General features: G+C 71.3%; 98 protein-coding genes and 2 pseudogenes (1 of these 100 only partly in view). 42 read left to right on the forward strand and 58 right to left on the reverse strand.

Features of this window, described 5'->3' with window-relative positions; genetic code table 11:
* A pseudogene (locus ACZ7L7_RS28740) lies at positions 1-576 on the forward strand (DEAD/DEAH box helicase); the annotation flags it as partial.
* A 112-nt stretch (positions 577-688) separates the two neighbouring features.
* The gene (locus ACZ7L7_RS28745; RefSeq protein WP_285510246.1) at positions 689-1,603 is read left to right on the forward strand and encodes an alpha/beta fold hydrolase; all 915 of its coding nucleotides are present in this window, start codon (positions 689-691) and stop codon (positions 1,601-1,603) included.
* On the opposite strand, the gene ACZ7L7_RS28750 is transcribed toward ACZ7L7_RS28745, so the two are convergent.
* Complete coding sequence (locus tag ACZ7L7_RS28750) at positions 1,600-2,493, reverse strand: NYN domain-containing protein (RefSeq protein WP_285510721.1); 894 nt, start codon at positions 2,491-2,493, stop codon at positions 1,600-1,602. The two genes, ACZ7L7_RS28745 and ACZ7L7_RS28750, sit on opposite strands and share 4 nt — an antisense overlap.
* 192 nt (positions 2,494-2,685) lie before the next feature.
* Between ACZ7L7_RS28750 and ACZ7L7_RS28755 the strand changes: the two genes are divergently transcribed.
* Positions 2,686-2,823 (forward strand): hypothetical protein, encoded by a 138-nt coding sequence (locus ACZ7L7_RS28755; protein WP_176712084.1) that lies wholly within the window; start codon positions 2,686-2,688, stop codon positions 2,821-2,823.
* 117 nt (positions 2,824-2,940) lie between these two features.
* On the opposite strand, the gene ACZ7L7_RS28760 is transcribed toward ACZ7L7_RS28755, so the two are convergent.
* The 3 genes from ACZ7L7_RS28760 to ACZ7L7_RS28770 form a co-directional block, all read right to left on the reverse strand.
* Entirely contained in the window at positions 2,941-3,546 is a 606-nt protein-coding gene (locus tag ACZ7L7_RS28760) for a MarC family protein (protein ID WP_285510247.1), read from the reverse strand.
* A 54-nt stretch (positions 3,547-3,600) separates the two neighbouring features.
* On the reverse strand, positions 3,601-4,458 hold the full coding sequence (locus ACZ7L7_RS28765) for a PHP domain-containing protein (protein WP_285510248.1): 858 nt from the start codon (positions 4,456-4,458) through the stop codon (positions 3,601-3,603).
* A 121-nt stretch (positions 4,459-4,579) separates the two neighbouring features.
* Positions 4,580-5,221 (reverse strand): DUF6758 family protein, encoded by a 642-nt coding sequence (locus tag ACZ7L7_RS28770; RefSeq protein ID WP_093724924.1) that lies wholly within the window; start codon positions 5,219-5,221, stop codon positions 4,580-4,582.
* A gap of 161 nt (positions 5,222-5,382) precedes the next feature.
* Here ACZ7L7_RS28770 and ACZ7L7_RS28775 point away from each other — a divergent pair, with 161 nt between their 5' ends.
* Entirely contained in the window at positions 5,383-6,648 is a 1,266-nt protein-coding gene (locus ACZ7L7_RS28775; protein WP_472077601.1) for an MFS transporter, read from the forward strand.
* Between the two features lie 30 nt (positions 6,649-6,678).
* Here the strand turns inward: ACZ7L7_RS28775 and ACZ7L7_RS28780 are convergent, their stop codons facing one another.
* Positions 6,679-7,263 carry a suppressor of fused domain protein gene (locus ACZ7L7_RS28780; protein ID WP_471427743.1) on the reverse strand — a complete coding sequence of 195 codons (585 nt, stop codon included), beginning with the start codon at positions 7,261-7,263 and terminating at the stop codon, positions 6,679-6,681.
* 472 nt (positions 7,264-7,735) lie between these two features.
* On the opposite strand from ACZ7L7_RS28780, the gene ACZ7L7_RS28785 reads away from it, so the two are divergent.
* On the forward strand, positions 7,736-8,863 hold the full coding sequence (locus ACZ7L7_RS28785; RefSeq protein ID WP_285510251.1) for a magnesium and cobalt transport protein CorA: 1,128 nt from the start codon (positions 7,736-7,738) through the stop codon (positions 8,861-8,863).
* 44 nt (positions 8,864-8,907) lie between these two features.
* On the forward strand, positions 8,908-9,420 hold the full coding sequence (locus ACZ7L7_RS28790) for a hypothetical protein (protein ID WP_471427744.1): 513 nt from the start codon (positions 8,908-8,910) through the stop codon (positions 9,418-9,420).
* 8 nt (positions 9,421-9,428) lie between these two features.
* Here ACZ7L7_RS28790 and ACZ7L7_RS28795 read toward each other — a convergent pair whose 3' ends face one another.
* The gene (locus ACZ7L7_RS28795; protein ID WP_285510253.1) at positions 9,429-10,160 is read right to left on the reverse strand and encodes a hypothetical protein; all 732 of its coding nucleotides are present in this window, start codon (positions 10,158-10,160) and stop codon (positions 9,429-9,431) included.
* Positions 10,161-10,339: 179 nt separating this feature from the next.
* On the opposite strand from ACZ7L7_RS28795, the gene ACZ7L7_RS28800 reads away from it, so the two are divergent.
* From ACZ7L7_RS28800 to ACZ7L7_RS28810, 3 genes are read left to right on the forward strand one after another with little or no spacing between them, the layout of a single operon-like run.
* The gene (locus ACZ7L7_RS28800; protein WP_285510254.1) at positions 10,340-11,626 is read left to right on the forward strand and encodes a magnesium transporter MgtE N-terminal domain-containing protein; all 1,287 of its coding nucleotides are present in this window, start codon (positions 10,340-10,342) and stop codon (positions 11,624-11,626) included.
* Complete coding sequence (locus ACZ7L7_RS28805; RefSeq protein ID WP_285510255.1) at positions 11,619-12,203, forward strand: DUF1003 domain-containing protein; 585 nt, start codon at positions 11,619-11,621, stop codon at positions 12,201-12,203. The genes ACZ7L7_RS28800 and ACZ7L7_RS28805 overlap by 8 nt, the downstream gene beginning before the upstream one ends.
* A gap of 42 nt (positions 12,204-12,245) precedes the next feature.
* Positions 12,246-13,379, forward strand: a complete 1,134-nt coding sequence (locus tag ACZ7L7_RS28810; protein WP_093724940.1) for an Mrp/NBP35 family ATP-binding protein — start codon at positions 12,246-12,248, stop codon at positions 13,377-13,379.
* A gap of 90 nt (positions 13,380-13,469) precedes the next feature.
* Here the strand turns inward: ACZ7L7_RS28810 and ACZ7L7_RS28815 are convergent, their stop codons facing one another.
* The 5 genes from ACZ7L7_RS28815 to sigE all read right to left on the reverse strand — a co-directional run bounded on the left by ACZ7L7_RS28815 (position 13,470) and on the right by sigE (position 18,905).
* A complete protein-coding gene (locus ACZ7L7_RS28815; RefSeq protein ID WP_285510256.1) occupies positions 13,470-14,126 on the reverse strand; it encodes a hypothetical protein in 657 nt (218 codons plus the stop codon).
* A 232-nt stretch (positions 14,127-14,358) separates the two neighbouring features.
* A complete protein-coding gene (locus tag ACZ7L7_RS28820; RefSeq protein WP_285510257.1) occupies positions 14,359-14,790 on the reverse strand; it encodes a sec-independent translocase in 432 nt (143 codons plus the stop codon).
* Between the two features lie 88 nt (positions 14,791-14,878).
* Positions 14,879-16,495 carry a S1C family serine protease gene (locus tag ACZ7L7_RS28825; RefSeq protein ID WP_472077630.1) on the reverse strand — a complete coding sequence of 539 codons (1,617 nt, stop codon included), beginning with the start codon at positions 16,493-16,495 and terminating at the stop codon, positions 14,879-14,881.
* Between the two features lie 680 nt (positions 16,496-17,175).
* Positions 17,176-18,141 carry a zf-HC2 domain-containing protein gene (locus tag ACZ7L7_RS28830; RefSeq protein ID WP_285510259.1) on the reverse strand — a complete coding sequence of 322 codons (966 nt, stop codon included), beginning with the start codon at positions 18,139-18,141 and terminating at the stop codon, positions 17,176-17,178.
* Positions 18,138-18,905 carry an RNA polymerase sigma factor SigE gene (sigE, locus tag ACZ7L7_RS28835; protein ID WP_285510260.1) on the reverse strand — a complete coding sequence of 256 codons (768 nt, stop codon included), beginning with the start codon at positions 18,903-18,905 and terminating at the stop codon, positions 18,138-18,140. The genes ACZ7L7_RS28830 and sigE overlap by 4 nt, the downstream gene beginning before the upstream one ends.
* A 162-nt stretch (positions 18,906-19,067) precedes the next feature.
* On the opposite strand from sigE, the gene ACZ7L7_RS28840 reads away from it, so the two are divergent.
* A complete protein-coding gene (locus ACZ7L7_RS28840) occupies positions 19,068-19,766 on the forward strand; it encodes an O-methyltransferase (RefSeq protein WP_285510722.1) in 699 nt (232 codons plus the stop codon).
* 96 nt (positions 19,767-19,862) lie between these two features.
* Here ACZ7L7_RS28840 and ACZ7L7_RS28845 read toward each other — a convergent pair whose 3' ends face one another.
* Positions 19,863-20,030: a DUF3117 domain-containing protein gene (locus ACZ7L7_RS28845; protein WP_003966491.1), complete on the reverse strand. Its 168-nt coding sequence runs from the start codon at positions 20,028-20,030 to the stop codon at positions 19,863-19,865.
* Positions 20,031-20,386: 356 nt separating this feature from the next.
* Between ACZ7L7_RS28845 and chcB the strand changes: the two genes are divergently transcribed.
* A complete protein-coding gene (gene chcB / locus ACZ7L7_RS28850) occupies positions 20,387-21,178 on the forward strand; it encodes a 2-cyclohexenylcarbonyl CoA isomerase (RefSeq protein WP_285510261.1) in 792 nt (263 codons plus the stop codon).
* Here the strand turns inward: chcB and ACZ7L7_RS28855 are convergent.
* Both ACZ7L7_RS28855 and ACZ7L7_RS28860 read right to left on the reverse strand, forming a co-directional pair.
* Positions 21,175-21,762, reverse strand: a complete 588-nt coding sequence (locus ACZ7L7_RS28855) for a DNA-3-methyladenine glycosylase I (RefSeq protein ID WP_472077602.1) — start codon at positions 21,760-21,762, stop codon at positions 21,175-21,177. The genes chcB and ACZ7L7_RS28855 overlap by 4 nt on opposite strands.
* Entirely contained in the window at positions 21,759-22,109 is a 351-nt protein-coding gene (locus tag ACZ7L7_RS28860; protein WP_285510723.1) for a DivIVA domain-containing protein, read from the reverse strand. The genes ACZ7L7_RS28855 and ACZ7L7_RS28860 overlap by 4 nt, the downstream gene beginning before the upstream one ends.
* Before the next feature lie 134 nt (positions 22,110-22,243).
* Here ACZ7L7_RS28860 and folP point away from each other — a divergent pair, with 134 nt between their 5' ends.
* Positions 22,244-23,104, forward strand: a complete 861-nt coding sequence (gene folP / locus ACZ7L7_RS28865; protein ID WP_453601269.1) for a dihydropteroate synthase — start codon at positions 22,244-22,246, stop codon at positions 23,102-23,104.
* Between the two features lie 293 nt (positions 23,105-23,397).
* Here the strand turns inward: folP and ACZ7L7_RS28870 are convergent, their stop codons facing one another.
* The gene (locus tag ACZ7L7_RS28870; RefSeq protein ID WP_093722736.1) at positions 23,398-24,156 is read right to left on the reverse strand and encodes an LOG family protein; all 759 of its coding nucleotides are present in this window, start codon (positions 24,154-24,156) and stop codon (positions 23,398-23,400) included.
* Between the two features lie 103 nt (positions 24,157-24,259).
* Complete coding sequence (gene dapE / locus ACZ7L7_RS28875; RefSeq protein ID WP_285510264.1) at positions 24,260-25,339, reverse strand: succinyl-diaminopimelate desuccinylase; 1,080 nt, start codon at positions 25,337-25,339, stop codon at positions 24,260-24,262.
* A gap of 84 nt (positions 25,340-25,423) precedes the next feature.
* On the opposite strand from dapE, the gene ACZ7L7_RS28880 reads away from it, so the two are divergent.
* Positions 25,424-26,380: a heavy metal transporter gene (locus ACZ7L7_RS28880; RefSeq protein WP_472077603.1), complete on the forward strand. Its 957-nt coding sequence runs from the start codon at positions 25,424-25,426 to the stop codon at positions 26,378-26,380.
* A 337-nt stretch (positions 26,381-26,717) separates the two neighbouring features.
* A complete protein-coding gene (locus tag ACZ7L7_RS28885; RefSeq protein ID WP_471427757.1) occupies positions 26,718-27,158 on the forward strand; it encodes an ATP-binding protein in 441 nt (146 codons plus the stop codon).
* Positions 27,159-27,222: 64 nt separating this feature from the next.
* Here ACZ7L7_RS28885 and ACZ7L7_RS28890 read toward each other — a convergent pair whose 3' ends face one another.
* Both ACZ7L7_RS28890 and fdxA read right to left on the reverse strand, forming a co-directional pair.
* Positions 27,223-28,317 (reverse strand): bifunctional succinyldiaminopimelate transaminase/glutamate-prephenate aminotransferase, encoded by a 1,095-nt coding sequence (locus ACZ7L7_RS28890; RefSeq protein WP_472077604.1) that lies wholly within the window; start codon positions 28,315-28,317, stop codon positions 27,223-27,225.
* A gap of 116 nt (positions 28,318-28,433) precedes the next feature.
* Positions 28,434-28,754 carry a ferredoxin gene (gene fdxA, locus ACZ7L7_RS28895; RefSeq protein WP_018571242.1) on the reverse strand — a complete coding sequence of 107 codons (321 nt, stop codon included), beginning with the start codon at positions 28,752-28,754 and terminating at the stop codon, positions 28,434-28,436.
* A gap of 140 nt (positions 28,755-28,894) precedes the next feature.
* On the opposite strand from fdxA, the gene ACZ7L7_RS28900 reads away from it, so the two are divergent.
* Positions 28,895-29,908, forward strand: coding sequence for a GNAT family N-acetyltransferase (locus tag ACZ7L7_RS28900; protein WP_472077605.1), 1,014 nt, complete (start codon positions 28,895-28,897; stop codon positions 29,906-29,908).
* 30 nt (positions 29,909-29,938) lie between these two features.
* Positions 29,939-30,790, forward strand: a complete 852-nt coding sequence (locus ACZ7L7_RS28905) for a transglutaminase family protein (RefSeq protein WP_472077606.1) — start codon at positions 29,939-29,941, stop codon at positions 30,788-30,790.
* An 81-nt stretch (positions 30,791-30,871) separates the two neighbouring features.
* Here ACZ7L7_RS28905 and ACZ7L7_RS28910 read toward each other — a convergent pair whose 3' ends face one another.
* The 5 genes from ACZ7L7_RS28910 to ACZ7L7_RS28930 form a co-directional block, all read right to left on the reverse strand.
* A complete protein-coding gene (locus tag ACZ7L7_RS28910; RefSeq protein WP_472077607.1) occupies positions 30,872-33,016 on the reverse strand; it encodes a hypothetical protein in 2,145 nt (714 codons plus the stop codon).
* 160 nt (positions 33,017-33,176) lie between these two features.
* Positions 33,177-33,590, reverse strand: a complete 414-nt coding sequence (locus ACZ7L7_RS28915; RefSeq protein WP_453601914.1) for a DUF6113 family protein — start codon at positions 33,588-33,590, stop codon at positions 33,177-33,179.
* A complete protein-coding gene (gene mshB / locus ACZ7L7_RS28920; protein ID WP_472077608.1) occupies positions 33,587-34,444 on the reverse strand; it encodes an N-acetyl-1-D-myo-inositol-2-amino-2-deoxy-alpha-D-glucopyranoside deacetylase in 858 nt (285 codons plus the stop codon). Before mshB ends, ACZ7L7_RS28915 begins: the two co-directional genes overlap by 4 nt.
* A gap of 59 nt (positions 34,445-34,503) precedes the next feature.
* Positions 34,504-35,166, reverse strand: a complete 663-nt coding sequence (locus tag ACZ7L7_RS28925) for a hypothetical protein (protein WP_285510273.1) — start codon at positions 35,164-35,166, stop codon at positions 34,504-34,506.
* Between the two features lie 174 nt (positions 35,167-35,340).
* Entirely contained in the window at positions 35,341-35,679 is a 339-nt protein-coding gene (locus tag ACZ7L7_RS28930; protein WP_472077609.1) for a hypothetical protein, read from the reverse strand.
* 297 nt (positions 35,680-35,976) lie between these two features.
* Here ACZ7L7_RS28930 and ACZ7L7_RS28935 point away from each other — a divergent pair, with 297 nt between their 5' ends.
* Positions 35,977-36,276 carry an NIPSNAP family protein gene (locus tag ACZ7L7_RS28935; RefSeq protein ID WP_285510275.1) on the forward strand — a complete coding sequence of 100 codons (300 nt, stop codon included), beginning with the start codon at positions 35,977-35,979 and terminating at the stop codon, positions 36,274-36,276.
* Positions 36,277-36,284: 8 nt separating this feature from the next.
* Here the strand turns inward: ACZ7L7_RS28935 and ACZ7L7_RS28940 are convergent, their stop codons facing one another.
* A complete protein-coding gene (locus tag ACZ7L7_RS28940) occupies positions 36,285-39,710 on the reverse strand; it encodes an nSTAND1 domain-containing NTPase (RefSeq protein WP_472077610.1) in 3,426 nt (1,141 codons plus the stop codon).
* Between the two features lie 101 nt (positions 39,711-39,811).
* Complete coding sequence (locus ACZ7L7_RS28945) at positions 39,812-40,297, reverse strand: ATP-binding protein (RefSeq protein WP_472077611.1); 486 nt, start codon at positions 40,295-40,297, stop codon at positions 39,812-39,814.
* Positions 40,298-40,460: 163 nt separating this feature from the next.
* Here ACZ7L7_RS28945 and ACZ7L7_RS28950 point away from each other — a divergent pair, with 163 nt between their 5' ends.
* Both ACZ7L7_RS28950 and ACZ7L7_RS28955 read left to right on the forward strand, forming a co-directional pair.
* Positions 40,461-41,327 carry a helix-turn-helix domain-containing protein gene (locus ACZ7L7_RS28950; protein WP_285436727.1) on the forward strand — a complete coding sequence of 289 codons (867 nt, stop codon included), beginning with the start codon at positions 40,461-40,463 and terminating at the stop codon, positions 41,325-41,327.
* Positions 41,324-41,533 carry a DUF397 domain-containing protein gene (locus ACZ7L7_RS28955; RefSeq protein WP_261719400.1) on the forward strand — a complete coding sequence of 70 codons (210 nt, stop codon included), beginning with the start codon at positions 41,324-41,326 and terminating at the stop codon, positions 41,531-41,533. Before ACZ7L7_RS28950 ends, ACZ7L7_RS28955 begins: the two co-directional genes overlap by 4 nt.
* A gap of 157 nt (positions 41,534-41,690) precedes the next feature.
* Here ACZ7L7_RS28955 and ACZ7L7_RS28960 read toward each other — a convergent pair whose 3' ends face one another.
* Entirely contained in the window at positions 41,691-41,885 is a 195-nt protein-coding gene (locus ACZ7L7_RS28960; RefSeq protein ID WP_093722721.1) for a hypothetical protein, read from the reverse strand.
* 185 nt (positions 41,886-42,070) lie between these two features.
* On the opposite strand from ACZ7L7_RS28960, the gene ACZ7L7_RS28965 reads away from it, so the two are divergent.
* The gene (locus ACZ7L7_RS28965) at positions 42,071-44,194 is read left to right on the forward strand and encodes a S9 family peptidase (protein ID WP_472077612.1); all 2,124 of its coding nucleotides are present in this window, start codon (positions 42,071-42,073) and stop codon (positions 44,192-44,194) included.
* A gap of 138 nt (positions 44,195-44,332) precedes the next feature.
* Here the strand turns inward: ACZ7L7_RS28965 and ACZ7L7_RS28970 are convergent, their stop codons facing one another.
* From ACZ7L7_RS28970 to ACZ7L7_RS28990, 5 genes are read right to left on the reverse strand one after another with little or no spacing between them, the layout of a single operon-like run.
* The gene (locus tag ACZ7L7_RS28970; RefSeq protein ID WP_453601933.1) at positions 44,333-45,370 is read right to left on the reverse strand and encodes an ABC transporter ATP-binding protein; all 1,038 of its coding nucleotides are present in this window, start codon (positions 45,368-45,370) and stop codon (positions 44,333-44,335) included.
* Positions 45,363-46,337, reverse strand: a complete 975-nt coding sequence (locus tag ACZ7L7_RS28975; protein ID WP_472077613.1) for an ABC transporter ATP-binding protein — start codon at positions 46,335-46,337, stop codon at positions 45,363-45,365. The genes ACZ7L7_RS28970 and ACZ7L7_RS28975 overlap by 8 nt, the downstream gene beginning before the upstream one ends.
* 43 nt (positions 46,338-46,380) lie before the next feature.
* Positions 46,381-47,361, reverse strand: coding sequence for an ABC transporter permease (locus ACZ7L7_RS28980; RefSeq protein WP_453601936.1), 981 nt, complete (start codon positions 47,359-47,361; stop codon positions 46,381-46,383).
* Entirely contained in the window at positions 47,354-48,277 is a 924-nt protein-coding gene (locus ACZ7L7_RS28985) for an ABC transporter permease (protein WP_285510286.1), read from the reverse strand. Before ACZ7L7_RS28985 ends, ACZ7L7_RS28980 begins: the two co-directional genes overlap by 8 nt.
* 6 nt (positions 48,278-48,283) lie before the next feature.
* The gene (locus ACZ7L7_RS28990) at positions 48,284-49,918 is read right to left on the reverse strand and encodes a peptide ABC transporter substrate-binding protein (protein ID WP_453601941.1); all 1,635 of its coding nucleotides are present in this window, start codon (positions 49,916-49,918) and stop codon (positions 48,284-48,286) included.
* 472 nt (positions 49,919-50,390) lie between these two features.
* Between ACZ7L7_RS28990 and ACZ7L7_RS28995 the strand changes: the two genes are divergently transcribed.
* The 6 genes from ACZ7L7_RS28995 (at position 50,391) to ACZ7L7_RS29020 (ending at position 57,421) form a co-directional block, all read left to right on the forward strand.
* Positions 50,391-51,419 carry an ABC transporter permease gene (locus tag ACZ7L7_RS28995; protein WP_285510288.1) on the forward strand — a complete coding sequence of 343 codons (1,029 nt, stop codon included), beginning with the start codon at positions 50,391-50,393 and terminating at the stop codon, positions 51,417-51,419.
* Positions 51,420-51,526: 107 nt separating this feature from the next.
* Entirely contained in the window at positions 51,527-53,263 is a 1,737-nt protein-coding gene (locus tag ACZ7L7_RS29000) for an ABC transporter substrate-binding protein (RefSeq protein ID WP_471427774.1), read from the forward strand.
* A gap of 106 nt (positions 53,264-53,369) precedes the next feature.
* Positions 53,370-54,353 carry an ABC transporter permease gene (locus tag ACZ7L7_RS29005; protein ID WP_250751102.1) on the forward strand — a complete coding sequence of 328 codons (984 nt, stop codon included), beginning with the start codon at positions 53,370-53,372 and terminating at the stop codon, positions 54,351-54,353.
* Between the two features lie 49 nt (positions 54,354-54,402).
* The gene (locus tag ACZ7L7_RS29010) at positions 54,403-55,437 is read left to right on the forward strand and encodes an ABC transporter ATP-binding protein (RefSeq protein WP_285510290.1); all 1,035 of its coding nucleotides are present in this window, start codon (positions 54,403-54,405) and stop codon (positions 55,435-55,437) included.
* Between the two features lie 30 nt (positions 55,438-55,467).
* On the forward strand, positions 55,468-56,514 hold the full coding sequence (locus ACZ7L7_RS29015) for an ABC transporter ATP-binding protein (protein WP_285510291.1): 1,047 nt from the start codon (positions 55,468-55,470) through the stop codon (positions 56,512-56,514).
* A gap of 169 nt (positions 56,515-56,683) precedes the next feature.
* Complete coding sequence (locus tag ACZ7L7_RS29020) at positions 56,684-57,421, forward strand: class I SAM-dependent methyltransferase (RefSeq protein WP_472077614.1); 738 nt, start codon at positions 56,684-56,686, stop codon at positions 57,419-57,421.
* A gap of 49 nt (positions 57,422-57,470) precedes the next feature.
* Here ACZ7L7_RS29020 and ACZ7L7_RS29025 read toward each other — a convergent pair whose 3' ends face one another.
* The 7 genes from ACZ7L7_RS29025 to ACZ7L7_RS29055 all read right to left on the reverse strand — a co-directional run bounded on the left by ACZ7L7_RS29025 (position 57,471) and on the right by ACZ7L7_RS29055 (position 68,706).
* Positions 57,471-58,634 carry an ABC transporter ATP-binding protein gene (locus ACZ7L7_RS29025; RefSeq protein ID WP_285510293.1) on the reverse strand — a complete coding sequence of 388 codons (1,164 nt, stop codon included), beginning with the start codon at positions 58,632-58,634 and terminating at the stop codon, positions 57,471-57,473.
* Positions 58,635-58,651: 17 nt separating this feature from the next.
* A complete protein-coding gene (locus tag ACZ7L7_RS29030; protein ID WP_285510294.1) occupies positions 58,652-59,713 on the reverse strand; it encodes an ABC transporter ATP-binding protein in 1,062 nt (353 codons plus the stop codon).
* Positions 59,714-59,733: 20 nt separating this feature from the next.
* Positions 59,734-60,714: an ABC transporter permease gene (locus ACZ7L7_RS29035; RefSeq protein WP_285510295.1), complete on the reverse strand. Its 981-nt coding sequence runs from the start codon at positions 60,712-60,714 to the stop codon at positions 59,734-59,736.
* Between the two features lie 90 nt (positions 60,715-60,804).
* On the reverse strand, positions 60,805-62,616 hold the full coding sequence (locus tag ACZ7L7_RS29040; protein WP_285510296.1) for an ABC transporter substrate-binding protein: 1,812 nt from the start codon (positions 62,614-62,616) through the stop codon (positions 60,805-60,807).
* A 115-nt stretch (positions 62,617-62,731) separates the two neighbouring features.
* Positions 62,732-63,766, reverse strand: coding sequence for an ABC transporter permease (locus ACZ7L7_RS29045; protein WP_285510297.1), 1,035 nt, complete (start codon positions 63,764-63,766; stop codon positions 62,732-62,734).
* 661 nt (positions 63,767-64,427) lie between these two features.
* Entirely contained in the window at positions 64,428-66,335 is a 1,908-nt protein-coding gene (gene typA / locus ACZ7L7_RS29050; RefSeq protein WP_471591944.1) for a translational GTPase TypA, read from the reverse strand.
* Positions 66,336-66,516: 181 nt separating this feature from the next.
* Entirely contained in the window at positions 66,517-68,706 is a 2,190-nt protein-coding gene (locus tag ACZ7L7_RS29055; protein ID WP_285510299.1) for an ABC transporter family substrate-binding protein, read from the reverse strand.
* Positions 68,707-68,992: 286 nt separating this feature from the next.
* Between ACZ7L7_RS29055 and ACZ7L7_RS29060 the strand changes: the two genes are divergently transcribed.
* The 5 genes from ACZ7L7_RS29060 to ACZ7L7_RS29080 all read left to right on the forward strand — a co-directional run bounded on the left by ACZ7L7_RS29060 (position 68,993) and on the right by ACZ7L7_RS29080 (position 74,351).
* Positions 68,993-69,283, forward strand: coding sequence for a hypothetical protein (locus ACZ7L7_RS29060; RefSeq protein WP_285510300.1), 291 nt, complete (start codon positions 68,993-68,995; stop codon positions 69,281-69,283).
* A gap of 26 nt (positions 69,284-69,309) precedes the next feature.
* Complete coding sequence (locus ACZ7L7_RS29065; protein WP_285510301.1) at positions 69,310-70,131, forward strand: hypothetical protein; 822 nt, start codon at positions 69,310-69,312, stop codon at positions 70,129-70,131.
* Positions 70,131-72,059 (forward strand): fumarate reductase/succinate dehydrogenase flavoprotein subunit, encoded by a 1,929-nt coding sequence (locus ACZ7L7_RS29070; RefSeq protein ID WP_453601974.1) that lies wholly within the window; start codon positions 70,131-70,133, stop codon positions 72,057-72,059. Before ACZ7L7_RS29065 ends, ACZ7L7_RS29070 begins: the two co-directional genes overlap by 1 nt.
* On the forward strand, positions 72,056-72,823 hold the full coding sequence (locus tag ACZ7L7_RS29075) for a succinate dehydrogenase/fumarate reductase iron-sulfur subunit (protein ID WP_285510303.1): 768 nt from the start codon (positions 72,056-72,058) through the stop codon (positions 72,821-72,823). The genes ACZ7L7_RS29070 and ACZ7L7_RS29075 overlap by 4 nt, the downstream gene beginning before the upstream one ends.
* A gap of 70 nt (positions 72,824-72,893) precedes the next feature.
* The gene (locus tag ACZ7L7_RS29080; protein WP_472077615.1) at positions 72,894-74,351 is read left to right on the forward strand and encodes a hypothetical protein; all 1,458 of its coding nucleotides are present in this window, start codon (positions 72,894-72,896) and stop codon (positions 74,349-74,351) included.
* 4 nt (positions 74,352-74,355) lie between these two features.
* Here ACZ7L7_RS29080 and ACZ7L7_RS29085 read toward each other — a convergent pair whose 3' ends face one another.
* From ACZ7L7_RS29085 to ACZ7L7_RS29110, 6 genes are all read right to left on the reverse strand, one after another.
* Positions 74,356-76,995: a SpoIIE family protein phosphatase gene (locus tag ACZ7L7_RS29085; protein WP_471591945.1), complete on the reverse strand. Its 2,640-nt coding sequence runs from the start codon at positions 76,993-76,995 to the stop codon at positions 74,356-74,358.
* Between the two features lie 272 nt (positions 76,996-77,267).
* Complete coding sequence (locus ACZ7L7_RS29090) at positions 77,268-77,672, reverse strand: ATP-binding protein (RefSeq protein WP_285510306.1); 405 nt, start codon at positions 77,670-77,672, stop codon at positions 77,268-77,270.
* Between the two features lie 155 nt (positions 77,673-77,827).
* Complete coding sequence (locus ACZ7L7_RS29095) at positions 77,828-78,238, reverse strand: (deoxy)nucleoside triphosphate pyrophosphohydrolase (protein WP_285510307.1); 411 nt, start codon at positions 78,236-78,238, stop codon at positions 77,828-77,830.
* A gap of 42 nt (positions 78,239-78,280) precedes the next feature.
* Positions 78,281-78,463: an SPOR domain-containing protein gene (locus tag ACZ7L7_RS29100; RefSeq protein WP_285510308.1), complete on the reverse strand. Its 183-nt coding sequence runs from the start codon at positions 78,461-78,463 to the stop codon at positions 78,281-78,283.
* A gap of 328 nt (positions 78,464-78,791) precedes the next feature.
* Positions 78,792-79,544: a GntR family transcriptional regulator gene (locus ACZ7L7_RS29105; protein WP_453601986.1), complete on the reverse strand. Its 753-nt coding sequence runs from the start codon at positions 79,542-79,544 to the stop codon at positions 78,792-78,794.
* A gap of 147 nt (positions 79,545-79,691) precedes the next feature.
* On the reverse strand, positions 79,692-80,864 hold the full coding sequence (locus ACZ7L7_RS29110) for a DUF4190 domain-containing protein (RefSeq protein WP_472077616.1): 1,173 nt from the start codon (positions 80,862-80,864) through the stop codon (positions 79,692-79,694).
* Between the two features lie 102 nt (positions 80,865-80,966).
* Between ACZ7L7_RS29110 and ACZ7L7_RS29115 the strand changes: the two genes are divergently transcribed.
* Positions 80,967-82,175 (forward strand): serpin family protein, encoded by a 1,209-nt coding sequence (locus ACZ7L7_RS29115; RefSeq protein ID WP_472077617.1) that lies wholly within the window; start codon positions 80,967-80,969, stop codon positions 82,173-82,175.
* 94 nt (positions 82,176-82,269) lie between these two features.
* On the opposite strand, the gene ACZ7L7_RS29120 is transcribed toward ACZ7L7_RS29115, so the two are convergent.
* Positions 82,270-83,850, reverse strand: coding sequence for a S8 family peptidase (locus ACZ7L7_RS29120; protein ID WP_472077618.1), 1,581 nt, complete (start codon positions 83,848-83,850; stop codon positions 82,270-82,272).
* Positions 83,851-84,119: 269 nt separating this feature from the next.
* A pseudogene (locus ACZ7L7_RS29125) lies at positions 84,120-84,239 on the reverse strand (SDR family NAD(P)-dependent oxidoreductase); the annotation flags it as partial.
* 230 nt (positions 84,240-84,469) lie between these two features.
* Between ACZ7L7_RS29125 and ACZ7L7_RS29130 the strand changes: the two are divergent.
* The 5 genes from ACZ7L7_RS29130 to ACZ7L7_RS29150 are packed head-to-tail and all read left to right on the forward strand — an operon-like array spanning position 84,470 to position 94,752.
* Positions 84,470-88,093, forward strand: coding sequence for a WGR and DUF4132 domain-containing protein (locus ACZ7L7_RS29130; protein ID WP_472077619.1), 3,624 nt, complete (start codon positions 84,470-84,472; stop codon positions 88,091-88,093).
* A complete protein-coding gene (locus ACZ7L7_RS29135) occupies positions 88,090-89,184 on the forward strand; it encodes an ATP-binding protein (RefSeq protein ID WP_453602002.1) in 1,095 nt (364 codons plus the stop codon). Before ACZ7L7_RS29130 ends, ACZ7L7_RS29135 begins: the two co-directional genes overlap by 4 nt.
* Positions 89,184-91,577: a DUF5682 family protein gene (locus ACZ7L7_RS29140; protein WP_471591950.1), complete on the forward strand. Its 2,394-nt coding sequence runs from the start codon at positions 89,184-89,186 to the stop codon at positions 91,575-91,577. Before ACZ7L7_RS29135 ends, ACZ7L7_RS29140 begins: the two co-directional genes overlap by 1 nt.
* A gap of 26 nt (positions 91,578-91,603) precedes the next feature.
* Positions 91,604-92,770: a VWA domain-containing protein gene (locus ACZ7L7_RS29145; RefSeq protein WP_285510316.1), complete on the forward strand. Its 1,167-nt coding sequence runs from the start codon at positions 91,604-91,606 to the stop codon at positions 92,768-92,770.
* Positions 92,767-94,752, forward strand: coding sequence for a hypothetical protein (locus ACZ7L7_RS29150; RefSeq protein ID WP_471427795.1), 1,986 nt, complete (start codon positions 92,767-92,769; stop codon positions 94,750-94,752). The genes ACZ7L7_RS29145 and ACZ7L7_RS29150 overlap by 4 nt, the downstream gene beginning before the upstream one ends.
* A gap of 1 nt (position 94,753) precedes the next feature.
* Here the strand turns inward: ACZ7L7_RS29150 and ACZ7L7_RS29155 are convergent, their stop codons facing one another.
* The 3 genes from ACZ7L7_RS29155 to ACZ7L7_RS29165 all read right to left on the reverse strand — a co-directional run bounded on the left by ACZ7L7_RS29155 (position 94,754) and on the right by ACZ7L7_RS29165 (position 99,310).
* A complete protein-coding gene (locus ACZ7L7_RS29155; protein WP_471427797.1) occupies positions 94,754-96,907 on the reverse strand; it encodes a DEAD/DEAH box helicase in 2,154 nt (717 codons plus the stop codon).
* Between the two features lie 67 nt (positions 96,908-96,974).
* Positions 96,975-98,195 (reverse strand): hypothetical protein, encoded by a 1,221-nt coding sequence (locus tag ACZ7L7_RS29160; RefSeq protein ID WP_453602014.1) that lies wholly within the window; start codon positions 98,193-98,195, stop codon positions 96,975-96,977.
* Positions 98,192-99,310, reverse strand: a complete 1,119-nt coding sequence (locus tag ACZ7L7_RS29165; RefSeq protein WP_472077631.1) for a HesA/MoeB/ThiF family protein — start codon at positions 99,308-99,310, stop codon at positions 98,192-98,194. The genes ACZ7L7_RS29160 and ACZ7L7_RS29165 overlap by 4 nt, the downstream gene beginning before the upstream one ends.
* 79 nt (positions 99,311-99,389) lie before the next feature.
* Between ACZ7L7_RS29165 and ACZ7L7_RS29170 the strand changes: the two genes are divergently transcribed.
* Positions 99,390-99,530: a hypothetical protein gene (locus tag ACZ7L7_RS29170; protein ID WP_285510320.1), complete on the forward strand. Its 141-nt coding sequence runs from the start codon at positions 99,390-99,392 to the stop codon at positions 99,528-99,530.
* Positions 99,531-99,543: 13 nt separating this feature from the next.
* On the forward strand, positions 99,544-100,827 hold the full coding sequence (locus ACZ7L7_RS29175) for a M14 family zinc carboxypeptidase (RefSeq protein WP_285510321.1): 1,284 nt from the start codon (positions 99,544-99,546) through the stop codon (positions 100,825-100,827).
* Here ACZ7L7_RS29175 and ACZ7L7_RS29180 read toward each other — a convergent pair.
* The 4 genes from ACZ7L7_RS29180 to ACZ7L7_RS29195 all read right to left on the reverse strand — a co-directional run bounded on the left by ACZ7L7_RS29180 (position 100,808) and on the right by ACZ7L7_RS29195 (position 107,825).
* Positions 100,808-101,680, reverse strand: a complete 873-nt coding sequence (locus ACZ7L7_RS29180) for an SDR family oxidoreductase (RefSeq protein WP_285510322.1) — start codon at positions 101,678-101,680, stop codon at positions 100,808-100,810. The two genes, ACZ7L7_RS29175 and ACZ7L7_RS29180, sit on opposite strands and share 20 nt — an antisense overlap.
* A 14-nt stretch (positions 101,681-101,694) precedes the next feature.
* A complete protein-coding gene (locus tag ACZ7L7_RS29185; protein WP_453602020.1) occupies positions 101,695-102,888 on the reverse strand; it encodes an NAD(P)/FAD-dependent oxidoreductase in 1,194 nt (397 codons plus the stop codon).
* Positions 102,889-102,965: 77 nt separating this feature from the next.
* Positions 102,966-105,926, reverse strand: a complete 2,961-nt coding sequence (locus ACZ7L7_RS29190; RefSeq protein ID WP_453602023.1) for an ATP-binding protein — start codon at positions 105,924-105,926, stop codon at positions 102,966-102,968.
* A gap of 36 nt (positions 105,927-105,962) precedes the next feature.
* Positions 105,963-107,825, reverse strand: coding sequence for an RICIN domain-containing protein (locus tag ACZ7L7_RS29195; protein WP_285510325.1), 1,863 nt, complete (start codon positions 107,823-107,825; stop codon positions 105,963-105,965).
* Between the two features lie 193 nt (positions 107,826-108,018).
* Between ACZ7L7_RS29195 and ACZ7L7_RS29200 the strand changes: the two genes are divergently transcribed.
* A complete protein-coding gene (locus ACZ7L7_RS29200) occupies positions 108,019-108,669 on the forward strand; it encodes a TetR/AcrR family transcriptional regulator (protein WP_285510326.1) in 651 nt (216 codons plus the stop codon).
* Here the strand turns inward: ACZ7L7_RS29200 and ACZ7L7_RS29205 are convergent.
* Both ACZ7L7_RS29205 and ACZ7L7_RS29210 read right to left on the reverse strand, forming a co-directional pair.
* A complete protein-coding gene (locus ACZ7L7_RS29205) occupies positions 108,656-109,291 on the reverse strand; it encodes a LysE family translocator (protein ID WP_453602028.1) in 636 nt (211 codons plus the stop codon). The genes ACZ7L7_RS29200 and ACZ7L7_RS29205 overlap by 14 nt on opposite strands.
* 13 nt (positions 109,292-109,304) lie before the next feature.
* Positions 109,305-109,793, reverse strand: a complete 489-nt coding sequence (locus ACZ7L7_RS29210) for an aminoacyl-tRNA deacylase (RefSeq protein WP_285510328.1) — start codon at positions 109,791-109,793, stop codon at positions 109,305-109,307.
* A gap of 97 nt (positions 109,794-109,890) precedes the next feature.
* Between ACZ7L7_RS29210 and ACZ7L7_RS29215 the strand changes: the two genes are divergently transcribed.
* A complete protein-coding gene (locus ACZ7L7_RS29215; protein ID WP_285510329.1) occupies positions 109,891-110,991 on the forward strand; it encodes a DUF5937 family protein in 1,101 nt (366 codons plus the stop codon).
* Between the two features lie 43 nt (positions 110,992-111,034).
* Here ACZ7L7_RS29215 and ACZ7L7_RS29220 read toward each other — a convergent pair whose 3' ends face one another.
* Positions 111,035-112,453, reverse strand: coding sequence for an ATP-binding protein (locus tag ACZ7L7_RS29220; protein ID WP_472077632.1), 1,419 nt, complete (start codon positions 112,451-112,453; stop codon positions 111,035-111,037).
* A 358-nt stretch (positions 112,454-112,811) separates the two neighbouring features.
* Positions 112,812-113,900: a redox-regulated ATPase YchF gene (gene ychF / locus ACZ7L7_RS29225; protein WP_453602073.1), complete on the reverse strand. Its 1,089-nt coding sequence runs from the start codon at positions 113,898-113,900 to the stop codon at positions 112,812-112,814.
* Between the two features lie 195 nt (positions 113,901-114,095).
* On the opposite strand from ychF, the gene ACZ7L7_RS29230 reads away from it, so the two are divergent.
* Positions 114,096-114,686 carry a DUF6542 domain-containing protein gene (locus ACZ7L7_RS29230; RefSeq protein ID WP_285510330.1) on the forward strand — a complete coding sequence of 197 codons (591 nt, stop codon included), beginning with the start codon at positions 114,096-114,098 and terminating at the stop codon, positions 114,684-114,686.
* A gap of 12 nt (positions 114,687-114,698) precedes the next feature.
* Here ACZ7L7_RS29230 and ppgK read toward each other — a convergent pair whose 3' ends face one another.
* A protein-coding gene (gene ppgK, locus ACZ7L7_RS29235; RefSeq protein ID WP_285510331.1) for a polyphosphate--glucose phosphotransferase crosses the window boundary here: on the reverse strand, positions 114,699-115,009 show its final stretch. It continues 433 nt past the right edge of the window; only the last 311 of its 744 coding nucleotides appear in the window; its start codon lies off the right edge, out of view; the stop codon is at positions 114,699-114,701.

Raw genomic sequence — 115,009 nt, forward strand, 5'->3', positions numbered from 1 at the left:
CCGGAGACGGACACCACCGCCACCGAGACCAAGCCCCGCCGCACCCGCAAGGCCGCCGAAGCCGCCGTCGACACCGCCGAAGGCACCGAGACCAAGCCCAAGGCACGCCGCACCCGCAAGGTCGCCGAAACGGCCGACATCCCGGCCCAGGCCGCGGTGGACGCCGTCGAGGCCACGGAAGCCAAGCCGCGCCGTACGCGCAAGAAGGCCGAAGCCGCCGTGGACACCGCCGAAGCAGCCGAGGCCAAGCCCAGGACGCGCCGCACGCGGAAGACCGCCGAGGCCACCCCGGAGACGGACACCACCGCCACCGAGACCAAGCCCCGCCGCACCCGCAAGGCCGCCGAAGCCGCCGTCGACACCGCCGAAGGCACCGAGACCAAGCCGAAGACGCGCCGCACCCGCAAGGTCGCGGAGACCGCCGACATCCCGGCCCAGGCCGCGGAGGAGCCGACGGCGCCGCGTCGCCGGACCCGCAAGGCGGCGGAGGCTCCGACCGAGGCCGCTGCCGAGGCGAAGCCGAAGGCGCGCCGCACCCGGAAGGCCGCGGTCGCCGCGGAGTCCACGGAGAGCTGATCTCCCAGCCTGCCGAAAGGCCCGGTCCCCCGTTCGGGGGGCCGGGCCTTTCGCGATCCCCCGCCAGGCATCCGGCCCAGAGCCCGCGCCCCGCCCGCTACTCTCGACCCCCGTGACCGCTCACGCCCCTCTCGCCCCGCCCGCCCCTGCCCGCGCGTACCGCCTTACCACCGCGCGCGGCGACTTCGCCGTCGTGGACTGTCCGGTGCCGGACGGAGTCGGGCAGCGCGGTGTCGCCCTGCTGCTGCCCGGGTTCACCGGCAGCAAGGAGGACTTCACGCTGCTGCACGCGCCGCTCACGGCGCGGGGGTACCGTACGGTCGCCGTGGACGGGCGCGGACAGTACGAGTCGGACGGGCCGACGGACGACGAATCGGCGTACGCGCGGATCGAGTTGGCGCGGGACGTGCTCGCTCAGGCGGCGGCCGTGGGCGCCCCGGTCCACCTGATGGGGCACTCCCTCGGCGGGCAGATCGCCCGTGCCGCGGTCCTGCTGGACCACTTCCCGTTCCGGTCGCTGACGCTGATCTCGTCGGGCCCCGCGCAGATCTCCGCCGCGCAGCAGGAACGCGTGAAGCTGCTGCGGGACGCGCTCAAAGTGATGACGATGGCCGAGCTGTGGGAGGCGATCCTGGCGATGGGCCCGCCCGAGGAGGTCGGCGGCCCGGCGCGCGGGCTCGGCGGCCCCGAACAGCTGCGGCGCCGCTGGTTCGGCAACAAGCCCGCGCAACTCATCGCCACCGGCCACCAGTTGTGCACGGAACCGGACCGGGTCGCCGAACTGGCCGCCGTACCGCTGCCGTTCCATGTCGTGTCCGGCGAGCGGGACGACACCTGGCCGGTCCCCCTCCTCGACGACATGGCCCTGCGGCTCGGCGCCCGCCGCACGATCGTCCCGGGCGCCGAGCACTCCCCCAACGCCGACCGACCCCTGCCCACAGCCGCGGCCCTCGCCGATTTCTGGGACGGGGTCGAGCGCGCGTGCCAGACGCCGCGCGGCAGGCGGGAATGTGACGACAGACCCTAGTACTGCGCCTGCAGGTGCTCCCAGAACCCGTCCCGCAGTGCGCGCCGCAGGTCCGCCTGACCGCGCAGGGAGTACTGGAGCAGTCCCTCGGCCTCGACCAGGAGGTCCTGGTCGATGGAGCCCGGGAGGTAGGGATGGCCGGGCAGCAGTTCCGCCATCGGCTCCCGGCCCCGGGCCACCAGCCATTTCGCCGCGATCTGGGCGCCGACGAAGCGGACGTCCTCGCGGGTGGGCCGGACCGCGGTGGTGTCGTAGGCGGCGGCCGTGCGCCGGGAGACGTACGGCTTGAAGAAGTCGAGGTCGAGGGTGCGCTGGCTGTCGACCTCCCAGAGCAGCGGGTCGGCCTGGTTGCGCCCCTCCGGTGCTTCGATGCCCCACAGATGGACCCGGGCGCCGTACCCCTGCGCCGCCTCCACCGCGGAGACCAGGTCCTCGTCGCCGCCGAGCAGGGCCGCGTCGCTGATGGCGCGGTGCCGGGCGAGTGACTCCAGGTCGGTGCGGATCAGCGAGTCCACGCCCTTCTGCTGGTTGTTGGCGTTGAGGTTGCCGAGCCGTACCTTCACGTCCGGCAGTTCGGCGATGGTCTGCTGCTCGGCGGTGTGGATGCGGCGCCGGGCGCCGTCGTACCAGTAGACGCGCAGCAGCCTGCTGTCCGCGAAGATGGTCCGGGCGCGGTCGATGAGCGCCTCGATCAGGCCCTCGGCGTCGAGGTCGAAGGCGCGCCGGTCCTCGGTACCGGCGACGAGCCGGCCGGCGGCCGCGTAGAGGTAGCCCGCGTCGACGAAGATCGCATGGGTGGAGGGCGTCTTCGCCACCTCGGCGAGCATGCGCTGGAGCAGCTCGTTGGTGCGGTCGATGCGGGCGCCGAGCGCCGTGAGGTCGTCGTTCATCACCTCCATTGTCTCGGCGGTCACGCTGCGAACACAACCGGTCCCGCTCAGTCTCCTTATGACGCTTACTGGTCAGTAATTAGTCGTTCGAAAAATTTCTTTAGCGTAGGGAATGTTCTTAACACGCGCGCGGTTGACTAACTACGTACCAAGCCAGTCAGACGAAGGGAGAAGCGATTGCGCTTCGAGATCATGCGACTCGATGAGGTCGACGGCACGCCCGTCGACAGCACCGTCGTGGACGCCGCCTCCGTCAACCGCATCGTCCAGCAGGCCGCCGCGATCGGCCAGCGCCTGTGGATACGCCCGGCCGAGATGTCCGCCTCGTAATACCGGTCAATACCGGCGCATACCGGTCATACCGAGAAGCCTCAGGGCCCCGTACGGAAACGCCGTACGGGGCCCTTACGCATGCGCGGCGCCTCACGCATCCACGGTGGAGCCGTCTCAGCTCGACTGGATCACCTGCGTGACCCCGTTGATGATCTGCTGCACCGCGATCGCGGAGAGCATCATCCCGGCGAGCCGGGTCACCAGCACCACTCCGCCGTCCTTGATGACGCGGATGATCAGCAGCGAGTACCGCATCACCAGCCACAGCACGACATGGATGGCGAGGATCGCGGTCCACACCGAGACCTGCGTGGCCACGCTGTCGGCCTTCTGCACGGCCAGGATGACGGAGACGATCGCTCCGGGCCCGGCCAGCAGCGGCATGCCCAGCGGGACCAGCGCCACATTGACGTCCTTGGTCTGCTTCGGCTCGTCCGTCTTGCCGGTGAGCAGGTCCAGCGCGATGAGCAGGAGCAGCAGCCCGCCCGCGATCATCAGCGCGGGCACGGAGACATGCAGGTAGTCGAGGATCTGATGGCCCAGGAGCCCGAAGACCACGATGACGCCGCCGGCCACGCAGACGGCCTGGAAGGCCATCCGCCTCTGCACCTTGGCCGGGCGGCCCGAGGTCAGGGCCAGGAAGATCGGGGTGATCCCAGGGGGATCCATGATGACAAAAAGGGTCAGAAACAGAGAGCCGAAAACGGCAACGTCGAACATTGGTGAAGGGGGCCTTGCTGAAGAGATGAACTGGGGTGGGGCGGAGGGACTGCCTCAGGCTCCGCCGGTCCCCGGAACCGGGAACGCCCCGGTCGCGCGCCGCGTGATCTCCCCGTAGACCTCGGGGTCGGTGGTGTACTCGCCGAGCACACAGGTCTTGCGGCTGCCGTGGTAGTCGCTGGAGCCGGTCGTCAGCAGGCCGAGGTCCGCGGCGAGGCCGCGCAGCCGCTCCCGGGTCGGCCGGTCGTGGTCCATGTGGTCGACCTCGATGCCGTCGAGTCCGGCCGCGGCCAGCTCCGCGATGGCCGACTCGGGCACCGTGCGGCCCCGCTTGGCGGCCGCGGGATGAGCGAACACGGCGACTCCGCCCGCGCCCTTGATCAGCCGGATCGCCTCGAAGGGATCCGTCTCGTGCTTCTCCACGAAGACCCGCCCGCCGTCGGCCAGCCAGTCGGTCGTGAAGGCCTCGTCCACGCTCGCCACGACCCCCAGCTCGACGAGCGCGGAGGCGATGTGCGGGCGCCCGACGGAGCCGCTCCCGGCGATCCGCTGGACCTGTTCCCAGGTCACCGGCACATCCAGGGCGTTCAGCTTGGCGACCATCTGCTGCGCCCGCGGCACCCGGTCGTCGCGCACCAGCTCGCGCTCGGCGAGCAGCTCCGGCTCCTCGGGGTCGAACAGGTAGGCCAGCATGTGCATGCTGACCCCGTCGAGGCGGCAGGAGAGTTCGGCACCGGTGACGAGGGTGAGCCCCCCGGGCAGGGCGGCGATGGCGTCGGCGTAGCCACGGGTGGTGTCGTGGTCGGTCAGCGCCACGACGTCGAGACCCGCGGCGGCGGCATTGCGTACCAGCTCAGCAGGGCTGTCCGTGCCGTCGGAAGCGTTGGAGTGGGTGTGCAGATCGATACGCACGCGGACTCCAAACGGGGACGGACGGAAAGGGGCACGTCAAGGATAGCCCCTGTTTCACCCCCCGATGTCACACCCGCACAGCGGGGTCACCCCCTACACACAGCCGCCCCCGGGACACGGCCTAAGGCTTCAGCAACCGGGGTGACAGGGCGCCGCAGGGCACCAGGTCCACCTCGGCGCCGGCGTCCCGCAGATCGGTGAGGACCAGCTCGTCGTACATCAGCAGTCCCGTCTGCTCGGGCCAGACCACCGCCCACAGCCACAGCCCGCGGGCCTCGCCCGCGAAGACCGCCCGGTCGTCGGGCGCGCCGGTGACATGCCACAGCGGGGTGGGCCGTCCGGCGGCCAGCACCTTGGCCTGCGGGGGTTTCTCGACGCTCATGTACGGCCCCGGGTCCGGGCCGTCGATGCCCGCGTACCGCGCGCCGAGCCCGACCCCCAGCTCCTCCGCGACCAGGATGAGCTCACCCATGCCGCCGAGCGGTCCGGGGCCGGTGCAGGCGACGGCGGTGGCACGTCCGCCACTGCGGTCGTCCCCCGCGCAGGCCACGCCCGTGAACAGCCAGCCGACCGGCAACGGCCAGGGCATCCACACCGGCACCTGCGTGCGATGCACGACGACACTGAGGGCCTCGACGCTGGGCGGGATCACGGGCTGCAGCGGATGCACCGTGCCGTGCACATCGCACTGCCAGGAATCGGCGAAGAGTCCGGGAGCCCTGACCCGGCCACCACACTTCGGGCAACTGGGTTCGCCCCTCATAGGGCCCCACGGTCCTACCCCTCGTCCGTCACGTCAAGGACGATCACCCGTCCGGGCGGAACCACTTGACCCCGGAGATATAGGTGTAGCTTGCATTAATTAGCTCGGCTAACTTATCGTGTGTAAATGCCAACCATCTGATCACCGGATTGGAGCCACCCATGGACGACCCCCGCGACGCCGGCGACGACCCCGGCGACCCCTTCGACGCCTTCGACGCCATCGACGCCATCGACGCCGGAGCCGGCGGTCTCCTGCGGCAGCCCAAGGCCGTGTGGGCCACCGCCGGCGCCTCCGTGGTCGCCTTCATGGGCATCGGCCTGGTCGACCCGATCCTGCCGTCCATCGCCCAGGGCCTGAACGCCTCGGCGAGCCAGGTCTCCCTGCTGTTCACCTCGTACTTCCTGATCACGGCCTTCGCCATGCTGCTCACCGGCTTCGTCTCCAGCCGGATCGGCGGCCGTCGCACCCTGCTGCTCGGCCTCGCCCTCGTGGTCGTCTTCGCCGGGCTCGCCGGAACTTCGGACTCGGTGGCCCAGCTCGTCGGCTTCCGCGCGGGCTGGGGCATGGGCAACGCCCTCTTCGTCTCCACCGCGCTCGCCGTCATCGTCGGCGCGGCGGCGGGCGGCAGCGCCGCCGCGATCCTGCTGTACGAGTCCGCGCTGGGCCTGGGCATGGCATGCGGCCCGCTGCTGGGCGCCCTGCTCGGCGACGCGAGCTGGCGCTACCCGTTCTTCGGCACGGCCGCCCTGATGGCCATCGGCTTCCTGTGCGTCGCGGCGTTCCTCAAGGAGCAGCCCGGGCCCGCCCGGAAGACCTCGCTGCTGGACCCGCTCCGGGCGCTCGGACACGGCGGTCTGGCCACCGCAGCGGTGTCGTCGTTCTTCTACAACTACACGTTCTTCACCGTGCTGGCCTTCACCCCGTTCGTACTGGACATGACCCCGTACGCCTCGGGTGCCGTGTTCTTCGCCTGGGGTGTGCTGCTCGCCGTGTTCTCGGTGCTCGTCGCGCCGCGCCTGCAACGGCGGTTCGGTTCGCTGACGGTGCTCTGCGGCTCCCTGGTGCTGCTCGCGGTGGACGTGCTCGTCCTCGGCTACGGCGACCGCGCCACGGCCGTCGTCTGCACGGTTCTGTCCGGCGCGTTCATCGGCGTGAACAACACCGTCTACACGGAGTTGGCGCTCGGTGTCTCCGACGCGCCCCGGCCCGTGGCGAGCGCCGGCTACAACTTCGTGCGCTGGTTCGCGGCCGCCGCGGCGCCCTACTTCGCGCCGCGGATCGAGGAGTGGACCGACCTCCACATACCGTTCGTGGTGGCCGCGGTCACCGCGCTGCTCGGCGCGCTCGTGGTCGTCGTACGGCGCGGTGCGCTCACCCACGAGGCACAGGCCAGTGGCGCACCGGACCTCGCCCTTGCCAACTGACCGGTTCCGGCTACCGGTTGGTGAGCTTGCTCACGCCAGGGAGACCGAGGCGCGGGACGGGTCCCGCAGGTCCGTGCCGTGGGTGAGCCAGCGCTCCTGGAGGGCCTGGGCGCCGTGCACGCGCTTCCAGGCGGCCTCGTTCGGGGTCATCGGCAGCAGCGGCAGGAAGTGGACGGGGTCCATCGGCTCGTCCAGCTCCAGGTCCTCCACCAGACCGCCCGGCTCGGCGACCAGCACCGAGGTGAAGGGGGCGCCGGGCCACAGCGGCTCGCCCACGTCCAGCGAGGCGCCGGGCGCCACGACCACGCCCTCGACCTGCGGGGACGCGGCCAGCACGGCGAGCGGGCGGAGGACCTTGTCGGTGTCGGCGAGGCCCGCCCGGACCGACAGCACCAGCTCGGCGCGCGGCCCCTTGACGGGGTCGGCGACGAGGGCCGTGGGGTCGGTCATGGGGTGCGCGGACATGCCGAGCGTGGCGTAGCGGACGATGTCGTCCTCGTGGAAACGGAGCACCTCGACGCGGTCCGTGCCGAGGAAGGTCACGGCGGCGCGGGCGTCCGGCTCGCCCAGCACGGAACGCAACCGGGCCTCGACCAGAGGAAGAACATCAGCCATGCGGCGAGCATAGAACTCGTCAGCACCGGGCAAAGCAGCGCCTTGACACTTCGGTCGGCTGATACTCTGACTCGGTGGTTCGGGGCAGCACGCTGAAGCGTCGCGGTCAGGCCCCGACGCCGACGACACTCCCTTACGAGGGACCGGCCGGAGGAGGTGGGGCTGCAATGGATCGAAGTCGACCGTGCAGTAGCACCCGCTCTTCCCGCCACTGACGCAGCTGCTCGAATCTGGCCGGCTGCCACCCCTTCTCGTGCCCTTCACGGCGGAAGAGCCTTCGTTTCGTCTTGCCTGATCCTGTCAGTCAGCAGCAGTGCTGAACCAGCAGCGAAACCCGCTACCGCGACGGTGCGGTGCTCCCCGCTTTGTGGACGTGCCAAACATCCGTGAGCAAGGACGTCCTCATTCCGGGTAGTTCCACCCGTCATACGCCACAGCGGCCTTTCGTTGCCTGTTTGCGAAGGAGCCTGCCATGTCGATGATTCGTGACCTGCGTGCCGCGGTCCGTCCGAGCCGTCCGTCGCCGCGCAAGGCCACGCACCATGACAACGGTGCGTACGACTCCACCCGGGACCCGGCCACCCCCTCCGCCGTCGTCGACTGCGCCGTCTACCGTGACGGCGCGCGCGTCGAGAGCGGACGGCAGCTGAGCCCGCACGAGGCGATGCGCCGGGTGCGGCGCGACGGCGGATTCGTGTGGATCGGCCTGCACGAGCCGACGGAGGCCGAATTCGCCGGTATCGCGGCCGAGTTCGGACTGCACCCGCTGGCCGTGGAGGACGCCGTGCAGGCCCACCAGCGGCCCAAGCTGGAGCGGTACGACGACTCGCTGTTCACCGTGTTCAAGACGGTGCACTACGTCGAGCACGACGAACTGACCGCCACCAGCGAGGTGGTGGCCACCGGCGAGGTCATGTGCTTCACCGGGCAGAACTTCTTCATCACCGTCCGGCACGGCGGGCAGGGCTCGCTGCGGGCGCTGCGCCACCGCCTCCAGGACGACCCGGAGCTGCTGGCCAAGGGGCCCTCGGCGGTGCTGCACGCCATCGCCGACCATGTCGTCGACGGGTACATCGCGGTCGCCGACGCCCTCCAGGACGACATCGACGACGTGGAGACGGACGTCTTCTCGCCGGGCCGCAAGGGCACGCCGCGCGGCACGGACGCCGGCCGAATCTACCAACTCAAGCGGGAGATCCTGGAGTTCAAGCGGGCGGTGTCGCCGCTGCTGCGGCCGATGCAGCTGCTCAGCGAGCGGCCGATGCGGCTGATCGACCCGGACATCCAGAAGTACTTCCGGGACGTCGCCGACCACCTCGCCCGGGTGCAGGAGCAGGTCGTCGGCTTCGACGAACTGCTCAACTCCATCCTCCAGGCCAACCTCGCCCAGGCCTCCGTCGCGCAGAACGAGGACATGCGCAAGATCACCTCGTGGGCGGCGATCATCGCCGTGCCGACGATGGTCTGCGGTGTCTACGGCATGAACTTCGACCACATGCCGGAGCTGCGCTGGAAGTTCGGCTACCCGCTGGTGCTCGGGGTGACGGTGATGATCTGTTTCGGCATCCACCGCACGCTGAAGCGCAACGGCTGGCTCTAGGCAGGGTCCGGCCGGGGTCCGGCAGGGCTGGATAGGCTGGGCGCATGACAAGTGAGCTGCTCGATCAGGCCCTCGTCGAGGAGGCCACGAAGAAGTCGGGGCTGATCTGGGTCCGCGGGACCGGGGTCCCGGCCCGCGCGCTGTGGCACGTGTGGCACGAGGGCGCCGCGTGTGTCGTCGGCGACGGGCCCGGCGAGCAGCCGCTGTCGGGGCTGGCCGACGGCAGCGAGGCCGAGGTGACCGTCCGCAGCAAGGACAAGGGCGGCCGGCTGGTCTCCTGGACCGCGAAGGTCGTCGAGCTCGCCGCCGGGTCCGAGCAGTGGGAGGCGGCGGTCGCCGAGCTGAAGGGCAAGCGGCTCAACGCGCCGGACGGCGAGGCGATGCCGGAGCGCTGGCGCCGTGAGTGCCGCGTACTGCGCCTGGTGCCGACCGGCGCGACCGCGCCGCTGCCGGACCACGACCTGTCCGCGGCCCCGCTGCCCTCCCCCGCGACCACCCGCCGCCCGATCCCGGCCGGACTGCCGAAGCTGCTGCTGAAGGGCCGCAAGCGCAAGTAGGGCCGTTCTCAGGAGGCGGGGAGCTGCTTGCCGTAGTCCACCGTCTGGCCCTTCTTCGGCTCCTTCAGGGCGAAGTCCTCGCCCCACCCGGAGAAGGTCAGCGTGCCCGCGCCGCCGCCGCGGACCAGGCGCAGCGGGTACGGCTTGCCCTCCAGGGAGACGTCCAGGGAGCCGCCGGAGCCCTTGTCGCCGGTGATCCTTATGGTCCGGATGCCGGACTGCTCGTGACGCCCGTCGGTGTCGACCTTGCCGTGCAGGGTGAGCAGCCCGTCCAGCAGCACCTCCATGTCCGTGAAGCCGATGAACTTCTTGTACGAGGGGTCCTGCCGCGGCACCTTGACGTACTTGCCGTTCAGCTTGGCCGCCGCCGAGGCGTCCGTGTCCCCGTCACTCCAGAAGTCGGCGTCCGCCATCAGGAACAGCTGCTCGTCGACGCGCAGCAGCTTGAAGGTCGCCCCCTCGGCGGTGACCGAGCCGATGCCGCCGTCGGCCTTCAGCCGCATGTCGAGCTTGTAGGTGCTGCCGCTGGCCCGCACGTTCCCCGACAGGCGCACCGAGTCGGCGGACTGGGCGGCGGCGAGCGTCTTGCGCTGGATCTGCCCGGCGGACAGCTTGCCGACCCCGTTGGTGCCCGCGTCGGGGTCCTCGCTACCGCATCCCGTCACGCCCGTCACGGCCAGGGCACAGAGCACGCTCACGAGCGCGGCCCGGCGGATACGGCCCTGGGGAATCGCAGTCACAGGCGCAGCTGCCTTTCTGACGGGGTCCTGATCGCGTACCGCAGCGTACCGGGGCCGCGGCGGCGCGGCGGAGCCAGTCCGTCCGGACCGCTCATCAGGGCGTAGCGGATGCGGACGGGCTAGCCTGAAGCCGATTCGAGCGGGCAATAACGGACAAGCCGGTGCGAGGAGGTGGGCTCATGGCAGGGGGCACGCCCCGGGTCTTCGTCTCCCATCTGGCCGGCATCGCCGTCTTCGACCCCAACGGCGACCAGGTGGGCCGGGTCCGCGACCTGGTCGTCATGCTGCGTGTGGGACGGCGTCCCCCGCGGCTGCTCGGGCTGGTCGTCGAACTGTCCACGCGGCGCCGCATCTTCCTGCCCATGACCCGGGTGACCAGCATCGAGTCCGGCCAGGTCATCACCACCGGGGTGCTCAACGTGCGGCGCTTCGAGCAGCGGCCCACCGAGCGGCTGGTCTTCGGGGAGCTGCTGGACCGGCGGGTCACGCTCGTCGAGACCGGCGAGGAGGTCACGGTCCTGGATCTGTCGGTGCAGCAGCTCCCGGCCCGGCGGGACTGGGAGATCGACCGGGTGTTCGTGCGCCGGGGAAGCAAGGGCGGGCCGCTCAGGCGGACCAAGGGCGAGTCGCTGACCGTGGAGTGGTCCGCCGTCACCGGGTTCTCGCTGGAGGAGAAGGGCCAGGGCGCGGAGAACCTGCTCGCCACCTTCGAGCAGTTGCGGCCCGCGGACCTCGCCAACGTGCTGCACCACCTTTCGCCCAAGCGGCGCGCCGAGGTCGCCGCCGCCCTCGACGACGACCGGCTGGCCGACGTCCTGGAGGAGCTGCCGGAGGACGACCAGATCGAGATCCTCGGCAAGCTGAAGGAGGAGCGGGCCGCGGACGTGCTGGAGGCCATGGACCCGGACGACGCGGCCGACCTGCTCTCCGAACTGCCCGAGGAGGACAAGGAGCGGCTGCTGAGCCTGATGCAGCCCGACGACGCGGCCGACATGCGGCGGCTGATGTCGTACGAGGAGCACACGGCCGGCGGTCTGATGACGACCGAGCCGATCGTGCTGCGGCCCGACGCCACCGTCGCCGACGCCCTGGCCCGGGTCCGCAACCCCGACCTCTCCCCCGCCCTCGCCGCCCAGGTCTACGTCTGCCGCCCGCCCGACGAGACCCCGACCGGCAAGTACCTGGGCACCGTCCACTTCCAGCGGCTGCTGCGCGACCCGCCGTACACCCTGGTCAGCGCGCTCCTCGACGACGATCTGCAGACCCTGGACCCGGACGCCGAGCTGCCGGTCGTCGCCGGGTTCTTCGCCACGTACGACATGGTCGCGGCGCCCGTCGTCGACGAGTCGGGGTCGCTGCTGGGCGCGGTGACCGTGGACGACGTACTGGACCACATGCTGCCCGAGGACTGGCGCGAGACGGAGTTCCACCTCGACGGGAGCGAGGGGACGGCGGCGCATGGCTGAACGCGAGGGCGGCCGGGAGCGGGCCGTGTCGGGGGCGACCGCCGCCACCAGGCCCAGGGTCCGTCTTGACCAGCCGCGGGCGCCGCGCCGCCGGTTCCTGCCGGAGTGGGACCCGGAGGCGTTCGGACGGCTCTCGGAGCGCATCGCGCGGTTCCTGGGCACCGGGCGGTTCATCGTCTGGATGACGGTCGTCATCATCGTGTGGGTGCTGTGGAACGTCTTCGCGCCCAAGGACCTGAAGTTCGACGAGTACCCCTTCATCTTCCTGACGCTGATGCTCTCCCTCCAGGCGTCCTACGCGGCCCCGCTGATCCTGCTCGCGCAGAACCGGCAGGACGACCGGGACCGGGTCAACCTGGAGCAGGACCGCAAGCAGAACGAGCGGTCGATCGCGGACACCGAGTACCTCACCCGGGAGATCGCCGCGCTGCGGATCGGCCTGGGCGAGGTGGCCACCCGGGACTGGATCCGCTCCGAGCTGCAGGACCTGCTCAAGGAGCTGGACGGGCACCGCGCGGGCGGGCAGGTCGTATTCCCGGCAGAACGGTCCGCCGGACGTGACGCAGACGACCGCTGAGGGGCGCCCTACGGTCCCCGGGCTCGCCGTACCATCGTCCTTATGGCTACGGAAGACGCGGTGCGCGAGGCACTGTCGACGGTGAACGACCCCGAGATCAACCGTCCCATCACCGAACTCGGGATGGTCAAGTCGGTGGAGATCGGTGCGGACGGAGCGGTCGCGGTCACCGTGTACCTGACGGTCTCCGGCTGCCCGATGCGGGACACGATCACGCAGCGCGTCACGGAGGCGGTCTCCCGGGTCGAGGGAGTCACCCGGGTCGACGTGTCGCTGGACGTCATGAGCGACGAGCAGCGCAAGGAGCTGGCGACGGCGCTGCGCGGCGGCCAGACCGAGCGTGAGGTCCCCTTCGCCAAGCCGGGCTCGCTGACCCGGGTGTACGCGGTCGCCTCCGGCAAGGGCGGCGTCGGCAAGTCCTCGGTGACGGTGAACCTGGCGGCCGCGATGGCCGCGGACGGCCTGAAGGTCGGTGTCGTGGACGCCGACATCTACGGCCACTCCGTGCCCCGCATGCTGGGCGCCGACGGCCGTCCCACCCAGGTCGAGAACATGATCATGCCGCCGTCCGCGAACGGCGTGAAGGTGATCTCCATCGGCATGTTCACGCCGGGCAACGCGCCCGTGGTGTGGCGTGGCCCGATGCTGCACCGCGCGCTCCAGCAGTTCCTGGCGGACGTGTACTGGGGCGACCTGGACGTGCTGCTCCTGGACCTGCCGCCCGGCACCGGTGACATCGCGATCTCGGTCGCCCAGCTCGTCCCGAACGCCGAGATCCTGGTCGTGACGACGCCTCAGCAGGCCGCCGCCGAGGTGGCCGAGCGGGCCGGTTCCATCGCCGTGCAGACCCACCAGAAGATCGTCGGCGTGGTCGAGAACATGTCCGGCATGCCGTGCCCGCACTGCGGCGAGATGGTCGACGTCTTCGGCACCGGCGGCGGCCAGACCGTGGCGGACGGCCTGACCCGTACGACCGGCGCGACGGTCCCGGTGCTCGGCGCCATCCCGATCGACGTCCGGCTGCGCGAGGGCGGCGACGAGGGCAAGCCGGTGGTCCTGACCGACCCCGACAGCCCGGCGGGCAGCGCGCTGCGCGCCATCGCGGGCAAGCTGGGCGGACGCCAGCGCGGCCTTTCGGGGCTGTCCCTGGGGATCACCCCGAAGAACAAGTTCTGACCGCGTTCACGGCACGGCCCAAGGGCCTGACCGCTTTCCCGGCCGAGGGGCGCCGCATCGCGCGGGCGCCCCTTTGTCATGCGTACGCCTCTACGCGTACGCCGTGATGTCCTTGATCATGGCGAAGCCGAGCCCGTACGCGCTCATGCCTCTGCCGTACGCACCCACGTGCACGCCCTCCTGGGTCGAGCCGGCGAGGACCCAGCCGAACTCGGACTCCCGGTAGTGGAACGGCGTGGGCACGCCGTCGACGGGGAGGGAGAGCGTCGACCACTCCGGGCCCGCCAGATCGTCGGCGAGCGCCCAGGCGGTCTCGGTCTGCTGCTCCAGCCAGTCGTCGCGCAGGCTGTGGTCCATCTGCCCGGGCCAGGTGAACGAGAGCAGACCCACGCCCGCCAGCCAGGCCGCGGAGGAGACGGTCGTGGCCTCCAGCAGGCCGGTGCCGTCGGCGCTGCGCCGGGAGGGGTTGGCCGCGACGGTCACCACGACCGCGAACTTCTCCCGGTCCTCCGTGGCCTCGTTGCGCACCGAGGGCTCGTCACCGTGGCCGATCGACCCGTGCTCTACGGCTCCGTCGGCCGTCGTACCCACCTGCATCAGCCAGCGCGGGCCCGTGAACGCCTCGTCGAGGCCGTACCACGGGAAGGGCGCCTGCAGGTAGCCGTCGACCGTACGCCGGGCGGAGGGGACCTGCTGTCCACCCTCCGCGGCCGGCGCCTGTGCGACCGCCTGACTCGTCGTCTCCATGTGCCCGGACGCCTCCTCGCTCTTCGGCGGACCGGGCGGCCCGCCCCCCTTCGGGCGGCCTCGCTTGTCGGCGACGGCCCGCACAACAACTCGGCAGCATATCCACACTGCCGTGAGCAGCCGGGAAACCGCCCGGCGCGCGGGGCGCCCCGGCGACGTGTTCAGGCCGTGCGCGCGCCTGTGCGCGGTATGAATCGCGTCACGTCGACGCGGGGTACGCGGGCCTTGGGGCTCAGGTGGCGTCCATGTCGAACGGCGGGCGGTCGTCGGGCTTCTTCGTCATGTCGACGCGGTCGCCGGTGGACGACGCCGAGGAGGAGCCGGAGGAGGACGACTCGGACTCGCGGCCGTGGACCGCGTCCGTGACCTCGGCCATCTCCTTCTTCAGGTCGAAGCCGTTGCGGATCTCCTTCAGCCCCAGCTCGTCGTTGTCCAGCTGCTTGCGGATGAACGTCTTGGGGTTGAGGTCCTCGAACTCGAAGTCCTTGAACTCCGGGCCCAGTTCCTGCCGGATGTCCTGCTTGGCGCTCTCCGAGAACTCGCGGATCTTGCGAATGGTCCGCGTGACGTCCTGGATGACCTTCGGGAGCTTGTCCGGACCGAAGACGAGCACGGCGAGGACGATGAGCGTCACCAGCTCTAGCGGTCCTATGTCATTGAACACCTGAAGCTCCTTGCGATCCGGGCCGCATCCACGGTACCTGCCGTTCCTGTACGACCGGTACTGTCCGGCCCGCTCCGTGAGGTTTCTGTCAGTCGCCGTCCGAGGAGCCGAGCGTCAGCGAGATGGTGATCTCCTTGCCGTCCCGCTTCAGCGTCAGCTCCAGCCGGTCGCCGGGACGGTGGGCGCGGGTCTTGACGATCAGTTCCTCGCCGGAGTGCACGCGCTGGCCGTCGACCTCGGTGATCACATCGCCCGGCTCGATCCCGGCCCGGTCGCCGGGGCCGCCCGGGGTGACCGGGGAGCCGCCCTCCCCCGTCCGGGTACCGACGCGGGCGCCGTCCCCGGAGTAGTCCATGTCGAGGGTGACGCCGATGACCGGGTGGGTCGCCTTGCCGGTGTTGATCAGCTCCTCGGCGACCCGCTTGCCCTGGTTGATCGGGATGGCGAACCCGAGCCCTATGGAACCGGCCTGTCCGCCGTCCAGGTCGGAGCCGCTGTCGGCGGAGCGGATCGCCGAGTTGATGCCGATGACCTGCGCCTTGGCGTTCAGCAGCGGGCCGCCGGAGTTGCCGGGGTTGATGGGCGCGTCGGTCTGGAGGGCGTCGACGTAGGACACGTCGCTGGCGTCACCGCCCTCACCGCCCGCGGTGATGGGCCGTTCCTTGGCGCTGATGATGCCGGAGGTGACGGTGCCCGCCAGGTCGAAGGGTGCGCCGATGGCGACGACGGGGTCGCCGACCTGGACGTTGTCGGAGTTGCCGAGTGTCATCGGGGTGAGGCCGCTGACGCCGCTCACCTTCACCACGGCGAGGTCGTAGCCGCTGTCCTGTCCGACGATCTTGGCCTTTGCGGTGTCGCCGCTGTGGAAGGTCACGGAGATCTCGCCGCCGTCCTCGGCGGGCTCCACGACGTGGTTGTTGGTGAGGATGTGGCCCCGGTCGTCCAGGACGAACCCGGTGCCGGTGCCGCCCTTCTCCGCGCCGGACACATGCAGGGTCACCACGCTGGGCAGCGCCCGCGCGGCGATCCCGGCGACACTGTCGGGCGCCCGCTCGGGCGCCTCCTTGGCGGCCTGCGGCAACTCCACGTGCCCCACCCCGCCGTTCCGCTCCAGATAGGCGCCCACGGCGCCTCCGATGCCCCCGGACACCAGAGCGAGCACCAGCGCCCCGACGATCAGCGCCTTCCTGGCCCGCTTCTGCTTCTGCTGCTCGCTCAGGACGGGGGCGCCGGTCTGCTGCAGAGGGGCGCCCACGGCCGTCCCCGGGGTGGCCCAGGGGTCGTAGTTCTGCCAGGGGTCGGGGGCGGGGGTGGCGGCGCTCGACGGGGCGGGGGCGCCGGGGGCGGAAGGGGGTACGGAGGTGCCAGGGCTGCCGTGTGTGGGTCCCGCCGGTGGTACGGAGAGGGCGGGGCTGCCATGCGCGGGGCCCGTCGGCGGAACGGCGGGAGCCGGTGCCGGGACGGCTGTGCCGTGCGCAGGGGTCGTCCCCGGGTGCTGCACCGGGGGCGCGGGCGCCCAGGGGCCGGGCTCGCCGTAGGGCGGGGTGCTGTAGGGATCGGGGTCGTGCAGGGGCCGGGGGCGGTCGTCGGCGGGGGCGGAACCGCCGACGGCGCGCGCTTCAGCGGGAACGGCGGCGCCGGGGGCGGTGGGGTCTGCCTGGGCCGGGGCCTCGGGGGCGGCCAAGCCTGCCGGGGCCGGGGACACCGGGGCAGCCAAGCCTGCCGGAACCGGGGCGTCGGCCGGCGTGGCCCCGTCGGCGGCCGGGGGCGTGGGTTCCGCCGGTGCGGCCGTACCCGGCGCGGTCGGAGCCCCGCCGGCGCCGGTACTGACCTGCGCGGGAGGCGCGTCCGCGGCAGCGAACCCCTTCGTGGCCGTCGGAGCGCCGGGAGCCGTGGCGTCTTCGGCGCCGGAGACACCGGCCTGCGCGGGAGCCGCGGCCTCGGCGAATGCCTCCGTGGTCGTCGAAGCGTCCGGTGCCGCCGCGTCCGCAGAGGCACCGGACGTTTTCCCCGGAACCGCCGTCTCGATCACCGTCGCCCCCTCGGAGCCGGAGGCGTCGGCGCTCACCCGTACTCCCGCTTCCGGTGCCGGAGGCGCGGGGCGGCTCAGTTCGTAGTCGCCGTCGGGGGATGTCTCGGCGATGGGTCGCTCCAGTTCGAAGTCGCCGTCGGTGTTCGGTGCCGCCTCGGCCGTGCGGGCCGAAGGGCCCTGGAGCCAGGAGCGGCCCCACCTCTTCGCCTTCGTCGGCTTCCCCTCGTCCATGCTCTCCCCACAGCCGGCCACGACGGCCCCTCGAACTCCGCCGCCGCGCCCCGGCTGTTCTGCCCGGAACGCGGCCCACCCCGGATTCAACCAGGTTCATGCGCCGCCGCGCAGAGTCCGGGTCAGCGGTTGGTGCCGGAGAGGGTGGGGGACACGGACGGGGACTTGGTCGCCCCCGGGACGGGTGTGGCGAGCAGGCCCGGGGTCGCGACCTCCGGCGCGGGGCGCCAGGTGGTGAGCGTGAGCGGCGGGGTGGCGCTGAGCGGACGTATCAGCGGGGACATCGCGACCGCGTCCACCGGGGCGGTGAGCGAGCCGCCGGTCTGCTGAGCGGCCTGTACGGCTCCCGGCAGCAGCGGCGCGGACACCGAGGTCGAGGGCGCCGGGGTCTCCCCGGGCGTCCGCTGCCCCTGGCCGTGCACCAGCAGGGGCCCGACACCGCGGCGGCGCTGGGTCTCGGGGGTGGCCGCGGCCGCGCTGCCCTGGCTGCGTGCCGGGGTCACATTGCTGCCGGAGCCGGACCCGCGGGCCTCCGGCTCGCCCGGGACGCCGACGGTGACGCCGCCCAGCGCGATGGCGGCCAGTGAGACCGCTCCGGCGGCCACGAAGGCGATCCGCAGCCCGCGTGAGGAGGACGGCCGGTCCGCGTCGGGGCGGCCGACGGAGTGCACCCGGAAGCCGCCCGCCGAGGCGCCGGTGAGCGCGGGGGTGTGCGGCCGGGCCGGGACGTATCCGAACTCGAAGCGGTCCTCGTGCCGGGGCCCGAAGGGACCGTCGCCGGGCCGCTCGGGGAGCCCGCCGAAGGCGCCTCCGCCCAGCGCGGAGCCGCCGAGGTCACCGCCGGGCAGGCCCTGCAGACGGGCCAGGAAGCTCTCGGAGGGAGACGGCGGGGCCGCCTCCGCGAAGACGCTCTTCAGCTGCCGCTGGGCGTCGGCCTCCGCCTTGCACTTGGCGCAGGTGGCCAGGTGGGCGAGGACCCGCTCACGCGCGTCATGACTGAGCTCTCCGTCCACCAGGGCGGAGAGTCGGTCTCCCAGGTGTTGCTCGGCGAGCCGTCGCTCGCCCGGTTCGGGTCGGGTTCCACTCACGCGCTCGCGCCCCCTCCCCCCAGTGCGGGCACGCGCGGCACGAAGGACCGGCGCTCGGCCCGGGCCTCCGGGGAACGGTGTGCGAGGGCCTTGCGCAGCTGCGAGCGACCGCGGTGGATACGGGACCGCACGGTGCCGAGCTTGACGCCGAGGGTGGCGGCGATCTCCTCGTACGACAGTCCTTCGATGTCGCACAGGACGACCGCGGCGCGGAACTCCGGCGCGAGGGTGTCGAGGGCCTGCTGGACGTCGGCGTCGAAGTGCGCGTCGTTGAAGACCTGCTGCGGGGACGGCTCACGGCTGGGCAGCCGCTCGGCCGCGTCCTCCCCGAGCGCGTCGAAGCGGATGCGCTGCTTGCGCCGAACCATGTCCAGGAAGAGGTTGGTGGTGATGCGGTGCAGCCAGCCCTCGAACGTGCCCGGTGTGTAGGTGGACAGCGAGCGGAAGACGCGGACGAAGACCTCCTGGGTGAGGTCCTCGGCGTCGTGCTGGTTGCCGGTGAGCCGGTACGCGAGGCGGTAGACACGACCGCTGTGAGTGCTGACGATCTCCTCCCACGTGGGCGGAGTCCACGCCTGCCCGTCCGCGTCGGTGGAGAAGGTCGCGGTCTGGGCGTGGTCGGCGGCGTGGTCAGCTGCGGTGTCGTTCACGGATTTCGGCCTACCCGCCGACCCGAGAAAGCGCCGCAGCACTCCTCCCCGATCCACAGGCGCAGCCGCACCTCCCCTGTCGGCTCTGGTGGTGTCCAGTGGAGCCCCTACCATAGCCACCTCGCCCGTTAGCTCCGGATAAGCGGTTTTACTTGAATTTGATCTGGGCTGATACGGCTCGTGCGTCTGCGTCAGCATGTGCTCGGCCCCCGGCCCGCCATCGTGATCCAACCGTGTCCCCCCTGACGTCTCCCACCCTTCTAAACGCCCGGTCCCATCTGCGGGTTCCCGGGCGCAACGGATACAGTCACGCCCAGGCAACCACGGGGACAGGAGAGGGTCATTACCGGCAACCGGCAGACGAGCTGGGCGTTCGCCGACGCCTTTGTCGCCGAGGACGACGCGCTCCGCTGGGCCCGCGACCGGGCTCGCGAGGCCGGGCTGCGCTCGGTGTCGCCCAGCACGGGCGCGGCGCTTCGGTTGCTCGCCGCCGCGGTGGACGCGAAAGCGGTTGCCGAGATCGGTACCGGGACCGGCGTGTCCGGCATTCATCTGCTGCACGGCATGCGCCCGGACGGGGTGCTGACCACCGTGGACCCCGAGCCGGAGCACCAGCAGTTCGCCCGGCAGGCCTTCCGCGCCTGTGGTTTCGCCAGCAATCGCGCCCGGTTCATCCCCGGCCGCGCGCTCGACGTTCTCCCCCGCCTCGCGGACGCCGGCTACGACCTCGTCTTCTGCGACGGCGACCGGCTGGAGTTCCTCGACTACCTCGCTGAATCGTTGCGCCTGCTGCGTCCGGGTGGCCTGGTCGTCTTCGAGGGCGTCTTCGCCCACGGCCGCACCGTCGACTCCGGACCGCAGCCCACCGAGGTGCTGCGGCTGCGGGAGCTGCTGCGCACGGTGCGCGAGAGCCAGGAACTGGTGCCGTCGCTGCTGCCGGTGGGCGACGGCCTGCTGTGCGCCGTCAAACGCTGATCAACAGCCCATAACCCCAGGTCAGAGCCGGGAAAGCAGCTGCCCCGGCACCTCATGAGATGCCGGGGCAGCCGAAAGGGTATGGTCGCTTGCGCGTCAGCCGACGACCTTCTTGAGGGCGTCGCCGAGCGCGTCGGCCTCGTCAGGGGTCAGCTCGACGACGAGTCGACCGCCGCCTTCGAGCGGAACGCGCATGACGATGCCCCGCCCCTCCTTGGTCACCTCGAGCGGGCCATCGCCCGTCCGCGGCTTCATGGCCGCCATGCTCGTTCCCCTTCCTGAAACCAGCTCATCGTCAAAGCCGACGGCCCCATGGAGGGCATGCGCGGTCCCTGAGAGACACGCGACACCGGCATCGAACACATTGCTTCCCAGCCATTATCCCGCATCGCAGGACCCGATGACCAACATCAGTCGGCATCGCTTGGGCAACGCGCCCGAGCAAAACCACTCAATTCGGCGATGTGACTGCGATACTGCGCCACCCCGCGTGTGTCCTCCGTTCGGAAACCGGCCGGATTTCTTTGACGCAGGTCACACGTGCGCCTGAGACGATCTCCGCCATGCTGTCCTGAGGCATGAGCCGCAGACACGAGCCGCGACACCGGAGGGGATACGCCATGGCCGACACCGTGCTCTACGAGGTGAGCGACGGGCTCGCGACGATCACGCTGAACCGCCCCGAGGCGATGAACGCGCTGAACATCGAGACCAAGGTCGCCCTGCGCGAGGCGGTGACGGCGGCGGGTGCCGACTCCTCGGTGCGGGCCGTGCTGCTGACCGCGGCCGGGGAGCGGGCCTTCTGTGTGGGGCAGGACTTGAAGGAGCACATCGGGCTGCTGGCCGAGGGGTCCGGTCAGGTGATGAGCACGGTGCGCGAGCACTACAACCCGATCGCGCGGGCGCTGACCGAGATGCCCAAGCCGGTCGTGGCCGGGGTGAACGGGGTCGCCGCCGGGGCGGGCTTCGGCTTCGCCCTCGCCGCGGACTACCGGGTCGTGGCCGACACGGCCGCCTTCAACACGTCCTTCGCGGGTGTCGCGCTGACCGCGGACTCCGGTATCTCCTGGACGCTGCCCCGCGTGGTCGGCCCCGGGCGCGCCGCCGACCTGCTGCTCTTCCCGCGGAACATCAAGGCCCAGGAGGCCTACGAGCTGGGCATCGCGAGCCGTGTGGTACCGGTCGCCGAGCTGCGCGCGGAGGCCGAGAAGGTCGCCCGCACGCTGGCCGAGGGCCCGACGGTCGCGTACGCGGCGATCAAGGAGTCGGTGGCGTACGGCTTCTCGCACTCCTTCGCCGAGACCCTGGAGAAGGAGGACGAGCTCCAGACCCGGGCGGGCGCGTCGGAGGACCACACGATCGCGGTGCAGGCGTTCGTGAACAAGGAGAAGCCGAAGTACCTGGGTCGCTAGTCCGTCGGCGCCCGCCTGGCCGCGCACGCCTCCAGGTGGTCGTTGACCAAACCGCACGCCTGCATCAGGGCGTACGCCGTGGTCGGGCCGACGAATCTCAGGCCGCGTTTCTTCAGGGCCTTGGACAGGGCCGTCGACTCCGGGGTGACCGCCGGGACGTCGGCCAGGGTCTTGGGCGGCGTGCTCGGCTCCGGGGCGTGGGACCAGATCAGTTCGTCGAGGTCGCCCGGGGCCCAGTCGGCCAGGACCCGGGCGTTGGCGAGGGTGGCGTCGATCTTGGCGCGGTTGCGGATGATGCCCGCGTCGGCGAGGAGGCGTTCGCGGTCCTCGTCGGTGAAGGCGGCCACCTTCGCGATCTTGAAGTCGGCGAAGGCCGCGCGGAAGCCGGGGCGGCGGCGCAGGATCGTGATCCAGGACAGGCCGGACTGGAACGCCTCAAGCGACAGGCGTTCGAAGAGGGCGTCGTCGCCGTGGACCGGACGGCCCCACTCCTCGTCGTGGTAGGTCACGTAGTCCGTCGTGGACAGGGCCCAGGGGCAGCGCAGGACGCCGTCGGTCCCGGCCAGGGCGGTGCCCTCGCTCACCGGTCCTCCTCGGGGCGCTTGTCCATGGGCACCGGGCCGGGGCGCGCGGAGCGGGCACCGGCGAGCGCGGCCTCCAGGTCGGCGATACGGGCGTCGCGCTCGTCCAGCTCGGCGCCGAGGCGGCTGAGGGCGTCGTCCACGTCGGACATGCGGTAGCCGCGGGCGGCGAGCGGGAAGCGGAGGCTCTCGATGTCGGCGCGGGCCACCGGGCGGTCGTACGGCAGCGAGTCCTGGAGGCGTTCCGGCGCGGCGTCCGGCAGCGGGCCGCCGCCCTCGCCGCCGCCCACCACCGCGAGGGTCACCGCGGCGACCACGACGGCGAGCGCGACGACCAGGAACAAGAACATAACCATCGCTTTTGGTCCCCAGGGTCGGTGAAGTGTGCGGTCGAGTGTGTCAGGGTCCGATCGTGCCATGCGAGTGCGGCGGTTAGGGTCGCAGACGGCCGATGATCAGTTCGTACGGGAGAGGTTCACAGCAGATGCTCAGGCTGGGACGGCGTGAGTTCGACACGCATGAGCCGGTGATCATGGCGATCGTGAACCGGACCCCCGACTCCTTCTACGACCAGGGGGCCACCTTCCACGACGAGCCCGCCCTCGCGCGCGTGGAGCAGGCCGTGGCGGAGGGCGCCGCGATCATCGACATCGGCGGGGTGAAGGCGGGGCCCGGGGAGGAGGTGTCCGCGGCGGAGGAGGTGCGGCGGACCGTGGGCTTCGTGGCGGAGGTGCGGCGGCGGTTCCCGGATGTCGTGATCTCCGTGGACACCTGGCGTGCCGAGGTAGGGGAGGCCGTGTGCGAGGCCGGGGCCGATGTGCTGAACGACGCGTGGGGCGGGGTCGATCCTCGGCTGGCGGAGGTCGCCGCGCGGTATCGGGTGGGGCTGGTGTGTACGCATGCCGGGGGTGCCGAGCCGCGTACGCGGCCGCATCGCGTGTCGTACGACGACGTGATGGCGGACATTCTGCGGGTGACGGTGGGGCTGGCCGAGCGGGCCGTGGCGCTGGGGGTGCCTCGGGAGTCGGTGATGATCGATCCCGGTCATGACTTCGGGAAGAACACGCGGCACAGTCTGGAGGCGACTCGGCGGCTGAGGGAGATGGTCGCGACCGGGTGGCCTGTGCTGGTGTCGCTGTCCAACAAGGATTTCGTCGGCGAGACGCTGGACCGGCCGGTCAAGGAGCGGGTGGTGGGGACGCTGGCGACGACCGCGGTGTCCGCGTGGCTGGGGGCGCAGGTGTACCGGGTCCATGAGGTCGCGGAGACACGGCAGGTGGTGGACATGGTGGCGTCGATCGCGGGCCACCGTCCGCCGGCGGTCGCGAGGCGGGGCCTGGCGTAGGGCTTTTCCGCCCCCGCCGCCCCTACCCGTCCCATCCCCCAGGGGCTCCGCCCCTTCGACCCCAAGGGGTGGTTCCTCGGGTGCGGGTGCGTGGGGGCTGGTCGCGCAGTTCCCCGCGCCCCTGGGGCCAGGGGCTTCGCCCCTTGGGCCCCGCGGCTCTGTTCAGCCTGTCCGGCGTTTGAGGACGAGGCCCGTTCAGGGCCGAAGCGGGGGGCTGGGGGCGGCAGCCCCCAGGGTCGGGAATGGGTAGGGGCGGCGGGGGCGAGGAAACCTCGGTCCGCCGCCCCGGTGCGTCAGCGGCCCGCTTCCTTCGACACCAACGCCACCGCCTCGTCCACGTCGTCCGTGACGTGGAAGAGGAGGAGGTCCTTTTCTGATGCCTTGCCCTGGGCGATGAGGGTGTTCTTCAGCCAGTCGACCAGCCCGCCCCAGTAGGACGTGCCGAAGAGGACGATCGGGAACCGGGTGACCTTCTGGGTCTGGACCAGGGTCAGGGCCTCGAAGAGTTCGTCGAGGGTGCCGAGGCCGCCGGGCAGGACCACGAACCCCTGCGCGTACTTGACGAACATCATCTTCCGGACGAAGAAGTACCGGAAGTTCAACCCGATGTCGACGTACGGGTTCAGCCCCTGCTCGAAGGGCAGTTCGATGCCGAGCCCGACCGAGATACCGCTCGCCTCGCAGGCACCCTTGTTGGCGGCCTCCATCGCGCCCGGACCACCCCCGGTGATCACCGCGAACCCCGCCTCCACCAGGCCCCGCCCGAGCCGCACGCCCGCGTCGTACTCCGGCGAGTCCACCGGGGTCCGGGCCGAGCCGAACACGCTGATCGCCGGCGGCAGCTCGGCCAGCGTGCCGAAGCCCTCGATGAACTCCGACTGGATGCGCAGCACCCGCCAGGGGTCGGTGTGCACCCAGTCGGACGGCCCGCCCGCGTCCAGCAGCCGCTGGTCGGTCGTACTGCGGGTGACCTGGGACCGCCGTCGGAGGACCGGTCCCAGGCGCTGCTCCTCCGGCGGCTGCTTCTTGCCCGCGGGGTTCCCGGTAGCCATACGCGCTCCCTCCGTCGTGCGTTCGTTCCACCTCAGCGTAGATCTACGCGGGTTACGGAGGGGGGACATTGGTATGTCCGGTTCCGCCCTGACAAACGTACTCCTACGCCGTCAGCCAGGACCTCAGCCGCCGCTCCGCCTCGATGATCTTCGCCGTCTCGACCCGCTCGTCCCGCTTGTGCGCCAGGTGCGGGTTGCCGGGGCCGTAGTTGACCGCGGGGATGCCGAGGGCGGAGAAGCGGGAGACGTCGGTCCAGCCGTACTTGGGCATGGGCGTGCCGCCCACCGCGTCGATGAAGGCCGCGGCGGCCGGGTGGGACAGGCCGGGCAGCGCGCCGGGGCTGTGGTCGTCGACGACGAACTCCTCCACGCCGCAGTCCGCGAACACCTCGTGGACGTGGGCCAGCGCCTCCTCCTCGGTGCGGTCGGGGGCGTAGCGGAAGTTGACGGTGACCACGCACTCGTCGGGGATGACGTTGCCCGCGACCCCGCCGGAGATGCCGACGGCGTTGAGGCCCTCGCGGTACTCCAGGCCGTCGATCAGCGGCCAGCGGGGCTTGTAGGAGGCCAGGCGGGCCAGGATGGGCGCCGCGGCGTGGATGGCGTTGGAGCCCATCCAGCCGCGTGCCGAGTGCGCCCGCTCGCCCTTGGTCCTCAGCAGGACCCGGAGCGTGCCCTGGCAGCCGCCCTCGACCTGGCCGTCGGACGGCTCCAGCAGCACCGCGAAGTCCCCGGCCAGCCAGTCGGGGTGGGTCTCGGCCACATGACGCAGCCCGTTGAGGTGTGCGGCGACCTCTTCGTTGTCGTAGAAGACGAAGGTCAGGTCGCGGTTGGGGGCGGGGACGGTGGCGGCGATCCGCAGCTGTACCGCGACCCCGGACTTCATGTCGCAGGTGCCGCAGCCCCACAGGACGCCGTCGTCGTCGAGCCGGGAGGGGACGTTGTCCGCGATGGGCACGGTGTCGATGTGGCCGGCCAGGATCACGCGCTCGGCGCGGCCGAGGTCGGTGCGGGCCACGACATTGTTGCCGTACCGGTCGACCGTGAGGTGCGGCAGGGCCCGCAGCACGGACTCGATCGCGTCCGCGAGAGGCTTCTCGGAACCGCTCTCGGAGGGGAAGTCGACGAGCCGCGCGGTGAGCAGCGCGGCGTCCAGCGTGAGGTCAAGCGGGGTGTCGGGCATGGCCTCGACCCTAGCGTCCCGCGGTCACCGGCAGTTTCCGGACGGCTCTCGATGACCCGTTCTACTCTCCAGTACCTTGTACGCGTGCCAGAGCCGTCCCCCACTTCCCGACGTCGCGGCCGCCTCTTCCGACTCACGGCGGCCTTCGTGGTCCTGCTCGCCGTAGCGGGCTATCTCGTGGTGCAGTACGTCACCGGAGGCGCCGGTTCGCCGGGCTGCCGGGTCGTCTCGGGCGACGACAGCAGAGCGGAGTACGAGTTCTCGCCGGAGCAAGCGGTGAACGCGGCGACGATCGCCGCCGTCGGCACCGGGCGCGGGCTGCCCGAGCGGGCGGTGACGATAGCGCTCGCGACCGCGCTGCAGGAGTCCGCGCTGCGCAACATCTCCCACGGCGACCGCGACTCCCTCGGCCTGTTCCAGCAGCGGCCCTCGCAGGGCTGGGGCAGCGAGAAGCAGATCATGGACCCGACGTACGCGGCCGGGGAGTTCTACGACCACCTGGTGAAGGTGGAGGACTACACCGAGCTGCCGCTCACCGAGGCCGCGCAGCGCGTGCAGCGCAGCGGCTACCCGGACGCGTACGCCAAGCACGAGCCGGACGCCGAGCTGCTGGCCGCCGCCCTGACCGGACGTTCCGCTGCCACCCTGACCTGCGAGGGGCGCCTGGGCGAGGCCCCGGTCCGGGGCACCGACCCGGTGCGCACCGCGCTGGCACGGGACTTCGGGCAGGACGTGCTGAAGCCCGCCGGTGCCGTGGTCGGCGCGGGCGGCGGCGACACGGCCCAGGGCGTGCGGGACGGGCGCACGCTGACGCTGCCGGTGACCAAGGACGGTGCGCGCACGGCGGAGCAGCGCGGCTGGCAGCTCGCGCACTGGGCCGTGGCCAACGCCTCGGCGCTGCGCATAGAGCGGGTGTCGTACGCGGGCCTGGAGTGGACCGCCGGGCGCACGACCGGCAGCCCGTGGCGTCCGGTCGTGTCCGAGGGCGCGGCGGGCGCGGAGAAGGGCGCCGGGTCCGTCCGTATCGTGACCGCGCGGTAGACCGCGCCGCGGATCGGGCAGTAGTACGGGGGGTCATCCGCGCGGGTTATCCCGCGGGGCCGTGGGTCCACGATTTCCCCGTGTGCCGTCGCATTCGTTTCCGGTTCCTGCAAACCCCTTGGGAACAAAGGGCTGTAAGGATTCGGCAGGCGTTCTGGGGTGCGATCTCTTTGCCCGTTTTTATCCACAGCAGATAATGCGACGCATTGCCAACTCTTTACGTTATCCCTCCGCAACCTTCGCGGACTTCGAGCGGTAGTCACTGCGTCCGAGGCCGGAGATCACAGCCGGTCGGACAGTCACCGTTCCCACCAGACAGACCCGTCGAAGGAGCATCATGACCCTCCCCCTGACCCGCCGGATCGCCCGTGCCGCGCTGCTCGTCGCTGCGGGAGCGGCCGCCGGGGTCGGTGCGGCCGGCTCCGCCAGCGCGGCCCCGGAACTGCCCGCCACCCCCAACCTCGGCGGTCTGACCGCCCTGGACGGGGCGAGCGTCGGCAACACGGTCGACGGTGCGGCACAGAACGTCACCGGGCTCGCGGCAGAGAGCGGCACCAAGGCGGTCAAGAAGGCGGTCCCGGCCGCGGGCAAGACCGGCGGCAAGGCCGTCAAGAAGGCGGCGCCCGCCGCGCAGAAGACCGCGGGTGACGCGGCCGGTTCGGCCGGGGACATCCTGGGCGACACCACGTCCACGGCGACCAAGGGCGGTCTGCCGACGGACTCCCTGACCAAGGGCGGCGGCCTGCCGGTCGGCGGGAACCTCCCGCTGGGCGGCTGAGCAACCGGTCGGACCAAGAGGAAGGGCCCCGGGGAGCGGTTCTCCCCAGGGCCCTTCCTGTCGTCTACTTGAGCCGTCGTACGGCCTCCTGGACCCGATCGTCCGTCGCCGTGAACGCCACGCGCACGTACTGCTCGCCCGCCTCGCCGTAGAAGTCGCCCGGCGCCACCAGGATGCCCAGCTCGGCCAGGTGGGCCACGGTCTGCCAGCAGGACTCCCCGCGCGTCGCCCACAGGTAGAGGCTGGCCTCGCTGTGCTCGATGCGGAAGCCGTGGGCGGTCAGGGCGGCGCGCAGGGCCTCACGCCGGGCCGCGTAGCGCTCGCGCTGGACGCGGACGTGCTCGTCGTCGCCGAGCGCCGCGATCACGGCCGCCTGGGTCGGCGCGGAGGTCATCATGCCGCCGTGCTTGCGGATCTCCAGCAGCGGGGCGAGGACCTCCGGGTCGCCCGCGAGGAAGGCCGCGCGGTAGCCGGCGAGGTTGGAGCGCTTGGAGAGGGAGTGGACGGCCACGATTCCCTCGTAGGAGCCGCCGTTGACGTCCGGGTGGAGGACCGAGACCGGGTCGGCCTCCCAGCCCAGCTCCAGGTAGCACTCGTCGGAGAAGAGCAGGACGCCGTGCTCGCGCGCCCAGGCGACGATGCGGGTCAGCTCCTCCTTGGACAGCACCCTGCCCGTCGGGTTCGACGGGGAGTTGAGCCACAGGAGCTTCAGGCCCTCGGGGTCCAGCTCGGTCGGGTCGTCGTAGACCTCGTAGTCGGCGCGGGCGAGGCGGGCGCCGACCTCGTAGGTGGGGTAGGCCAGGCGCGGGTACGCGACCCGGTCGCCGGGGCCGAGGCCGAGCTGGGTGGGGAGCCAGGCGACGAGTTCCTTGGAGCCGACGATCGGCAGGACGTGCCGGTGCGTCACCTCGCGGGCGCCGAGCCGCCGCTCCACCCAGCCGGTGATCGCGTCGCGCAGCTCCGGGGTGCCCCAGACCGTCGGGTAGCCCGGTGAGTCGGCCGCCGCGATCAGCGCTTTCTGGATCAGCTCGGGGACCGGGTCGACCGGGGTGCCGACGGAGAGGTCGACGATGCCGCCCGGGTGGGCCGCGGCCGTCGCCTTGTACGGGGTCAGCTTGTCCCACGGAAAGGTGGGGAGACGGTCGGAGACTGCGGACACGGGATCAGGCTCTCTTTCTCGTCCGTACGGCAAACGCCTCGGCCCCGCACGGCGATCCGGGGCGGATCGGGCCGTGCGGGACCGAGGCGGCACAGCTGTGCGGGCCGCTTGTGTGGTTACTCGGCCTGCGGCGGGAGCGCGGCGACGAAGGGGTGGTCGCGCTCGATCAGGCCCAGCTTGCTGGCGCCGCCGGGAGAGCCGAGCTCGTCGAAGAACTCGACGTTCGCCTTGTAGTAGTCCTTCCACTCCTCCGGCACGTCGTCCTCGTAGAAGATCGCCTCGACCGGGCAGACCGGCTCGCAGGCACCGCAGTCGACGCATTCGTCCGGGTGGATGTACAAGGACCGCTGGCCCTCGTAGATGCAGTCGACCGGGCACTCCTCGATGCACGCCTTGTCCTTGACGTCGACACAAGGCTGCGCGATGACGTAGGTCACGCTGTCGTTCCTCCTCGATAGGGCGCTGGCGGGCCTCCGCAGGCTCCGCCGCCTGGCGCGCGGGAGCGCGGCGTCGTCGATGCCCGCCCCTAGTATCTCCGTTCTTGGGCATGATCCGAACAGGAGGGGTGAACTGACCTGTGGAAATCTCAGCGACGGGGCGCCTTGAGGTCCGTATCACCGCTGCTGACGTGGGTAAACGGGTCTCGGTGCGACGCCTGAACGATCCTGCGCGGGCGGGTGAGAAGTTCACCGACACGGTGGGTGTTCTCGCATCATGGGACGACGGTGTGCTCGTGATCACACGGAAGAGTGGCGAAACCGTCCGGATCGCGGAATCGTCGCTGGTCGCCGGGAAGGTCGTGCCGAGCGCCCCGGCCCGCCGCCGAGGACCCGCCGCCTCCTACGAGGAACTGGCGCGGGTCTCCACGCGCGCGTGGCGGCCGGTGGAGAGCGAACGGCTCGGCGAGTGGGAGCTGCGCGCCGCCTCCGGGTTCACCCGCCGCGCCAACTCGGCGCTCCCGCTGGGCGACCCGGGCCTGCCCCTGGACGACGCCCTGACGGCCGTACGGCGCTGGTACGGCGTACGCGGGCTGCCCGCCTACGTGCAGACCGCGACGGGCGCCGAGGGGACGCAGGAAGTGCTCTGCGCGGAGTTGGAGAAGCGGGGCTGGACGCGTGAGGTGACGGCCGAGCTGTGGATCGGCTCGGCGGCCCCGCTCGCGGACCGGGAGGAGCCGGCCGGGGTGGTGCTGTCCCGGACGGCGGACGAGGCGTGGCTGGCCCGCTACCAGCGCAAGGGGCTGAGCGAGGTCGCGCTGAAGGTGCTGGGCAGCGGTCCCTCGGTGTGGTTCGCGACCGTCCCCGGGGACGGAGAGGTGCCCGCGGCGATCGGGCGGTGTGTGGTCGACGGGCGCTGGGCGGGGTTCGCCGCCGTCGAGGTCGATCCGGCGCTGCGGCGCCGGGGGCTCGCCTCCGCCGTGATGGCCGCGCTGGCCGGGCGGGCGCTGGAGGAGGGCGCGTCGGCGGCCTGGCTCCAGGTCGAGGCGGACAACACCGGGGCCCGAGCGCTGTACGCGGGGATGGGATTCGCCGCGCACCACGCCTACCACCACTACCGAGAGCCGGGGAACTCCTCCGGCTCGGGCCGGTAACCGATCGCCGTGAGAGGGCACGACCCTGCTATGCCTTCCCCCTGTCCCCCGCCGCCCGGACGCTCGGCCGAACTGCGCCGCCGGTTCGCCGACGAGGCCCGCTGCGAGCGGCCCGATCTGTCGACGCTGTGCCTGCTGGTGGGCGCCGAGGCGGACGGTGCCCTGGACGAGGCGGGCATGGACGCCGCGCAGGTGGAGCTGGACCGGCTGGCGGGGCTGCTGCCCTTCCGGCCCGGCGGGGCGCGCGCCTGGGCCGCGTCCCTGCGCGAGCTGCTCGGCGACCGGCTCGGCTTCCACGGCACCCCGGCGGACTACCAGCGGCTGGAGTCCTCGCTGCTGCACGAGGTGCTGCGGCGGCGGCGCGGGTTGCCGATCCTGCTGTCGGTGGTGTGGCTGGAGGTGGCCCGCCGGGCGGGGGCACCGGTGTACGGGCTGGCCCTGCCGGGGCACTTCGTCGTGGGGTTCGGGGAGCCGGACGAGGAGGTCCTGGCCGACCCGTTCAACGGGGGCCGCGCGCTGACGGGGGCCGACGCGGAGCTGCTGGTGGCCGGGGCCACGGGGACGGGGCTCGATCCGTCGATGCTGGTGCCCGCGACCACGCTGGAAGTGGTCGCGCGGATCCTGAACAACATCCGCGCCTGGGCGGCGGCCCGCCCGGAGCGCTCGGACGTGGCGCTGTGGGCGGTGGAACTGGCCCTGCTGCTGCCCTCCCACCCGGCCCGGCTGCGCTACGAGCGGGCGCAGCTGCTGGTGCAGCGCGGAGACTTCCTCACCGGCGCGGCGGAGCTGGAGGCGTACGCGGAGGTACTGGAGGCGGTCGACGCGCCGGGCGCGGAACGGGTACGACGGCAGGCGCAGGCGGCGCGGGCGATGCTGAACTGAGCGCCTCCGCCACGCCTCCCGTGGCTTCGGGGCGCACCGCGGCGCCGGACGAGGTCAGGTCGTCCGGCGCCGCGGGGCCGGTCAGTTCGGGGTGGTGTCGATGACCACCGTGCGCTCGGCCGCGGTCTTGCCGCGCAGGGCCTGGCGCAGGGCGACGACGACGTCGTTGGGGGTGACCTCGGTCTTCTTGCCGTTGCCCCGGGTGATCAGGACGCCGTCGAAGGTGGTGCCGTAGGCCTGCTTGAGCGCCTTGAGGTCGTAGGTGTCGACGAGCTTTCCGTTGACCGCCTTGACGCCGAGGATCTTGGGCAGGGACAGCTTGCCGAAGTTGATGCTGTGCGCCGGGTCCGTCTGCACGGTGGCGAGCTGGGACATCGCGGGCTCCGCGAATTCCTTCATCATCCGGTCGACCTCGGCCTTGGAGACCGTGGGCTCCTTGGTCGTGGTGGCGACCTTGACCGCGGGTGCCGAGCCGGTCTCGACCTGGGTCCGGTACGCCTCCTCGACCGCGGCGGTCGACCTGGCGACGTCGATGCCCTCGCCCGGCTTGCCGTACACGGCGACGGCCTTGCCGGTGTTGAAGGTGATGGTGCCCTCGGTGACCGAGCCGGTGCCCCCGGCGGCGTTCTCCAGGGCGGCGGCCAGCTTCTCCTCGTCGACCGGCATGACCGGCTCGACCACGCGCTTCTGGCCGAAGAGCGAGCCGACCACGGAGACCGGGTTGTAGTCGCTCCCCGCCGCCGCGCTGGCGGTGGCCGCCGCGTCGAGCTGGAGCCCGGCCTGGTCCGGCTTGAGGGTGACGGTCTTGTCCCCGACCGTCAGCTTCAGTTCCTTGTTGACGCGGTCGCCGAAGGCGTCGTCGAGCTTCTGGACGGCGTCGTCGCGGGTGCCGCCGCCGATGTCGACGCCGAGCACGGTGGTGCCCTTGGGCACGTCGGAGTGGTTCATCAGCAGGCCCGCGCCGTAGACACCGCCCGCCAGGACGATCACACCGCCGGTGAGCAGGCCCAGCTTGCCGCGACCCTTCTTCTTCGGCGCGGGCGCCGAGGGCACGTTCTGGGCGACGGGCTCGGGGAGCTTGGGCGGCTGGTGCGGCAGGGGGCCGTCGGTGGGCGCGCCGGGACCGCCGAAGGGGGTGCCGCCGGACGGGACGACCGGGATGCCGCTGGTGACGGTGTGCCCGGAGACGTTGCCGCCGGGGTTGCCGTAGCCGGGGGTGCCCGGTTCCGGGGCGGGCTGCTGCGGGGTGAGGATCGCGGTGTCGTCGCTCAGGCCGCCGCCGGGGGCGTACATGCCTGCGGCGCCGTTGACCGGGGGCACCATCGGGCCGTCGCCGGTGACGGGGCCGGTGGTGGGGCCCGCCGGGCCGTGCGTACCGCTCGCGCCGCCGGGGACCGCCGGGCCGCCGGGACCGTTGAAGCCGCCCGGGGCGGCGGGGCCGCCGTAGCCGTTCTGCCCGCTCTGACCGCCCTGCCCGCTCTGGCCGTTCTGTCCGTTGCCCGCGAAGTACGGCAGTTCGTCGCGGCGGGGTTCGTCGGCGGCGCGGCTCGCGGCGAGCGCCTCGGTCACGTCGAAGGAGCCGGTGCCGCCGCCGTGGCCGGGAGCCACCGGTCCGCCGGTCGCACCGCCCGGGAGCCCGGAGCCGTTGCTCGCGCCCTTGGGCGGGCCGGGACGGGGCCCGCTCTGCACGTTCATACCGCCGACGACGCCACCGGGCCGCGCGCCGCCGGACGGGCCCGCGCCCGGACCGGGGGCCGAAGGAGCGGCGCCGATGCCGGAACCGCCGGGCGTTTTGCCCCCGTTGGTCTGGCCGGTGCCCTGACCGGCCTTCGCGGGCCCGGACTTGCGCGGGGCGAACCAGTCGCTCGTCTTCTCCTCGGCGGTCGGCGCCGCGGGTTCCGCGGGCGGCTCCGGGACACGCGTGGCGGTGGTGTCGCCCGGGGCGGAGGGCGCCTCGGGGGCGATGGCGTGCTCGGCGGTGTCGGAGTCCTTGACGGGCTTGCGCACGACGACCGGCGGAATGGGCCGCGATCCGGGGATGTTGATCCGGATCCGGGTCGTCAGCGTGGTCTCGGTCTTGCGTTCCTCCGGCCGCGCGGCCGAACGGCCCGATTCCGGACCGCCGTCGGGAACCACAGGCGTCCCGTAAGGCGGCGTGCCCGAGGGGTATGCGGCTCCGCCGCGCCCGTTGGGCCCGGAGGACGGACTGTCAGTTTCACGACTCAAGGCAGGTTCTCCCGGTTGGCTCCGCCGCCCGACACGACCTCACTGCTCCGGGCGGCTCGGCGGCGCGCACCACCATACTGGCCACTTCTGGCCCGTATCCCACGACCGCCGGGGAAACCCACACGGGACTCGCACGTGCGCGGCGCGGAGAAGTGGTACGTCACTTGCCAAGTCGGACGCCGTCGCCGTCCGGTTGCCGCACGGGCGCGAGGGTGGCGCACATCACAGCCGCGACCATGCCGCCGAGCAGGAAGACATAGGAGCCGCCGTCCGAGGCGAAGACGAAGTCGCCCTCCGGACGGGTGGTGGTGAGCAGGATGACGGTGACCATCCAACCGCCGGCGGGCGCGACCGCGCCGCCCCGCCCCCGCATCGCCAGGGCGCCGCCGAGGCAGAGCCCGATCTCACCCGCGAGGGCGAGCAGCAGGCCGAGCGGGAACCAGGCGGCCTGCACCAGCGCGCCCGCGATCCCGACGACCGCGCCCAGCAGGAACAGACCGAACAGCAGTACGGCCCGGCGCGGGGAGGGGGCGGCCAGGGGCTGGGCGAGCATGGAGGCCTGTCCGCTCTTCATCGCGCGTCCCCGATCCCGGCGAACAGGTCGGTCTCGGGCGTACCGGACCGCTCCCCTCGCACCAACTCGTAGTACTCGGTGGTGAAGACGGGCTGGGCGAGTTCGTTGGAGAGGACGAAGTACTCGCCGGAGACCGTGATCTGGGTGGCGTGGGCGGCCATCGCGGCGAGCTTGGCGTCGGTGTGCGCGGTGCCGTCGACGGCGGTGGTGATCCGCTCGTCGTCGACGACGCCCGGAACGTCGTCAAGCGCGGCCGTCTTGGTGAAGGGCAGCTCAGGCAGGGCGTCCCGGAGCCGGGCGAAGGCCTGCTCCCCCACGCTGCGCGGGACGCGGTTCCAGTACACCTTTTCGACCGGTACGCCCGCCTCGGCGGCGAGTTCGACGGCGCGCATGGCGACGCGGTGCGCCTGGATGTGGTCCGGGTGGCCGTAGCCGCCGTTGTCGTCGTAGGTGACCAGCACCTGCGGCCGGACCTCGCGGATCACGTCCAGCAGGTACCCGGCGGCCTCGTCGACGTCCGCCTGCCAGAAGCAGTGCGGGTCGTCGTTGTCGGGCAGGCCCATCATCCCGGAGTCGCAGTAGCGGCCGGGGCCGCCGAGCAGACGGAAGTCCTGAACCCCGAGCGCCCGCATGGCCGCGGTCAGCTCCCCCATCCGGTACTCACCGAGGGCGGCGCCGGACAGATGGGCGAGCTGGGGCGGAATGACCTCGCCCCGCTCCCCGAGCGTGCAGGTGACCAGGGTCACGTGGGCACCCTGGGCGGCATACGCGGCCATGGTCGCGCCGTTGTTGATCGACTCGTCGTCCGGGTGCGCGTGCACCAGCAGCAGACGCCGGGCGGGCAGTTCCGTCATGGGGCCACCCTACGAGGCCCCTGACCTCCACCGCCCACCCATCGGCGCCAAGGCGCGGCTCACCCCTCGTCGTCGAGCACGTGAGCGATCGCGAGGGCAATTCGTTCGATCCAGTCGATGGCGTCGTTCACGGACGCTTCGTCGATGGGGCGGCGCTGCTTGAGATCACCGTCGATCAGGTCGGCATCGTGCGCGATCTTGTTGCGCCGCTGGGTGATCCCCAGGTAGCGACTGCGAAGGGCCTTCTCGTTCAGTGAAGTGCGCCCCTGGAAGAAGGTCGTGTTGATCCACCCGGCCGCGAGGTACCAGACCTTCTTCTCCGTGACGAGCTTGAGCACCTCGGAAATCTTCCCGGGATGCTGAAGCGACTGCGCGGCCAGCTTGTCCCGCAGGTGGTCGACGACGGCTTCGGAGAGGGTGACATCACCTCGCCGCACGGCCTCGACCCTGTGCAGCGGCAATTCGTAGACACGCAGCTGGTACGGCATCTCCGGACTGTCCTTGGCCGCCAGTTCGGCGACCCGCCGTAAGACCTCCTCGTGCAGCCAGTGGTCGATGGCGGCGACCGCCTGCACCCAGGCCGCCCGGTAGAAGTCGTCGATGTCGATCGTCGGGGATTGGAAGGGGGTGAGCATCCTGCCCGTTTCGACCATGCGCCGCGCGTACGACAAGTTCGTCATGAACGCCTCGAACTGACGCGTCTGTGGTCTGGGAACGGCCATGGGTAGCCCCCGTACGACACTCCGTAACGATCTCTACGAGCACGATTCCCGAGCGGCCCCGAGGTCAGTCAAGCGGACCGGGAGCAGCCCGCGCCAAGGTGACCGATTCCGGCCCCTCGCTTTCCGGATCGCGTCCCTCCGGCCGTGGAAGGCCTCAGAACCCGAGGCAGGTGATCACCCGCCGACTGCCCTCATGGCTTCGTCCAGGACGGCACTCAGCTCGCGCAGAGCCTCCCGGGCGATGACGGAGTCCTCGTGTTCGAGATTCGCCCGCGCGCGGGAGAGACGGGCGGACAACTCAGGTCGCCGAGCGATCTCAATGTTCCGGGCCCAGGTGAGTACCCAGCTCTGCACAGGGCTCGGCGACTGCCACTCGACCGCCTTGGCGAAGGCGTCGTCCTTCGTGGCCCGCAGCTCCTCCAGCCGGGACGGATCGACCACGGCAAGCGCAGCGCGCAGGGCATCCGGAGTGTGCGCGGGACGGGGGATCAGCTCACGCGGCACGACGCTCATGACGGCGTCACCAGACCGACGCGATGATGGCTCGGCCGCGGCCCGCAAGGTTCTGCGTATTCATCGGGAAGCCTTGCCTTCCTCGGTGGTCAGGCCCTCGCAGCGGGACAGCCGTCCCGGCGGGGGCCGTCACGATGTCTGCGGTTGTGCAGCGCCGAGCGTAGGACGGACAAGAGTGCCCGCGTCCAGCAGAGTTGGCGCATTCATGCGCGGGAGTGAGCGGGTGTCATTGCACGCGATCGCTGGTGCCTGGGGAGTTCGGCTGTGCCGAGGCGTGCGTTCGGGAAGGATGTCTGCATGCCGAAGACCACACAGTTGCGCACGTACACCGTCCGGGATGGTCTGCTCGACGAGTGGGTGGAGCGCTGGCGCGAGGAAATCGTGCCGCTGCGACTGAAGTTGGGGTTCACTCTCGGGGGTGCCTGGGTCGACCGGGAGCACAACCAGTTCATCTGGTTGATCTCGTACGACGGTCTTGAGACCTTCGCCGAGCGCAACGCGCTGTACTGGGCGTCACCCGAGCGTGAAGCCATGGATCTGAATCCGGACGACTACCTGGTCTGCACCGAGGAACGCACCGTCGAGGTGGCGTACTGAGCACGCCCTCACCCCGGATCGGCGGGCAGCAGATACTGGCGCCGCTCCTCGCGGGTGAGGGTGCGGAAGACCCTTCCCCGGGCCGTCGCCTCAAGTCGGTCGAGGTCCGGCTCCGTCGGCCACACCCGCGCCGTGCCGTCGGCCGACCCCGTCAGCAGCCGCGTGCCGTCCGGGGACCAGGCCACCGAGGTCACCTTGTCCTGGTGCACACCGACGACGGCGAGTTCCTCAAGGGTGCCGGCGGACCAGACGCGCACTGTGCGGTCGTCGGCGCCGGTGGCGATGTGCCTGCCGTCCGGTGACCAGGCGACGGCACGCACCCGTCCCTCGTGTCCCTTGAGCACCTCGATACGCCGTCCGGTGAGCACGTCCCACACGGCGGCCGTCCAGTCCCCGGAAGCCGTGGCGATCCTGGCCTCGTCCGGGGACCAGGACGCGTCCTCCACGTAGTTCTCGTGACCTCGCAGCACCGTGAGCGGGCGCCCCTCAGCGATGTCCCACAGCCTGCACGTGCGGTCGTCGGAGCAGCTTGCGAGCAGCCGCCCGCTGGGCGCCCAGGCGACGCGGCCGACCCAGTCCTGGTGTTCCGTGAACTTCAGCAGCTCCGCGCCGTCCGGTACGGACAGCACCCGTACGGCGCCGTCATGGCTGCCGATGGCGATCCGCCCTCCGCTCGGGGCCCAGGCACACCCCTCCACCGCTGAGCCGCACTGTTCGAACAGGGTGTCCCCCCTCCCGTCAACCACCCTGAGGAGGCCGTCGCTCGTACCGAGGGCGAGCCGTTCCCCCTGCGGGGCCGAGGCGACGGCCCAGACCCGGTCAGCCACCCGTGCGACCGACCCGGTCGGCGTGCCGGTGGCCGCGTCCCACAGCCGGACGGTCCCGTCGTCCGACGCCGTGGCGATACGGCTGCCGTCCGCGGACCAGGCGGCCTGGTTCACCGGACCTCCGTGTCCGTCGGCCATGACGGCTTCGGCGCCGCGCGGACGCAGGTTCCACACCCGTCCGGTGCCGTCGGTGGAACTGCTGGCGAGCATCGTCCCGCAGGGCGACCAGGCCAGGTTCCATACGTAGTCGGTGTGGCCGCGCAGCAGCAGGCGCAGCGCACCGCTTCCGGCGTCCCAGATACGGGCCGTGTGGTCACCGGAGCCGGTGGCGACGAACCGTCCGTCAGGCGACCAGGCGATGCCCTCGACGAAGTCCGAGTGGCCGGTGAGGGTGGTGGCCGCCGCACCGGTCGACAGATCCCACACGATCGCCGACTGGTCGTGCGACGCGGAGGCCAGCCGGTTGCCGTCGGGCGACCAGGCCACACCCCACACGTCGTCGGCGTGACCACGCAGTTCGTGGGCGAGACGCCCGGTGCCGAACTCCCAGACGCGCACGATCCGGTCCTTGGAACTCGCCGCGACATGTCTTCCGTCCGGGGACCAGGCCACCTGCCTGTTGATGTCTCCGGCGCCGGTCAGCAGCCGTACCGGCTCTCCCGACTCGGCGTCCCAGATCCGTACCACGCGGTCACGGCCGGTCGTGGCCACCATGGTCGAGTCCGGCGACCAGGCGACCGACTCGACCATGACGCCGTCGCACGGCAGCACCGACCGCGCGCGGCCGGACGGCGCGTCGTAGATGCGCCCGGTGCCGTCCCGGGACGCCGTTGCCAGCATGCGGCCGTCCGGGGACCACGCGATGTGCCGGACCGTGTCCGTGTGCCCGTCGAGTCGGGCGCGCACATGGCTCGCCGCCAGCGCTGTCATCAGCCCGCGCCGGGCCGAGGCCGTCGGTGCGCACTCGCCGAGCGCCGCGAGCGACAGGAGAATGGAGAGCTCGGGCTCGTTCTCTGCACTCAGCAGCACATGACGGCCGATGCTGTCGGAGACCTGCCGCAGGTACGTCAGGTCACGGCGCTGGGACGATTCGACGAGCGCACGGCTGGACTCGGACGCCTGACCCGCCTCTTCCAAGGCCTGGAGCCAGCGCCGGGCGGCGGTAAGCCGTTCCCCGGTGAGGAGGTAGTCGTCACCGCGCCCGGCCCGCTCCCAGTCCGCCGCCCACCGTTCGAGTTCGGCCCGCTCGCGCAACCGTTCGGCATACGCCTCGACCTCCTGACGCAGCGGCGCCCACTGGCGGATCAGCGCCTCATGCGTGACCTGCGCGCAAGGCTCACCGCCCTCGACCGCGGGGTCCCCGCCGCCCGAGGTCACGTCGGTACGCAGCAACCGCGCCTCGACGAAGGCGTCGACGACATCGCGTTCACGCTCGTCGAGTTCGGACAGCGGCACCCGGCGGCGGGCGACATCCTGTCCCTCCACGGTGACGAACCGGAGCAGCACCCGAAGCACGAAGTCGATGCCGATACCGGTGCCGAGCGCGGTGACGGTGCTGTCGGCCTGCCGTGCCAGCGCTCCCGGTACGCCGCCGAGCCGCCGGTACACCTCCTCGGTCACGGTCCCGCCGCTACCGGCCGCGTAGTACAGCTCCTGGAGGAGGTAGGCGAGCAGCGGCAGGGCGTCGTCCGTACCCGTCTCGCTCACGATGGAGTCGACGACCCCGGGCTCAAAGCGAAGGCCGACGAGGGCTCCCGGCCGTTCCACGACCTCGACGAGTTGCGCACGGTCCAATGTGCCAATGACGACGGGGTGCTGAAGGAGATCCGCATGGCTGGTCAGAAGAACCCTCCCGAGGAGATCGACCCGCAGAGTGACCAGGACACGAATTGCCGAATCCTGCTCGACGCACGTGCGCAGTGCCGCCATGAACTGCTCACGGTCACGTTCCCCCGCCTGGGTGACGATCTCCTCGAACTGGTCGACCACGAGCAGTACCCGGCGGAACCGTCCCCCACGGAGCCGGGACAGCTCCTCCCGCAACGCGTCGGGCCCTTGGCGCAGCCTCCGCAGCACGGCGCTCGCCAACTCGTGCCCGCCCGCAGCGGCGGCCAGCGCACCCGCCAGCGCGCCCAGCGGACTGACACCGGGCGCGAAGGCCGGCACAACGGTCCATCGGCGCTCCCGGAGCCTGGGCATCACTCCGGCCCTGACCAGTGAGGACTTTCCGCTGCCGGAAGCACCCACCAGCACCACGAACCGATCCGCGGGGCGAGCCGCCGTGATGTGCAGTCGGCGGGCCAGTTCGGCGGCCTGGGCCTCCCGCCCGAAGTAGACAGCGGCCTCGTCCTCGTCGAACGCGTCGAGCCCCGGATAGGGCACGCGGTCTCGCGGCCACTCGATCCGGGGCGGCGCGGGGTTCTCCAGCCGGTAGACCACGACCTGGCCCACCACGAGCGCCACGATGAGAACGGCGACGGCCGGGACAGCGAACCGCTGAATGGTCCCGAACCCCCAGGGCGCCTCATCCGTGCTGGTCGCGTAATTGGTGGCGATCCCGAACAGGCATGCCACCAGAGCGAGCACGATCTGGAGCGCGACCTGCATGCGGTTCCTCATCGGCGACCGCTCATCGCCGCACAGCCGCTCTCCAGCACGCTCGCCCCCGGTTCCCCGACTCCGACAGTCAGCATGACGTAGTCACGCCGTCACGCATCCATGACCATCTTCTGGGGCTTCCGCGGAGCGTTCAACGGAGGGCACGGATTTCGGCCGCCCGGGCAGCAAACTGGCGGGAGTTCGACCTCGGCCCACACCGTTTTGCCCGGGTGAGCACCGAGTGCCCAGCCCCAGCGGGTGGAGAAGGCATCCACGAGACGCAGGCCGTGGCCGGTCCCGTAGCAGGGGCGACGGTCTCCGGCGGTGTCCGTCACCTCGATACGGAGCGTCTGCGCGACGACGTACAGCAGCAGCCGGAAGTCCCTTCCGGGCACGCGACCGTGCGTGACCGCGTTCACCGCGAGTTCGGCCACGATCTGCCGGGCCGGGTCCAACGGCAACTCCCAGGCGCGCAGTTGCTCCACCGCCAGTAGCCGCGCCAGTCGGGCGCCCCGAGGCGTGGGCGACAACTGCACGCTGAAGTTGCGGATGTGCTGGTGGGCTTGGGATTCGGAGGTGGGAGTTTCCTGGATCACGTCACTCAGAGTGGCCGCAGCCGCTTACCGTGAACAGTGACGATGCGGTTGCGTACGGTGACTGTCCGGAGGTTGTCCAGCGGTGTCCACGCTGTCGACAGGGGCCGCACGGGTAGGGCGTCGCTCGCGAAGTCACAGGACGTCACAGGACGGAGGGTGCGGGATGGCGACGGACGTCGAGGTCGTGGGTGAGGCGGACGAACCGGGGTGGGAGGTGGACCCGGACGACGAGTGGGGGATCGCGGTCATCGCCACGGTGGGGCGACAGTTGAGGCTGCGGCGCGAAGCGGTGGGGATGCGGGCGGCCGACTTCGGGAAGGCCGTCGGGTACGGCGAGGACATGGTCTACAAAATCGAGTCCGGCAAGCGGATTCCACGCCCGGAGTTCCTGGACACGGCGGACGGGGTGTTGCGGGCCGGTGGACTCGTCTCCGCGATGAAGGAGGACGTGGAGAAGGTCCGGTATCCGAAGAAGGTGCGGGATCTGGCCCAGATGGAGGCGAAGGCGGTCGAGCTTCTGTCCTATGGGAACCACAACTTGCATGGGCTGCTTCAGACGCGGGAGTACGCCTGGGCTCTGATGAGGACCCGGCGGCCAGTGCCCGAAGAGGACCTGCTGGAGCAGGCGGTGGCGGCGCGAATGGCCCGTAAGTCGATCTTCGATCGCTCACCAGCACCGGAACTCAGTTTCGTCCTGGAAGAGACGGCGCTGAGGCGGCCGGTCGGGGGCAAGATGGTGTGGCGCAGGCAGCTCGAACACCTGCTTGAAGTGGGCCAGTTGCGGAACGTCGAGATTCAGGTGATGCCGACGGACCGCTGGGACCACCCTGGGACGGGAGGGCGTATCCAGGTGCTGAAGTTCGACGACGGCACGGCGCTTGGGCGCATGGACGACGAGTTCAACGGGCGCCCCGTCTCCGATCCCAAACAGCTCCGGATCCTCGAACTGCGCTATGGCATCATCCGAGCCGAGGCCCTGACGGCGCGGGAGTCATTGGCCTTCATCAGACAATTGGTGGGAGAGTCATGATCCGTAAGGCAACTGCCGGGAACGCCTCCGGACTGGCGTGGTTCAAGAGCAGTTACAGCGACAGCAGCAACCCGAACGACTGCGTCGAGGTAGCCAACACCCCCACCACCATCCACGTCCGCGACTCCAAGAACACCGCCGGCCCCCGCCTCCGGCTCTCGCCGGAGGCCTGGGCCGACTTCGTGGCGTACGCCTCCAAGGGCTGAGGGGTACGTCGATCAGGGCGGGCTGGACCTCGTGGGAGCACGCGTCGGGATCCACCCGATTGAGGGACCCTCTTCCCCGACGCCGACCATCTTGCCGCCGACGTAACGGACGCAGTCGGCGCGGCCGCCCAGGCGCCGCCAGGGGCGGAGCCGCGCGTCAGAACTTGATGCTGCCGATCATGCTCGCCACGCTCGTCGTCAGGTCGTTGATCGTGGGGGCCATCGTGGACGAGGCCAGGTAGAAACCCAGGAGGATGCAGACGACCGCGTGTCCGCCCTTCAGGCCCGACTTCTTGATCAGCAAGAAGACGATGATCGCCAGCAGCACCACCGCCGAAATCGAGAGTGCCACGGCGGCTCACCTCCAAAGAACCCAGGGACGTGGGGTCGGACAGGACGGAACTATGGGGGCAGATAAATCCATACAACGGCCAGCAGGTTCATACCCACTATGCGCTAGCGATCATAACTATCCGTACGCGCGCATCGATCGGCGCACGGCCGCACAAGGGGGCGCATGGCCAATATGGTCGGCACATGACGACGAGGTCTGACTCCTTCCCCCGACGGCACGCCCGTACCCAGCGTTTCACCCTCGGCGCGCCGCGCGCGTTCACGGTGGCGCCCGATGGTTCACGGGTCGCGTTCCTGCGCTCCTCCTCCGGCACCGACCGGGCCAACGCGCTGTGGGTGCTCGATCCCGAGAACGGCAGGGAGCGCGTGGCAGCGGACCCGCGCACGCTGCTGGACGGTACGGCGGAGCAGTTGTCCCCGCAGGAGCGCGCCCGGCGCGAACGCAGTCGTGAGGGCGGCGCCGGCATTGTCGGCTACGCCACCGACGCGGCCCTCGAGTTGGCGTCTTTCGCCTTGTCGGGGCGGCTTTTCGTGGCGGAGCTGCGGGCCGGGACGGCGCGTGAACTCCCCGTCCCCGGCCCGGTGATCGACCCGCGGCCCTCCCCCGACGGCCGCCATGTCGCCTACGTCGCGGACGGCGCCCTCAGGGTCGTCGGCGCCGAGGGCGAGGACGAACGCGTGCTGGCCGAGGAGGAGTCGGCGCAGGTCTCCTACGGTCTGGCGGAGTTCATCGCGGCCGAGGAGATGGGCCGCCAGCGCGGCTTCTGGTGGGGTCCGGAGTCGGACCGGCTGCTGGTGGCGCGGGTGGACGACACGCCGGTGAGCCGGTGGTGGATCTCCGACCCGGCACATCCGGACCGTGAGCCACACCACGTGGCGTACCCGCGGGCGGGCAGCGCGAACGCGGACGTACGGCTGTTCGTGATCGACCTCGACGGGGGGCGCACGGAGGTCCTGTGGGACCGGGCGCGCTATCCGTATCTGGCGCATGTGCACTGGTCAGCGGCGGGTGCGCCACTGCTGCTGGTCCAGGCGCGCGACCAGCGCAGCCAGTTGTTCCTGGCGGTGGATCCGGACACCGGCGCGACCCGGATGGTGCACGCGGACGAAGATCCAATTTGGCTGGATCTTTTCGCCGGGGTGCCCTGCTGGTCCCCCTCGGGACAGCTCGTACGGATCGCCGACGAGGGCGGCGCGCGGGTGCTCGCGGTCGGCGAACGCCCCCTGACGGGGGCCCAGTTGCACGTACGTGCGGTACTGGACGTGTCCGCCGATGACGTGCTGGTCTCGGCGTCCGCCGGGGAGGACGCGGCCGAGCCGGAGATCGGCGAGGTGCATGTGTACCGGGTCAACGAACTCGGCGTGGAGCGCGTCTCGCAGGAGCCCGGCGTGCACTCGGCGGTGCGTGCCGGGGGCGTGACCGTATTGGTGTCGGCGTCGCTGGAGCGGCCGGGCGCGCAGGTACGGGTCCTGAAGGACGGGAAGCAGACGGCGACCATCGCCTCGTATGCGGAAGATCCCGGTTTGACCCCGCGCGTGACCCTCGTCGAGGGGGGCGCACGGCGCGTCCCGTGCGCCGTGCTTATGCCAACGGACTACCGCGGTGACACCTCCCTGCCGGTCCTCATGGACCCCTACGGCGGTCCGCACGGGCCGCGGGTGGTCGCCGCGCACAACGCGCTGCTGACCTCCCAGTGGTTCGCCGACCAGGGGTTCGCGGTGATCGTCGCGGACGGGCGCGGCACACCCGGCCGCTCGCCCGCCTGGGAGAAGGCCATCCATCACGACCTCACGGTCACCCTGGAGGACCAGATCGACGCCCTCCACGACCTCGCCAAGACCTACCCGCTCGACCTCACCCGGGTCGCCGTGCGCGGCTGGTCCTTCGGCGGCTGGCTGGCGGGGCTCGCGGTGCTGCGCCGCCCTGACGTCTTCCACGCGGGGATCGCAGGGGCGCCGGTGACGGACTGGCGGCTGTACGACACCCACTACACGGAGCGGTACCTGGGGGATCCGGCGGCCAACCCGGAGGTGTACGCGCGCAGTTCGCTCATCACCGACGAGGGGCTGTCCGAACCGGCCGAGCCGCACCGGCCGCTGATGATCGTGCACGGCCTGGCCGACGACAACGTCGTCGTCGCGCACGCCCTGCGGCTGTCCTCGGCGCTGCTGTCGGCGGGCCGCCCGCACGAGGTGCTGCCGCTGTCCGGGGTGACCCACATGACCCCGCAGGAACAGGTCGCGGAGAACCTGCTGCTGCTCCAGGTCGACTTCCTGAAGCGGTCGTTGGGGATGCAGTCCGGCTGAGACGGCAACGGACCGGAGTGACATGGCGCACTCCGGTCCGTTTACGGCACCCGCACGGCCGTACGTTGTTCAGAGTGGCGCGTCCGTATATCGGAACAGGGTCGGGCGAGTTGCCTGCGTGTTACTCCTCCGGCCCCGCTACTCCGCCGCCTCCGTCGGCACGACGTGCTTCTCCTCGGCGAAATGGCAGGCCGAGTCGTGGGCCGTGGGGCCCTTCAGGGTGCTGAGGTGGGGCGGGACCGCGAGCGCCGGCACCTCCACGGCGCAGCGCTCCTGGGCCTTCCAGCAGCGGGTGCGGAAGCGGCAGCCGGAGGGGACGTTCGTCGGGGACGGGACGTCACCGGCGAGGATGATCCGCTCGCGGTGTTCCCGGGCCTCCGGGTCGGGGACGGGGACCGCGGAGAGCAGGGCCTGGGTGTAGGGGTGCGTGGGGTGGTCGTAGATCTCGGCGTCGGTGCCGATCTCCACAATGCGGCCCAGGTACATCACGCCGACCCGGTCGGAGATGTGCCGGACGATCGACAGGTCGTGGGCGATGAAGATGTACGACAGGTCGAAGTCGTTCTGGAGCCGGTCCAGCAGGTTGATGACCTGGGCCTGGACCGAGACGTCCAGGGCGGAGACCGGTTCGTCGGCGACGATCACCTCGGGGCGCAGGGCCAGGCCCCGGGCGATGCCGATGCGCTGGCGCTGGCCGCCGGAGAACTGGTGCGGATAGCGGTTGATGTACTCCGGGTTGAGGCCGACGACGTCCAGCAGGTCCTGGACCTTGCGGCGCCGGTCGCCCTTCGGGGCCACCTCGGGGTGGATGTCGTAGGGCTCGCCGATGATGTCGCCCACCGTCATACGGGGGTTGAGGGAGGTGTAGGGGTCCTGGAAGACCATCTGGATGTTGCGGCGGACCGCCTTGAGGGCCTTGGGCGAGAGGTTCGTGACGTCGTCGCCCTTGTAACGGATGGTGCCGGCGGTGGGGCGTTCCAGGTGGACCAGCATCTTGGCGACCGTGGACTTGCCGCAGCCGGACTCGCCGACGATGCCGAGGGTTTCGCCCTGTTCGAGGTCGAAGTCGACGCCGTCGACGGCCTTGACCGCGCCGACCTGCTTCTTGAAGAGGATGCCCTGGGTCAGCGGGTAGTGCTTGACCAGCCCGCGCACTTCGAGGATCGGCTCAGCCATGGAGGCACTCCCTCCAGAAGTGGCAGGCGCTGCCGCGCTCCTCGGAGACCTCGTAGAGCGGGGGTTCGTCGGTGCGGCACACGTCCTGGGCCATGGGGCAGCGCGGGTGGAAGGCGCAGCCGGGCGGGATGTGCATCAGGTTCGGGGGCAGGCCCTTGATGGCGTAGAGCTCCTGGCCCTTCTGGTCCAGGCGGGGGATGGAGTCGAGCAGTCCGCGGGTGTAGGGGTGGGCGGGGGCCTTGTAGATGTCGTGGACGGGGGCGGACTCCACGATGCGGCCCGCGTACATCACGGCGATCCGGTCGGCGACGTCCGCGACGACGCCGAGGTCGTGGGTGATGAGGATCAGGCCCATGTTGTACTCGCGCTGGAGGTCCGCGAGCAGGTCCATCACCTGGGCCTGGACGGTGACGTCGAGGGCGGTGGTGGGCTCGTCGGCGATGATCAGGGCGGGTTCCAGGGCCAGCGCCATCGCGATCATGATGCGCTGGCGCATACCGCCGGAGAACTGGTGCGGGTACTGCTTGACGCGTTCCTTGGCGGCGGGGATGCGGACGCGGTCCATCAGTTCGACGGCCTTGGCTCGGGCGTCCTTCTTGGACATGCCCCGGTGCACGACGAACATCTCGCCGAGCTGGTCGCCGACGCTGAGCACGGGGTTCAGGGAGGACAGGGCGTCCTGGAAGATCATCGCCATCTCGGCGCCGCGGACCTTCCTGCGCTCCTCCTCCTTCAGCTTCAGCAGGTCCTTGCCCTGGAAGAGGATCTCGCCCTTGGTGATCCTCCCGGGCGGCATGTCGAGGATGCCCATGATGGCCTGCGCGGTGACCGACTTCCCGGAGCCGGACTCCCCGAGCACGGCGAGCGTCTCCCCGGCGTCCACGCCGTAGTTGACCCCGTTGACGGCCTTGGCCACCCCGTCCCGGGTCCGGAACTCCACATGCAGATCACGCACTTCGAGCAGCACGTCTCACCTCTGATCGGGGTCGGGGAAGGCGGGCAGCACGGCGTCACCTCAGCTTCGGGTCGAGGGCGTCGCGGACCGCGTCGCCGAGCATGATGAAGGCCAGGACCGTGACGGCCAGGGCGCCGGAGGGCCACAGGAGGGCGTGCGGGGCGTTGCGGATGTAGGGGGAGGCCGAGGAGATGTCGATGCCCCAGGAGACGCTGGGGGGTTTGAGGCCCACGCCCAGGTAGGAGAGGGTCGCCTCCAGGGCGATGTACGTGCCCAGCGCGATCGTCGCCACCACGATCACCGGGGCCACCGCGTTGGGCGCGATGTGACGCAGCAGCATGCGGGAGTTGGAGGCACCGAGGGCGCGGGCGGCCTGGACGTAGTCGTTCTGTTTGACGGTGATGACCGAGCCGCGGGCGATACGGGAGATCTGGGGCCAGCCCAGCAGGATCATGAAGCCGATGACCGGCCAGATGGTGTTGCTGGTGACCACCGACAGCAGGACCAGGCCGCCGAGGACGACCGGGATCGCGAAGAAGATGTCGGTGATGCGGGACAGGAACGAGTCCGCCGCCCCGCCGAAGAACCCGGCGAGCCCGCCGAGCAGGCTGCCCAGCAGGGCGACCCCGAGCGTGGCGCAGACACCGACCGCCACGGACGTACGGGCGCCGTAGACCGTACGGGTGTAGACGTCGCAGCCCTGGCCGTTGAAGCCGAACGGGTGACCGGGCTGGGAGCCCTGCTGAGCCTTGGACAGGTCGCACTTGAGGGGGCTCATCCAGGTGATGGCGCCCGGCCACAGGGAGATGAAGACCAGGAAGAGGATGACGAGCCCGGCGACGATGAAGACCGGGTTGCGGCGCAGGTCGCGCCAGGCGTCCGACCACAGCGAGCGCGGCTTCTCCCGCGGGCCGGTGCCCAGGGGTCCGCCCGGTGTCTTCTCCAGGGTCTCCCCCTCCGCGGTGGCGAGGTCCATCGCACCGCCCGCACCGGTCGAGGCGATCGCGCCCTCGGGTTCGATGGGAGGTTCAGGCATAGCGGATCCTCGGGTCGAGTACGGCGTAGAGCAGGTCGACGAGCAGGTTGGCGACCAGGAAGACCAGCACCAGGACGGTCACGAAGCCGACCACCGTCTGGGTGTTCTGGCGCAGGATGCCCTGGTAGAGCTGGTAGCCCACACCGTGGATGTTGAAGATCCGCTCGGTGACGATGGCGCCGCCCATCAGGGCGCCGATGTCGGTGCCGATGAAGGTGACCACGGGGATCAGCGAGTTGCGCAGCAGGTGCTTGGTGATCACCCGGCGCCGCGGGAGTCCCTTGGCCACCGCCGTCCGCACATAGTCGGAGCGGCGGTTCTCCGCGATCGAGGTGCGGGTCAGCCGGGTCACGTACGCCAGTGAGACGGAGGCGAGGACCAGGCCCGGCACGATCAGCTCGCCGAAGGTGGCGTCGGTGGAGACGGACGGTTTGATCCAGCCCCACTCCACGCCGAGCAGGAGCTGGAGCAGCAGACCGGTGACGAAGGTCGGCACCGAGATCACCACGAGGGTGAGCAGGAGGACACCGGTGTCGACGGGCCGGCCGCGGCGCAGGCCGGTGATGACGCCCAGGGTGATCCCGATGACGATCTCGAACAGGATGGCGACGATGGTGAGCCGGATGGTCACCGGGAACGCCGACGCCATCAGCTCGGTGACCTCCTGCCCGTTGAACGCGGTGCCGAAGTCGCCGGTGAAGACGTTCCCCATGTACGTCAGGTATTGCTGCCAGAGCGGCTTGTCGAGCCCGAACTCCTTCTTCAGCTGGGCGGCCGTCGCCGGGTCGCACTGCCGGTCGCCGCACAGGCCCGCGATGGGGTCGCCCATCACGTTCACCATGAGGAAGATCAGCATGGTGGCCCCGATGAAGACCGGGATCATCTGGAGCAGACGCCGGACGACGTACCGTCCCATGGGGGCTCAGCCGACCTTGATCTCGTTGTAGACGGGCACGCTGAACGGGTTGAGCTTGACGTTGGACAGCCGCTCCGAGAAGCCGGCGCTGCCGTTCTGGTACCAGAGCGGGATGGCCGCCATGTTGTCCCGGACCACGGCCTCGGCCTGCTTGAACAGGTCGACCGCCTTGGCGGTGTCGGCCTCGGCGTTGGCCTGGTCGACGAGGTCGTCGAACTCCTTGTTGGACCACTTGCCGTCGTTGGAGGAGGCGTTGGTGTAGTAGAGCGGCTGGAGGAAGTTCTGGATGAGCGGGTAGTCCATCTGCCAGCCCGCGCGGAACGGGCCGCTCATCTTCAGGTCGGTGATCTGGTTGCGGAAGTCGGCGAAGGTGCCGACCGGGTTGCCGACGCAGGCCTTCTCGTTGTCGAGGGCGTTGTTGATGGAGTTGCAGACGGCGTCCACCCAGTCCTTGTGCGAGCCGGTGTCCGCGTTGTACGTGATCTTGACCTGGCCGCCGGGGAGGCCGCCGCCCTCCTCGATGAGCTTCTTGGCCGCGTCCGGGTCGTACTCGCAGGCGTCGCCGCAGAAGCCCTCCTCGAAGCCGCCCTCCTCGCCGAGCACCGGGGAGGTCCAGTCGGTGGCCGGGGTGCGGGTCTTCTGGAAGATGGTCTCGGTGATCTGCTTGCGGTCGATGGCCCGCGACAGCCCGGTGCGGACCTTGTCCGAGTCCGGCTGGTCCCACTTCTCGTCGTAGTAGGGGAAGGCGAGGGTCTGGATGATGCCGGCCGGGGTGTTGAGGTAGCGGTCGCCGAGGTCGGCCTGGACGTTGGCGAGCTGGGAGGCGGGCACGTCGTCGACCAGGTCGAGGTTGCCGGCCAGCAGGTCGGTGTAGGCGGTGTTGTTGTCGGTGTAGACCTTCAGGTCCACGCCGCCGTTCTGCGCCTTGTCGTCGCCGGGGTAGTCCTCCCAGGCGCGCAGCGACATCTGCGAGCCCTTGGCGTAGGACTGGATGGTGTACGGGCCGTTGCCGATGGGCTTGCTCAGCCAGGCGGCGTGGTCGCTGAAGAACTCCTTCGGCAGCGGCGCGTAGGCGGAGTAGCCGAGGGTCTCGGGGAAGGTCGAGAACTTCTGGTTGAGCTTGACGGTGAAGGTCTTCTCGTCGACGACCTTCAGCCCGGAGAGGGTGTCGGCGGTCTGCTTGCTGCCGTCCTCGGGGTGGACCTGGTCGTAGCCCTCGATGTAGCTGAAGAAGTACGCGTTCTTCTGGTTGTTCTTCAGGCTGGCGCCGTAGTTCCAGGCGTCCACGAAGGAGTCGGCGGTGACCTTCTCGCCGTTGCTGAAGGTCCAGTCCTTGATCTTGATGGTGAAGTTCTGGGAGTCGGAGGTCTCGATGGACTCCGCGAGCATGTCCTCGGCGGCGCCGGTCTCCGGGTTGTACCGCTTCAGGCCGCGGAAGACCATGTCGAGGACCTTGCCGCCCTGCACCTCGTTGGTGTTGGCGGGCTCCAGCGGGTTCTGCGGGTCGCCCCAGGAGGCACTCAGCACCGCGCTGGTGTCGCCGCCGCTGCCGCCGTCGTCGTCCCCGCCTCCGCAGGCCGTCGCCGCGAGAGCTACCGCCACCGCGCATGCGGTCCATTTGGCGTGCGTGGCTCCACGCATGGAGTCCTCCTCTGACTGCGCTGTGCCTCCAGCGCCGAGACGCTGATCCGTTACCGGCAAATATCAAGGCAAAAGCGGCAATCCGCATACGCACCCCACCTTTCGGGGTGCTCGGCTGACCCATTCGGACCCGCCCGAATGGATCTTCGAAGGGGTGTGCAACGGATCTTCGGCATCCGATGCCGAACCGTTGATTTTGGACCCCGTGATGTACGCATTTCGGCACACCGGCGTCCGCATAACGAACTCCTTGCCCGAATAGTCCAGTTGGTCCGAGTCAAGGCACAGATCGATCACGTTGGGCTACCCGCGTAGCTACGGAACAGTCAAGACAGAGCAAAGAAAGTAAAGACGCAACCAAGTCGGCCGAGAATTTATTGACCTTGAATGAATTGCGTTGAAAAAGTCCGGCGTAGCCCGTAGGGGAGCGCCCTGCGGAGTCATTCAGACCCTCCCTTGGGCCAGGAGCACCATGACCCCCCCAACTCCATCAGCGGCTGCCCCGCTTGAGGCGACCGACGAGAGCGTCGAGAAGTCGATCACTTCTGGCGCCCCGAAGGGCAACGAGAGCCGTTCGCCCGGGCAGCTCGCCTGGCGGCGGTTCAAGCGCGACCGCACGGGCGTCATATCGGCGTGCATCGTGATCTTCTTCTTCGTGATCGCGCTCGGCGCGCCTCTGATAGCCAAGCTGTACGGCAAGGACCCGTACACGACCTACGCGAGCAAGCGGCCCGAACTGCTCAACATGTTCGCGTACCCGGCCGGCCCCAACGGCGGCATGAGCTCCGAGTTCTGGTTCGGTATCGAGCCCCAGCTCGGCCGTGACGTCTTCACCTTCCTGCTCTACGCGATCCGCACCTCGCTGGGCCTGGCGGTCGCCGCCACCCTGCTGACCACCGTCCTCGGCGTGGTCATCGGCGTCACGGCCGGTTACCTCGGCGGCAAGACGGACTACCTGGTGGGCCGGGTCATCGACATCCTGCTGTCGTTCCCGTCCACGCTGTTCTTCATCGCCTTCATGCCGGTCGTCTACGGCCTGTTCATCGCGCCGGACGAGAACATCCCGACCTGGCTGCGGGCCCTCGCCCTGATCATCGTGCTGTCCACCTTCGGCTGGGCCTCCATCGCCCGACTGCTGCGCGGCCAGGTCCTCGGCCTGCGCGAGCGGGAGTTCGTCGAGGCCGCCAAGGTCACGGGCGCCTCCCCGAAGCGCATCGTGTTCAAGGAACTGCTGCCCAACCTGTGGACGCCGATCATCATCCAGTCCACGCTCATGCTCCCGGCGTTCGTCACCGCCGAGGCGGGCCTCGCCTTCCTGGGTGTCGGCATGATCGACCCGACCCCGGACTGGGGCGTCATGATCCAGCGCGGCGCCCAGTTCTACACCGAGGACCTCACCTTCATGCTCTTCCCGGGCCTGTCCATGGTGATCTTCGTGCTCGCGTTCAACCTCCTCGGTGACTCGGTACGCGACGCTCTCGACCCCAAGTCCAAGCGCTGACGCCGGCTGTTTCAGGACCGCGGCGACGGCGCCGGGGTGCCGGTTTTCCACTCATCTATCCAGAACTCGAAGGCAGGATTGCGATGTCCTTCTCGCGCAGAAACTTCATGATCGCCACTGGCGTCGCCGCGGCCTCGGCCTCGGTACTGACCGCCTGCGGCAGCGGCGGCGAGGGGGGCTCCTCCAAGAACGACGCCCCCAAGGTCTCCGGGTCCAAGACCACCGAGATCCCGGTGGGCACCAAGGCCGACTCCACCGGTCCGGCCCCCGAGGTCAAGGGCGCGGCCAAGGGCGGGACGATCTACTCGTTCCAGCAGTTCGACATGGACCACATGGACCCGGCGCAGATCTACGTCTCGACCGAGGCCGCCATCACCGTGCCGATCATGCGCGGTCTGACCGGCTACAAGCTGGACGAGAAGGGCAACGCCACCCTCGTCGGTGACGTCGCCACCGACGCCGGCACCATGAAGGACGGCGGCAAGACCTGGTCCTTCACCATCAAGGACGGCATCAAGTGGGAGGACGGCTCCGACCTCTCCATGGACGACGTCCGCCACACCTTCGAGCGGCTGTACGCCTCCTTCGTCACCGAGGGTCCGCGCTACGTCCAGGACTTCCTTGAGGGCGGCGACAAGTACAAGGGCCCCTTCGACGGCAAGAGCCTCGACTCCATCGAGATCGACGGCAAGACGGTCACCTTCCGTCTGAAGGAGCCGCGCGTCGACTTCAACTACACGCTCGCCATGCGCGGTTACTCCCTGGTCCCGAAGGCCAAGGACACCAAGGAGAAGTACGACCAGCGTCCGTTCTCCTGCGGCCCGTACAAGATCGACAGCCGCAACATCGGCAAGCAGATGACCTTCGTGCGCAACGAGCACTGGGACCCGAAGACGGACTCGATCCGCAACGCCTACCCGGACAAGTACGTCTTCCAGATGGGCTACGAGCTGGTCGCCTCCACCGACCGCTGGATCGCCGACAAGGGTGACGACCAGTACGCGGTGCCGATCTTCAACGAGATCGCCCCCGAGCGCGTCGCCCAGGTCCTCACCAACGCCGACCTGAAGAAGCGCGTCCTGACCGCGGTCGACACGGCGACGTACTACGCGCCGATCAACACGACCCGCGTCACGGACAAGAAGGTCCGCCAGGCCATCAACTACGCCTGGCCGCACCAGCAGATCCAGACGATCAACGGCGGCCCGGCCACCACCGAGATCGCCACCACGATCTTCGCGCCGGTCACCCCCGGTTACACGCCGTTCGACCTGTACGACGTGAAGAAGCACCCGGGCGGCCAGCCCGAGAAGGCCAAGGCCCTCCTGAAGGAGGCCGGCAAGCTCGGCTACAAGCTGGTCATCGCCTACCAGCAGTCGGACACCCAGGTGAAGGTCGCCGTCGCGGTCAAGAACGCCCTGGAGGAGGCCGGCTTCAAGGTCGTCAACAAGCAGGTCGACAAGTCGACCTTCTACACCCAGATCGGCAAGATCGACAACGGCTTCGACCTGTTCGGCGCCGGCTGGAGCCCGGACTGGCCGAACGGCTACTCCGAGTTCCGCCCGACCTGGCACGGCGAGAACATCGGCGACGGCCGCAGCAACTACGCCCAGCTGAACGACCCGAACGTGAACAAGGCGATCGACGCCGCCGCCCGGATCGCGGACGTCGAGGAGGCCAACAAGGCCTGGGGTGAGGTCGACAAGATGATCTGCGAGCTCGCCGCGGTCGTCCCGGACTACCACAAGATCCGTAACTACATCTACGGCTCCAAGGTCGGCAACGTCCTGTGGGACAACGCCAACACCTGCGTCGCGCTCTGCAAGCTCTACGCCAAGAAGTAAGCGCAGCAGACCTCTCGGGGGCGGTCATTCCGATGGCCGCCCCCTGTGGCCCACCCCCCTCTAACTCCCTCCCGGCGACGGCGCCCCGTCCGGAAAGTCACGCCTCATGTTCCGCTTCCTTGTCCGCCGAGTCTTCGGCGCGATGGTCATCCTGTTGATCATCAGTGCCATCACCTTCTGGCTTTTCTACGCCGTACCGCGTGACCCCGCGATGATGTCCTGCGGCAAGAACTGCACGCCTGAGAACCTCGCGCAGATCCGGAAGAACCTGGGCATCGACAACTCCATCCCGGTGCAGTACTGGGACTGGCTGAAGGGTGTCTTCGTCGGTCGGGACTACGCCGGCTTCGGGCACTGCGACGCGCCGTGCTTCGGCTACTCCTTCGCCAACAACGTGCCGGTCTTCGACACGATCATGGACCGGCTGCCCACGACGCTGTCGCTGGCCTTCGGTGCCGCCGCCATCTTCCTGGTCCTCGGTGTCGGCGCGGGCATGCTCGCCGCGCTCAAGCAGGGCCAGTTCCTGGACAAGTTCGCCAGCTCGGCGTCGCTGCTCGGCTCCTCGCTGCAGATCTACTTCGTCGGCTACATCGCGATGTTCGTCTTCGTCGCCAAGCTCGGCTGGCTCGACCAGCCCCAGGACAACAAGACGCTGCTGGAGGACCCGGGCTCCTGGTTCTCCGGGCTGCTGCTGCCCTGGATCGTCCTGGCGATCATCTTCACCGCCAACTACACCCGTATGACCCGCTCCCAGATGGTCGAGCAGCTCAGCGAGGACTACGTGCGCACGGCCCGCGCCAAGGGTCTGTCGCGGTCCAATGTGTTCTTCCGGTTCGCCTGGCGCGGTGCGATGGGCCCGATCGTGACGCTGTTCGGCATCGACCTCGGCACGCTGATCGGCGGCGCGATCATCACCGAGTCGACCTTCAGCCTGCACGGCGTGGGCCGGCTCGCGGTGGCGTCGGTGGACCAGAGCGACCTGCCGATGCTGCTCGGGGTGACCCTGCTCGCGGCCGGCGCGATCGTCTTCTTCAACATCATCGTGGACGCCGTCTACGCCCTCATCGACCCGCGGATCCGGCTCGCCTGACCTCCGCCCCACCCCCGACCCATCGCATCACCCCCTCAGGAGCGTCCCCGTGACGAGCACCGATCAGCAGCCCTTCCTCTCCGTCAGGGACCTTCAGGTCCACTTCTCCACCGAGGACGGCATCGTCAAGGCCGTCGACGGGCTCAGCTTCGACCTCGCCAAGGGCCGGACGCTGGGCATCGTCGGTGAGTCGGGCTCCGGCAAGTCCGTCACCAACCTGACGATCCTGGGTCTGCACGACCGCCGCCGCACCACCATCGACGGGGAGATCCTGCTCGACGGCAAGGAGCTGCTCACCGCCTCCGAGAAGGAACTGGAGCGGCTGCGCGGCAACAAGATGTCGATGATCTTCCAGGACGCGCTGGCCTCGCTGTCGCCGTTCCACACCATCGGCACCCAGATCGGTGAGACGTACCGCAAGCACACCGGCGCCTCCAAGAAGGAGGCCCGGGCGCGGGCGATCGAGATGCTGCGCCGGGTCGGGATCCCGCAGCCGGACGTCCGGGTGGACGACTACCCGCACCAGTTCTCCGGCGGTATGCGCCAGCGCGCGATGATCGCCATGGCCCTGGTCTGCGACCCCGAGCTGCTGATCGCGGACGAGCCGACGACCGCGCTCGACGTGACCGTGCAGGCGCAGATCCTGGACCTGCTCAAGGACCTCCAGCAGGAGTTCGGCACCGCGATCATCTTCATCACCCACGACCTCGGCGTCATCGCCGACATCGCGGACGACGTGCTCGTGATGTACGGCGGCCGGTGCGTGGAGCGGGGCTCCAAGGAGGAGGTGCTGCGCACCCCGCAGCACCCCTACACCGTGGGGCTGCTCAGCTCGATGCCGAGCCTGGAGGGCCCGGTCGACGTGCCGCTGTCGCCGATCCCGGGTGCCCCGCCCTCGCTGCTCACCCCGCCGCCCGGCTGCCGGTTCCACCCGCGGTGCGCCTTCGCCGACAAGGTCGAGGGCGGGCTGTGCTCCTCCGAGCGGCCGCTGCTGGAGCTGACCGACGGCCGTGGCTCCGCCTGCCACCTGCCGATGGAGCAGCGCCACGACCTCTTCGCCGACCTCGCCGGTTCCCGGCACTGACTGACGTACACAAGACGGGACTTCACCATCATGAGCAACGCGCAACCGCTCCTGGACGTCAGCGGACTGACCAAGCACTTCCCGATCAAGGGCGGCTTCCCGATCAAGCGCACGATCGGCGCCGTGCAGGCCGTGGACGGGCTGGACTTCCAGGTCGCCGAGGGCGAGAGCCTCGGTCTGGTCGGTGAGTCGGGCTGCGGCAAGTCGACGACGGGCCGGCTGATCACGCGCCTGCTGGAGCCGTCGGCTGGCACGATCTCGTACCGCGGGCAGGACATCACGCACGCCAACCGCAAGCAGCTGGCGCCGGTCCGCTCCGAGATCCAGATGATCTTCCAGGACCCGTACGCCTCGCTGAACCCGCGCCACACGGTCGGCAAGATCATCTCCGGTCCGATGGAGATCAACGGGATCAACCCGGAGGGCGGGCGCGAGAAGCGCGTACGCGAGCTGCTGGAGATCGTGGGTCTCAACCCCGAGCACTACAACCGCTTCCCGCACGAGTTCTCCGGCGGTCAGCGCCAGCGCATCGGTGTCGCCCGCGCGCTGGCCCTGGAGCCGAAGCTGATCGTCGCCGACGAACCGGTCTCCGCGCTCGACGTCTCCATCCAGGCGCAGGTCGTCAACCTGCTCCAGAAGGTGCAGCGCGAGCTGGGCATCGCGTTCGTCTTCATCGCCCACGACCTGGCCGTCGTACGGCACTTCTCGCAGCGCGTCGCGGTCATGTACCTGGGCAAGATCGTCGAGATCGCCGACCGCGACGACCTGTACGGCAACCCGCGCCACCCCTACACGCGGGCGCTGCTGTCCGCCGTGCCGGAGGCGTCGGCGGACGACAAGCCCGCGCGTGAGCGGATCCGCCTGACCGGTGACGTGCCCTCGCCCATCAACCCGCCGTCCGGCTGCCGCTTCCGCACCCGTTGCTGGAAGGCGACGGAGAAGTGCGCCTCCGAGGCGCCGCCGCTGGTGCAGGTCGAGGGCAACAAGCCGGGTCACCTGACCGCCTGCCACTACCCCGAGACGGACGTCGACGTACCGGCGCAGCGTCTCGCCAAGGACCCCGGGGCCGCGGCCTGACAACACCCCTTTCCGTCAGCCGCCGCCGTCGGAACGGACTTTCACCGGCCCATTGACCCGAGCCCATGAACGTCCGCTTTCCAAGGGGAGCGAGGGCCCGTGCCTTCCCCGGCACGGGCCCTGTTCCGTTCTCCCCGGCCCGCCGTCACCGGTATGAAAGACTTTTCCCGTGGTCGACCGTTCGTTCGCCGATCTCTCCGTCGCCGCGCTCTACGACACGCTCAACCCGTGGGGCCCGGGCGACGACTTCTGTCTCGGATACGTCCGGCAGGCGCGGTCCGTCCTCGATGTGGGCTGCGGGACCGGGCAGTTGCTGCGGCGGGCCCGCGCCGAGGGACACCCGGGACGGATGGTCGGGCTGGACCCGGCCGCCGCGATGCTGTTGCAGGCGCGGCGTGCGGACCCGGGCGGGGAGTGGGTGCTCGGGGATCTGCGCAGTACACGCTGGGAGGGCGAGTTCGACCTGGTCGTGATGACCGGGCACGCCTTCCAAGTCCTCACCTGTGACGAGGAGTTGCTGGACGCGATGCGGGCGGTGCGCTCCGCGCTCACGGCCGGCGGACGGTTCGTCTTCGAGACGCGGAACCCGGCCGCGCGCGCCTGGGAGTCCTGGCGCCCGGACCGGGTGCGGGAGATACCCGACGGCTCCGGCGGAACCGTTCGGGTGTGGCACGAGGTGTGCGAGCCGGTCGTCGGCGACCGCGTGACCTTCACCGAGACCTACGACAGCGACCGCTGGACCCGCCCGGTCGTCAGCCGAAGCACCCTGCGCTTCCTCGACACCCCTCAACTGGACCGCCTGCTGGGGGCGTCCGGGCTCGCGGTGGCCGAGCGGTACGGGGACTGGGGACGTGGCCCCCTGACCACCACGAGCCCGGAGATCATCACTGTCGCGGGGCGGGCGTAACGGCCCGACGGGGTGCGGGAGTCCGCGCCCGGTCGGGCCGCCGGCGTTGTCACTTCTCCTTGCTCGGCCTCTCGCCCGAGTCGGTGTTCGTCTCCGTGTTCGTCTCCTCCAGCGACTCCTCCAGTGCCGCCAGTGCCGGGTCCAGGACGATGTCCTCGGCGCGGGCCTCCGTGGTCGGGTCCTCCGGGAAGTGGCAGGCCGTCAGGTGGCCCTCGTGGTTGCCGGACAGGCGCACCAGCGGGGGTTCCTCGGTGGCGCACTTGTCCTGGGCCTTCCAGCACCGGGTGCGGAAGCGGCAGCCGGACGGCGGGGAGATGGGGGACGGGACGTCACCGGCGAGGCGGATGCGTTCCCTGGCCGGCGCCGACTCGTCCGCCAGGTTCACCTCGGGCACCGCGGAGAGCAGGGCGTGGGTGTAGGGGTGGCGCGGGCGGGTGTAGATGGAGTCCCTGTCCCCGACCTCGATGATCTTGCCGAGGTACATGACCGCGACGCGCTGCGAGAAGTGCCGTACGACCGCGAGGTCGTGGGCGATGAACAGGAACGCGATGCCCAGTTCCTGCTGCACCTTCTGGAGCAGGTTGACGACCTGGGCCTGGATGGAGACGTCCAGGGCCGAGACCGGCTCGTCGGCGACGATCAGCTTCGGCTCCAGGGCCAGCGCGCGGGCGACACCGATGCGCTGGCGCTGGCCGCCGGAGAACTCGTGCGGGAAGCGGTTGTAGTGCTCGGGGTTCAGGCCCACGATCTCCAGCAGCTCGCGTACGCGCTTCTCGCGCCCGCCCTCCGGGTTGATCCCGTTGATCTCCATCGGACCGGAGATGATCTTGCCGACCGTCTGCCGGGGGTTCAGCGACGAATACGGGTCCTGGAAGATCATCTGGATCTCGGACCGGATCGGCGCCAACTGCTTGCGGCTGGCGTGGGTGATGTCCTTGCCCTGGTACGAGATCGTGCCCGCCGACGGCTCCATCAGCCGGGTGATCAGCCGCCCGGTGGTGGACTTGCCGCAGCCCGACTCCCCCACCAGGCCGAAGCTCTCCCCGACGTGCACGGACAGGTCGATGCCGTCCACGGCCTGGACATGACCCACCGTGCGGCGGATCGGGAAGCCGCCCTTGACCGGGAAGTGCTTGGTCAGCCCCTCCACCTTGAGCAGCGGCTCCCCGAGTTCGGCCTTCCGGGGAGCTGGGAGGACGAGGTCCTCTGTCATGACGTGTCCTCCTGGCCCTAGCCCAGCCGGGGCTTGATCTCTTCGATGAAGATGGTCTGCTTCTGCTCCGCCGTCAGATGACAGGCGGAGGCCCGGTCCGGGCCCAGCAGCGGGCGTTCGCTCGCACAGCGGTCGCCGCCCACCCGGTCCTGGAAGGTGCAGCGCGGATGGAACCGGCAGCCCGACGGCGGCTTCAGCAGCGAGGGCGGGGAGCCCGGAATGGGCGCCAGCGGCGCGCCGAGGTCCGAGTTGATCCGCGGCATCGAGTTCAGCAGACCCCAGGTGTACGGGTGCTGCGGCGCCCTGAGCACTTCACGGGCCGAGCCCCGCTCGATGGCGCCGCCCGCGTACATCACCATGATGTCGTCGGCCATGTCCGCGATGACGCCGAGGTCGTGGGTGATGAAGATGATCGCGGAGCCGAACTCCTGCTGGAGGTCCTTGAGCAGGTCCAGGATCTGCGCCTGCACGGTCACGTCGAGCGCGGTCGTCGGCTCGTCCGCGATCAGCAGGTCCGGGTCGCAGACCAGCGCCATGGCGATCATCGCGCGCTGGCGCATACCGCCGGAGAACTGGTGCGGATAGTCCTTCGCCCGCTCCTTGGGGTTGGGGATGCCGACCTTGCCGAGCATCTCCACGGCCCGGTCCCAGGCCTCCTTCTTGGAGGCGCCCCGGTGCTTCATGTACGGCTCGGCGATCTGCCGGCCCACCGTGTAGTACGGGGAGAGCGCGGTCAGCGGGTCCTGGAAGATCATCGCGACCTTGTTGCCGCGCAGCCGCTCCAGCTCCGACTCCTTGGCGGTGGTCAACTCCTGCCCGTCCAGCAGGATCTCGCCCTCGACGCTGGTGAACATCGGGTTGTGCAGGCCGAGAATGGTCAGGTTGGTGACGGACTTCCCGGAGCCCGACTCCCCGACGATGCCGAGGGTACGGCCGCGTTCGAGGTCGAAGGAGAGGCCGTCGACGGCGCGGACAATGCCGTCCTCGGTCCGGAAGCTGACGTGCAGGTCCCGCACCGACAGGAACGTGCCCGCGCCGGCCGGGACGGGGGCCCCGGCCTCCTTGGTCATAGTGGTCACGAAGTGCTCCTAAGGGGCGGCTAGGACAGCCGCACGCGCGGGTCGATCACGGCGTACACGGCATCCACGACGATGTTGCAGAGCAGGATCACGGCGGCGGCGAAGAGCATCACGCCCAGCAGCAGCGGCAGATCGCTGAACTGCACCGATTCCACGGCCAGATGCCCGAGGCCGGGCAGTCCGAAGGTGTACTCGGTGATGATCGCGCCGCCCAGCATCGAGGAGAGGTCGATACCGAGGATGGTGACGATCGGGATGAGCGAACCGCGCCAGGCGTACCGGAAGAAGACATAGCGTCTGCTCATGCCCTTGGCCCGGGCGGTGCGGACGTGTTCCTCCTGGAGCTGTTCGATCATCGAGGAGCGCGCCATACGGGTGTACTGCGCGGCGAAGATCGTGGACAGCACCACCCACGGGATGATCAGCCCGGTGAACCAGTCGAGCGGATCCTTGGTGAGTTCGGTGTAGCGGGGCTCGTCGAAGAGATGGGTCTGGTAAACCAGCACGGCCATGGCCAGCGGGCCCAGGAAGTAGATCTGCATGGAGCTGAGCACCATGGAGCCCGCGGTGAAGGACTTGTCCACCAGTGTTCCGCGCCGCCAGGCGGCGATCATGCCGGTGCCGAGGCCGACGAAGAGGAACACCACGGTGGCACCGAGCGCGAGCGAGACGGTCAGCGGCAGCCGGTCCATCAGGGTGGACCAGACCTGCTCGTTGGTGTGGTACGAGTAGCCGAAACAGGGGGCGGGGCACGGTCCCTGGGCGAAGTCGTCGCGGCCCATGACGATCCCCTGGAGGAAGATCCAGAACTGCTCGGGGATCGACTTGTCGATGCCGAGCGTGCGATGGATGTTGTCCAGTGCCTCGGGCGTACACGTCTTGCCGCACATCAGCAGCGCCGGATCACGGGGCATGCCGAAGAAGAGCAGGAAGGCGACGACGGTCAGCAGGATCAGGATCACGATCGAGCCGAGGGTCCGGCGGAAGAGGAAGCGCAGCATCTCAGTGGCAGCTTTCGGACTCGAATGCCGTGCGGCGCGGTGCGCCCCGTCGCGGGACGGGGCGCACCGGGCACCGCGGTCGGGAAGGGGTTACTTCACGAACAGCCGGCGCGGGTCGACGCCACCGATGACGTCGTCGTACACCAGGCCACCGATCTTGGAACCGGCGATCTGGGTCTGCTTGTAGTACGCCGTCGGGATGTTGGAGACGATCTCCTTGACGATGTACTCGTTGATCTCGTTCCAGGCCTCGGCCGCCTTCACCGGGTCGGTGATGGTGGACGCCTTGTCGATGTCGGCGTTGACCTTCGGGTCGTCGATGTGCGAGTAGTTCGAGGCGCCGTCCTGGATCTGGCGGCCGTCGTACAGCGGCGGGATGACAGTCGAGGCGGACGGCCAGTCAGCACCCCACGCGGTGTGGTAGATGTCGAAGTTGTTGTCGACCTTGCTGATCTGGTCGTAGTACGTCTCGGCCGGGATCTCCTGGCGCTGGACGTCGAAGCCGGCCTTCTCCAGGCCCGCCGCCATGGCGGTGGAGTACTGCTGGCCCTCGGGGGTGTTGATGTAGCCGAAGGTCAGCTTCAGGCCCGTCTTGCCGGCCTTCTCCAGCAGCGCCTTGGCCTTCTCCGGGTCACCCGCGGGCTTCTTCTTCTTGCCGAACGGGTCGAAGGTCGGGTCGTAGCCGGTGACGGTCGGGCTGATCAGACCGCCGGCGACCTCCATCGCGTCGTTGCCGCCGTAGGCGCGGACGAACGGGGTGACGGGCAGGGCGTAGGCGATGGCCTCACGGACCGTCTTGTCCTGCATCTCCTTGTGGGACAGGTTCACGTTCATCTGGCCCACGTACGGCTGGTAGCCGGAGACACGGCGCTTGTCCAGCGACTTGTCGTTGAGCACCTTGGACAGGTTGCCCGCGTCGACCTGGTTGCTGAAGCTGATCGCGGTCGCGTTGGCGCCCGAGTCGTCGAGGATCGCCTTGGTGGAGTCCTCGTACTGCTTGTTGAACTGGAAGTTGAACGTGTCGACGTACTGGTGCCGGATCGGGTCCGTCTTCGGGTCCCAGTTGGTGTTCTTCACCAGCTTCATGGACTTGCCGGACTTGAATTCCTCGATCTTGTACGGACCGGCCGTCATCGGCTCCTTGTCGTACTTCTGCTTCGTGTCGTTCTCCTCCGACACGATCGAGTAGCCCGCCATGGCGAGGGCGTACGGCAGGTCCGGCCGGGCGGACTTGAACTTGAACAGGATCGTCTTGTCGTCCGGCGTCTCGATGATGCTGTCCGGCAGGTGCTTGCCCTTGTACGGACCGTCCTTGAGCAGCTTGCGGTACGCCGTGCCCGGGGTGTCGGCGAGCCACTGCTGGATGAAGGTCGGGCCGTTGGAGATGAACGGCGCGAACAGGCGCTCGAAGGTGTGGCGCACGTCCTTGGAGGTGATCGGCGAGCCGTCGGCCCACTTGATCCCGTCCTTCAGCGTGTACTTCCAGGTCTTGCCGCCGTCGTCGGTGGTGCCGGAGTCGGTGGCCAGGTCGCCGACGACCTCGTGCTCCTTGCCGTCGTCGCCGGTGGCCTTGTAGCCGGTCAGGCCTCTGTGGATCAGCTGCGACAGGGCCATCTCGTCGGAGACGTAGATCTGGCCCGGGTCCAGGTGCGCGAAGCTGTCGCGCTGCATGACCGTGATCGTGCCGCCCGGCTTGGCACCGGGGACCTCGGCGGCGGGACCCGTCGAGGCCTTCGCGTCGCCGAACTCGATGCCGGCCTGCTGGCGCTGGGCGTTCTCCTGGTCCTGCTTGTTCTTGTCGCCGCTGCCCTCACTGCCGCCCTCGCTGCAGCCGGTGAGCACAAGGGCTCCCGCCGCGAGGAGTGAGACCGCGGCGTACGCGTGGCGTCCACCCTTACCCATCACTTTTTCCCACCCATTTCTTGTTGTTCATCAGTTGCTGATGAAGTGACGTGCTGTCCGCCGAACAGTCGTGTTGTCGGCCGGAGGTCGGGCGAGGCGCCCCTCAACGCCTCGGTCAGCGGGCCGTCTTGGGATCGAAGGCGTCCCGGACCGAGTCCCCGAGCAGGTTGAAGGCCACGATGAAGATGATCATCGAGATGCCCGGGAAGAACATGTAGGTGATGTCGTTCTGCATCACGAGCTCGGTGGCCGCCTTGGAGAACATCTGGCCCCAGTCCGGGGTCGGTTCCACCAGGCCCACGCCGAGGAAGGACAGACCGGCCTCCGCGGTCACGAAGTTCGGCAGCATGTAGGTCGCCTGCACCAGGATCGGGGTGACCACGTTCGGCAGGATCTCCTTGCGGATGATCCGGCCCGGGGGCGCCCCGCTGACCTTGGCCGCCTCGATGAACTCCCGTTCCCTGAGCGCCAGTGCGGTACCGCGCAGAATGCGCGCCAGGCTCATCCAGCCCAGGACCCACATCACCGAGATCAGCGCCACCACCCGGACATAGACCGGGGTCTCGTCGCGCGGGCTGACGAACAGGGAGACCACGACGGGCATGCTCGCGATGAAGAACAGCTGGGACGGAATGGCCAGCAGGAAGTCGATGACCCGGCTGATGATGAAGTCCGTCTTGCCGCCGAGGTAGCCGGCCGCCACGCCCAGGATGATGCCGGTCAGCACCGTCGCCAGGGTCACCGCGAGCGAGATGCCCAGGGAGTTGCGGATGCCGTAGAGCAGCTTGGTGAACACGTCGTAGCCGTTGCCCGGTTCGAGCCCGAACCAGAACTCGCCGCTGATGCCGCCGTTGGGCTGGATCGGCACGCCCGCGCTGTCGAACAGTTCCGGGCGCTCGTCGGCGAAGACCGTGTACGGGTCCTTGCCGTACAGCTTGGCGATCAGCGGGGCGAGCAGTCCGACCACGAAGAAGAAGATGACGATGTACGCGGAGATCACGCCGGTGCGGTCGCGCTTGAAGCGGAGCCACATCAGCTGGCCGGGTGACCGGCCGACGAGCGTCTCGTCCTCGGGCTTCGTCTTCGGCTCTGGTTCGCCGTCGACGACGACCGAACTCCCGCCGCCCTCGATGTCGATAGGACTTGTCACAGTTCGTCCGTTTCACAGGTGTGGGTGTGCCGAACCCACGACCGTCGCAGGGTGTGCGTGGTCGCGGATCGGATCATGAAGAAACGTCGGGGCACCCCGGGGCATGCGGGAAACCCGCAGCCGGACGCGCGTAGTTGAACGGCGGCATGGATCCGCCGGTCACCGACCTAGCGGCAACTGCCCCGCGCCGCGCCCGGATCGACGGAAACGGACGGCATGACCCACCTGGTGCGCATGACACCGCACATGGGTTCCTCCTAGTGACTCAACGCGTTCACCGACAAGAGGGGGTTGACGTCTTTCCTCCGACACCCCTGACGGAGGGTCAGACACCCCCTGGTGCTCGTGAGCCGGCGCTGTCCCCACAGCGCGAGACCCATTGACCCGAGCGCTACGCGGCTAACTATCTGCCATGCGCCAAGTACCGACCACTGTCTTTAAATCTCAATTCAGTCACAGCTGCCGTGTAGACCTTCCAAAATCTGGACAAAGCGTTCGCTCGGAGAAGGCCGCGAAACGGACGTGTTACATGGGTATCGGGCGGGGATCTCCGCAATCCGGACACCCGGCGCCGGAAAACCGGTTGCAAAAAGCCCGGATCCCCCCACCATGGGGGACCCGGGCTTCGCGTTGCTGCTATCGGTGCCGAACGGCCGCCGGATCAGCCGTGCTTGGCGCGGCTCGCGGCGCGGGCGCGCTCGCGGGCGTCCAGATTCACCTTGCGGATGCGAACGGCCTCGGGAGTGACCTCGACGCACTCGTCGTCGCGGCAGAACTCCAGCGACTGCTCCAGCGAGAGCTTGCGCGGCGGGACGATCGACTCGGCCACATCGGCCGTGGACGACCGCATGTTGGTGAGCTTCTTCTCCTTGGTGATGTTGACGTCCATGTCGTCGGAGCGGCTGTTCTCGCCGACGATCATGCCCTCGTACACCTCGGTGCCGGGCTCCACGAAGAGCACGCCGCGCTCCTGGAGGTTCGTCATCGCGAACGCCGTGACGGCGCCGGAGCGGTCGGCGACCAGCGAGCCGTTGTTACGGGTCTGCAGGGTGCCGAACCACGGCTCGTGGCCCTCGTGGATGGAGTGGGCGATTCCGGTGCCGCGGGTCTGGGTGAGGAACTCCGTCCGGAATCCGATCAGTCCTCGCGAGGGCACCACGAACTCCATGCGCACCCAGCCGGAGCCGTGGTTGGACATGTTGTCCATGCGGCCCTTGCGGACACCCATGAGCTGCGTGACGGCGCCCATGTGCTCCTCGGGCACGTCGATGGTCATGCGCTCGACCGGCTCGTAGACCTTGCCGTCGACGTCCTTGGTGACCACCTGGGGCTTGCCGACGGTCAGCTCGTAGCCCTCCCGGCGCATGGTCTCCACGAGGATGGCCAGCGCCAGCTCACCGCGGCCCTGCACCTCCCAGGCGTCGGGGCGGTCGGTCTCCAGCACGCGCAGCGAGACGTTACCGATCAGCTCGCGGTCCAGGCGGTCCTTGACCTGGCGGGCGGTGACCTTGCGGTCCTTGACGGCCGCCTTGTTGTCGGCGCCCTTGCCGGTGCCGCCGCGGCCGACCAGCGGGGAGGTGTTGGTGCCGATGGTCATCGAGATCGCGGGCTCGTCGACCGTGATCAGCGGCAGCGCGACGGGGTTCTCGGGGTCGGCCAGGGTCTCGCCGATCATGATCTCGGGGATACCGGCGACCGCGCAGATGTCACCCGGGCCGGCCTTCTCGGCGGGCTTGCGGGTGAGCGCCTCGGTCATCATCAGCTCGGAGATGCGGACGTTGGACACCGAGCCGTCGCGCTTCATCCACGCGACCGTCTGGCCCTTCTTCAGCTCGCCCTGGTGCACGCGCAGCAGCGCGATACGGCCGAGGAAGTTGTCCGCGTCCAGGTTGGTGACGTGGGCCTGCAGCGGGGCGTCCTCGTCGTAGGACGGGGCCGGGATGGTCTGCAGGATGGTGGAGAAGAACGGCTCCAGGCTGTCGGAGTCCGCCGGGACCGTGCCGTCCTCCGGCTTGGTCAGCGAGGCGATGCCGTCGCGGCCGCAGGCGTAGACGATCGGGAACTCGATCTGCTCCTCGTCGGCGTCCAGGTCGAGGAAGAGGTCGTAGGTCTCGTTGACGACCTCGTCGATCCGGGAGTCCGGACGGTCCGTCTTGTTGATGCACAGGATGATGGGCAGCCGCTGCTGGAGCGCCTTGCGCAGCACGAAGCGGGTCTGCGGCAGCGGGCCCTCGGAGGCGTCGACGAGCAGCACGACACCGTCCACCATCGACAGACCGCGCTCGACCTCGCCACCGAAGTCGGCGTGGCCGGGGGTGTCGATGATGTTGATCGTGATGGGCTCCCCGCCGTCCTTGGGGTGGTACTTCACCGCCGTGTTCTTGGCGAGGATCGTGATGCCCTTCTCACGCTCCAGGTCGTTCGAGTCCATCATGCGGTCGTCGACCGAGTCGAGCTGGTGGGCGGCGAAGGCACCGGCCTGCTTCAGCATGCCGTCGACGATGGTGGTCTTGCCGTGGTCGACGTGGGCGACGATGGCGACGTTTCGAATGTCGTGGCGCGTGGCCATATTGCGGCGTTCTCCCGGAGTGTGAGGACGGCCTGCGCGTACTTCCGTGTGACGCGGGCCCTGCCGGGCTTGACATGCCACGGCCTCACCCCATGGTACGGGGCCTGGGCAGCTGCGGCGCGCCGGACCGCTTCTGCCCAGGTTGGAGCGGGTACGGAATGCTTTTCCGGGAGGTTCCGGGCTACTTCTCGGCGGCGGTGGCCCCCGGCCCCGGCCGGGCGCCCTTCTTCAGGAAGCCCATGTCCTCGTAGACCGGGGTCCGGAAACCGAAGGCGCCGGTGTTGGCGAGGTTCTTGCGGGCCGCCAGGAGCTGCGGGCGCTGGTAGAGCGGGATGGACCCGGCCGCCGCCCAGATACGGGAGTCGGCCTTGCGGATCAGGTTGCGGCGCGCGGAGTCGCTCAGGGTGGAGATCGCCTGCTCGAAGAGCTGGTCCACCTGGTCGGTGCCGACCCGGGTGTAGTTCTGCTCCACGTTCAGCGAGCCGTCCGCCGCCGGGACCGGCTTGGCGTAGATCGGGCGGGCGTCGGTGGCGGGGTAGGCGGAGGCGGGCCAGGAGTACAGGGCCAGGTCGTACTCGCCGGAGGCGATGTGGTCCTTGAAGTAGCTCTCGTCCTTGACCTTGGTCAGCTCGGTGCGGATGCCGACCCGGTCGAGCATGCGCCGGATGCGCTCGGCGACCGTCCGCAGGGACTCCGAGCCCGGCCCGGAGGGCAGGACGAAGCGGAGGGTGAGCGGCTTGCCGTCCTTGGCCAGCGGCCCGGCCGCGGCACCGGCCGGGGTGGCGGCGGTCTTGGCGGCGGCCTCGGCGGGGGCGGCGGTGCCCTTGGGGGCGTAGGCGCCCGGTGCGCTGCCCTGCTGCAGGTCGTGACGTTTCTTCTCGCGGTCGGCCTCGGCGGGCGCCTTGTCGTCCTCGCCGACGACGTAGGTGCCGTCGTCCTTCCCGGACTCGCCCTTGCCCTTCTTCTCCTTGCCCTTCTCCTTCTCCGCCCCCGCCGCCTTCTCGCCCTTCTCCTCCTTGATCGGACCGCCCCGCACCCATCCGGCGTCCGCGAGCAGGGCCCGGGCCTCCGCGGTGTCCTGGTCGCCGAGGGCGCCGCTGTTGTCGGCGTAGGCGGCCTGTCCGGCGAGGGCCAGGTGGCTGCCGACCGGCTCGGCGGGCAGCCCGAGGGGCCCCAGGACGGCCTTGGCAATCTCCTCGCGGTCCAGCGCCCGCGCCACGGCCCGGCGCACCCGTTCGTCGGCGAGCGGGCCCTCGGATCCGTTGAGGGCGAGCTGGGTGAAGGCGGGCTCCAGGGAGCGGCGGATCTCGTAGCCCTTGAAGGCGGGCTGGAGGCGCTCGGCCCCGGCCTTCCGGCCCTCGGGGCCCTGCCTGCCCTCGCCGCCCTGCTTCGGGTCGGCGTCCGTGCTGCTCTTGGCGTCGGCGTCCTTCGCGCCGTCGGCGGCCTTCTCCCCGCCCGCCTTCTTACCGCCCTTGGCCTTCTCGCCGGCGGCTCCGGCCGTGGCACGCATGCGGCGGACCGTGCCGGGGTCGATCTCGGCCAGGTCGAGTTCGCCTTCGGCCAGCGCCTCGGCGCGCTCGTCGCGCGGTACCGCGCGCAGCACGATCTTCTCCAGCTTGGCCGGACTGCCCCACCAGCGGGGGTTGCGGGCCAGGGTGATCTCGTCGTCCTTGCGGTCGACCTTGCGGACGACGAAGGGCCCGGCGGTGATCCTGAGCCTGCGCCGGGCGCTGTCGTTGAAGGAGTCCGGGGTGCCCATGACCTCCTTCGGGTACAGCGGTGAGAACAGCGAGCGCCAGTCCGCGTACGGGCGGGCGAAGGTGACCTTGACCTCCAGGTCGTTGGCGCCGCGCTCGATGCGCTGGATGCGGTCGTACCCGGCGTTGCGCGCGGTCCAGTACGCCGAGTCCTTGCCGGACAGCGCCCGCCACTGGGCGGCGAAGTCGGCGGCGCCGATCTCCCGGCCGTCGCTCCAGACGGCCTGCTGGTTCAGCTTGTACAGCACGACCTGCTTGGGCTCGGTCTCGACGACCTTCGCGGACTCCAGGTAGTCGGGGTTGATCTCCGGCTGCCCCTTGTCGTCCAGGCGGTACATCGAGGGCAGGACTGCCTGGGCGACCCGGGTGGTGGTGGCGTCGGCGTCGGCCTGGAAGGTGTTCAGGGTCTCCGGGACGGAGTCCACCGCCCAGCGCAGGGTGCCGCCGTCGGCCAGCAGGGAGCGGGCGGCGGGGACGATGTCCGGCCCGGCGAGCGGCTTGCCCGCGGGATCCTCGGAGGCGCATCCCGCCAGCAGCGGGACCGCGAGCGCACCCGCGGTCAGGAAAGCGACCGATCGCGCCACCGCGCGAGGTCCTGGGCCGTCGTGGGACATCTCTGCTTACCTCCGGGGGCCGCGGGCGTTATGATCACGTTTGGCGGTATATGGAGCTGATCACATCTATGCGGCCACTGAAGAGGAAAGGGTTCGGCAACGGGCTGCGACACGGCGTGGCACGTCGTGAAGCCCACTCGTGTGGCGCAAGCACCACGGGATGCACCCACGCGCCTCGGCCAATCGGTGCACGTCCCTTCACAGCGACAGGTGTGACGCGCAACACTCGCAGGCGCATGAACGTTGCCACCCACGGCCGCACGGCCGACGGAAGTGAGGTCACGTCATGTCCGTGCACGACGACCTGATGTCAGTCCAGCGGTGCCTCGACGACCTGAACCGGTCGGTGAGCCGTCTGGAACAGCAGCTCGGCAGCGGCGGTCTGGACATCCGCCGCGTCCGTACCGACTGCGACCACCTGCGCGAGAGCGTGGACCTGCTGCGCGCGACGGCCTCCGTCCCCACGACGCAGAAGCGCCCCGATCTCGTCACGATCCCCGACACCCCGTACGACGACTCGCTCTGGATCGACACCGACGACGAGGGTCTCGGCGCCCGGGACCGGCGAGCCCCCTGAACCCAGCCCCCGACCGGAGTCAAACCTTGGCCACTGGTACGGAACCCCATCTGAACAGCGGCGGTGTGCACACCCCGACACGCGCCGCGATCTCCGCCTCGCATCTGCGGACCGACCGTTGGTGGCTGGCACCCGCCGCCACCGCGGCCGGTCTGCTCGCGTTCATCATCTATTCGACCTGGCGCGCCTTCTCCAACGCCGACTACTACGCGGCGCCGTACGTCTCGCCGTTCTACTCCCCCTGCCTCGCGGAGAACTGCGAGCCGATGCGGAACGGCCCCAACTGGGAGATCTTCGGCAGCTGGTGGGGCCTGTCCCCCGCCATCCTGATCCTGATCTTCCCGCTCGGCTTCCGGCTGACCTGCTACTACTACCGCAAGGCGTACTACCGCGGCTTCTGGGCCTCGCCCCCCGCCTGCGCGGTCGCCGAACCCCACCGCACGTACACCGGTGAGACCCGCTTCCCGCTGATCCTGCAGAACATCCACCGGTACTTCTTCTACGCCGCCGTCCCCGTGGCCTGCATCCTCACCTACGACACGGTGCTGACCTTCCGCGACGAGCACTACGAGTGGGGCCACATGGGCCTGGGCACTTTGGTGTTCCTCGTCAACATCGTGCTGATCTGGGCGTACACGCTCTCCTGCCACTCCTGCCGGCACATCGTCGGCGGCAAGCTCAAGCACTTCTCCAAGCATCCCGTGCGCTACCGGATGTGGCAGTGGGTGGGGAAGCTCAACGCCCGCCACATGCTGCTGGCCTGGGCGTCGCTGGTGAGCGTGGCGCTCGCCGACTTCTACGTCTATCTGCTCGCGTCCGGTGTCTTCGACGATCCGAGGTTGTTCTGATGTCCGTGGTGGACCGGCAGGAGTGGGACGTCGTCGTGGTCGGCGCGGGCGGCGCGGGCCTGCGCGCCGCCATCGAGGCCCGGGAGCGCGGCGCCCGTACGGCGGTGATCTGCAAGTCGCTGTTCGGCAAGGCGCACACGGTGATGGCCGAGGGCGGCATCGCGGCGGCGATGGCCAATGTCAACGAGCACGACAACTGGCAGGTGCACTTCCGCGACACCATGCGCGGCGGGAAGTTCCTCAACCAGTGGCGGATGGCCGAGCTGCACGCACGGGAGGCCCCGGACCGGGTGTGGGAGCTGGAGACCTGGGGCGCCCTGTTCGACCGCACCAAGGACGGCAGGATCTCCCAGCGCAACTTCGGCGGCCACGAGTACCCGCGCCTGGCCCATGTCGGCGACCGCACCGGCCTGGAGCTGATCCGCACCCTCCAGCAGAAGATCGTCTCCCTGCAGCAGGAGGACTTCAAGGAGACCGGCGACTACGAGTCCCGGCTGAAGGTCTTCCAGGAGTGCACGGTCACCCGCGTCCTCAAACAGGACGAGAAGGTCTCCGGAGTCTTCGCCTACGACCGGGAGACCGGCCGTTTCTTCGTGCTGGAGGCGCCCGCCGTAGTAATCGCCACCGGCGGCATCGGCAAGTCCTTCAAGGTGACGTCGAACTCATGGGAGTACACCGGCGACGGCCACGCGCTGGCCCTGCTCGCCGGGGCGCCGCTGCTGAACATGGAGTTCGTGCAGTTCCACCCGACCGGGATGGTCTGGCCGCCGTCGGTGAAGGGCATCCTGGTCACCGAGTCGGTGCGCGGCGACGGCGGGGTGCTGCGCAACTCCGACGGCAAGCGGTTCATGTTCGACTACGTCCCCGACGTCTTCAAGGAGAAGTACGCCGAGTCCGAGGAGGAAGCGGACCGCTGGTACGACGACCCGGAGAACAACCGGCGGCCCCCCGAACTGCTCCCCCGCGACGAGGTGGCCCGCGCCATCAACTCCGAGGTGAAGGCGGGCCGGGGCTCCCCGCACGGCGGCGTCTTCCTGGACGTGTCGACGCGGATGCCCGCCGAGGTGATCAAGCGGCGGCTGCCGTCGATGTACCACCAGTTCAAGGAGCTGGCGGACGTCGACATCACGGCCGAGCCGATGGAGGTCGGGCCGACCTGTCACTACGTGATGGGCGGGATCGCCGTCGACTCCGACTCGGCGGCCGCGCGCGGGGTGCCGGGGCTGTTCGCGGCCGGTGAGGTCGCGGGCGGGATGCACGGCTCCAACCGGCTGGGCGGCAACTCCCTGTCCGACCTGCTGGTCTTCGGACGCCGGGCGGGCTGGCACGCCGCCGAGTACACCGCCGGGCTCGCCGACGGGCGGCCCGTGGTGGACGACGCGCAGATCGACGCCGCCGCGGCGGAGGCGCTGCGCCCGTTCTCCGCGGAGAGCCCGGACGAGGGCGCGCCGGAGAACCCGTACACCCTCCACCAGGAGCTCCAGCAGACCATGAACGACCTGGTCGGCATCATCCGCCGCGAGGGCGAGATGGCGCACGCCCTGGAGAAGCTGGCCGAGCTGCGGGTACGGGCCCGGCGGGCCGGGGTGGAGGGGCACCGGCAGTTCAACCCGGGCTGGCACCTGGCGCTGGACCTGCGGAACATGCTGCTGGTCAGCGAGTGCGTGGCGCGGGCCGCGCTGGAGCGCACCGAGTCGCGCGGCGGGCACACCCGCGAGGACCATCCGACGATGGAGCGCTCCTGGCGCAACGTCAATCTGCTGTGCAGGCTCGCCGATCCGACCGGCGGGCCGGCCGCCACCGACCCGGAGCGCGGTCAGATCGACCTCGTCCGGGAGACCACCGAACCCATCCGCCCGGACCTGCTCGCCCTGTTCGACAAGGAGGAGCTGGTCAAGTACCTCGCCGAAGAGGAGCTGTACGAGTGAGCAGCTACGAGGCCCGCTTCAAGGTGTGGCGGGGTGACACCGAGGGCGGCGGCCTGGAGGACTTCAAGGTCGAGGTGAACGACGGCGAGGTGGTCCTCGACATCATCCACCGCCTCCAGGCCACCCAGGCGCCCGATCTCGCCGTGCGCTGGAACTGCAAGGCGGGCAAGTGCGGTTCGTGCTCCGCGGAGATCAACGGACGGCCGCGGCTGATGTGCATGACCCGGATGTCGGTGTTCTCCAAGGAAGAGACCATCACCGTCACCCCGCTGCGGGCGTTCCCGGTGATCCGCGACCTGGTGACGGACGTCGGCTTCAACTACCAGAAGGCGCGGCAGGTCCCGGCGTTCGTCCCGCCGAAGGAGCTGGGGCCGGGCGAGTACCGGATGATGCAGGAGGACGTGGACCGCTCGCAGGAGTTCCGCAAGTGCATCGAGTGCTTCCTGTGCCAGGACACCTGTCACGTGGTGCGCGACCACGAGGAGAACAAGCAGGCGTTCGCCGGTCCGAGGTTCCTGATGCGGGTGGCGGAGCTGGACATGCACCCGCTGGACGCGGCGGCTCAAGCGGGCCTCGACCGCAAGAGCACGGCGCAGGACGAGCACGGGCTCGGCTACTGCAACATCACCAAGTGCTGCACGGAGGTCTGCCCGGAAGGCATCAAGATCACCGACAACGCGCTGATCCCGCTGAAGGAACGGGCCGTGGACCGCAAGTACGACCCCCTCGTCTGGCTCGGGTCGAAGATCCGCAGACGTTCCTGACCGCTGGGCGGCTCCCTCCTGGGGGCCACCCCGGTCGCGCGGGGGGTTTCCTGCTCATACGCTCCCAAATGTGACGCCATCCTTGATCCGGGGCCGGCCTCGGCGGGCCAAGGGGCAGATATCCGTGCGGCTGCTCATAGCCGTGGCGGGTGTGCTGGTCGCCACGGTGTGGCTGCTGCTGCCCGGCCCGTCCTCGGCCCCGGAGCCCAAGGTCGCGGCCGGTGCGGCGGCCCAGGAGGAGCCGGAGCAGACCTCGACGGGCGACCTGGTGCTCCCGCTGGTGGCGGCCGTGGCGGCGGTGGCGGTCGCGGGATACGCGTACGTACGCCGCGCACGACGCGCCCGGACCCGTACGACCCCCGGGGGCGCCCCCGCCCCGGACGCCTCCCCCGGACCGGCCGACCTGGACGAACGCTCGCAGGCACTGCTGGTGGAGGCGGACAACTGGGTGCGGGTCAGCCGCGAGGAGCTGACCTTCGTGGAGTCACCGGGCGAATCGGTCCTACGGGCGCTCCGGGAGGCGGAACGGGAGCTGGCCTCGGCGTTCCGGATGCGGCAGCGGTACGACGACGGGGTGCCGGAGGACGACGCGGGGCGCCGGCAGGTGCTCGCGGGGATCATCGGCCGCTGCGAGGAGGCGGGACGCCGACTGGACGCGGAGGCGGCGGGCTTCGACCAACTGCGGGGCCTGGAGGCCGACCTGGCCGGGGCGCTGGGTGCGGCCGAGGCACGCTTCCGGGAACTGACCTCCCGTACCGGGGCCGCGGGCACGACCCTTACGGAGCTGACCAAGCGCTACGGCACCGCGGCGACCGCCCCGGTGGCCGGTTACGTGGAACAGGCCAAGGACCGCCTGGTGTTCGCCACCTCCCGCCTCAACGAGGCCCGCCAGAGCGCGGACCGCGACGAGACGGCCCCGGCGATCGGGCAGTTGCGCGCGGCGGAGACGGCCGTCGCGCAGGCCGAGACCCTGGTCCACGCCGTCGCACGCCTGGCGGAGGAACTGCCCGCGGCGGCGGCCCTGGTCCCGCCCGCGCTGACCGGCGCCGAGGCGGAGATCGCCGGGGCCCGCGAGCGGGTCACGGGCACCCCGGGCGGCCCGGCCGACGTCCGGCTCGCCCACGCGGACGGCGTCCTGTCGGACGTCCGGGAGGAGCTGCTGGCGGGACCGTACGACCCCATCGAGGCCCTGCGCCGGATCGTGCGCGGGGTGGTACCGGTCGCGGACGGCCGGGCCGGGGTGCTGAGAACGGCTGCCTGGCTGGTGGCCCGCGCCTCGACCGCCGCGGCGGAGTCCCACATCGCCACCCACCGCGGCACGGTCGGCAGCGCCGCCCGCACCCGCCTGGCCGAGTCCCACCGTCTGCTGACCGCCGGGCCCGGCCTCACCGACCTGCTCACCACGGACGCCCTCGCCCGCCGCGCCCGCGACCTGGCGGAACAGGACATCCGGCTGCGGGGCGCGGCTCCCGAGCCTTCCGTGCCGATGAGCTTCGGGGGGCCGCGGACCTGCGGTCGGAGAGGGTGAGGCGTCAGAACAGGCTCAGCAGGGCCTCCGCCGGGTCCGTCAGGCCTGTCTCCCCGTCCGGCAGGGGGAGTTCGAACCAGACCGTCTTGCCTCTCGGGGTCCGGCGGGAGCCCCAGGCCGCGCTGAGCAGGCCGACGAGCTGCAGGCCGCGGCCGCCCTCGTCGGTGTCCCGGGCTCTGCGGCGGCGGGGCTGGACCAGGCCCGCGTCCCAGACCTCGCAGACCAGGGTGCGGTCGAGGAGGAGGCGGAGGCGGATGTCGCCCTCGCCGTAGCGCAGGGCGTTGGTGACCAGTTCGCTGACCAGGAGTTCGGTGGTGTCCACCAGCGGCTCCAGGTCCCAGCTCAGGAGCTGGCCGCGGGCGTACTCGCGGGCGCGGCCCACGCTGCGCGGTTCGCGCGGGAGGGTCCAGTCGCCGACGGAGTCGGCGGGCAGGCCCTGGACGCGGGCCATGAGCAGCGCGATGTCGTCCTCGCCGTGGTGGGTGTCGAGGGTGTTGAGGACGTGGTCGCAGACGTCCTCCAGGGGGCGGGCCGGGTCGGTCAACGCGCCGACGAACGCCTGGAGTCCCTCGTCCAGGGGGTGATCGCGGCTTTCGACCAGTCCATCCGTGTAGAGGGCGAGCAGGGCGCCCTCGGGCAGTTCGACCTCCACCTCCTCGAAGGGCTCGCCGCCGACGCCGAGCGGCATGCCCGGCGGGACGTCCAGCATCAGCGCGGCCTCGCCGGGTTCGACCAGGACGGGCGGCAGATGACCGGCGTTGGCGAAGGTGCAGCGGCGGGTCACCGAGTCGTAGACCGCGTACACGCAGGTGGCCAGGTACACCTCGGACAAGTCCGCCTCGCGGGGCCTGCGGGCGGCACGGGTGGCCTGCTGGACCCCGCCCGGCGCGCCGAGCCCGCGCGCGATCTCGTCCAACGCGCTGAGCACTTCCGCCGGTTCGAGGTCGAGCAGGGCCAAGGTGCGTACGGCCGAGCGGAGTTCGCCCATCGCGACGGCGGCGCGCAGACCGCGGCCCATGACGTCGCCGACCACCAACGCCGTGCGGTGTCCGGGCAGTTCGATCACGTCGAACCAGTCGCCGCCCACCTCGCTCGGCCGGTCGGAGGAGGAGTTGCCGGGCAGGTAGCGGCAGGCGATGTCCAGGCCGGAGGCGACCGGGTCGCCGGGCGGGAGCAGGGACCGTTGCAGTATCAGCGCCCGCTCGTGCTCCCTGCGGTACAGCCGGGCGTTGTCGATGCACACCGCCGCCCGCGCCGCCAGCTCCACCGCCAGCGCCCGGTCCCGGTCCCCGAATGGCTCGCTGCCCTTGGTCCGGGAGAACTGCGCGAGCCCTACGACGGTGTCGTGGGCGACCATCGGCACGGCCAGCGTGGACTGGACGAGGCCGCCCTCCTCGGCGGGCACGGACTGCGGGCGGGCGGTGCGCAGGGCGTCCGCGCAGGGCGAGTTGAACGGGAAGTGGTGGACCGCGCCGACCGCGACGGTCGCGGTGCCGCCGACGAAGGGCGCGTCGGAGACGGCGCTGGCGAAGGCGACCCGGCGCAGTTCCGCGCTGCCGTCGGCGAGGCCCGGCGGGGTCTCGTCACCGGCCAGCAGGCCCTGGTAGAGGTCGACGGTGGCCAGGTCGCAGAAGCCGGGGACGACGACGTCGAGGAGTTCGCGGGCCGTGGTCTCCAGGTCGAGGGAGTTGCCGATCCGGGCGCCGGCCTCGTTCAGCAGGGCGAGGTTGCGCCGCGCGGCGGCTGCCTCGCGGGCGGCGGCGCGGCGGGCTGTGATGTCGGTGCCGAGCCAGGCGATACCGATGGGCCGGCCCGAACCGCTGTGCACTCGGTAGAGGTTGACGGACCAGTGGCGGCGGTCCTCGGAGCCGGGCAGGAAGCCGGTGACGTGCATGTCCGTGATGGACTCTCCGGTCTCCAGCACCCGGCGCAGGGTCGCGGTCACCCGATCCGCCTCCGGCCGGGGCAGATAGTCGTGCACGCCCTTGCCACGGTGGTCGTCGGGGGTGCCGCCGAACAGCGAGGCGAACCGCTTGTTGGCGCGGCGCACCCGGAGGTCGGGGTCGATCAGCAGGAAGCCGAACGGGGATTGACCGAATATCGCCTGCGAGGCCGCGAGGTCGGTCTCGATCGTGCGCAGGGTGCGGACGTCGACGACGATGCAGACGGCGGCCTTCTCGCCGTCCTCGGTCCGGGTCGGCATGACGTAGACCTCGGCGAGCGCCTCCTCGCCCGGTCCGCCGGTCTCCCCGTCGGGCTTGCGAAAGGGCACGACGCCGGTCCACTCGCGGCCGTCGAGGATCTCGGCCATCTTGCGATGGCCCAGCTCACGCCGGTCGGGGTCGATGAAGGCGGCGATCGGGTCCATGCCCACGGCGCGTTCGGCGGGGATGCCGAAGAGCTGCTCGGCGCGCAGGCTCCACTGGTCGACCAGACCGTCGGGGCCGATGGAGAAGGACGCGACGCGGATGTAGTCGTACATGGAGCCGGGCGGACTGCTCTGCCATATGCCGTCGGCGGGCGGCACGTCGCCGGGGACCCGCGCGGTGTGGACCCCGTCCGCGGCGGCGCCGGCGGGCGCCCCCGTCCTCGCGCCGTCCGACGGGTCCCCGGACTCCGTGGCCTTCGCTGGTATCTCGCTCACGCGAACCGTCCCCTCCAGCTCACCGCGTCCGGCACCGGTCACCGATAGGCGGCTGCCCGCAGTATCCAGCACTACGGCGCCGCGCAACACGGTGTTCACGATCACAGCACGTTCCCGATCGTTTTTGGACCGTACCGCGGAAACACTTCCAGTCTTCTAACCAGCCAACACGCAGTCGAATCACGCACTGCGACAACTCTCGGTGGCCGGAACCGGACGCTCGACGGCAGGGGCACGGGCGTACAGCGTCCGTACGGTTTCGCGGGGTCGCCTCAGGGCACCGCGAGTTCGAACCAGACCGTCTTCCCGGTGGCCCCGGGGCGGGTTCCCCAGCGGCGGGAGGAGTGGGCGACGAGTTGGAGGCCGCGTCCGCTCTCGTCCTCGGGGCGGGCGACGCGTTCGCGCGGGAGGTCGGGGATGGGGTCGGAGACCTCGACCAGCAGGGCCTCGCCCAGGTGGACGGGGCGGACCAGGCGGACGCCGATGGGGCCGGTGGCGTGCCGCAGGGCGTTGGTGACGAGTTCACTGACCAGCAGGGCGGCGATGTCGGCGAGGCTGTCCAGGCCCCAGTGGTGCAGGCGTTCACGGACGGCGGCTCGGGCGGCGCGGACGGCACCGGGCTCGGCGGAGAACGTCCACTCGGCGCAGTCGCCTTCGGTGTCGATCACACCGATCACTTCCCGGGCAGCGGTGTCCTTTTTTGGGGGGTTAATGGGGACATACCCGATATTCGCCGCGCCGTATCGCGAAGAAGGGCGCGCAGTGGCACGAATGGGCGCACGCGCGGGTGGCGCACGCCTGCTTCGCGAGCACTTACGGGGGCGACGTACGCCTAGTTCATGGGCGCGCGCAGGCGCTCCTCAACGGCCCGTACCGCCGGGACGTCCTGCGGGAGCCAGTCCACGTCCCACAGGTCCGCGGGGGTCAGCCAACGGAGTTCGTCGTGGTCCTCCAACGGCTCGGGCGTCGGGGAGCCGGGCAGGAGGCGGGTCAGCCAGACCCGGAGGACGTACGGGGAGCGCAGCGGCCACTGGCCCGGTACGCGCTCCAGCGGCTCCGCCGCCACGCCCAGTTCCTCGCGCAGCTCACGGACCAGCGCCGCCTCCGGGGCCTCGCCCGGTTCGACCTTGCCGCCGGGGAGTTCCCAGCGCCCGGCCAGATCCGCTGGCGCGCTGCGGCGGGCGGCGAGCAGGCGCCCCTCGTCCAGCAGGGCCGCCCCCACCACCACGATCGATTCCGTCACCCGGCGGAGCCTAGCGGAGGTCCGACGGAGGCCCGGGGGTGGTTACTCGCCGCCCGACTGACCGATCCGTTCGACCCAGTAGAGCTGTTTGTGCCCGCGGGAGTCGAGGCTGTCCGCGATCTTCTGGGCCTCGGCCCGGGTCGCGTACCGGCCCACGCGGTAGCGATTGCCGTTGTCGTCCTGCCGTATGACGAGCCAGGGAAGAGTGATCGTGCTGTCGTTCATCGCGCCCCACCGCTCCTTCCCGCCCCGGCCCCGCATCGTGCCCGCGGCCTGTGCCGTGCCCCACCCGATAAGGAAACCGCAATCCGCATATGCCCGAGCCTACGCCTAACCTTTACGCAGCGAATACGCCTTTTCACAAAGAGGTACGCAACCGGCCAGGACGCAGGGGGCGCACGTCATCGAATGCGCCGTCGGCGCACGCTGATGCATCCGGTCAGCGGCATACCGGCAACATCGCGGACGACCTGCGAGAACGACCAGATTCCAACCCCCGCCGAGGGGGCCGTGGTTGAGCCGGCGTCGGGGACAACTGCGCCGGGGTTGTGCGCTACTTCACTGGGAGGTGGTAGGCGACCCGGTAGCGGTCGGCGGGGATGACCACGTCGGCGGTCTCCACGGGGCGCCCCGAGGCGTAGTAGGTGCGCTGGATGACGATGACGACATGGCCCGGGACGCCGCCCAGGGCCTGGAGTTCCTCGGCGAGGCCGGGGCGGGCGCCGACCTCCTCGGTGACGTTGTCCACGATGACGTCGATGGCGCGCATCCGTTCGACGACGCCCATGCCGCCGAGGGGGCCCTCCTCGGGGAGCATCACGGGGGTGCGGCCGGTGACCGCGAGGGGTTCCCAGGAGGTGGAGAGCATCATCGCCTCCCCCGCCTCGCGGAACAGGTACCTGGTGCACATGACCCGGTCACCGGGCTGGACGGCGAGCCGCTCGGCGACCGCCACGCTCGCCTCGGCCTGCCGGCTGCTGGACTCCCAGGTGCCGCGCGCCTCGGCGTCGGCCTGCTCCTGGCGGAACGGCGTGGCCCCGCCGGAGGGGCGGAAGCCGGAGCGGGCGATACGGCGGGGCACCGGGCGCTCGCGCACATAGGTGCCGGAGCCGGAGCGGCCCTCGACCAGGCCCTCCGCCATCAGCACCTTGCGGGCCTCCAGGGCGACGGTGTCGGAGACGCCGTACTCCTCGCGGATGCGGGCCTGCGAGGGGAGACGGGTGTGCGGTGGCAGCGAGCCGTCGACGATCTTCTTGCGGAGATCACCCGCGACACGCAGGTACGCCGGCTGCTCACCGAATGTCACTGGCCGCTCCCATCAGGTTGTACAGACAGCAACAGCCTGGCAACCGTGGGTTGTGCCGTGCAAGCAAAGGCCAGAGAATCACTCGATGTGATGACTTGTGCCTCGCGGAGGCTTTACGCAGGCACTTTCTCCCCGCTATAGCGGCGCTCACACATCCAGTTCGCCGCCGCCGGGACTCTCCTCGCCGCCGTCGTACTCGTCCTCGTAGGACGGCACCGTGGTGGCCAGGCCCAGAGCCTTGCGCGCGGTGACCGTGGTGGGGCCGTCGACGTACTCGTAGGCCGTGTCGTAGTGCGCGAACCAGGCGTCCAGGTCGGCGGCCTTCGCCGCCTTCGCCCAGGCCGCGCGGGCGTCCTTCATGTCCGCGACCAGGCCGGCGACGGCTTCGTCGGCGCCGGACCCGAAGCGGTGGCTCTCCAGTGCCTCGATCTGCTCGGCGTGCACGGCCTCGACGTCCTTCGCCCAGTCCCGGTTGTCGGACAGGTCGGGGTACTCCAGCGGCTCTTCGTAGAGCACGTCGTCGATGGTGTTCACGGCCTTGAGGAAGGCCACCTGGTCGGCGTCGAGGGTGCGCTCGTCGCTGCGCAGGGAGCCGGTGAGGCTCGCGCCGTCCTCGGTGCTGCCGAACAGGCAGGTGATCTCCCGGTCGCCCAGGCGCCAGCTGTCCAGGGAGGGCACCAGGTAGTACACATCCACGTCGTCCGGGACGGCCCAGGGGTCCATGGCGTACTCGGCCTCAAGCGTGTAGCACTCGTCCTCGGCGGTCTCGGTCACCGCGTCGTCGCCCGGGAACCGTCCCTCGGGCAGCTCGACCACCGCGAACACCTCGCCGTGGTGGCGGCCGGAGCAGGGCACCTCGGTCACGTCGTAGGCGACGCCCACCAGGGAGCCGGACGGGGTGTCGAAGCAGTCGCCCTCGGCGAGCGCGTAGGCGGTGCCCTCGCCGGTCGCGGCCCCCTTCACACCGTCCCAGACGTCGGCGGCGACCCCGGTGGCCAGGCTCACCGTCGACAGCGCGAGCCCCACCGAGGACAGCACGGACCCCGCGATCGCCATGCCCCTGCCGCGCTCGTCCTTCTTCCTGATCTGCGCCAGCGCCACCAGACCGAGGACCAGACCGACCGCGGGCAGGAAGCACAGGATGCCGAGGACCAGGGCGGCGATGGCGACCCCGTTGACGGGCGCGGGACGGCCGTAGGGCCCGTAGGGGTGGTACGGGTACGGGGCGTACGGGCCCGGCGGGGGGTACGGCCCCTGGGGTCCCGCGGGCCCCTGGGCTCCGTACGGCTGCTGGGGCCCGGGGGGCGGGGGTATGGACACGAGTACCGTGCTCCTGGTTCGGGGCGATGGGGCCGGTCAGGGCCTGCGACGGGGTACGACGAAGCGCACGCGCATGGTAAGCGCGTGCGGTCAGGGGGCGGAATGCGGGTCTCTCGTGCGACGGTGCGCGCGGTCAACGCGCTGACCGGGCGCTGGGCCGGGCGGACGACGGGCGGCACGGTGTTCTCGGCGGCGGGGCTCTGGCCCCTGCTCGCCTTCCTGGCGGACGGCGCGACGGGCGCGGCGCGCGAGGAACTGGCGGACGCGGTGGGGCTGCCCGCGGACCGGGCGGCCGCCGCGGCGCGGGAACTGCTCGCCGGGCTCGGCTCGGCGGCCGGGGTGGACTCCGCGCTCGGCCTGTGGACGAAGCGCACGCTGGAGCTGCGCGAGCGGTGGGCGGCGGGACTGCCGGCGGAGGCGCACGGGGTGCTGACCGGGGACGCCGAGGTCGACCGGAAGGCGTTGGACTCCTGGGCGTCGGAGCGGACCGGAGGGCTTGTCGAGCGGATGCCGGTGCAGGTCACGGACGACACCGAACTGATGCTGGCGAGCGCCCTGTCCCTGCGGACGCGCTGGTTGCGCCCCTTCGAGGAATCGCCCTGGCTCCCGCAGACGGGCCCGTGGGCCGACGGCGGGACGTACCTCCTGGGCCTGGAGCGCAGCGGCACCCTGCTGGACCGCGTGGGCGTGGCCGACACCCCGGACGGCCATGTCACCGAGCTGCGGGTGTACGGCACCGACGCCGTGGACGTCCATCTGGTGCTCGGCGAGGAGGCGATGACGCCCGCTCAGGTGCTGCGGGCCGGTGTGTCCCTGCTCACGGACCGGACCCGGCTGACGCCGGGCGACCGCCTCCCGCTGGGCGAGCCGGGCCCCGGGGTCCGGGTACGGCGCATACGGGCCGAGCACCCCGCCCCGCCGACCCTCCACGTCCGGACGCCCGCGTTCGAGGTGCGGGCGGACCACGACCTGATGCGCCGCCCCGAGGTGTTCGGCCTGGCCACGGCCGGTCTCCCCATGACTGGTGGCCACTTTCCCGGTGTCTCCGCCTTCCCCCTCGTCATCGAGTCGGCCCAGCAGTCGGCCGTCGCCAGGTTCCACGCCCGCGGTTTCGAGGCCGCCGCGGTGACGGCCATGGCGGCCGCCGGAGCCGGCTTCCCCCAACTCCGCTGGCTGGTCACGGTCGTCGACGCCGACTTCAGCCGTCCGTTCGCCTTCCTCGCCGTCCACCGGCACACCCGGCTGGCGCTGGCGGCGGGGTGGGTCGTGGAGCCGATGCGGTACGAGGAGGACGAGGACGACGTGTGGTGAGGGGCGCCTTTCGGCCGGGCACGGCTCGCCCCCGTCGCGAACTCGCCCCCGCCGCGGACTCGGCCGCGACGGGGGCGAGATCAGGTGCTGAGGGTCAGAACTCCAGGGCCCAGGAGTCGATGCGGCCCGTGTCCCACCAGTAGTTGTCGCTCACGCGCAGGTTCCACGTGCCGTTGGCGGTCTCCGAGGAGGCGTTCACGGTGTACGTGGTGTTGATGTTGTCCGAACTCCCGCCGGTGCCGTAGTCCTTGAGCAGGTACGCGGTGCCGTCGGGGGCGATGAGCTGGACGCGCAGGTCACCGATGTAGGTGTGGATGATGTTCACCTCGACCTTGAGGTCGGAGGGAGCGTTGCCCGACACCCCGCTGACGGTGATCGGCGAGTTGGTGGTGGCGTTGTCGTTGATGGCGTAGTCGGTGGTGTTCTCGAACCGGTCGCCGGGCGGCGGAGGCGTCGTGTCGCCCTCGCCCACGAAGAGCAGGCGGTTGGGCGAGCCGGAGCCCGGGCTGCCGACGACACCGGTGGTGGCCGCGTCCGTCAGCGCCGTCGAGACCTGCGCGGGCGTGGCCGTCGGGTGGTCGGCCAGGTACAGCGCTGCGGCACCGGCCACGTGCGGGGTCGCCATCGACGTACCGGAGATGGTGTTGGTGGCGGAGTCGCTGCTGTTCCACGCCGAGGTGATGGACGAGCCCGGGGCGAACAGGTCGAGGACCGAGCCGTAGTTGGAGTAGCTGGCCCTCGCGTCCGTCGAGGTGGTCGCGCCGACCGTGATGGCCTCCGTCACGCGGGCGGGGGACCTGGTCGAGGCGTTGGTGGACTCGTTGCCCGCCGCCACCGCGAAGGTGACGCCGGAGGCGATGGCGTTGCGGACCGCCGTGTCGATCGCGGTGTCCGCGCCGCCGCCGAGGGACATGTTGGCGACGGCCGGCTTGACCGCGTTCTGCGCCACCCAGTCGATACCGGCGACGACCTGCGCGGTCGTACCGGACCCGGAGTTGTTCAGCACGCGCACGCCGACGACGCGCGCCTTCTTCGCTACGCCGTAGGAGGAACCTGCGACGGTGCCCGCGACATGCGTGCCGTGGCCGTGGCCGTCCTGGGCGGTGTTGTCGTTGTCGACGGCGTCATAGCCGTAGGAGGCCCGGCCGCCGAAGTCGCTGTGCGTGATGCGGACACCGGTGTCGATGACGTACGCCGTCACACCCTGCCCGGCCGAGTCCGGGTAGGTGTACGAGTTGTTCAGCGGCAGACTGCGCTGGTCGATCCGGTCCAGGCCCCAGGAGGGCGGGTTGGGCTGGGTCGCGGCGATGCTGAAGGTGCGGTTCTGCACCACCGAGGCGACCGCGGGGTCGGCCGCGAGCCGGGCCGCCTCGGCCGCGGACGCCTCGACCGCGTAGCCGTTGAGCGCCTTCTTGTAGGTGCGCTCGATGTCGGCGCCGTACTTCTTCGCGAGCGCCTTGCCCTCGGCGCTGCCGGCTCGGGCCGCCTCCGGCTTGAGGGTCACGATGTAGCTGTCCGCCACGGCGTTGGCGGCTCCGGCGTACTGGATCCTGCCCTCCTGGGCGGTGGGGGCGGCGCCGGCGGGGAGGGCGGAGACGAGGCCTGCGGCGAGCGTCGCCGAGGCGGCCACACTGATGGCGGCCAGTCTTCGCCGAGTGGAACGCATCACTGCCATCTGAGGGATCCTCCTCAATCGGTGGTGCGCTGGTGGGGGGTGGTGCGGTGGGCCCGAGCCCGCCAGACTGGACGTGATCATGACAAAATCGCACCCATGGGCATCCTGTGCGAACTCTGTGCACCAGCCGAAAGATTGAGGCTTCCACAGGAATTGCACAAGGGGTCCCGCACAGACGTAACACACGTGCCATGCGCCCGACATGACACGCCGTCACCCTGCGCGGAACCCTTGCGGAAGGGTTCGCCAGCCGGTTCGCGGCCGGTGGATCAGTCGTCGAAACCGGTCGCCCTCGTCACCTTCTCCCAGGCGGTCACCTCGTCCCTGACCCGGTCCACGTGCCCGAGTACGGCGGTCACCGCGTCGTCGCCGAGGGGCAGCTGCAGCGGCCGGGCTCGGCGTCATCGGGTGTCCTTCTCGTCGGGCCTGTTACGGACCACGGGCCTGTTACGGACCACGGTCTGTTTCGGATCACGGACTGTTTCGGATCATGGCAGCCGTCACTGACAACGCCGTCGCTGTGCCCTGCCGACGGTCACTGTCAGTGGGGGCGGTTACGGTGACAGCCACTTGGGATCGGAACGATCACCGGCCGGGGGTCGGGCGGAGGGGCGGGGCTGTGCAGCGTTGGGAGTTGGCCGGGGACGGCTCGGCGAAATTCTGGGAAGCGGCGGCGGACGGTGCGACGGTCACCGTGCGCTACGGCCGGGTGGGCTCGCGGGGGCGCACCCAGTCGAAGGAGCTGGAGTCCGCGGAGGCGGCCGAGGCGTATCTGGCGAAGGCGGTCGCGGAGAAGGAGCGGAAGGGGTACGCGGTCGTCGGGGCGCCCGGCGCGTCCGGCTCGTGCAGCGCGTCCGGCTCGTCCGGCGCCCCCGACGAGGCCGGTGCCGAGCCGGGCCCGGAGGCCGAACCCGAGCCGGTCGAACCCCTCCTCCCCGACGAGGACACCTTCGTCATGCCCCCGGCCTGGCGCCGCCTGGTCCATCCCAAGCGCGGCGGCATCGCCCGGTCGGTCTCCGGACTCCGCGCCGACGCCCAGGATCTGTGGGACGAGCGGCTGAAGGAACAGCGGGACTGGATCGAGCAGATGCTCGCCGCCGAGCGCAGCGAGCCGGAGATCGTCGACGCCGTGCGCGCCCACCTCAAGGGCAGCCCCAGCCCGCTCGGTGCCGCCGCGATCGCGCCCCTCACCCTGCACTACCAGCTCCCCGACGGCATCTTCGTGGACGCCTGGGCCCGCACCCACGGTCTGGTCTTCGCCGCCCGCGCGGTCGTGGACTTCTTCGACATCGAGGCCTACTGGAAGCAGTACGGCTCACGGCGCGAGAACCCGTGGCTCCGGTACCGCTCCGGGACGACCACGGCCGACCACCGAGCCCGCGACTTCGCCGACCGGATCAGGGCGTTGGTCAGCACGGCGGACGAGGACACCTACCGGCAGGTCGTCGACGTACTGGCCAAGTGCCGCGACACCACGCGCCGCCGTCTCGTCGTCTCCTACATCGTGCCCTCCGAGCTGGAGTGGGCCGCCGAGGTGGCCGCGGAGGCGGACCAGGTCGTCCAGGGCGACCTGCGGTCGATGCTGCTGTGCTCGCTCAACTCCCCCGAGCAGCTCGCCCATTTCAACGGCGAGTTCGAATTCGGCTGGAACGGCTGGACGATGGCCCTGGTCGCCACGCTCGCCGAGGGCGTCGGTCCGGGTATCGGCGCGGTGGTCGACGCCGGCCTGGACCAGGCGTACGGCGCCGACAAGCTGCGCGCCCTCGCGGCCGCCCTGGTGGAGCTGCCCACGGACGAGGCGTTCCAGGTGCTGCTGGACCGCGCGGGCGACAAGAACGTACGGCGGTACTTGATGGAGGCGATGCGGCGCTGGCCCGTGCGCGCGCTGCGGCTGATGGGCGCGGCGGCGACGGGTTCGGGTGAGAAGGCCTCGCTGGTGGGGCAGTTGCTGACCGCGCACATCCAGGCCCACCCGGATCTGACGGCGGCGGCTCTGCCCCAACTCCCCGCGGAGGTAGCCGAGTTCGTCGAGCCGAAGCTGTCCGCCGAGGGGCGGGTGGCCGAGGCTCCCGTCGAGGCGCTGCCCGCGCTGCTGGTCAGCCCGCCGTGGACGAAGCGGCGCAAGGCCGCCAAGGCGCGCGTGGCGGGCGAGGTGCCCGTGGCTCCGCAGCCCCGGGCCGAGTGGCTGCCCGAGGAACGGGAGGCCTGGGCCAAGGTCACCTCCCCGTACGGGAAGTACTACCTCACGCACAACTGGGCGCGGGAGCTCGACAGTCTCCGCAACGGCGTGCGGATGGGGGACATCCGGGACGCCCTGCTGTTCGTCATGCGGCCCGAGGACGAGGTCCGCCCGTTCCTGCACCTGTGCGAACCCGACGACTACTGGTACGGCGAGGCCGTCCTGAAGCCGATCGCCGCGCGGTTCGAGGCGGACGCGCTGGCGTTGATGGTGCGCGCCGCCACCCGGCACCCCGCCGACCTGGGCGTGCTGATCATGCCGTTCCTGAGTGCCGAGATCGCCGGCCTGGTGGCGGGCTGGCTGGTCCGGCTGAAGTCGGCCGACGCCAGGGCCCGCGCCTGGCTGAAGCGGCACGGTCTCGCCGCCGTCCCGTACCTCGTGCCGGGCGCCGTGGGCCGGGCCGGGGTGGCGCGGCAGGGCGCCGAACACGCGTTGCGGCTGCTGGCGGACTCCCACGGCGCCGAGGCCGTCCTCGCGGCAGCCGCGGAGGCCGGACAGGAGTGCGTGGACATCGTCGCGGAGGCGCTGGCCGCCGATCCGCTGGAGAGCGGCCTGCCCGCCCGGATGCCGGCCGTCGGCGCCTGGGCGGAGCCCGCGCTGCTGCCGCAGATCCTGCTCAAGGAGGGCGGCGCGCTGCCCGCGGACGCGGTACGGCACGCGCTGACCGTCCTGGCCCTGTCCAAGCCGGGCGAGTTCTACCCGGGCCTGCCCGTGCTGACCGAGCACTGCACCCCGGAGTCGCTGTCGGCCTTCGCCTGGGGTGTGTTCGAGCACTGGCGGCTGGCCGGGATGCCCGCGAAGGACAGCTGGGCGCTGCACGTGCTCGGCCGGCTCGGCGACGACGAGGTGGTACGGCGGCTCACCCCCGTCATCCGCGCCTGGCCCGGGGAGAACGCCCACCACCGCGCGGTCGAGGGGCTGAACGTGCTCGCCGCGATCGGCACCGACGTGGCGCTGATGCATCTGCACGGCATCGCCCAGCGCGTGCCGTTCAAGGCCCTGAAGACCCGCGCCCAGGAGAAGATCGCCGAGGTGGCCAAGGGTCTCGGGCTGACCGCCGACCAGCTCGGCGACCGGCTGGTACCCGACTTCGGCCTGGACGCGGACGGCAGCACCGTCATCGACTACGGCACGAGGAAGTTCACCGTCGGCTTCGACGAGCAGCTGCGCCCCTACGTCCTGGACTCCGACGGCAAGCGCCGCAAGGCCCTGCCCGCGCCCGCCGCCAAGGACGACCCGGAGCTGGCCCCGGCCGAGCGCAAGCGGTTCACCGCGCTGAAGAAGGACGTACGCACGGTCGCCGCCGACCAGGTGCGGCGCCTTGAGGCGGCGATGGTGAGCCAACGCTCCTGGACGGCCGGGGAGTTCCAGGACCTGTTCGTGGCCCATCCCCTGCTGTGGCATCTCGTGCGGCGGCTGGTCTGGCTCCGTGATGTCGACGGCGAGGTGACGGCGTTCCGGGTCGCGGAGGACCGTACGTTCGCCGACGTCGAGGACGACGAGCTGACGCTGCCGGAACAGGCGGGCGTACGGCTGGCCCATCCGCTGCTGCTGGGCGAGGAGCTGGGCGCCTGGTCGGAGCTGTTCGCCGACTACGAGATCCTCCAGCCGTTCCCGCAGCTCGGCCGGGCGGTGCACGCCCTCACCGAGGACGAGACGCGCGGCGACCGGCTCACCCGGTTCGAGGGGGTCACGGTGCCGGTCGGCAAGCTGCTCGGTCTGACCAAGCGCGGCTGGGAGCGCGGCGCGCCGCAGGACGCGGGCGTGGAGAACTGGTTCCTGCGCCGTCTCGACGAGAACCGGTACCTGGTCATCGACCTCGACCCGGGGATCGCGGTCGGCGCCGTCGACATGCTCGGCGACCAGACCTTCCGGGCGGTGTGGCTGAGCGAGACCCCCCACAACTTCTGGCGCGGCTCGGACAGCAAGGCCCCCTTCTCCGGAATCGACCCGGTCATCGCCTCCGAGCTGCTCGCCGACCTCACCGAGGTGACCGCCCAGTGACCGTCACCGGGAAGTCCACCGAGCCGCTGCTCCAGCGGCCGCCCGCCGAGGTCCGCTACGCCGACGAGCTGGCCGCGCTGCGCGCCACCGACGAGGGCCCGCGTCCGCCCGGCTGGCAGATGGGTCTGCGGGCCGCGCTGCGGTTCGTGGTCGGCGACGAACAGGCCGGGATCAGCCGGAAGTTCGTCGGCAACGTGTCCCTGGTGGAGCGGGCCCTGGTCACGCTCGCCACCAACCGGGGCCTGATGCTCGTAGGGGAACCGGGCACCGCGAAGTCGCTGCTGTCCGAGCTGATCGCGGCCGCGGTCAGCGGGGACTCGGCACTGACCGTGCAGGGCGGCGCGGCCACCACCGAGGACCAGATCAAGTACTCCTGGAACTACGCGCTGCTGGTCTCCGAGGGCCCCTCGCCGCGCTCCCTCGTCCCCGCGCCCATGCTGCGCGGCATGGCGGAGGGGCGGATCGTGCGGTTCGAGGAGATCACCCGCTGCCCGCTGGAGGTGCAGGACTGTCTGCTGTCGCTGCTGTCCGACCGGGTCATCGCGATCCCGGAGCTGGACGGACCCGAGGGCATGGTCTTCGCCCGGCAGGGCTTCAACGTCATCGCCACCGCCAACACCCGCGACCGGGGCGTCAACGAGATGAGCGCCGCGCTCAAGCGCCGCTTCAACTTCGAGACCGTCTTCCCGATCCCCGACTTCGACACCGAACTCGCCCTGGTCGAGGCCGAGGCGACGGCGCTGCTGCGGCAGTCCGGGGTGACCGCGCCGCCGCGCCAGGACGTGCTGGAGGTGCTGGTGGGCACCTTCCGCGAGCTGCGCGGGGCGGCGGAGCGCGGGGAGCGGATGTCGACGGTGATGAGCACCGCCGAGGCGGTGTCCGTCGCCCACGCGGTCGGGGTGCGCGGCTGGTTCCTGCGCGGCGAGCCCGGCACCGCGGCCGATGTGGTGGCGAGCCTCGCGGGCACGGCGGCCAAGGACAGCCCCGAGGACCTGGCCCGGCTGCGGCGGTTCCTGGAGCAGGAGGTGCCGCGCCGCAAGGGCGGACAGTGGCGGGCCCTGCACGACGCGCGGCACCTGCTGGCGGACTGATGGCGGCGGACGCGGCGGCGGCTCCTTCCCCGGACACGCCCCACTTCATCGGCGTACGGCACCACTCCCCCGCCTGCGCGCGGCTCGTCGCGCGGGCCATCGCGACGCTGCGGCCGGCGTACGTGCTGGTGGAGGGGCCCGCGGACATGAACGGGCGGCTGGACGAGCTGCTGCTCGAACACCGGCTGCCGGTGGCCGTGTTCAGCCACTACCGGGACGAGGCGCGGGTGGCGACCTCGTGGGCGCCGCTGTGCGACTACTCCCCGGAGTGGATCGCGCTGCGCGACGGGCGGGCGGCGGGCGCGGAGGTGCGGTTCATCGACCTGCCGGCCTGGCACCCGGCGTTCACCGCACGCGCCGGGGGCGCCGCCAACCGGTACGCGGACGCCGAGGCGCGGTACGCCGAGGCGACCGCGCGGCTGTGCGAGCGGTTCTCCGTGGACTCGGTGGACGCGCTGTGGGACGGGCTGTTCGAGGTCACGGAGGACACGGAGGACATCGAGGGGCTTCAGGAGCGCCTGGACGCCTACTTCGACCTGGTGCGCGGGGACACCGAGGCCGACGCGGGCGACCGGGCCCGCGAGGCGTACATGGCGTCCTGGGTGCGCGCGGCGGTGGCCCGCAGGGGCGGGCGGCCGGTACTGGTGGTGACGGGCGGCTTCCACCGCCCGGCGCTGCGGACGCTCGCGGCCGAGGGCACGACGGACTGGCCCGAGGTGCCCGAACCGCCCGAGGGGGCGCTCGGCGGGAGTTTCCTGGTGCCGTACTCCTTCCGGCAGTTGGACGCGTTCGGCGGCTACCAGTCGGGGATGCCGTCGCCGGGCTACTACCAGCGGCTGTGGGAGAGCGGGGCGGAGGCCGCCGCGGGCGAGCTGACGCGCGCGGTCGCCGAGCGGCTGCGCGGACGCGGGGTCCCGGTGTCCACGGCCGCGCTGGTGGCGGCGCGTGCACTCGCGCAGGGGCTGGCGCTGATGCGCGGGCATCCGTACGAGACCCGGGTGGACGTGCTGGACGGGCTGGCGGGCGCGCTGATCACGGACGATCTGGACCGGCCGCTTCCGTGGACGACCCGGGGCACGCTGCACGCGGGCACGCATCCGGTGGTGGCCGAGATGGTCGCCGCCTGCACCGGTACGGCCGAGGGGAGGCTGCACCCCGGCACACCGCTGCCCCCGCTCGTGCACGACGTGACCGAACGGCTCGCCCGGCTGGGTCTCGCCGACGCCGAGGACCCCGTCCGGCTGGACCTCACCGACCCGGGCGGCCTGGAGCGCAGCCGGGTGTTGCACCGGTTGCGGGTTCTCGGCGTCCCCGGCTTCACCCGGGTCTCCGGACCGGCCGACGGCGCGGACCCGGTGTTCACCGAGCGCTGGGAGCCGTCGCCCTCGGCCGGGCGGGAGGCGGCGCTGATCGAGGCGGGCGCCTACGGGGCGCGGCTGGAGGAGGCGGCCTCGGTGCTGCTCGCCGAGCGCGCGCGGACGGCCGGGACGGACGCCGGGCCGCTGGCCGGGCTGCTGTTCGACGCGGTGCTGTGCGGGGTGGGCCCGCTCTCCGCCGATCTGCTGGACACGCTGGCGGACCAGGTCGGCCAGGTCCGCGAACTCGGCCCGCTCGGTGAGGTGCTGGCGACCGCGCTGGGGCTGTGGCGGCACGACCGGGTGTTCGGCGTGGCCCGCGGCCCGGTCCTGGGCGCGGTCGTCGCGGGCGCCGTACGGCGGGCGCTGTGGCTGGCGGAGGGCCTGCACGGCAGCGGCGGCGGCGTGGACCTCGGCAGACTGCGCGCGCTGACGGCCGTACGGGACGCGCTGCTGTACGCGCCCGAGGCGGTGCCGATCGCCCGGGAGGCCGCTGCCGAGGCCGCCGCCCGTATCGCCGGGGACCCCGGCGCCCCGCAGGATCTGCGGGGCGCGGCCTGCGGGCTGGGGTGGGCCCTGGGCGGTACGGCCGATCCGGCGGCGACGGTACGGGCCCTCGCCCCGGACGCCCTCGGCGACTGGCTCGCCGGGCTGTTCGCGGTGGCCCGGGAGGAGGTCGGCCGGGGCGAGGGCACACTGGTCGACGTACTGGACGACATCGTGGCGGCGATGCCGGAGGACACCTTCTTCGCCGCGCTGCCCGCCCTGCGCCAGGCGTTCGCCTTCTTCCCGCCCCGCGAACGCGAGGCCGTCGCCGCGCACCTGCTGGAGCGCCGGGGCCGGGCCGGCTCCGCCCGATCCCTCCTCCGCACCACCGCCGACCCCCTGCGACTCGCCCGCGCCAAAGCCCTGGAGGCCACGGTGACCGACCTCCTGACCCGCCATGGCCTGAGGACGCCGCACCCCGACGAACACACCACCGGCCCAAGGACGCCGCGCCCCGACGAACACACCACCGGCCCGAGGGCGGGACGATGAGCACGCCACGGCCCGAGGACGGCCCGATGAGCACGCCACGGCCCGAGGACCGCCCCATGAACACCCCCGACCCCACGCTGGAGCGCTGGCGGCTCATCCTCGGTTCGCCGGCCGAGAGCTGCACCGGCCCCCTGCACGGCGCGGCGGCCGAGCGGGACTCCGCGCTCGACTGGCTGTACGGAAGGGACGAGGACCTGCGTCGGCGCGGGGTGCGCAAGCCCGGCGGTTCCCGGGTGGGCGGTACCGGACCCTCGCAGGTCACCGCCGTGGACTGGCTGGACGACATCCACCGGCTGTTCCCGAAGGAGACGGTGGAGCGGCTGGAGCGGGACGCGGTGGAGAGCTACGGCGTCCATGAGATCGTCACGGACCCGGACGTGCTGGCCCGGGTCGAGCCCAGCCAGGCACTGCTGCGGGCCGTCCTGCGCACCAAGCACCTGATGAACCCCCAGGTGCTCGCCGCCGCGCGCCGGATCGTGGACTCCGTCGTCCGGGAGCTGATGGAGCGGCTGCGGCCGGAGGTCCGTCAGGCCTTCACCGGTGCCCGTTCCCGCCGTCCGAGCCGGCTCCCGCTGGCCCGGGACTTCGACCACCGGGCGACCATCCGCGCCAACCTCGCCCACTACCAGCCCGAGGAGCGGCGCATCCTCATCCAGCGCCCGCACTTCCACGCGCGCACGCGGCGCCGACTCGACCAGTGGCAACTGGTGCTGCTGGTCGACCAGTCGGGCTCGATGGCGGGTTCCGTGATCCACTCCGCGGTCACCGCGGCCTGCCTGTGGAGCCTGCCGGGCCTGAAGACCCATCTCGTCGCCTTCGACACCGAGGTCGTGGACCTCACCTCGGAGGTGTCCGACCCCGTGGAGCTGCTGATGGGGGTGCAGCTCGGCGGCGGCACCGACATCGCGCGGGCCGTGGACTACGGCGCGGGGCTGGTGGAGAACCCGCGGCGGACGATCGTCGCGATCGTCTCGGACTTCTTCGAGGGGGGCGACCCGTACCGCCTGGTCCGTACCGTGCGCGGGCTGGTCGGGCAGGGCACCACGGTGCTCTGTCTGGCCGCGCTCGACGAGGAGGCCGACCCCGTCTACGACCGGACCCTGGCCGGGCGGCTCGCGGACGCCGGTGCCCCGGTGGGCGCGATGACGCCGGGAAAGCTGGCGGAGTTCGTCGCCGGGAAGGTGGGCCTGTGAGCCGCGCCGACCTGCTGGCCCTGACCCCCGAGACGCTGGTCTCGCTGGCCAACCGGGGGCTCGTCAAGCGCGCCGAGAAGGACCTCGCGGCGGGCGCGGGCCCGGAGGTGACCGTCGCCGACGACACCACCGTGATCGGCCGTTTCCCCGACGGCACCGTCACCGCCCTGCCGCCGGGCCGGGGCCTGGACGGGGCGGAGTGCGGCTGCGCGGCGGCGGGGATCTGCCGGCACCGAATCTGCCTGGTGCTGGCGTACCAGCGGAGCACGGAGGGCGGGGAGCGGACGGAGTTCGTGGACTGGTCCCCGGGCGAGTGCGACGACGAGGCGCTGGAGGCGGTGCTGGGCCGCCCCGCCCTGCACGCCGCCCGCCGCACCCTGGACCGCGGCTACACCGCCCGCCTGCACCGCCCCACCCCGGCCGACCCGACCCCCCGGGCCGAACTGCCCACGTGCACCGTCCGTTTCCCGGTCCCGCACGAGCCGGGCTACGCCCTCACCGACGCCGCCGACGACCTGCGCGGCGAGGTCGTGGCGCTGGCGGTGTGGGCGTTCCGCACGGCGGACGCCGAAGAAACGAACACCGAAAAGGAAGACGCCGAAGGACGGGACACCGAGGTCAGTGTCGGTGGCCGCACCGCTCCGAGCGGCCGGGGCGAACAGGCGCTGCGGTCCGCGCTGGCGCTCGCCGACGACCTGCTCCTCGACGGAGTGCCCCAGGCGGGCCCGGTGTTCGCCGGTTCCCTCGGCCGGGCCCGGGACACGCTGGCCTCGGCGGCGCTGCACTGGCCGGCCGGCGCGGTCGCGGAGCTGGTCGAGCAGCTCGCCGCGTACGCGGTGCGCGGTGCCCGGTACGACCCGGAGCGCGTGGCCCGGCTGCTGACCGAGCTGCACGCCCGGCAGCGGGCCGCCGCCCTGGACCCGGTCGGGGTGCTGGGCACGAAGGAGGCGCCGCAGACCCCGCTGCGCCGGGTCCGTCTGGTGGCGCTGGGCTGCAGGATCGGCGGCACCGACCGGGACCGCACCGCCGAGGTCTGCTTCGCGCACCCGGAGGCGGGTGTCGTCCTCGTACTGCGCCGCAGCTGGGACGTGCCGGAGGACCAATCCCCCACCGGCCACGACCTCGCCGCCCGCCGCGTCCTCGGCTCGTCCCTGCGCGCGCTGGCCGCCGCGAACGTCGTCAGCGAGCACACCGCCCGCGCCGCCGACCGTACGGTGACAATCTCCCGCGGCCGGGTCTCGTCCACCAGTGTCACGCCTGTGGGCACGGCCTGGCTCGACCTGCCCGCGCCCCTGCTCCTGAAGGACACCGCGGCCCATCTGAAGACCCTGGCCGGGCGTCCACCGCGGCTGATCCGCCCGCGGGTGGAGGCGGAGTCGGTGCACGTGGTGGAGATCGCGGCCGTGGGCCCGGCCAGCTACGACCCCGCCGCTCAGCGCCTGGAGGCCGTGGCCCACGACCCGGCGGGCAACGAGGTCCTGGTCCGCGCCGACCACGACCCCCTGTGCCCGGCCCGACTGGACGCCCTGGCCGAGGCGCTGGACGGCAGCCGCGACGGACCCCGCTGGATCAGCGGCGTGCTGACCCGCGACCACGGCCGCACGGTCCTGGAGCCGCTCGCCGTCCTCACCGCCGGGGGCGTCGTCGTCCCCGACCTCGCCCCCGGCGACGGCGACACGGCACTCACCCCTGCGGCCCGCCGTACGACCGACCCCCTCACCCACGCCATGGAGTCGGCCCTGCGCGCCCTCGCCGAGGCCGCCCACCACGGCCTGCGCCACCTCTCCCCCACCGCCCGCACCCGCCTCGCCGACCGCGCGACCGCCCTGCGCCGCACCGGCCTGCACACGGCGGCCGGACTGCTCGACGACCTGGCGGACCGCTTGGGCAGGGACAGCGTGGGCGCGGCCGTCCCCGCCTGGGTGGACGCCCGGATCCACCTGGTGACGAGCCTGGAACTGCACCAGGAGGGCGACGCCTGACCTACAGCCCGAGGCGGGCCTGCTCCTCCTCCACGATCCGCCGGGCCAGCTCGGTGTCGGACACGTCGACGGCGTCCGGGGTGGCTTCGGCGACGGAGCTGCGGCGGGCGTAGGCGTCGAAGAGGCGGGTCTTCTCCCGCAGGATGCGTTCCAGGCGTTCGTCCACGCCGCCGGTGGCCAGCAGGCGGTGCACATGGACCGGCCGTACCTGGCCCATGCGGTGGGCGCGGGCCACGGCCTGGTGCTCGATGGTCGGCTTGATCTGCGGTTCGCAGATCACGACGGTGGAGGCGGCCTGCATGTTCAGGCCGACACCGGCCGCCTGGATCTGGGCGAGCAGTACCGCGGGGCCGGGTGTGGCGGAGAAGTCGTCGACGAGTTGCTGCCGCCGTGTCGCGGGCACGCTGCCGGTGAGCGGGCCGAACACCGGGGGTGCGTCCTTGGTCCCGGTGGTGAGGGCGTCCTCGACCACGCCCAGGACATCGCGGAAGTAGGAGAAGACCACGGTCTTCTGCCCGTTCTCGCCGGCCTCCTGGACGATCTCGCGGAGCCGGCCCAGCTTGGCCGACTTCTCGGGTCGCAGATAGGCGGCCCGGCGCATGGCCATGAAGTTGCCCGCGCGCACGGCCTCCCGGTACGCCTCCTCGTCCGAGGCGCTCAACTCCTCCCACTCGTCGGTCTGCTGGAGGCTGGGGAGTTCGGTGAGCACGTCGTCCTGGTTGCGGCGCAGGTAGACGGGGGCGACGGCCTTGCGGAAGGCGACCGAACCGGCGCGCGCGTCGCCCTCGTCGAGGGATTCGGCGACGCCCGGGTCGAGCATCGCGACCAGGTTGCGGAACTCCACGACCCGGTTCTCCATGGGGGTTCCGGTCATGAACAGGGCGCGCTCGCAGCGCTCGGCCCACAGCGCGACCGCCTGGGACCGTTTGGCCTTGGGGTTCTTCACCGAGTGCGCCTCGTCGACGACGAGCAGGCCGACCTCGCCGCCGCCCGGCGCGGGAAAGCCGCGCAGCGCGTCGAAGGTGGTCACCGCGACCCCGCCCCGCCCCTTCCAGTCGGCGAAGGCGCCGTGCCGGTCGGGGCCGTGCAGCACGCTGACCCGCAGCGCGCTGCGGGACTCCACCTCCCGCGTCCAGTTGACCAGCACGCTCGCCGGGCAGACGACCATGAAGTGGCTCTGCCCCTCCGCGGCGAGGTGGGCGAGCACGGCGATCGCCTGGATGGTCTTGCCCAGGCCCATCTCGTCGCCGAGGACCACCTTGCGCTGGGCGAGGGCGAAGCGCGCGCCGAACGCCTGGTAGCCGCGCAGGGAGACCCGCCGATGGGTGTCGTCGAGGTCCTGGGACCGCACGCGCTCGGCGATCTCCTCGGGCAGGAAGCCCTGCGCGGCGGCCGCGTCGGGGGACCGTCCGGAGATCTCGGCGAGCAGGCTGTAGTACTCGGCGGAGCGCAGCTCGAAGTCCACCCAGGCGGCGATGTCGGAGTCGGGCCCGCGCAGCAGGTCGACCGACGCCTGGGCGAACCGCTCGGCCGCCCGCGCCCGTTCGGCCTCCTCCAGCAGGGACCGGATGCCGGCGACGGCGGCCAGCGCGCGGGCCTTCTTCTCCCGCCCGGCCAGCAGCATCCGCCAGCGTCCGGCGGCGGGCGCGGCGTCCGCGAGCAGCGGGTCGAGGCGCTGGGCGAGGGTCGTGGCCCCGGCGACGGCCCGGCGGGTGTCGTCGCCCGCCTCCACCAGGACGTGCAGGGCGGTGACCAGGGCGGTGGTGGCGGGTTCGGGCCGGTCCACGTCGATGTGGACGGCGACCGTCTCGTGCACCGCGTCGGCGAGCCTGCGGGCGGCGGCGAGCATCTGGTCGACGGTGCGCTGTCCGACGCCGGGGATCTGCCGCAGCCGGTAGGGCCCCGCGTCGAGTACGGCGCCCACCGTGCGCAGTCCGCTGTCCTGGACGCCGCCCAGCCGGAGCCGTCCCTCGGTGACGTCCTGGAGGCGGGCCACCGGGATGGCGTCGAGCCCCCGGCGTACCTCCGCGTCATGGAGCGGCGCCAGGGCCGCCCGTACCGCCTCGACGGCCCTGTCGTGATCGGCGACCAGGGTGCGCGCCGCCTCGTTCAGCCGCGTCCCCCTGGCGACAACGCCCCGCTCCTCGCGCCCCACGGTCCTTCCACCCCTCACTCACGGTCCCCGCATCCTCCCACCGGGGCGCGGGTGCGCGTGGCCGGATCTATGCGCTCGCGGAGCGCCGCTCGCGGCGGTTGCGCCACCAGGTGCGCAGCCACAGCACGTTCACCCCGCCGAGGGTGATCAGCACGGCCGCCGAGTCGGCGTTGCCCGCGAGTCCGTTCCCGGGACCGAGGCCCTGGACGGCCCGGACGAGCAGGGCGATGTCGACGGGCAGGGTGACGGCGGCCATGAACGCCAGGCAGAGCGCCGTACCGACGACGAGGACGACGCTGTAGACCCGGACGGCCCGGCGTTCGTGGGCGGGCAGCCGGGTGCTCGGGTCGGTGGCGCCGGGACGGCGGAGCAGGCGGCGGAGGAGGTGGCGGGCGTAGGCGCGGCCGTCGCCGTACAGGTCCCGGCAGCCGGTGAGGTCCTGGAGGACGAAGTACAGGTCGGTGCGGGTGAACACCAGGCACTGGAAGGGCAGCGGGAGCAGGGCCAGCAGGAGGGCGGCGGCCAGGAGGTCGTGGGCGGTCGTGCCCGGGTCCGTGCCGGTGAGGACCAGGACCAGGGCGGAGGCGACGGACAGGTTCAGGGCGATGCCGGACAGGTACGCGGTCAGGCGGTGGCGGCGCGGGGCCAGTTCGATGCCGCTGATGTCGGTCTGCATGACGAGGAACTGCAGCCGGGTGCCGAGGCGCATCCGGCCCGGCACGCCCGCGGCCCGCGCGGTCACCAGGTGCGCGAGTTCGTGGGCCAGCAGCAGCGTCCATCCGGCCGCCGCCCCGGAGAGCAGGACGACGCTGCCGTGCGGGCTCCACAGCAGGTCGCGGTAGTGGGGTATCAGGTCGGGGCGGCGGAACAACGTGATGACGGCGGCCGTCAGCAGGGCCGCGACCAGCAGCGGGAGCGCCGGGTGCAGGGCGAGGCGGACCTGGTGGGGGCGCAGCCGGGGCAGGGTCGCGCGCGGCGGCGCGGGGTCCGGGAGCGGGCGGTCCCCGATCCGGGCCACGAACCCGAGGGCGGCCAGGTCCCGGACGAAGTCGGTGAGCGCGAACTCCTCCCCGGTCTCCGCCCGCAGCACCTGAGCCGTACGGGCCACGGTCAGCCCCTGGCCCAGGAGTTCCACCGCGCGGGCCCCGACCGGGGGCAGGGCGACGAAGGTGCGGGTCGCCATCCGGCCCACGATCCACTCGTCCCGGTCCCGCCGCACCGCGAGGTCGTGCAACGCGACGCGGGTGGAGGCCTCGACGGGCGGGTTCTCGGTCACGGCCCCGGTCATGCCGGTTCCGTCCGGCAGGCGGGGCAGTCGGGGCGCCGGTCCGCGCGCTGCGCCACCGGGTCGCCGGGCACCATCAGGTTGAGGCCGAACCGGCAGCCGGGCTCGATCCGGGGCACGCCGCTGAGCAGGGCGAGCGCGGCGTGCGCGAGGAGGCCGCCGGACAGGCTCGCGGTCACGGCGTTGACCGGGTTCCACGGCATCCGGGGCGAGGCGACGTCCTCGTCCTGGCCGGGCGCCAGCCGCAGCTCGCGGCGCTCGGCCTCGGCGGCGCGCAGACACTCCCAGCAGGCGCCCTCGCCGGGCACGAAGACCCCGACGCTCACCAGGGGCCCGCGGTACCCGGCCTCGGCCCACGGGACACCCAGGTCGAGGCAGACCCGGTTGGCCCAGCGGCGGATGTCGGAGGGGCGGTCGGCGGCCAGGAGCAGTACGTCGTACGCGGCGCCCTTCAGCAACTCCGCCAGATCCGTCGGCCCTCGCACCTCCCCGCGCTCGCCGGTGATCGCCGGGTGCGGGTTCAGGGCGCGCAGGGCCGTCAGGGCCGCGTCGATCTTGGGGGTGCCGAGGTCCGCGTCCCGGAAGAGGGTCTGCCGGTTGAGGTTGGAGAGCTCCACCACGTCCGGTTCCACGCAGTGCAGCCGCCCCACTCCGGAGGCCACCAGGTCGCGGGCGGCGGCTCCGCCGGTGCCGCCGACGCCGATCAGCAGGACCCGGGCCCGGCGCAGCAGCAGTTGCGGCTCCCAGGGGCTGGAGCGCGGCCGGAGGTCCATCCAGCGCTGGAGGGTCATGCTCCGGCTGTACCGCTCGCGTTCGGCGGCGGTGAGCTCCTCCGGGGGCGGGGCGCCGGCGTCCTCTACGTACCCGGCCTCGGTCAGGTCGGCCATCGCCTGCGCTATGTCGGCGGCGGGCAGCCGCAGTCCGGGGTGGCGGCGGGAGACCTCGGCGACGACCTGGGCGGTGTCGCGGGTGCCGTCCATGGCCTCGACGAGGGTCCACACCCAGCCGTCGGGATCCTTCACCTCGGCCCCGATGCCGTAGACGACGCTGCCGATGCGCAGGTTGCCGTCGACCGTGCGGTACGCCCGGTGCTCGGGCTTGATCCGGGGCCGCCGCATCTCGTCCACCGTCACTTTCGCGCCAATCTCTTCATCCCCAACTGCCCCGGAAACAACGGACATTGACAACAGTGACCGGATGCGCGAACTCTTGCAAGAGCACGATCAACCGCACGCCACAGCCACCAACGGGAGGACAGGCATGCCGAACAAGATCGAGATTCGTCCGCTGGACAAGAAGGAGACCACCGGCGACAGCGGTGGCAACGGCGGTTCCTGACCCGACTTCGGTGATGGACCGCTACCCCACGGTCGCGGACGTCACCGACTCGGCGCGGCGGCTGGTCACCCGGTTCCCGGGGGCCGGCCGCCTGCGCCGGATCGGGACCTCCCGCGCGGGCCGTCCGCTGTGGATGCTGTCCGTGGGACACGGCCCCCGGCACGTCCTGGTGGTCGCCCGTCCGCACCCCGACGAGCCGGTCGGCGGCGCCACGGCGCTCGCGCTGGCGGAGCGGGTGGCCCGCGGCGACGGGCTCACCCCGGCGACCGATCCGGCCCTCGTCACCTGGGACATCGTGCTGTGCCTCGACCCGGACGGCGCCGCGCTGACCGAGGGCGTCGAGGAGGCGACGGCGACCCTGAAGGGCTACTACGGCACCGCCTTCCGCCCAGTCGCGGCGGAACAGCCGGAGTGGGCGCCGATCGAGTCCCGGCAACTGCCGGAGAGCCAGGCCCTGTTCGAGGTCGTCGACGAACTGCGCCCGGTCCTGCAGTGCTCCCTGCACAGCGTGGACGCGGGCGGCAGCTGGGTCCAGCTGACCCGCGAACTGCCCGGACTCGCCTCCGCGTTCGCCGAGTCGGCCGCCGCGCTGGGCCTGCCGCTCCAGCACGGCACGTACGACGCCCTGTACTGGGACAACCCCAGCCCCGGCATCCATGTGCTGCCCCCGCCGGGCAGCAGCGCCCGCCTGGCGGCCGGGTCGGAGAACTTCGACCGTTCCACCTGGTGCGCGCCGTCCCGGTACGGCGGAGTCACCGCGATCGTCGAAGTCCCCATGTGGGCCACCGACCTGGCCGACGACCGGACCCCGCACCCGGACCCCGCGACCGCCCTGCGCGACCTGTCCCGCCTGGTCCGCGACGGCGGACGCCAGGTGACCGCGATCTTCGACAAGGCCCGCGCCTTCCTGCCCCCGCCCGAGGAGAACGCCCTCTGCCGGGTCCTGGAGTGGATGGCGGACGACCTCTACGACCTGGTCGCCGACTCCTGGACCCCGCTGGCCGAGCGGTCCGACCCCGCCCTGACCAGGGCCGACATCTGCGCCCTGGACGTGGTGGCCCGCCGCCAGCCGCTGCGCGCGGCGGGCCTGCTGCTGCGCCTGCTCGCCCGCTCCGACGACCGGGCCGCCCCGGCACTCCACCAAGAACTGGACGCCCTGTTCACCGTCTGGGCCACGGACTTCGCGCAGGCCCTGCGGCTGCGCCGGGTGCCGGTGAGCCACCAGGCGGAGCACCAGACGCGGACGGTACTGGCCGCGGCGGACAGCGCGCTGAAGCTCACACCGGCGCCCCGGTGAACACGCCGGCGTGGTCCCGGGCCCATTCCGTGAGGGTCCGGGGCTCCCGCCCGGTCAGCGCCCGGACCGTCCCGGTCACCTCCGCGCAGGCCCCTTCCCGCAGCTTCCCGAAGAGCGCCGCCACACCCTCCACCAGCCACTCCGGAGCCCCCGAGGCGGCCAGGCCCGCGCGGGCGGCCTCGTCGGGTACGTCGACGTACCCGACCTCCCGGCCCGTCACCTCCGACAGCACCGCGGCGACCTCGCCGTAGGTCACCGACTCCGGGCCGGTCAGCGTGTACGTACGGCCCTCGTGGCCGTCCTCCGTGAGCAGGACCGCCGCGGCCGCGCCCACGTCCGCCGGGTCGGTCATCGCGATGCGTGCCGTGCCCGCCGGGGCGATCAACTGCCCGCTCGCGGCGACCCCTTCGGCCGCCGCGAGCAGGTTGGACATGAGGTACCCGGAGCGCAGGCACACCGCGGGCACCCCCGAGGTGCGCAGGTGCTGCTCGATGCGGCCGTGCCAGTCCCAGAAGGCGAGGTCCGAGCCGATCTCCACGCGCGGGGAGGAGAGTTTGACCAGGCGCGGCACCCACGCGGTCGAGGCCGCGTCGATCACCGCGGTCTCGTGGGCGACCTTGTCCGGGCCGTCCGCCGAGGTGAGGAACACGGCGTCCACGCCCCGCAGCGCCGCGCGCAGCGACGCCGGATCACCGAAGTCGCCCACGGCCAGACCGACTTCGTCGCCCAGCGTCCGCCGCGCCCGCTCGGCGTCCCGTACGAAGGCCCGTACGGAAGCGCCGCGGTCGCGGAGCGCGGTCACGACCGTGCGGCCGACGTTGCCGGTCGCTCCTGTCACCAGCACGGTGCGCATCACAACTCCCTTCGTCAGGCCGGTACTTCCACGCCCGCGGGGGCGAAGAAGCTGTGCGGGGGCGCCGTTCCGGCGACCACGCTCGCGAAGTGGTCCATGCGCTCCCGGTTCCCGAGCGCGTCCGCGAGCAGCCGGGCGGTGTCGTCCGGCGGGGGTGCCAGCGTGGCGAGCTGGGTCGTGAACTCGTACATCTCCGACACGTGCGCGTCGCGCGCCTCCTGGAAGGCGGACAGGGCGTCGGCGAAGGAGCGGCGCCCGGTGAACACGTCGTCCAGCGCGTCGGCGCACGCCTCGGCGTCCCGGAAGGCGTCGCTGATGCCCTGCGCGGTGATCGGGTCCTTGGTGTACCCGGCGTCCCCGACCAGCACCCAGCCCGGCCCGTGGGGCACCCGGAAGAAGTTGGGGACGGCCCCGCCGAGGAACGGCTCCGCGCGCCGGGCGGAGCGGACCCGCTCGGCGAACTCCGGGACGAGGTCCAGGGTGGCGAGGAAATTGGCCTCGACGTCCGCCCGGTACGCCCGCGCCTCGGCGTACGGCCAGCCGACGATCACCACGGTCAGCCCGTCGTTGGTGGGGATGGTCCCCCAGCCCCGGTCGGGCCGGGCGCACGTCTCGAAGCCGGTCAGCGGCAGGTCGGCCCAGTACGAGTAGTAGGCGTACGCCAGCCTCGGCTTCTCCCGGTAGGTCCGCGCGCCGACCGCCCGGGCCACGTGCGAGCCGCGCCCGTCGGCGCCGATCACCACGCGGGCCCGTTCGACGGACCGTGCGCCGTCCTTGCCGTGCCCGCGGACCCCGACCACGGTCCCGTCCTCGGTCAGCACCTCGTCGACGTTGAAGCGGTCCCGCACCTCCGCGCCCGCCTCGGCGGCGGCCTCCACCAGGATCGCGTCGAGCACCCGGCGCCGCGGCGCGTACCCGGCCCCGGTCCCGTCGTACGGGCGGGGGCTGCCGGTGAGGGTGAACGGCCCGAAGTCGAAGGAGTACGTCGTGATCGGCGGGCAGCCGGTGGCGCGCACCCGGTCGAGCAGTCCCCAGCGGGTCAGGGCGGCCACGCCGGGCGGGTGGATCATGTGGGTCGAGACGGTGTCGCTGGGCAGTTCGGCGCGGTCGGCCAGCAGCACCCGGTAGCCCTTGCGGGCCAGCAGCATCGCGGTCGGGGCACCCGCGCAGCGGGCTCCGACGATGACGGCGTCGTAGGTGGTGGACATGGCGTCCTCCTCTTCTCGGCCGGGTCCAAGCGGCTAGGTGTCCGAGCCTTGCCGGGTGACCGTTCCGGGAGCGTTCCTCAGCCGTTCCGGGCGGGGTGCCGCCGGGTCACCTCCGTCCTGTCGAGCCGCTCGCGCACCCGAAGGGCCGTGGGCCGCCAGACCACGGCCGCGCCGCCCATGGTCAGCAGCCGCTCCGCCGCCCACCGGGCCCGTTCCGCGTCCCCGGCCCGCTCGGCGGCGCCCATCAGGATCCGGTGCAGTACGGCGGACATGCCGGGTGCCTGCTGCATGCCGCCCATCCGGACGATCGCCTGACGGCAGCGCCGTACGCCCTGGGCCGTACGGCCGTCGAGTACGTCCGTATAGCCAAAGAGCGCCTCCGCCGGGAGCCGTACGTGGGGCGCCGGGTCGTCCAGCGCGGTGAGTTCGCGCAGGTGGGCGCGGAGCGCCCGGTCGTCCCGCATGTCCAGCGCGAGCAGCGAGGCGAAGATCAGGCAGACGGCCTTGCTGTACTGGTGCCCGGTCTCCTCCGCGTACGCCAGCGCGGCGTCGCGGGCCCGTTCGGCGGCCTGCGGGCGGCCCATGAACCAGAGCGTGTTCGCCAGCCTGCTCTGGCACACCACCCGCGGGTCCTGGGCGTAGCGGAGCAGGTGGACGGCGCGCTGCCGGGGGCGGTAGCAGCGGATGGCGCGGGCGAAGTTCTCGCGGGCGGTGTCGAAGCGGGCCTGCCAGAACGCGGCGATGCCGAGCACGTACGACCCCTCGACGACGAGCACGTCGTCGCCCGACTCGCGGCCAAGGGCGAGGAGTTGGCCGCCGTAGCGCTCGGTGGCGGCGAAGTCGGAGGCGACGGTGGCGGCGACGGCCAGGGAGCGCAGCAGCGGCGGGGCGGGGTCGGCGCCGAGCCGCGCGGCGAGTTCCAGGGCGCGGGTGTGGGTGGCGGACATGCGGGGGCCGGAGTAGCCCTCCACCTGGCCGAGCGGTCCGGGCAGCGCCGTGAGCAGGTCCAGCTCCAGCCGGTCGCGTTCGGGGGAGGCGGGCCGCTCGCGCAGCAGGCGCAGCATGCGGTCGAGCAGGGCCACGGCCTCGGCGTTGGCGTGCAGCCGGCAGGCGGCGTCGGCGGCGCGCAGCGCCCAGGGCACGGCGGTGACGATGTCGCCGGCGCGCTGGTAGTGGTCGGCGATCTGGCCGCACACCTCGTCGGGGGTGGCCTCCTGCGGCCGGGAGAGCACGTCGGCGACCCGGCGGTGGTGGTGCCGGCGCATTGCCGGGCTGACCGAGGCGTAGGCCACCTCGCGGATCTTCTCGTGCGCGAAGTCGTACGCGTCCAGGCCCTGTTCGCGGATGACGCGGCGCCGCCACAGCTCGTCGAGGCCCGCGACCAGGGTCGCCTCGTCCACGTCGGCGGCGGCGCCCAGCACATCGGCGGTGAACTCCCGCCCGACGGTGGCGGCCACCCCCAGCAACTCTCCTGCTCCGGCCGACAGTTGGGCCAGCCGCGCCTCGATCACGGCCTGTACGCGAGGGCTGAGCCGGCCCGCGCGCAGGGCCTCGATCAGGAAGAGCGGGTTGCCCTCGGCCTCGGTGTGCAGGCGGTCGACGTCGACGCCCTCCCCGGCGATCCGGCGGGCCAGCGCCGCGGTTTCCTCCCGCGACAGCGGGCCCAGCTCCAGCACCTCGGCCCGGCCGAGCGCCCGCAGCCCGCCGAGCAGTTCGTGCAGCGGGTGCCCGCGGTCCGTCTCCTCCGGCCGGGCCGTCCCCACCACCAGCAGCGGGAAGTTCGGCTCGGCGCGGGCCAGGAAGTGCAGCAGGCGCAGCGACTCCCGGTCGAAGCGGTGCAGGTCGTCGGCGAGCAGTACGACCGGACGGCCCGCCGCCTCCAGCACCCGGGCGACGGCCCCGAACAGGCGCTGGCGCTGCTCGTCCTCGGGAAGCGTCTCGGGCGGCTCGTGGGCGCCCAGCTCGGGCAGCAGCCGCGCCAGCTCCTCCCGGAACGCCGTCTCCAGCCGGTCCAGGGCGGGCCCGAGCCCGGGGGCGCGCAGCCAGGCGACGACGGGCGCGTAGGCGAGTCCGCCCTCGGCGGCGTGCGCCCGCGCGACCGCCGTGACGGCGTGCCGCCGGTCCGCCCACGCCACGAAGTCCTCGGCCAGCCGGGTCTTGCCGATGCCGGGCTCCCCGGTGAGCAGCACCAGCACCGGCCGCCCGGCCGCCGCCGTACGCCACGCCTCGGACAGCCGCCGCCGCTCCGCCTCCCGCCCGACCAGCCGGGGCGAGCCGCCGTGCCGCGGCGGGTCGGGCCCCTCGACGGCCAGCAGCCCGGCGTAGGCGGCACGGGTCGGCGCGGACGGGGCGACCCCCAGCTCACGCTCCAGGGAGGAGACGCAGGCGTGGTAGGCCCGGACCGCGCGCGCCCGGTCGCCGAGCGCGTAGTAGGCCCGCATCAGCTCCCGGTACGCGGACTCCCGCACCGGGTCCTCCCGGACCAGCCGCTCCAGCACGTCGGCCGCGCCGCGCTGGTCGTCCGCCGCGTGCAGCAGGACGCCCAGTTCCTCCAGGGCGTCGGTGAAGCGCCCGCGCAGCCGCTCCCGCTCGGCGACGGGCCAGGGGTCACCGCAGTCGGCGAGCAGGTCCCCGGTGTAGAGGGCGACGGCGTCGGCGAGCGCGGCGGCCCGGTCCGCGCGTGCCGTCGTACGGGCCCGCTCCAGGTGCCGCTCGAATTCCTCGGCGTCGAGCAGGCACCCGGCTCCGGCCCGCCACGCCACGGTGCGCGGGGTGAGCTCCAGTACCTGCTCGACCTCGGGAACGGTGTGCCGCAGCCCGTGCAGGAGGTGCCGCAGATTGGTCCGGGCCTGCGCCTCGCTCGACTCCGGCCACAGCACCCCGGCCAGGTGCTGCCGCGCGTGCGCGCCGCCGCGGTGCAGCACCAGGTACCCCAGCAGCGACTCGGCCCGCGCGGAGCCCAGCCGCCACTCCGGCCCGCCGACCCGACGGATCCGCAGCCGGCCCAGCACCTGCACACGCACCGCAGCTTCCCGCACACCAGCAGTGTCCCGCGCGGAGGGCGGGCTTTCCTGTCAGCCGGTCAAGGTGAACCGCTGGGCGTCGGAGCCGTCGCAGGCTCGCTGGGACAGCCGGGCCCCGTTGGCGGTGGACCCGTTGTCGACGGCGAGGCACTTCCCGCTGTGCCGGGCGACGAACCGGTACCGGCCACCGCTCCCAGCGGCCTCGGGCCGCCACTGCTGGTTGCTGTTGCCGACGTATGTCCACAGGTGGACCTTGGTCCCGTCGCCGGTCGCGCCGGGGCCGCCGTCGACGTCCCATACCCGCCCGTTGAACTGGTTGACCACCTGGTAGTAGCCGTCACCCGTGGGCCTGAGCTGCCACTTCTGGTTCGTACCCGTGGTGCAGGCCCACTGCTGCAGGGCGGTGCCGTCACCGGTGCCCCAGTCGGCGGCGTCCAGGCAGGCGCCGCTGCCGGCGTTGGCCACCCGGTACCAGGCGGCGGGGTCGAGGGGCCCCTGCGGCCCGCCGTCGCCGCTCCAGACGACGGTGGCGACGGCCCCGGCCGGAAGGGTGTACGCGAGCGACCGGCCGCCCTCGGTCAGCGAGAACCGCTGCGCGGTGGCGGCGGTATTGACGACGTAGCCGGCGAAGGACCGATCCGGGTTCTGGAAGGTGACGTTCTGCACGCCTCCGGAGCCCTGGCTGGTGGAGCCGACGCGGACGGCGCCGGGCTTGATGAACTTGGTGACGTGGCCCAGGACGTAGTACTCGGCGCCCCGGGTGACCGTGCCGTTCGCGATCTCGACGACACCGTTGCAGCGGTTGGCGCAGTGCCCCTGGTGGGGGCCGCCGTTCTGGTCGAGGGCGAGGTTCCAGTTGACGACGGTCTCGCCGCCGTTGCGCATGTTGCGTACGACGAGGTTCTCGGCGTGCCACTTGAGGGTGTCGGCGAAGGTGTCGGCGGAGTCCGTCCCCGAGCACTCGGTGAAGAAGACCCGCTTGCCCGCGTCGACGATCCGCTGCTGGGCGGAGGGGTCGCCGCCGTAGCAGTGGAAGGCGGCGCCGATGATCCGCTGGACGCCCTGCGTGGAGCCGAAAACCTCCAGCGGGTAGTTCGGGTGGTCCCAGTTGTGGTCGTAGGCGAGGAGGTTGGTGGGCAGACCGTTGGCGGTGAGCGTCCGGTCGAGGACCTTGAGGAACGCCGCCTGTTCGGCCGAGGTCATCGCCATCGAGGGGTACGTCGTCGCGAACTCGGGCTCGTTCTGGACGGTGAGGTCGGTGAGGGTGATGCCCTGCTGCCCGTACGCCTTGACGGCCTTGACCAGGTAGTCCGCGTACGCCTGGTAGTGGTCGGCCCTGAGGCTGCCGCCGCTCAGCGAGTTGCCGGTCTTCATCCAGGCCGGGGGCGACCAGGGCGAGCCCATGAACCGGATCTCCGGGTTGAGGGCCTGTGCCTGCTTGACGACCGGGATGATCTCCGCCTGGTCGCGGGCGATGGAGAAGGAGCCCCGGGTGTCCTCGTAGGTGTAGAAGCCGCCGGAGTTGAAGTCGGTGCTGCCGAGGGGCTGGCGGAGGTAGTTCAGCCCGATGCCCTCGGTGGGCGAGAACAGGGACTTCATCAGGTCGGCGCGCCGGTCGGCGGGCAACTGCCGGATGAGGTGGGCGGAGGCCTCGGTGACGGAGGCCCCGGCGCCGGTGAAGCGCTGGCCACGGCTGCCGGCGTCGACGCGGATGTCGACGGGCTGGACGGCGCTGTTGAACGGGACGGTCTCGACGGCGAGTTTCCGCGACCCGTCGGGGGTGGTGACCCAGACCTGGGCGGTGGGGTCGGCGGCCTGGGCCGTACCGGTGCCGACGGCCGCGGTGAGACCGGACACGGCGAGGATCAGCGCCGCGCACGCGGCGCGCGCTCTGCTGGTCGTGGGGAGGGACACGTGCGGCTCTCCTTCGGTGGGGTGACCTGACGCGAGTGGTGGTGCACCCGGTCCGCCGACGCGGATCGGACGTCGAAGGGCGGCGACATGAAAGCACACCTACTAAGTACTTAGTAAGTGATACGGCTCACACTGTCGAGGAGTGATTTCGGAAGCCGATCACCACCACCGCGGTCCACCTATGCTGAGCCGGGTGAGTGACCAGCCGGTAAGCCGTACGCACCGCAGGACGCAGCCCAGGACGCCGCGCAGCGCGGAGGCCAAGCGGCGGCAGCAGGACATCCTGCGGATCGCGATGGACACGTTCGCCGCCCGCGGCTACAACAACGCCTCGCTCCAGGAGATCGCCGACCGCGCCGGACTCACTCAGGCCGGCGTCCTGCACTACTTCCGCACCAAGGCCCAGTTGCTGACCAGCGTGCTGGAACTGCGCGACGCCGCCGACATCGAACAGCTCGGCACCGAACGCCCGCGGGGCCTGGCCTTCCTGCGCCACCTGGTCGACACCGCGTCCCGCAACGCCGAGCGGGAGGGGATCGTACGGCTGTACGCGGTCCTGTCCGCGGAGAGCGTCACCGAGGGCCACCCCGCGCAGGAGTACTTCCGCGACCGGTACGAGGGACTGCGCGCCATGGTCGTCGAGGCGCTGCGGGAGGCGTGCGAGCTGGGCGAACTCCCGGACGACACGGCGGTGACGGACACCGCGAACACCGTCATCGCCGTCATGGACGGCCTCCAGGTCCAGTGGCTGCTGGCCCCGGACCGGGTGGACATGGCGGCCTCGACGGACCGGGCGATCACGGCGCTGCTGGCGGGGCTCTCCGCCGATGTCACTGACGGCTGACGGCGACGGTGAACCCCAGGCCGATCAGCGCGACGCCGCCCGTGCCGCCGATCGCCGACATACGGCGCTCCGACCCGGCGAACCAGGACCGGGCCGCCGATGCGCACAGCCCCCAGACGGTGTCGCTGATCAGGCCGATACCGGCCGGGATCAGACCGAGGACCATCATCTGGAGCGGGATGTTCCCGGCGTCGTGGTCGACGAACTGGGGCAGGACGGCGGCGAAGAACACCAGGCCCTTGGGGTTGGTCGCGCCGACGAGCAGTCCGTCCAGGACGGTACGCAGATCACCGCGCCGTTCGTCCGCCCCGGCCGCCACCTGCGTGCGCAGCCGCCCGCGGCGGCGGAACGCCTGCACGCCCAGGTAGACCAGATACGCGGCACCCGCGAGCTTCACCGCCGTGAACACGGTGGCCGACCGCTGGACGAGGCTGCCCAGGCCGAGGGCGACGGCGAGGACGAGGGCGTAGGAGCCCAGCAGATTCCCCAGCACCGTGGCGAGCGCGGTGCGGCGGCCGTGGGCGAGCGCCCGGCCGACGACGAACAGGACGCTCGGGCCGGGGACCGCGATCACGACGAGGGACATCGCGGCGAAGGCGAGCAGGTTCTCGGTGTGCACCATGGTCCGGTGACTCCTAGCCGTGCGGGTTCGGTTCGCGGGCGACGCGTACGGTCCGGGCGCGCGGCAGTCCGGCCAGAGCGCCGGAGCCGATCCGCAGCGTGCGGTCGGGCGATCCGCCGCCGCAGTAGACGGGCCGGTCCGGCGCGCCGACCGCGACATCGATCAGACACGGCACCCCGGGCCGGTGGCTGACCGGCGGAATGCCGCCCGGGACCAGCCCCTCCGCGGTGAGCAGCTCGGGGTCCGCCGTACGCAGGCCGGACCGGCTGGTGCCGACGGCGGCGGCGAGGCGGGCGAAGTCCACCCGGTCCGGCGCGCGCAGCGCGACGAGCAGCAACGGCACCTCGGGCGCCGTGAACGCGAGCGTCTTGACGGCCTGCGCCCAGGGGAACGGCAGGGCCTGACGCTCGGCGACGGTGTGCGCGGCGGCGTGCTCGTGCACGACGTACGCGCACCCGTGAGCGTCCAGCACGGCCCGCCAGGGCGGAACGGCAGCACTCATGGCACACCACGCTTTCAACCAGGAATGGGGAGAGGACCCGGCCCCAGCCTGCTCGGCGCGGCGAGATCCGATCAACTGATTGTGAAATCCTGCAATCGTGATCACCCTGCGCTTCGCGGAGTCGGCCGAGGAGCACATCTCCTTCTCCGTCTCACCGCTGCTCGAAGCGGTCCACTCCTGGCACGTGCTCACCGACCCGGGTCACCACGCGCTGCACGTGCCGTGGGTACGCCGCTGCCGCAAGCTCCCCGCCGCGCTGCGCCGCCGGCTGCGCGAGTACGGCTTCGTCGTGGCCGACTACATCCCGGCGCTCTTCGAGGCGGGAGCCTGGGACCAGGACGCGGACTTCGCAGAGCAGCTCGCGACCGTACGGGCCCAGCCACCCGACCTCCTGGCCGTCGAACTCGCCAAGACCCTCATGGACCCGACCCGCCACTCCGCACCCGCCCTGGTCCACGACCGAGCGGCACGCGACGCGGCCCTGACGGAACTGCACCGAACGGACCCCGCCCGGTCGGCCACCCTCCGGCAGGTCCTCACCGACCCCCGCCCACCCCTGGAGGCCGCGCTCGCCGCACTGGAGGACTACTGGAGCGCGGCGTTCGCCGAGGAATGGGACCGCGTCGAACCCTCCCTCTACGAGTCGATCGCCCGCTCCGGAGCCCGGATCGCCCACCAGGGCCTGCTCCCGATGCTCCGCACCCTGGCCCCGCAGATCCGCATCGACCCCGCGGCCCGCACCCTGCGCCTGGACCGCCCGCACGACCACGACCTCACGGTCACCCCGGCCAACCCGGTCACCTTCATCGCGAGCCACTACGTCTGGCCGCACGTCCGCGTCACCTGTGACAGCCCCTGGGGCCTGCGGATCACCTACCCCGCCCTGCCCCTCGCCCCCGCCGCGGCGGCCCGCCCCGCCAGCCAGGAGGACACCCTCACCCTGCTGCGCGCCCTGGCCGCGGCCCCCCGCCTGCAGATCGTCACCCACCTCGCGGCCCAGAGCCGCACCACCCACGAACTGGCCACCCTCCTGGGCCTCTCCCCCTCGGTGACCTCCCGCCACCTCCACCAACTCACCCAGGCAGGCCTGACCACCACCCGCCGCGAGGGCTACTACGTCCTGTACTCCCTCGCCCCCGGCCGCCTGACCCAACTGGCGACGGCCCTCGCCACACTGACGGCGCCCTCGCGGGACTGACGGGACGGTGGGAGCTCCTAGCTCGGAGCCCCACGCCGCCCCGTCACAGGGGCCAGGCCGCCAGCAGGTCCGCGGGCTCGTAGACGGCATCGAGCCCCGGACAGTCCACTCCGCTGCGCGAGACCGCCACGACGGGAACCGGCTCGTCGGTGAGGGCGGCCCGGTGCCGGTGCAGGGCGGCCAGGTCGTGCCGGTCGAACGGCGACCGCTCCAGCCACTTGACGGAGCCGACGAAAAGCAGCTGCCGGGCGACCGGGGCACGGTCGGCGCCGACCAGGTCGATCTCCACGTCGTTCGTACGGGTCCAGTAGCCCCCCACGGCCGGGGCCGCGGGAAGCCGGTCGTCGGGCAGCATCCGGGCCAGCGCCTCACGGACGACCGGTTCGACCGCCCGTCCGCGCCAACTGGTCCAGTTCTCCCGCACTCGCGCCAGCGCGAGATCACCCCGCCCCCGCTCGATCTCCTCCATGGACGGTTCGAGCAGGTGCAGCCAGAACCGCATATAGGGGTCGGCCACCCGGTAGCGCCGGTCCTTCGACGGGCGCAACGAGATGGGCAGTTCACCGGCCACGATCCGCTTGCCGATCAACAGCTCCAGAGACCGCTGGAGCGGCGTGGCCCCGATCCCACCCGCCGCCCGGCCGATATTGGTGAAGGTCCGCTCACCACTGCCGATGGCCGAAAGCACGGTGCGGGCCTGAGCCTGCGGCGGGAACTCGGCGGCGAGCGATCGCTCGGCCGACACGAGCAGGGCGGACACCGGGTCCTGCAACGCCTCCCCGAGGAAGTCCCACAGTCCGGCGCCGTGCGGCCACTCGGCACAGATCAACGGCAGCCCGCCCGTGACGAGCGCGGCGTCGAAGGCGTCCGCCGGTTCCAGGCCGAGCATCTGTCCGACCTCGGCGGGGTTGAGGGGGCCGAGCACCATCTCCCGGCCGCGCTGGTGGAAGGGGCGTCCGTAGCTGTTCAGCGTCTCCATCATCGACAGGTCGGAACCGATGAGGACGAGCAGCACCGGCTTGGTCTCCAGCACCCGGTCCCAGGCCCGCTGCAACATCCCCTCGAAGGCGCCTTCGGCATCCATCAGGTAGGGCACCTCGTCGATGACGAGCACGCTGGCCCGGTCGGCGGGCAGCGCGGCGCCGAGCACGTCGAACGCCGCGTCCCAGCTCTCCGGCCGCGCGGCGGCGATCAGCCCCGCGAGCGGCAACGTCGACGCCTGGGCATCGCGGGCGAGCCGGGCCAGATCGCCGCCGGGCGACGCCCCGGTGGCGGCGTAGAACAGAAACGGCGCCCCGGACCGCTCCGCGAACCGCTCGACCAGCCGCGACTTCCCGACCCGCCGCCGCCCCCGCAACATCACACACCGCCCGGGCCGCTCCGCACCGACCCCGTCCGCCACCTTCCGCAGCTCACGCTCCAGCGTCGCGAGCTCTTGCCGCCGGCCTACGAAGTCGACCATGATCACCGCCACCTGAGAGGACACTAACTCTAATGTTAGCAACCTGAGGGTTAGTAAGCCCACTATGACCAAAAAGAGGCAACAGGCAACGACGGCGAACCGTGATTACCCATACGAGGCCGCCGACGAGATCAGGCAGGCCTTCGGTCCGACCCCCTACGAGCGGTCAGAGGACGAGCCCTTGTGCGAGGAGGCCACCGCGCACGAAGAGCAGTGGGAGACGGGCGAGGGCGGCAATTTGTCTCCCCACCTCTGAGTCCCAGGGACCGGGCATCGGTCCTCCTGCGCAGCAAAGAGCGGAGGGACCCCGTTGCGCCGGGGTTCCTCCGCCCTCTGTCAGTAGCTCTTTACGGCCGAGTCACACGTTGAAGCGGAACTCCACCACATCCCCGTCCTGCATCACGTACTCCTTGCCCTCCATGCGCGCCTTGCCCTTCGCGCGGGCCTCGGCGACCGAGCCCGTCTCGACCAGGTCCTCGAAGGAGATGACCTCCGCCTTGATGAAGCCCTTCTGGAAGTCGGTGTGGATGACTCCGGCGGCCTCGGGGGCGGTGGCGCCCTTCTTGATGGTCCAGGCGCGGGCCTCCTTGGGGCCGGCCGTGAGGTAGGTCTGCAGGCCCAGGGTGTTGAAGCCGACGCGGGCCAGGGTGGCGAGGCCGGGCTCCTCGGCGCCGACGGACTCCAGGAGTTCCATGGCGTCCTCCTCGTCCAGCTCGGCGAGGTCCGCCTCCAGCTTGGCGTTGAGGAAGATCGCCTCCGCGGGGGCGACCAGGGCGCGCTGCTCGGCCTTGAAGTCGTCGTCGACCAGCTCGTCCTCGTCGACGTTGAAGACGTAGAGGAAGGGCTTGGTGGTCAGCAGGTGCAGGTCGTGGAGGAGCTCCGAGCGCTCGGTGCCCTGGACGATGCCCTGGGAGAAGAGGGTGTCGCCGCGCTCCAGGATCTCCTTGGCCTCCTCGACGGCCTTGACCTTGGGCGCCACGTCCTTCTTGATCCGCGACTCCTTCTGCAGGCGCGGCAGGACCTTCTCGATGGTCTGCAGGTCGGCGAGGATCAGCTCGGTGTTGATCGTCTCGATGTCGTCCTTCGGCGAGACCTTGCCGTCGACGTGGACGACGTTCTCGTCCTTGAAGGCGCGGATGACCTGGCAGATCGCGTCGGACTCACGAATGTTCGCCAGGAACTTGTTGCCCAGGCCCTCGCCCTCGGAGGCGCCGCGCACGATGCCCGCGATGTCCACGAAGTCGACCGTCGCCGGGAGGATGCGCTGCGAGCCGAAGATTTCGGCCAGCTTGGCCAGGCGGGCGTCGGGGACGCCGACCACGCCGACGTTCGGCTCGATCGTGGCGAACGGGTAGTTGGCCGCCAGCACGTCGTTCTTGGTCAGGGCGTTGAACAGGGTCGACTTGCCGACATTCGGCAGGCCGACGATTCCGATCGTGAGCGACACGTTGCGACTTCCCGGAGTGAGACGGAGTGAGACCGAGTGAGTGGAGGACTGGAGGACTGGAGGCCGGTGGGCCGATCCACCAGTCTACGGCGTGCCCCGGCCGGCCCCCTGCCCCGTATCGAACGCGTGGCCAAGGTCCGCCCCTCGGCGTGTCTGACGGGCGATTCGGCACATAAACAGACCTAAGTTGGTCCAGTGGAGCAACACAGGACGCGCCCGGCGCAGGACGAGCGGCACGGGCAGCAGGGCACGCGACGGGGTGCGCCCCTTCCTTCACAGGTGAGGGGTGGGGTGCGAGCCGCGCAGGCCCGGCCCGGCGCGGGCCGCCGCCCGGCCGACGCCGTACGGCGTCCCCCGCCCCCGGTGGTCCAGGCGCTGCGCCGGCTGCCCAACCCGCGGCTCACGGGGCTCGGCGTCGGTCTGTTCTGCCTGCTCGTGATGCTCGCGCTCGGCTCGCTGCTGTCGCTGCTGTTCGGCTCCGCGCTGACCGCCTATGGCGTGCTGTTCCTGCCGGTGTGCGTGCTGACCGCGGCCTGGGTGCGCAAGGCGGACCTGGTGACCGCGGTCGTCATCGTGCCGATCGCCTTCGCGGTCGGGCTCGTGCCGGTCGCCGACTCCGGTGCCGGCGGGACCGGGGACCGGCTGATGGGGCTGTTCACGGCGCTCGCCACCGAGGCGGGGTGGCTGTACGTCGGCACCATGATCACCGGGGTGATCGTGACCGTGCGGAAGGTGCGGCTGATGCGGCGCCGGGTGGCCGCCGCCCGCAGCCGTGCCGTGAAGTAGGCGTGAAGTAGGTCAGTCCTTCGCCGCCCGCATCGCCGCGCCCACGATCCCCGCGTTGTTCTGCAGCTGCGCCGGGACGATCTCCGCCTTGATGCCCTCGATGTAGTGCAGGAACTTCTTCGACTTGCGGCTCACCCCGCCGCCGATGATGAACAGCTCCGGCGAGAACAGCATCTCCACATGGGCGAGGTACTTCTGCACCCGGTGCGCCCAGTGCTCCCAGCTCAGGTCGCCGTCCTCCTTGGCCTTGCTGGAGGCCTTCTTCTCGGCGTCGTGGCCGTGCAGCTCCAGGTGGCCCAGCTCGGTGTTGGGGACCAGGACGC

The organism is Streptomyces sp. NPDC110618 (assembly GCF_055657065.1).

Coding starts and splice junctions, on each gene's coding strand:
- ACZ7L7_RS28985 (WP_285510286.1), bottom strand. CDS start 48,277: ATGGGACGGTACGTCGTCCGGCGTCTGCTCCAGATGATCCCGGTCTTC.
- ACZ7L7_RS29005 (WP_250751102.1), top strand. CDS start 53,370: ATGTTCCGCTTCCTTGTCCGCCGAGTCTTCGGCGCGATGGTCATCCTG.
- ACZ7L7_RS28950 (WP_285436727.1), top strand. CDS start 40,461: ATGGCGACGGACGTCGAGGTCGTGGGTGAGGCGGACGAACCGGGGTGG.
- ACZ7L7_RS29120 (WP_472077618.1), bottom strand. CDS start 83,850: ATGGCAGTGATGCGTTCCACTCGGCGAAGACTGGCCGCCATCAGTGTG.
- ACZ7L7_RS28780 (WP_471427743.1), bottom strand. CDS start 7,263: ATGGCTGATGTTCTTCCTCTGGTCGAGGCCCGGTTGCGTTCCGTGCTG.
- ACZ7L7_RS29000 (WP_471427774.1), top strand. CDS start 51,527: ATGATCGCCACTGGCGTCGCCGCGGCCTCGGCCTCGGTACTGACCGCC.
- ACZ7L7_RS29160 (WP_453602014.1), bottom strand. CDS start 98,195: ATGACCGGGGCCGTGACCGAGAACCCGCCCGTCGAGGCCTCCACCCGC.
- ACZ7L7_RS28885 (WP_471427757.1), top strand. CDS start 26,718: ATGACCCTCCCCCTGACCCGCCGGATCGCCCGTGCCGCGCTGCTCGTC.
- ACZ7L7_RS28815 (WP_285510256.1), bottom strand. CDS start 14,126: ATGGAGACGACGAGTCAGGCGGTCGCACAGGCGCCGGCCGCGGAGGGT.
- ACZ7L7_RS28760 (WP_285510247.1), bottom strand. CDS start 3,546: ATGTTCGACGTTGCCGTTTTCGGCTCTCTGTTTCTGACCCTTTTTGTC.
- ACZ7L7_RS29015 (WP_285510291.1), top strand. CDS start 55,468: ATGAGCAACGCGCAACCGCTCCTGGACGTCAGCGGACTGACCAAGCAC.
- ACZ7L7_RS28990 (WP_453601941.1), bottom strand. CDS start 49,918: ATGCGTGGAGCCACGCACGCCAAATGGACCGCATGCGCGGTGGCGGTA.
- ACZ7L7_RS29025 (WP_285510293.1), bottom strand. CDS start 58,634: ATGACAGAGGACCTCGTCCTCCCAGCTCCCCGGAAGGCCGAACTCGGG.
- ACZ7L7_RS29140 (WP_471591950.1), top strand. CDS start 89,184: ATGGCGGCGGACGCGGCGGCGGCTCCTTCCCCGGACACGCCCCACTTC.
- ACZ7L7_RS29040 (WP_285510296.1), bottom strand. CDS start 62,616: ATGGGTAAGGGTGGACGCCACGCGTACGCCGCGGTCTCACTCCTCGCG.
- folP (WP_453601269.1), top strand. CDS start 22,244: ATGCTCAGGCTGGGACGGCGTGAGTTCGACACGCATGAGCCGGTGATC.
- ACZ7L7_RS29170 (WP_285510320.1), top strand. CDS start 99,390: ATGCGCGAACTCTTGCAAGAGCACGATCAACCGCACGCCACAGCCACC.
- ACZ7L7_RS29100 (WP_285510308.1), bottom strand. CDS start 78,463: ATGAACGACAGCACGATCACTCTTCCCTGGCTCGTCATACGGCAGGAC.
- ACZ7L7_RS28805 (WP_285510255.1), top strand. CDS start 11,619: ATGGCTGAACGCGAGGGCGGCCGGGAGCGGGCCGTGTCGGGGGCGACC.
- chcB (WP_285510261.1), top strand. CDS start 20,387: ATGGCCGACACCGTGCTCTACGAGGTGAGCGACGGGCTCGCGACGATC.
- ACZ7L7_RS28925 (WP_285510273.1), bottom strand. CDS start 35,166: ATGGCCGTTCCCAGACCACAGACGCGTCAGTTCGAGGCGTTCATGACG.
- ACZ7L7_RS29115 (WP_472077617.1), top strand. CDS start 80,967: ATGCGGGTCTCTCGTGCGACGGTGCGCGCGGTCAACGCGCTGACCGGG.
- ACZ7L7_RS28970 (WP_453601933.1), bottom strand. CDS start 45,370: ATGGCTGAGCCGATCCTCGAAGTGCGCGGGCTGGTCAAGCACTACCCG.
- ACZ7L7_RS28800 (WP_285510254.1), top strand. CDS start 10,340: ATGGCAGGGGGCACGCCCCGGGTCTTCGTCTCCCATCTGGCCGGCATC.
- ACZ7L7_RS29070 (WP_453601974.1), top strand. CDS start 70,131: ATGTCCGTGGTGGACCGGCAGGAGTGGGACGTCGTCGTGGTCGGCGCG.
- ACZ7L7_RS28965 (WP_472077612.1), top strand. CDS start 42,071: ATGACGACGAGGTCTGACTCCTTCCCCCGACGGCACGCCCGTACCCAG.
- ACZ7L7_RS29185 (WP_453602020.1), bottom strand. CDS start 102,888: ATGTCCACCACCTACGACGCCGTCATCGTCGGAGCCCGCTGCGCGGGT.
- ACZ7L7_RS29165 (WP_472077631.1), bottom strand. CDS start 99,310: ATGCGGCGGCCCCGGATCAAGCCCGAGCACCGGGCGTACCGCACGGTC.
- ACZ7L7_RS28930 (WP_472077609.1), bottom strand. CDS start 35,679: ATGAGCGTCGTGCCGCGTGAGCTGATCCCCCGTCCCGCGCACACTCCG.
- ACZ7L7_RS29175 (WP_285510321.1), top strand. CDS start 99,544: ATGGACCGCTACCCCACGGTCGCGGACGTCACCGACTCGGCGCGGCGG.
- ACZ7L7_RS28810 (WP_093724940.1), top strand. CDS start 12,246: ATGGCTACGGAAGACGCGGTGCGCGAGGCACTGTCGACGGTGAACGAC.
- ACZ7L7_RS28935 (WP_285510275.1), top strand. CDS start 35,977: ATGCCGAAGACCACACAGTTGCGCACGTACACCGTCCGGGATGGTCTG.
- ACZ7L7_RS28995 (WP_285510288.1), top strand. CDS start 50,391: ATGACCCCCCCAACTCCATCAGCGGCTGCCCCGCTTGAGGCGACCGAC.
- ACZ7L7_RS29055 (WP_285510299.1), bottom strand. CDS start 68,706: ATGTCCCACGACGGCCCAGGACCTCGCGCGGTGGCGCGATCGGTCGCT.
- ACZ7L7_RS28915 (WP_453601914.1), bottom strand. CDS start 33,590: ATGAAGAGCGGACAGGCCTCCATGCTCGCCCAGCCCCTGGCCGCCCCC.
- ACZ7L7_RS29220 (WP_472077632.1), bottom strand. CDS start 112,453: ATGGTCGACTTCGTAGGCCGGCGGCAAGAGCTCGCGACGCTGGAGCGT.
- ACZ7L7_RS28775 (WP_472077601.1), top strand. CDS start 5,383: ATGGACGACCCCCGCGACGCCGGCGACGACCCCGGCGACCCCTTCGAC.
- ACZ7L7_RS28870 (WP_093722736.1), bottom strand. CDS start 24,156: ATGGCTACCGGGAACCCCGCGGGCAAGAAGCAGCCGCCGGAGGAGCAG.
- ACZ7L7_RS28940 (WP_472077610.1), bottom strand. CDS start 39,710: ATGCAGGTCGCGCTCCAGATCGTGCTCGCTCTGGTGGCATGCCTGTTC.
- ACZ7L7_RS29035 (WP_285510295.1), bottom strand. CDS start 60,714: ATGCTGCGCTTCCTCTTCCGCCGGACCCTCGGCTCGATCGTGATCCTG.
- ACZ7L7_RS28790 (WP_471427744.1), top strand. CDS start 8,908: ATGACAAGTGAGCTGCTCGATCAGGCCCTCGTCGAGGAGGCCACGAAG.
- ACZ7L7_RS28785 (WP_285510251.1), top strand. CDS start 7,736: ATGTCGATGATTCGTGACCTGCGTGCCGCGGTCCGTCCGAGCCGTCCG.
- ACZ7L7_RS28845 (WP_003966491.1), bottom strand. CDS start 20,030: ATGGCGGCCATGAAGCCGCGGACGGGCGATGGCCCGCTCGAGGTGACC.
- dapE (WP_285510264.1), bottom strand. CDS start 25,339: ATGCCCGACACCCCGCTTGACCTCACGCTGGACGCCGCGCTGCTCACC.
- ACZ7L7_RS29205 (WP_453602028.1), bottom strand. CDS start 109,291: ATGGTGCACACCGAGAACCTGCTCGCCTTCGCCGCGATGTCCCTCGTC.
- ACZ7L7_RS28955 (WP_261719400.1), top strand. CDS start 41,324: ATGATCCGTAAGGCAACTGCCGGGAACGCCTCCGGACTGGCGTGGTTC.
- sigE (WP_285510260.1), bottom strand. CDS start 18,905: ATGGTAGGGGCTCCACTGGACACCACCAGAGCCGACAGGGGAGGTGCG.
- ACZ7L7_RS28770 (WP_093724924.1), bottom strand. CDS start 5,221: ATGAGGGGCGAACCCAGTTGCCCGAAGTGTGGTGGCCGGGTCAGGGCT.
- typA (WP_471591944.1), bottom strand. CDS start 66,335: ATGGCCACGCGCCACGACATTCGAAACGTCGCCATCGTCGCCCACGTC.
- ACZ7L7_RS28980 (WP_453601936.1), bottom strand. CDS start 47,361: ATGCCTGAACCTCCCATCGAACCCGAGGGCGCGATCGCCTCGACCGGT.
- ACZ7L7_RS29145 (WP_285510316.1), top strand. CDS start 91,604: ATGAGCACGCCACGGCCCGAGGACCGCCCCATGAACACCCCCGACCCC.
- mshB (WP_472077608.1), bottom strand. CDS start 34,444: ATGACGGAACTGCCCGCCCGGCGTCTGCTGCTGGTGCACGCGCACCCG.
- ACZ7L7_RS29060 (WP_285510300.1), top strand. CDS start 68,993: ATGTCCGTGCACGACGACCTGATGTCAGTCCAGCGGTGCCTCGACGAC.
- ACZ7L7_RS29210 (WP_285510328.1), bottom strand. CDS start 109,793: ATGAGTGCTGCCGTTCCGCCCTGGCGGGCCGTGCTGGACGCTCACGGG.
- ACZ7L7_RS28755 (WP_176712084.1), top strand. CDS start 2,686: ATGCGACTCGATGAGGTCGACGGCACGCCCGTCGACAGCACCGTCGTG.
- ACZ7L7_RS29180 (WP_285510322.1), bottom strand. CDS start 101,680: ATGCGCACCGTGCTGGTGACAGGAGCGACCGGCAACGTCGGCCGCACG.
- ACZ7L7_RS28905 (WP_472077606.1), top strand. CDS start 29,939: ATGCCTTCCCCCTGTCCCCCGCCGCCCGGACGCTCGGCCGAACTGCGC.
- ACZ7L7_RS28750 (WP_285510721.1), bottom strand. CDS start 2,493: ATGAACGACGACCTCACGGCGCTCGGCGCCCGCATCGACCGCACCAAC.
- ACZ7L7_RS28860 (WP_285510723.1), bottom strand. CDS start 22,109: ATGTTCTTGTTCCTGGTCGTCGCGCTCGCCGTCGTGGTCGCCGCGGTG.